The following is a 115,343-nucleotide window of genomic DNA, read 5'->3' on the forward strand; positions in this document are numbered from 1 at the left end:
TCACCTTCTCTTGGCGGGGATCACGTACGGGCGCCCTCGCCGGTCCCGCCGTCCGCCGCCGCGCCGGCCGACTGCTGCCGCGGGATGTCGGTGCGACCGGGGCTCTCGCCGCCGGTCGCACCGGACACCTCCGCGGCCGCTCCGTCCTCGGCCGTCGCCTCCGTCGTCCCGGCTCCGGCCCGCTCGGCTTCCGCCCCGGCCGGCGCCTCCGAGGCCGCCTCGACGGCCCCCGCCCCGCTCTCCGGGACGGGGGCCGAGGGCTTCCGGCGAAACCAGCTGAAAACGCCCATGTCTACTCCAATAAACGTTACTCGTGGGGACGGGGTTCCGCCGCGTCGCAAGCGGCCGAACGGGCGGACTCGCGGGCCCGGAACCCCGCCAGGGCAACGACCCCCCACCCGGCCCGTCACGTAACCCGTTCGGGGAGCACTCCCGGTGTTTGCGAAACTGGTGCGGTGAGAAGCGCAGCTCCCGCACCGCGGGTCATCGCCGTCGTCGGCCCCACCGCGGCCGGTAAGTCCGATCTGGGCGTCCACCTCGCCCGGCAGTTCGGCGGCGAGGTCGTCAACGCCGACTCCATGCAGCTCTACCGCGGGATGGACATCGGCACCGCGAAGCTGACCCTCGAGGAGCGCGGCGGCGTCCCGCACCACCTCCTCGACATCTGGGACGTCACCGAGACCGCCAGCGTCGCCGAGTACCAGCGGCTCGCCCGCGCCGAGATCGACCGGCTGCTCGCCGAGGGCCGCACCCCCGTCCTGGTCGGCGGCTCGGGACTCTACGTGCGCGGGGCCGTCGACTCCCTCGAGTTCCCCGGCACCGACCCCGAGGTCCGGGCCCGCCTGGAGCAGGAGCTCACGCTGCGCGGCCCCGGCGCCCTGCACGCCCGCCTCGCCCAGTCCGACCCGGCGGCCGCCCGGGCCATCCTGCCCAGCAACGGCCGCCGGATCGTCCGCGCCCTGGAGGTCATCGAGATCACCGGGCGTCCCTTCACCGCCAACCTCCCCGGGCCCGACTCCGTCTACGACACCGTGCAGATCGGTGTCGACGTCGCCCGCCCCGAGCTCGACGAACGGATCGCCCGCCGCGTCGACGTCATGTGGGAGGCCGGACTCGTCGACGAGGTCCGGGCCCTGGAGGCCCGGGGACTGCGCGAGGGCGTCACCGCCTCCCGCGCGCTCGGCTACCAGCAGGTGCTCGCCGCCCTCTCGGGCGAGTGCACCGAGGACGAGGCCCGTGCCGAGACCGTCCGGGCCACCAAGCGATTCGCCCGCCGGCAGGACTCCTGGTTCCGCCGGGACCCCCGTGTCCACTGGCTCAGCGGGGCCTCGGCGGACCGTGCGGAACTCCCCGGACTCGCGCAGTCGTTGGTCGAACGAGCGATTACAGCCTGATCACGTGATGGCATCGGGACGCCCCGCGCGCGCATCGCGGGCTCCGGGCCGTGCCATCATCAAATTCCGCAGGTTGTGTAGACCGGCGGGTGACGTCAAGCGAGCGAAGTCCAGTGGGGAGGGCGCGTGGCGATGGAGGCCGGCCCTCGTGACACCGGGCGGGACGGTACCGGGACCGATCCGGAGGCGGCGGTGCTGCCCGACGGCCTGGGCCTGCCGGCGGACCCCGACCGGCTGAGCCCGGACGGCCCCGACCAGGACACCCCCGTGCCCGAGGTCGAGGTCGAGCTGCGCCCGCAGCGCAAGCTGCGCATCTGGCAGCTCGCGCCGATCGTGATGCTGGCCGCCGCCGGCTCCCTGATGTTCGCCTTCCCGCTCGCCTTCGAGTTCGGCGACGGCGGCGCGGTCGTCGCCATGCTCGGCCTGCTCATCAGCTGCTGCGCCGGCGGCTGGGGGATGATGGCCGCCCGCCGCGTGGGCTACACCTGGCCCGGGCTGCCCGCCCGCGGCTCCGGCGAGCGCCCGGACTGGCGGATCGTGGGCCTGTACGCCGTCGTGGTCGTCACCCTCGCCTTCCTCGCCGTCTGGCGCGTGGCCCGACTGCGCTAGCGCGTGACCGGCCCGGCCGGCACCGGCCCGGCCGGGTCGGCCCCCCGTCCCACTCCCTGAGCTGCCGGTACCCCCGTCACCGGTGCTTTGTACGATGGCCCGGTGACCATCGCGCAGCTCAGCTTCCTCAAGGGCCACGGGACCGAGAACGACTTCGTGATCATCCCGGACCCGGACAACGCCGTCGACCTGCCCCCGGCCGCCGTCGCCGCCCTGTGTGACCGCCGCGCCGGCATCGGCGCCGACGGAGTGCTGCACGTGGTCCGCTCGGCCGAGCACCCCGAGTCCCGCGCGATGGCCGACGTCGCCGAGTGGTTCATGGACTACCGCAACGCCGACGGCTCGATCGCCGAGATGTGCGGCAACGGCGTCCGGGTCTTCGCCCGCTACCTGCAGCACGCCGGCCTCGCCGGCGCCGGCGACCTGGCGGTCGCCACCCGGGGCGGCGTCAAGCGGGTCCGCCTCGCCGAGAACGGCGACGTCACCGTCTCCATGGGCCGTGCCGTGCTCCCCGAGGGGGAGGTCACCGTCTCCGTCGGCGACCGCAGCTGGCCCGCCCGCAACGTGAACATGGGCAACCCGCACGCCGTCGCCTTCGTCGACGACCTCGCCGACGCGGGGAACCTGTACGGCCCGCCGCCGTTCAGCCCCGCCGCCGCCTACCCGGACGGGGTCAACGTCGAGTTCGTCGTCGACCGCGGCCCCCGCCACGTGGCCATGCGCGTCCACGAGCGCGGCTCGGGCGAGACCCGCTCCTGCGGCACCGGCGCCTGCGCCGTGGCCGTCGCCACCGCCCGCCGCGACGGCGCCGACCCGGCCGTCACCGGCCAGGAGGCCACGTACACCGTCGACCTGCCGGGCGGCACGCTCGTCATCACCGAGCACCCCGACGGCCTCGTCGAGATGACCGGACCCGCCGTCATCGTCGCCGAAGGCGAGCTCGATCCGGCCTGGCTGAGCGAAACGGCTTTCGGGTAGGGCTTCCCTCGAATGGGTGATCCGTTTCACGCTGAGCGAGAGGCGGACTGCGCCACGTGGTGGGGTCGGTAGCATCAGACACCGGCCCTTCGGGCTCACACCATGCCCGCCCCGCCGGTCGATGCCGCCGGAGGTGCCCATGAGTGCAGAGGCCACGAACCCCGACGCCGGCGCGGAGTTCCGCTCCGGCGCAGCTCAAAGCCGCCGCCGCGGCCGCACCCGGCTCGATCTGCGCCGGCTCGGACGGGCCGCGCTGCTCGGCACCGCCCCCCGCGACCGGCTGCCCGACGCCATCGGCCACGTGGCGGAGGCGCACCGGGCCCACCACCCCGACGCCGATCTCGCCGTACTGCGGCGGGCGTACGTCCTTGCCGAATCGTCCCACCGCGGGCAGATGCGCAAGAGCGGCGAGCCGTACATCACCCATCCGCTCGCCGTCACGCTCATCCTCGCCGAACTCGGCGCCGAGACCACGACCCTGACGGCCTCACTGCTCCACGACACCGTCGAGGACACCGACGTGACGCTCGACCAGGTGCGCGAAGAGTTCGGCGACGAGGTCCGCTTCATCGTCGACGGCGTCACCAAACTCGAGAAGGTCGACTACGGCGCCGCCGCCGAGCCCGAGACCTTCCGCAAGATGCTCGTCGCCACCGGCAACGACGTCCGCGTGATGTCCATCAAGCTCGCCGACCGGCTGCACAACATGCGGACCCTCGGCGTGATGCGCCCCGAGAAGCAGGCCCGCATCGCCAAGGTCACCCGCGACGTACTGATCCCGCTCGCCGAACGGCTCGGCGTCCAGGCCATCAAGACCGAGCTGGAGGACCTCGTCTTCGCGATCCTCCACCCCGAGGAGTACGAGCGCACCCGCGCCCTCATCGCCGCCCACGCCGCCGAGCACGACCCGCTGCCCGGCATCGCCGAGGCCTTCCGCGCCGTCCTGCGCGAGGCCGGCATCCCCGCCGAAGTCCACATCAGACCCCGGCACTTCGTCTCCGTCCACCGCATCACCCTCAAACGCGGGGAGCTGCGCGGCTCCGACTTCGGCCGACTGCTCGTCCTGGTGGGCGAGGACGCCGACTGCTACGGCGTGCTGGGCGAACTGCACACCTGCTTCACGCCGGTGGTCTCGGAGTTCAAGGACTTCGTCGCCGCCCCCAAGTTCAACCTCTACCAGTCCCTGCACACGGCCGTCGCCACCCCCGACGGGCACGTCGCCGAAGTCCTCATCCGCACCCGCCAGATGCACAGCGTCGCCGAGGCCGGCGTCATCGCCCTCGGCAACCCCTACGCTCCCGCCGAGGCCGGCGAGGAGCGCACCGACCGCGTCGAGGAGCGCATCGACCCCACCCGGCCCGGCTGGCTCTCGCGGCTGCTGGACTGGCAGCAGGCCGCGCCCGACCCGGACACCTTCTGGAGCTCCCTGCGCGAGGAACTCGCCCAGGACCGCGAGATCACCGTCTTCACCGCCGACGGCGGCCGGCTCGGCCTGCCCGCCGGCGCCAGCTGCGTCGACGCCGCCTACGCCCTGCACGGCACGTCCGCCCACGGCTGCATCGGCGCCCGGGTCAACGGACGCCTCGCGGCGCTGGGGACGCGGCTCGTCGACGGCGACACCGTCCAGCCGCTGCTCGGCGGGGACAGCGCCGCCGAGCCCGCCGCGAACTGGCTGGAGCACGCCCGTACCCCGGCGGCCCGCATCGCCATCAGGGAGTGGCTGAACGCCCACCCCGACCACGCCCGGCAGCAGACCGTCGTCCCCCGCGCTCCGGGCCCCATGATCGGCGCCCGGGCCGACGGCGGGAACGCGGTGGCCGACCTCCCCGACGCCACCGTGCGGCTGGCCGGCTGCTGCACCCCCGTGCCGCCCGACACGGTCGCCGGGTTCGTCGTGCGCGGCGGGGCCGTGACCGTCCACCGGGTGCAGTGTCCGGCCGTGGACCGGATGCGGTCGCTGGGCCGCACCCCGGTCGCCGTGCACTGGCGGGCCACCGCCGACTGCCGCGTGACCCTGGTAGCCGAATCGTTCGGCCGCCCGCACCTGCTGGCCGATCTCACCGAGGCGATCTCCCGCGAGGGCGCCGACATCGTCTCCGCCACCGTCGAACCGCCCACCGAGCAGCGCGTCCGGCACACCTACACCGTCCAGCTGCCCGACGCCGCGGTGCTGCCCCGGCTCATGCGCGCGATGCGGGACGTCCCGGGCGTCTACGACGTCGGCCGCGTCTGAACCGCCGCCCGCGTCCGACTCGCCGGCCCACCGGGCGGGAAGCCCGCCGCACTCGACGCTCGCAGACGCGTCCGAGCACCGCCCCTTTCGAGTGGCGGGCGTCGCGCGCCGCCCCCGCGCGGGCGGCGGGCGCTGGTATTGCCGTGGTGCATGCAGCTCACCCCCCGCCCCACCGCCGACCGCGTCCTGCGCCGCCTGCGGGGCCCCGCCCTGGCGGCCGCCTCCCTCGGCCTCGTCGCCGCCGTCCTGCCGCCGCCGCCCGCCCTCGGCATCGGCGACCGGCTCTTCCCGGAGCTCGGCAACCCCGGCTACGACGTCCTCGCGTACGACCTGTCCTTCCGCTACACCAGCGCCACCCAGCCCCTCGACGCGACCACCGTGATCCAGGCCCGGGCGACCGAGGACCTGGAGCGGATCAACCTCGACTTCACCCGCGGCACCGTCGCCTCCGCCGAGGTCGACGGGCTGCCCGCCGCCTTCGAGAGCGCCGGCGAGGACCTCGTCCTCACGCCCGCCCGCCCCGTCCCCGCCCACGGCCTCGTCCGCATCACCGTCCACCACACCAGCGACCCCCGCGGCGCCAAGGACGGCGGCTGGGTGACCACCGAGGACGGGTTGGCCATGGCCAACCAGGCCGACGCCGCCCACCGGGTCTTCCCCTGCAACGACCACCCCTCCGACAAGGCGATGTTCACCTTCCGGATCACCGCCCCCGAGGGCCTGACGGCCGTCGCGAACGGCATCAGCGCCGGAACCGCCCGCCGGGCCGCCGCCGGCCGGACCACGTGGACGTACCGCAGCCTGCACCCCATGGCGACCGAACTGGCCCAGGTCTCCATCGGCCGCTCCGCGGTCCTCACCCGCGAGGGCCCGCACGGGCTGCCCGTCCGCGACGTGGTCCCCGAGGCCGACCGCGCCGCCCTGGAGCCCTGGCTGGCGAAGACCCCCGCCCAGCTGGAGTGGATGGAGGCGCGCGTCGGCCGGTACCCCTTCGAGAACTACGGCCTGCTGATCGCCCGCGCCAAGACCGGCTTCGAGCTGGAGACGCAGACCCTGTCCCTCTTCGAGCGCGGACTGTTCACCACCCCCGGCTACCCGTCCTGGTACGTCGAGTCCGTCATGGTCCACGAGCTCGCCCACCAGTGGTTCGGGAACACCGTCACCCCCCGCACCTGGTCCGACCTGTGGCTCAACGAGGGGCACGCCACCTGGTACGAGGCCCTGTACGCGGACGGCCTCGGCAAGTACGCCCTGGAGCGGCGCATGCGCGAGGCGTACGAACGCTCCGACCAGTGGCGGGCCGCCGGCGGCCCGCCGGCCCGGCCCAAGGAGTCCGCCCCCGGCCAGCCGCTGAGCCTGTTCCGGCCCGTGGTGTACGACGGCTCCGCGCTGGTCCTCTTCGCGCTGCGCGAGGAGATCGGCACGGCCGCCTTCGAGCGGGTCGAGCGGCGCTGGGTCGCCGAGCACCGGGACGCCACCGCGGGCACCGCCGACTTCGTCGCGCTCGCCTCGGACGAGGCCGGACGCGACCTCACCGGGTTCTTCCAGGACTGGCTGTACGGCGCAAAGACCCCCGCGATGCCCGGCCGGCCCGACTGGAAGGCCGCGAAAAGCGTGTGACGCCCCAGGACGGGCATGTCAATATCGACAGGTCGGCGCGGTTCCGGGAATCTTTCGCTCCGGTCACGCGTTGCAGCCGACGCACGATTTTCGAATCCGTATCGACGTAAGGATCCAATGACCTCCTCTTCGTACCCTTCCCAGGACGCGCGGGACGCGCGGAGCTTCAGCGAGAGCCTTCGGGCCGATGCCCTGATGGAAGAGGACGTCGCCTGGAGCCACGAGATCGACGGTGAGCGCGACGGCGAACAGTTCGACCGTTCCGAGCGCGCGGCCCTGCGCCGCGTCGTGGGCCTCTCCACCGAGCTCGAAGACGTCACCGAGGTCGAGTACCGGCAGCTGCGACTGGAACGGGTCGTGCTGGTCGGCGTCTGGACCACCGGGACCCTGCAGGACGCCGAGAACTCCCTCGCGGAGCTCGCCGCGCTGGCCGAGACGGCCGGCGCCCTCGTCCTCGACGGTGTCTTCCAGCGCCGCGACAAGCCCGACCCGGCCACCTTCATCGGTTCCGGCAAGGCCCTGGAGCTGCGCGACATCGTCCTGGAGACCGGCGCCGACACGGTCATCTGCGACGGTGAGCTCAGCCCCGGCCAGCTCATCGCCCTCGAGGACGTCGTCAAGGTCAAGGTGGTCGACCGGACCGCCCTGATCCTCGACATCTTCGCGCAGCACGCCAAGTCCCGAGAGGGCAAGGCACAGGTCGCGCTCGCGCAGATGCAGTACATGCTGCCGCGGCTGCGCGGCTGGGGTCAGTCGCTGTCCCGCCAGATGGGCGGCGGCAAGGGCGGCGGTCTCGCCACCCGAGGCCCCGGTGAGACCAAGATCGAGACGGACCGGCGACGGATCCGCGAGAAGATGGCGAAGATGCGCCGGGAGATCGCGGAGATGAAGACCGGCCGCGACATCAAACGGCAGGAGCGCCGGCGCAACAAGGTGCCCTCCGTCGCGATCGCCGGCTACACCAACGCGGGCAAGTCCTCCCTGCTGAACCGCCTCACCGGTGCCGGCGTGCTGGTGGAGAACGCACTGTTCGCCACCCTCGACCCGACCGTGCGCCGGGCCGAGACGCCCACCGGACGGGTGTACACGCTCGCCGACACCGTCGGCTTCGTGCGCCACCTGCCCCACCACCTCGTCGAGGCGTTCCGCTCCACGATGGAGGAGGTCGCCGACTCCGACCTCATCGTCCACGTGGTCGACGGCTCGCACCCGGCCCCGGAGGAGCAGCTGGCGGCGGTCCGCGAGGTCATGCGCGACGTCGGCGCGGTGAACGTGCCCGAGATCGTGGTGATCAACAAGGCGGACGCGGCCGACCCGCTGGTCCTGCAGCGCCTGCTGCGCATCGAGAAGCGCTCCATGGCGGTCTCGGCGCGCACCGGCGAGGGCATCGCGGAGCTGCTCGCGCTCATCGACGCCGAGCTGCCGCGCCCGGCGGTCGAGGTCGAGGTGCTCGTGCCGTACACCCGGGGCGCGCTGGTGGCCCGGGCACACGTCGAGGGCGAGGTGATCTCCGAGGAGCACACCCCGGAGGGCACCCTGCTCAAGGCGCGGGTGCACGAGGAGCTGGCCGCGGACCTGGCACCGTACGTACCGGCCCACGGCTGACCCGCCGCCCCCGCGCGGGGCACCGGACACGGCGAAGGCCCGCCCCCGTCAGGGGGCGGGCCTTCGCCGTGTCATGCCGGCCGCGGTGCGACCGTACGTCCCAGGGAGTGCCTCCCTAGCGGGCGAACTTGCCGCTCACCGCGTCGAAGACGCCCTTCGCCTCGCTGCCCAGCCGCGGACCGGCCAGCCAACCCGCCGTCACCGGGCCGATCGAGGTGTTGGACACCAGCGCCCGGTTGCCGTCGCGGTCGGTGGCCACCCAGCCGCCGCCGGAGGAGCCGCCCGTCATCGTGCAGCCGATCCGGTACATCACCGGGGCGCCCTCGCGCAGCGACAGCCGGCCGGGCCGGTCCGTGCACTGGAACGCCTTCTGGCCGTCGAACGGCGCCGCCGCCGGGTAGCCGGTGGCCGTCATCCGCGCGATCTTCGGCACGGCGGGGGCGTTGAACTCCACCGGCAGCGCCGAACCGACCGTCTCCTCCAGCGACTTGCCGGTCGCCTTCTCCGGCGTCACGTGGATCACCGCGAAGTCGTACGGCGCGCCGGCGCCGCCCGTCGGGCCGCCGCCCGCGATCCACTGGTCGGAGGTCTGCGCCCAGTCGCCCCACCACACGCCGTACGGGGCGACCTCGTCGCGGGTCGCGCCCTTGAGGCGGGCGGCGGACCGGCCGGCGTCGTTGTACGACGGCACGAACGCGATGTTGCGGTACCAGCCGCCGTCCTTGCCCGCGTGGACGCAGTGACCGGCCGTCCACACCAGGTTGGACTTGCCGGGGTGGGCCGGGTCCGTGACGACGGTGGCCGAGCAGACCATCGAGCCCTCGGGGCCGTCGAAGAAGACCTTGCCGGCCTCCGGGACGCTCTGGTGGTACGGCGCGTCGACCGCGCTCGCCGGCACGCGCGCCGGGGTCGGGTCCGTGACGCCCTGGTCCTTGCCGAGGTCGGGGTCGGCCACCGGCCGGTCGGGCTGCTTGGCCCGGCCCATCCGGTCCGGGTCCCACAGGTCCTCGATGATCGGGTTGACGAAGTCCTGGGCCTCCCGGAGCCACTTGTCGCGGTCCCAGTTCTTCCAGGCGCCGCCCCGCCACTTGTCGAGGTCGAGGCCGTGCTCCTTGAGCTTCTTCTTGATGTCGTCCGGGATCTTGATGCCTTCGGCACCACCGGCCGGAACGCTCGCGGCGGCCGTGGGCTGGCCGTCGGCCTCGTCGGACCCGGGGCCGCAGGCACCCGCGGTCAGCGCGAGGGTGGCGCACAGCCCGGTGGCCGCGAGGATCCGGGATCCGCGACGGGAGCTTCGCCCGTTCTGGGTGGCGGAGGCCGGTCGGATCGGTCGCATGTGTTCAGTCCCCCTGGTGCTTCGAGGCGTGGAGTGCAGCCCCCCACTATGCCGCTGCGTTCGGGGACGGCGTAGGCCGGGTCCGCGGTTCCCGCCGGCACCGACCGTGGGGAGCAAGGAAGTTCGCCGCGACCCGTGATCCCGGGCGGTCCGCGTCGTTGGTACGTACGGGGGAACGCACGCACGGACGACCGGCGCTGCCGGACCGTGTGCCCCCGCCGTGCCAACTGCCATCCAGGCGAGAGCCGTTCACCCGGGAGGACCGACAGCCGTGGCCGTGACCGAGCAGGCCCTCCCCGAACGGACAGCCGAGCCCACCGGCCCGGCCGGCCCCGAACCCGCCGCCGGTGCCGAAGCCCCGGGCCCTGCCGGTGCCGGTGCAGAGGTCCCGGGCCCCGCCGGTGCCGAAGTCCCCCGCCCCGAGGGCCCCGAGGGCGTCCTGCGCCGCCAGTCCCTGCGCGAGTCCGCCGCCCGCACGTACGCCCGCTCGCTGCCCATCGTGCCGGTACGCGCCCGGGGCGTGACCATCGAGGGCGCCGACGGCCGCCGCTACCTCGACTGCCTCTCCGGCGCCGGCACCCTCGCCCTCGGCCACAACCACCCCGTGGTCCTCGAAGCCGTCCGCAAGGTGCTCGACTCCGGCGCGCCCCTGCAGGTCCTGGACATGGCCACCCCGGTCAAGGACGCTTTCACCACCGAGCTGTTCGCCAACCTGCCCCGCGAACTGGCCGACGACGCCCGGGTGCAGTTCTGCGGACCGGCCGGCACCGACGCCGTCGAGGCCGCCCTCACCCTCGTGCGCACCGCCACCGGCAACAGCGGACTGCTCGCCTTCTCCGGCGCCTACCACGGCATGACCACCGGATCCCTCGACGCCTCCGGCGGCGCCCCCCGCGGCCGGGTCACCCGGCTGCCCTACCCGCAGGACTACCGCTGCCCCTTCGGCGAGGGCGGCGAGCGCGGGGCCGACCTGTGCGCCCGCTGGGCCGAGAGCCTCCTGGCCGACCCCAAGGGCGGGGTCCCCGCCCCCGCCGGCATGCTCGTCGAACCGGTCCAGGGGGAGGGCGGTGTCATCCCCGCCCCCGACGACTGGCTGCGCCGCATGCGCCGGCTGACCGCCGCGCACGGCATCCCGCTGATCGCCGACGAGGTGCAGACCGGTGTCGGCCGCACCGGCGCCTTCTGGGGCGTCGACCACTCCGGGGTCGTCCCGGACGTCATGGTCCTGTCCAAGGCCATCGGCGGCAGCCTGCCGCTGGCCGTCGTCGTCTACCGGTCCGCGCTCGACCAGTGGCGGCCGGGCGCGCACGCCGGCACCTTCCGCGGCAACCAGCTCGCGATGGCCGCCGGCACCGCCACCCTCGCGTACGTACGGGAGAACCGCCTCGCCGACCGCGCGGCCGCTCTCGGCGCGCGCATGCTGGCCGCCCTGCGCGACCTCGCCGGCCACCACCCCCGCATCGGCGACGTCCGGGGCCGCGGCCTCATGATCGGGATCGAGCTGGTCGACCCCGAGGCCGGGGCGGCCGCCGGCGGACCCCCGCCCGCCGACCCGGCCCTCGGCCTCGCGGTCCAGCGGGAATGCCTGAGCCGCGGCCTGATCGTCGAACTCGGCGGCCGCCACCGCAGCGTCGTGCGGCTCCTGCCCCCGCTCACCCTCACCGACGAGCAGGCCACGGCGGTCCTCGACCGGCTCGCCGACGCCGTCGCCGTCGCCTGCGCCGCCGCCGACGGCGCCCGCAACCGGTCCGGAAGCCATCCGGACCCCTCTGCCAAGGAACCCCAGTGAACTCCAGTCCCACACCCGAACCCCCCGAAGGACAGCCGTCCCAGCCGTCCCTCCCGCACCAGCAGCACGGCCAGGCCCACCCGTCCCTGGGTGGCCAGGCCCTCCCCACCGTCCAGGGCGGGCCGCCCCTCCCCGGGCAGCCCGCCCAGGCGGCCCCACCGGCCACCGTCCCCCGCCAGCTGGACGGGATCGCCCTGCACCGGGCCGCCGGCGCCCCGGCCGCCGCCCCGCCCGGACCGGCCCCCCGGGCCGGCACCCCCGGCGACCTGCCCGACCCGCTCGACCACAAGGACCCCGCCCTCGCCGCCGAGGCCGCCGCCGTCGAGAGCCTGCTGCGCTGCTGGGTCCGGGAGACCGGCCGCACCCGCCCCGACGCCGCCGTCCTGCGCATCCCGCTGCCCGCCTCCGGCACCGCGCTGCTGGTCCCCGTACGCCACTGGTCGGAGACCGGCTGGCACCGCTTCGCCCCCGCCCGGCTGGCCAGCGCGCCCGCCGACGCCCCCGCCCTCGACGCCGTCACCCTCGCCGGGCTGCTCGTCCGCGAGGGCGGCGGCCGGGGCGGGGCGGACCTCGTCGGCCGGGTCGCCGACTCGGTGCGCCGGACCGCCGAGTTCATCGCCGACCGGCGCGAGCACCCCACCCCGCCCGGCCGGTACGACCCCTTCCTCGCGGCGGAGCAGTCCCTGCTGCTCGGCCACCCCCTGCACCCCACCCCCAAGAGCCGGGAGGGACTCTCCGAGGCGGAGGTCCGCACCTACTCGCCCGAGCTCTACGGCGCCTTCCCCCTCCACTGGATGGCCGTCGACCGCGCGGCCCTGGCCACCGAGTCGGCCTGGACCGAACGCGGCCGCACCGTCTCCGCCGCCACCCTCCTCGGGCGCCTCGCCCCCGGCCTGTCCTGCCCGCCCGGCACCACCCCGCTGCCCCTGCACCCCTGGCAGGCCCGCGAGCTGCGGCACCGGCCCGCCGTCCGCGCGCTCCTGGACGCCGGACTGCTCCACGACCTCGGCCCGTACGGCGACCCCTGGCACCCCACCTCCTCCGTGCGCACGGTCCACCGGCCCGGCACCCCCGCCATGCTCAAGCTCTCCCTCGGCCTGCCCATCACCAACTCCCGCCGCGAGAACCTCCGCAAGGAACTGCACCGCGGCGTCGAGGTGCACCGCCTGCTGCGCTCCGGGCTGGCCCGCGAATGGACCGCCCGGCACCCCGGCTTCGACATCGTGCGCGACCCCGCCTGGGTGGCCGTCGACACCGCCGACGGGCAGCCCGTACCCGGCCTCGACGTCCTGCTGCGGCACAACCCCTTCGGGCCCGGCGACGACGCCGTCTGCGTCGCCTCCCTCACCGCCCCGCGGCCGTGGCCCGGGCGCGACACCATGACCTCCCGGCTCGCCGAGACCGTCTCCCGGCTCGCCGTCCGCACCGGGCGGTCGCTCTCGGCCGTGTCCGCCGAGTGGTTCCTGCGCTACCTCGACCACGTCGTCCGGCCCGTCCTCGCCTTCGACGCGCTGGCCGGCATCGCGCTGGAGTCCCACCAGCAGAACACCGTCGTCGTGCTGTCCCCGGAAGGCTGGCCCGCCGGCGGCCGCTACCGCGACAACCAGGGCTACTACTTCCGCGCGTCCCACCGCGAGGCGCTGGAGCGGCGGCTGCCCGGCATCGGCGCGCGCAGCGACACCTTCGTCTCCGACGAGGTCACCGACGAGCGGTTCGCCTACTACCTCGGCATCAACAACGTGCTCGGACTCATCGGGGCGTTCGGCTCCCAGCGGCTGGCCGACGAGCGCGTGCTGCTCGCCGCCTTCCGCCGCTTCCTCACCCACCACGCACACCTGGGGCCGCTGCCCGCCCTGCTGCTCGACGCGCCCACCCTGAGCTGCAAGGCCAACCTGCTCACCCGCCTCAAGGGCCTCGACGAACTGGTCGGCCCGGTCGACACCCAGTCCGTCTACGTGACCATCGCCAACCCCGTCCACGACCCCAGCTGAAGCGGAGGAGCCCAGCCCATGACGCCCACCGACGCCGGTGCTACGACCGTCTCCGCACCCACCGTCCGCAGCGGGGAGGACACCCTCGAACTGCGGGTCCCCACCGAACTGCTCGCCCTGCTCGCCGAGGCCGACCTGCTCGACTCCCCGGCCACCTGGGGGCCCGCCACCACGCCCGCCGGCCGCTTCGAACTGGCCCCCGTGCGCCTCGACCGCGACCTCGCCCTGCTCACCCGCTGGATGAACGACCCCGCCGTGGCCGCCTTCTGGCACCTGACCGGATCCCACCAGGTCACCGCCGCGCACGTGCGCGCCCAACTCGAAGGAGACGGCCGCAGCATCCCCTGCCTCGGCCTGCTCGACGGCACCCCCATGAGCTACTGGGAGGTCTACCGGGCCGACCTCGACCCGCTGGCCCGGCACTATCCCGCCCGCCCCCACGACACCGGCCTGCACCTGCTCATCGGCGAGGCCGCCGACCGCGGCCGGGGCCTGGGCGCCGTACTGCTGCGGGCCGCGGCCGACCTGGTGCTCGACAACCGGCCGCGCTGCACCCGCGTCGTCGCCGAGCCCGACGTGCGCAACACCGCCTCCGTGTCCGCCTTCCTCAGCTCGGGCTTCCGGCTCTCCGCCGAGCTCGACCTGCCCGACAAGCGCGCCGCCCTGATGGTGCGGGAGCGGGCGCTGCGCACCCTGCTCTGAGCGCTCTGCGTCCCCCGTCCCGCCCCCGACCGAGGAGCCCCGTGCCGACCTTCCCCACGTCCCACGAAGCGGACCGGCCCGCGACGCCCACGACCCCCCAGTGCCCGCCCGAGCTCAACAGCGCCACCTGGGAGGCCGCCGCCCGCCGGATGCTGGCCAAGATGCTCGGGGAGTTCGCGTACGAGGGCCTGCTCGACCCCGTACCGGCGCAGGGCCGGGACGCCTGGACCCTGCCGCTCGACGCGGGCTCCGGCACCCTCGGCTTCCGCGCGCGCCGGGGCGCGTACGACAGCTGGCGGGTCGACCCCCGCTCGCTGACCCACACCCCGGCGGGTGCGGGGGCGGCCCCGGTGGAGTTCGGCGACCCGCTGCGGTTCGTGGTGCTCGCCCGGGAGCTGATCGGCCTGGACGGCGCCACCCTCGGGCACCTGCTGCGCGAGCTCGGCACCACGCTGGCCGCCGACGCCCGGCTCGACCACACCGCCCTGACCGCCGACGTCCTCGCCGACCTCGACTACGCCGCCCTCGAAGGGCACCAGACCGGGCACCCCTGGCTCGTACCCAACAAGGGCCGGCTCGGGTTCTCCGCCGCCGACACCGCCGCCTGGGCCCCCGAGGCCCGGCAGCGTCGCCGGCTGCCCTGGCTCGCGGCGCACACCTCGATCGCCGCCTACCGGGGCACCGGCGGCCTCGCGGAGCCCGAGCGGCTCTACGCGCGCGAGCTCGACCCCGCCACCCGGGCCGGTTTCGACCGCGAGCTGCGGGCCCGGGGGCTGGACCCCGCCGGCTACCTCTACCTCCCCGTCCACCCCTGGCAGTGGGACGAGGTGGTGCTGCCGCTGTTCGCCCCCTGGCTCGCCTCCGGGCAGCTCGTACCGCTGCCGGCCGACCCCGACCTGCGGCTGCCCCAGCAGTCCGTCCGCACCTTCCTCAACGTCGCCCGACCCGAGCGCCACACCGTCAAGCTGCCGCTGTCGGTGCTCAACACCCTGGTCTGGCGCGGCCTGCCCACCGAGCGGACCCTCGCCGCGCCCGCGGTGACCGCCTGGGTGCACGGGCTGCGCGACGCCGACCCCTTCCTGCGCGACGACACCCGGGTCGTGCTGCTCGGCGAAGTGGCGTCGGTCACCGTCCGGCACCCCTTCTACGACGACCTGCCCGAGGTCCCGTACCAGTACCGGGAGCTCCTCGGCGCGATCTGGCGCGAGCCCCTGACCGGTCGGCTCGACCGGGGCGAGCGGGCCCGCACGCTGGCCTCCCTGCTGCACGTCGACCCGCGCGGGCGGGCCTTCACGGAGGAACTGGTCGCGCGCTCGGGGCTGCCGCCCGCCGTCTGGCTGCGCCGGCTGTTCGGCGCGCTGCTGCCGCCCCTGCTGCACTTCCTCTACAAGTACGGCACCGTCTTCTCACCCCACGGCGAGAACGCGATCGTGATCTTCGACGAGCACGACGTGCCGGTGCGGCTCGCGGTGAAGGACTTCGTCGACGACGTGAACGTCAGCGCCGAGCCGCTGCCGGAGCGGGCCGGGCTGCCGGCGCAGGTGGGCGGGGTACTGCTCACCGAGCCCGCGTCCTTCCTGCCGCAGTTCATCCACTCCGGACTGTTCGTCGGCGTCTTCCGCTACCTCTCGGCGCTGTGCGCGGAGCGCCTGGAGGTACCCGAGGACGCGTTCTGGTCGCTCGTACGGGCCGAGATCGTCCGCTACCAGGAGCGGTTCCCGGAGCTCAAGGAACGGTTCGCGCTGTTCGACCTGCTCGGGCCGCGGATCGACCGGCTGTGCCTGAACCGCAACCGGCTGCACGCCGACGGCTACCGCGACCGGCCCCGGCGGCCGCACGCGGTGGTCCACGGGACCGTGCCGAACCCGCTGCACCGGCCGTGACCCGGGCGTCCGCCCCGGCCGGCGGAGGGCCGGGGACCGCCGGTGGGGAGCCGGCCGGGCCCACGGACGTCACGGCCTGTCGGCGGCGCCGCGTAGGGTTGTCGGTGCTATGACGAAGCCCTCACTCCCCGACCTGCTGCACGCCGCCGTCACCGCCGTCGGCGGCACGGAGCGGCCCGGCCAGGTGGCCATGGCCGAAGCCGTCGGCGAAGCGATCGACGAGCAGTCGCACCGCCTCATCCAGGCGGGCACCGGCACCGGAAAGTCCCTCGGCTACCTCGTGCCGGCGCTCGCCCACGGGGAGCGCGTGGTGGTGGCGACCGCGACGCTGGCGCTCCAGCGGCAGCTGGTCGAGCGCGACCTGCCGCGCACGGTGGACGCGCTGCACCCGCTGCTGCGCCGGCGGCCGGAGTTCGCGATGCTCAAGGGCCGCTCCAACTACCTGTGCCTGCACCGGCTGCACGAGGGCGCCCCGCAGGACGAGGAGGAGGGCCTCTTCGACCAGTTCGAGGCGGCCGCCCCCACCAGCAAGCTCGGCAAGGACCTGCTGCGGCTGCGCGACTGGGCCGACGAGACCGAGACCGGCGACCGGGACGACATGACCCCGGGCGTCTCCGACAAGGCCTGGTCGCAGGTGTCGGTCTCCTCGCGGGAGTGCCTGGGCGCGAGCAAGTGCGCGTACGGCGCGGAGTGCTTCGCCGAGGCCGCCCGCGAGCGCGCCAAGCTGGCCGACGTGGTGGTCACCAACCACGCGCTGCTGGCCATCGACGCCATCGAGGGCGCGCCCATCCTGCCGCAGCACGAGGTGCTGATCGTCGACGAGGCGCACGAGCTGGTGGGCCGGGTCACCGGCGTCGCCACCGGCGAGCTCACCCCGGGCCAGGTCAACCGGGCGGTCAAGCGCGCGGCGAAGCTGGTCGACGAGAAGGTCGCCGACTCCCTGCAGACCGCCTCCGAGGGCTTCGAGAGGGTCATGGAGCTGGCCCTGCCGGGCCGCCTGGAGGAGATCCCCGAGGACCTCGGGTACGCGCTGGCCGCCCTGCGGGACGCGGCGCGCACGGTGGTCTCGGCGTTGGGCACCACCCGGGACAAGTCCGTCCAGGACGAGGACGCGGTGCGCAAGCAGGCCCTCGCGTCGGTGGAGAACGTGCACGACGTCGCCGAGCGGATCCTGGTCGGCTCCGAGTGGGACGTGGTCTGGTTCGAGCGGCACGACCGCTTCGGAGCGACCCTGCGGGTCGCCCCGATGTCCGTGTCGGGCCTGCTGCGCGAGAAGCTGTTCTCCGAGCGCTCGGTCGTCCTGACCTCGGCCACGCTCAAGCTGGGCGGCGACTTCAACGGCGTCGGCGCCTCGCTGGGCCTGGGCCCCGAGGGGATGGAGGGCGAGGACCTGCCCGAGTGGAAGGGACTCGACGTCGGTTCCCCGTTCGAGTACCGCAAGCAGGGCATCCTGTACGTCGCCAAGCACCTGGCCACGCCCGGCCGGGAGGGCACCCGCGGCGACATGATGGACGAGCTGGCCGAGCTGATCGGCGCGGCGGGCGGGCGCACGCTGGGGCTGTTCTCCTCGATGCGGGCCGCCCAGGCCGCGGCGGACGAGCTGCGCACGCGGCTGGACAACCCGATCCTGCTCCAGGGCGAGGAGACCCTCGGCGAGTTGATCAAGACCTTCGCCGGGGACCCGAGGACGTGCCTGTTCGGGACGCTGTCGCTGTGGCAGGGCGTGGACGTGCCGGGACCGAGCTGCCAGCTGGTGGTGATGGACCGCATCCCGTTCCCGCGGCCCGACGACCCTCTGATGAGCGCCCGGCAGAAGTCGGTGGAGGAGAACGGCGGCAACGGCTTCATGGCCGTGGCGGCCACGCACGCGGCGCTCCTGATGGCGCAGGGCGCGGGACGGCTCGTGCGGGCCTCCGGCGACCGGGGCGTGGTGGCGGTGCTGGACCCGCGGCTGGCGACGGCGCGGTACGGCGGCTTCCTGCGCTCCTCGCTGCCGGACTTCTGGTACACCACGGACCGCAACCAGGTGCGGAAGTCGCTGGCGGCGATCGACGCGGCGGCGCAGGCCGACGGGAAGTAGGCGCCGGCCGGCGGGGAGCAGCCGTCGGCGCGCGGGGAGCGACCCGGTGCGTCCGGGCATGACAGGACCCCGGGACCGGCGCAGTGGGTCCCGGGGTCCGGCTCAGGGAGAGCGGGTGGCGGACCCGCTCGTGAGCGGCGGGGTCAGACCCGCCGCAGGACGGCGACGACCTTGCCGAGGATGGTGGCCTCGTCGCCGGGGATGGGCTGGTAGGCCGCGTTGTGGGGGAGCAGCCACACGTGGCCATCCTCGCGCTTGAAGCGCTTCACGGTGGCCTCGCCGTCGAGCATGGCGGCGACGATGTCGCCGTTCTCCGCGACCGGCTGGCGGCGGACGGTGACCCAGTCGCCGTCGCAGATCGCGGCCTCGATCATCGAGTCGCCGACGACCTTGAGGACGAAGAGCTCGCCGTCGCCGACCAGCTGCCGCGGGAGCGGGAAGACGTCCTCGACGGACTCCTCGGCCAGGATCGGGCCACCGGCGGCGATCCGGCCGACCAGGGGCACGTACGACGCGGCGGGCTTGCCGGCGGTGTCGGTGGGCTGCGTGCTGGGCTGGTCCGAGCCGCGGACCTCGTACGCCCGCGGGCGGTGCGGGTCGCGGCGCAGGAAGCCCTTGCGCTCCAGCGCCATCAGCTGGTGGGCCACGGAGGACGTGCTGGACAGGCCGACGGCCTGGCCGATCTCGCGCATCGACGGTGGGTATCCGCGCCGCTGCACCGAGTCCCGGATGACCTCGATGACCCGCCGCTGCCGGTCCGTGAGCCCCGAGCTGTCCGCGCGGATGCCGGGAGGTCGGCCGGGCAGCGAGCGTGCGGGCCGCATCGTGTCCGGGTCCGGGGTCATGGCTGCGTCATTCATGGCGTGCACCGGCTCGAGTCGGCTCTGGGAGCGGTTCTGGGCAGTGATGGTGGCACTGTCTGCGGTGGTGGTCACGTCGGCCCCTCTCGAAATGCGCTTGCTCTCCCTGGCTGGACAACGGTAGTAGCTTTCGAAAGGTTGCGCCAAACACACGTTCGAGTGAAAATTCGCAGTTAACCGGACGTGATCACATGACGAGGTGTATGGGCGATCAACACACCGAACGCGGGTTCGGTGGTGAATCCGCTCATCACGGTACCCCTCCCGGTCGGATCGCGGCCGTCGGGGGCTGAGCCCAGTGTGGCACCGGCGCCCCCGGAATCCGTGGACCGGCCCGCCTCCTTGTAGGCTCGTGCGTCGCCTCCCACCCCTCCGCGGCACTGTCCGCAGCTGTCCGGATCCGTACGGTCGCGGGCGACACGCCGAAGCGGCGATTTTCGGCCGCAACCCAAGATCTAGTGGTTGGATTGGCCTGGCCACCCAGTGGTTGTGTTCGGCTGGGCCGACAGAGTCCTCCGGATCGCATATGCTGGTGGCTGCTTCGAGAGCCCCGGCAGGGATCTGCCCGGTGGTGCTCCGAGGTGATTCAGTCGTGCCATGAGGGAGGGATCGGAGCCGTGCACTGCCCCTTCTGCCGGCACCCCGACAGCCGCGTCGTCGACAGCCGCACCACCGACGACGGCACGTCGATCCGCAGACGCCGCCAGTGCCCGGACTGCTCCCGCCGCTTCACCACGGTGGAGACCGCGTCACTCATGGTGATCAAGCGATCGGGCGTGACCGAGCCCTTCTCGCGCACCAAGGTCATCTCCGGCGTGCGCAAGGCCTGTCAGGGGCGTCCGGTGACCGAGGACGCCCTCGCCCAGCTGGGCCAGCGGGTCGAGGAGGCGGTGCGGGCCACCGGAAGCGCCGAGCTGACCACGCACGACGTGGGTCTGGCCATACTCGGCCCGCTGCAGGAGCTCGACCTGGTCGCGTACCTGCGCTTCGCGTCGGTCTACCGCGCTTTCGACACCCTGGAAGACTTCGAGGCCGCCATCGCCGAACTGCGCGACCGGCGTCCTCCTCATGAAGAGGCCGCGGCCGCGGAGACCGTCCAGGTCCCCGAGCCCGCCTCCGCCGCCGACTGACCCGGCCGGCCGCAGAGCGGCCGGTTCGGTCGGGCGAAGAGAACACAGACCTGTCCGCGGGGCACCGTGCCGCGGGCGAACAGCTACAGCAGACACACACCGTGCCAACGGATTCGGAATTTCGCGGGCACTTTAGGGCGTTTTTGCCCGTATATGGGAGGCAGCGGCATGACAGAGACGGCGAGCGGTCCGGCACGTGGTTCCCGCGCCAAGGGAGCCAAGGCGACGAGCAAGGGCCTGCGTATCGAGCGCATCCACACCACCCCCGGCGTGCACCCGTACGACGAGGTGGTCTGGGAGCGTCGTGACGTCGTCATGACCAACTGGCGCGACGGCTCGGTGAACTTCGAGCAGCGCGGCGTCGAGTTCCCCGACTTCTGGTCGGTGAACGCGGTCAACATCGTCACCAGCAAGTACTTCCGCGGCGCGGTCGGCACCCCGCAGCGCGAGACCGGCCTGAAGCAGCTGATCGACCGGATCGTGAAGACGTACACGAAGGCCGGTGAGGACTACGGCTACTTCGCGACGCCCGCGGACACCGAGATCTTCGAGCACGAGCTGACCTACGCCCTCCTGCACCAGATCTTCAGCTTCAACTCGCCGGTGTGGTTCAACGTCGGCACGCCGCAGCCCCAGCAGGTCTCCGCCTGCTTCATCCTGTCCGTCGACGACTCCATGGAGTCGATCCTCGACTGGTACAAGGAAGAGGGCATGATCTTCAAGGGCGGCTCCGGCGCCGGCCTGAACCTCTCCCGCATCCGCTCCTCCAAGGAGCTCCTCTCCTCCGGCGGCAACGCCTCCGGCCCCGTCTCCTTCATGCGCGGCGCCGACGCGTCCGCAGGAACGATCAAGTCGGGCGGCGCCACCCGCCGCGCGGCCAAGATGGTCGTGCTCGACGTGGACCACCCGGACGTCGAGGACTTCATCGCCACCAAGGTGAAGGAGGAGGAGAAGATCCGCGCCCTGCGCGACGCGGGCTTCGACATGGACCTGGGCGGCGACGACATCACGTCCGTCCAGTACCAGAACGCCAACAACAGCGTCCGCGTGAACGACGAGTTCATGACGGCCGTCGAGAACGGCACCGACTTCGGCCTGCGCGCCCGCATGACCGGCGAGGTCATCGAGAAGGTCGACGCCAAGGCGCTCTTCCGCAAGCTGGCCGAGGCCGCCTGGGCCTGCGCCGACCCGGGCATCCAGTACGACGGTGTGATCAACAACTGGCACACCTGCCCGGAGTCCGGCCGCATCACCGCGTCCAACCCGTGCAGCGAGTACATGCACCTGGACAACACGTCCTGCAACCTCGCCTCGCTGAACCTGATGAAGTTCCTCAAGGACGACGGCAAGGGCAACCAGTCCTTCGAGGTCGAGCGCTTCGCCAAGGTCGTCGAGCTCGTCATCACCGCGATGGACATCTCCATCTGCTTCGCCGACTTCCCCACCCAGAAGATCGGCGAGAACACCCGCGCCTTCCGCCAGCTGGGCATCGGCTACGCCAACCTCGGCGCCCTGCTGATGGCCACCGGCCACGCGTACGACTCCGACGGCGGCCGCGCGCTCGCCGCGTCCATCACCTCCCTGATGACCGGCACCGCGTACAAGCGCTCCGCCGAGCTGGCCGGCGTCGTCGGCCCGTACGACGGCTACGCCCGCAACGCCGAGCCGCACCAGCGCGTCATGAAGCAGCACGCCGACGCCAACGCCGCCGCCCCGCGCCTGGACGACCTCGACACCCCCGTGTGGGCCGCGGCCACCGAGGCCTGGCAGGACGTCGTCCGCCTCGGCGAGAAGAACGGCTTCCGCAACTCCCAGGCCTCCGTCCTCGCCCCGACCGGCACCATCGGCCTGGCGATGTCCTGCGACACCACCGGTGTCGAGCCGGACCTGGCCCTGGTCAAGTTCAAGAAGCTCGTCGGCGGCGGCTCGATGCAGATCGTCAACGGCACCGTCCCGCAGGCCCTGCGCCGCCTGGGCTACCAGGAGGAGCAGATCGAGGCGGTCGTCGCCCACATCGCCGAGCACGGCAACGTGATCGACGCCCCCGGCCTGAAGACCGAGCACTACGAGGTCTTCGACTGCGCCATGGGCGAGCGCTCCATCTCCCCGATGGGCCACGTCCGCATGATGGCCGCGATCCAGCCGTGGATCTCCGGCGCCATCTCCAAGACGGTCAACATGCCGGAGACGGCGACCGTCGAGGAGGTCGAGGAGATCTACTTCGAGGCGTGGAAGCTCGGCGTCAAGGCGCTCGCGATCTACCGCGACAACTGCAAGGTCGGCCAGCCGCTCTCCGCCAAGAAGAAGGAGGACGAGAAGGCCGAGGTGACCGCCAAGACCGAGGAGACCATCCGCGCGGCGGTCGAGAAGGTCGTCGAGTACCGCCCCGTCCGCAAGCGCCTCCCGAAGGGCCGCCCGGGGATCACCACCTCCTTCACGGTCGGCGGTGCCGAGGGCTACATGACGGCCAACTCCTACCCGGACGACGGCCTGGGCGAGGTCTTCCTCAAGATGTCGAAGCAGGGCTCGACCCTCGCGGGCATGATGGACGCCTTCTCCATCGCCGTCTCCGTGGGCCTGCAGTACGGCGTGCCGCTGGAGACCTACGTCTCGAAGTTCACCAACATGCGCTTCGAGCCGGCCGGCATGACGGACGACCCGGACGTGCGGATGGCGCAGTCGATCGTCGACTACATCTTCCGCCGCCTGGCGCTGGACTTCCTGCCCTTCGAGACCCGCTCCGCCCTCGGCATCCACTCCGCCGAGGAGCGCCAGCGCCACCTGGAGACCGGCTCGTACGAGCCGGTCGAGGAGGACATCGACGTCGAGGGCCTGGCCCAGTCGGCGCCGCTGGCCGCCGTCCCGGCCGCCCCGCAGCCGGTCGCCGAGGTCCCGGTCCCGAAGCAGGCGCACACCAACGCCGAGCTCGTCGAGATGCAGCTCGGCGTGAGCGCCGACGCCCCGCTGTGCTTCTCCTGCGGTACGAAGATGCAGCGCGCCGGCTCCTGCTACATCTGCGAGGGCTGCGGCTCCACCAGCGGCTGCAGCTGACGCCGGACGTCTGACGCCGGTCGTCCGGCGCCGGACGCCTGACGCCGCGGGCGCCCGACCGGCGCCGGTGGCGGAGCAGTGCTCCCGAAGGGGACCGACCCGAACCCGTGGTCGGTCCCCTTCGGCGTGCCCGGAGCCCGGTAACCGGTACCGGCCGGTAACCGGCACGGGTTAGGCTCCCCCGCGCGCAGCGAGCGCGAACAGCAGGGGGGAAGCACGTGGCCGACAACCGGGCCGGTACGAAACGGACGAGACAGGGGCTGAACGCGGGGGTGCAGGCGGTCGCGGCCGTGGTGCTGGTCGGGGGGCTGGCTGGCGGGCTGTGGCAGGTGCAGGTGCACAAGCGCGAACGGGCGCAACCGGCCCCGCCCGCCGACTGCTCCCGCTCCCAGCGCGGCACCCTCCCCAAGGGGTACGTCACCGGGGCGCAGCTGTGCGAGGCGCTGAACCGCCCGGACCTGCCGGCACTGCTCGGTACGCCGGGCGAGCGGGCGGAGAGCGCGTACGGCAGCGAGGGCTGGGTGGAGATGGCGGGCGACCAGAAGCTCGCCGCCCCCGAGGCGACGGTGCAACTGGGCACGTACGCGCTCAAGATCACGGCCTCGTACGACGACCTGCCGGTCGCGGAGGCGGCGCAACTGCTCGGGAACGGCGCCCAGGTGCAGACCGTGCTGGGGCACCAGGCGGTCATCTCCACGGTCCAGGCCACCGCCGTCTCGTTCGACCTCGGCGACGGCAAGCCCGAGACCGGCCCCGGCGGCCCGGCCCGCAGCCTGCTGGTCGCCGGCAGCGCGAAGGACCGGGGCGACTCGTTCGAGCTCGTCGTCTGGCGCCGCGACGGCAGGTCCCCGGACGACCCCGCCCTGTTCCGCGTCGCCGAGAAGGTGCTGCCGACGGTCCCGGGCTGGACCGCGGGCTGAGACGCTCCCGCTCCGCCCCGCGCGCCGGGTGATGATGGGGCCACCGACGACCAACGGGGGGTTGACGATGTGGAGCAGTGACGAGCTGGACCTGGACGCGTACCTGGCGCGGATCGGGTACACCGGAGGGCTGGCGCCCACGGAGGAGACGCTGCGCGGAGTGCACCGGGCGCACGTGCTGGGCATCGCCTTCGAGAACCTCGACGTGGCGCTGGGCCGGACGCCCGCGCTCGACGTGAAGGGCCTGCAGGAGAAGCTGGTCCGGCGCCGCCGGGGCGGCTACTGCTACGAGCAGAACTCGCTCCTCGCCGCCGCGCTGGAGCGGCTCGGCTTCGACGTCGCCGCGCGCGGGGCCCGCAACCGCACCCGCGGCGACGTGTTGACGCCCGTGACCCACGCCGTCCTGGTCGTCACCGCCGGGGGCCGGTCCTGGCTGGCCGACGCCGGGTTCGGGCACCAGGGGCCGCTGGAGCCGGTGCCGCTGGACGCGACCGGCGAGGTGCGGCAGGGCCCGTGGACGTACGCCGTGGGCCGCGAGGACGGGGGACTGCACGTGCTGCGCGTCCTGCGCGGCGACGAGGGATGGCGGGACCTGTACGCCTTCGGGCCGCAGGCCACGTACCCGGTGGACTTCGTGCTCATGAACCACTACAGCGCCACCCACCCCCGCTCCCACTTCACCGGGCAGATCGTGGTCCAACGGGTCGCCGAGGACGAGCGGGTGGCGCTCGTCCGGGACGAACTGACCCGGGTGCGGCCGCCGTGGACCGCCGACCGGCACACCACCGCGCCCGGCGGGCTGATCGCTCTGCTCGGAAGCGAGTTCGGTATCGAGCTGTCCGAGACCGACGGGGCGGAACTCGTGCGGACCTACTGCGCGGGAGTCTGACCGGTGGCGTGCTGATCCCCGTACGATGGCGCGGTGCTGGTCAAGTGGATTCGCTGCACGGTGGTGGACCGCCGGGGGTTCGAGCGCGGGCAGCGGAAATGGGCGGGGCTGCCGGGGGAGCCGGGCTTCCGGGGACAGGGCGGCGGTTGGAGCCGCAGCCGCCCCGGGGTGGCGCACGTCTTCGCGTTCTGGGAGAGCCGGTCCTTCTACGACTCCTTCATGGCGCGCTCCCACGACCGGCTCGCCGCCGCGCAGAACGGCACGTACAAGGACGGTCGGGTCACGCTGTTCGACCACCGCTTCGACGTGAAGACCGGCTTCGAGCCGCGCTTCACGGACGCCGACGTGCTGCGGGTGGCCCACTGCAAGGTGCGCGAGGGGAGGCTCGACCACTTCGCGCTGATGCAGGAGAAGGTGTGGAACCCGGCCATGGCGGGCTCGCCCGGGATGCTGCGCGGGCTGTTCGGGGAGGCGCCGGGCCGGGAGTTCATGGTGCTGTCGATGTGGCGGTCGGCCGCCGAGCACGGCAAGTACCGCGAGGAGCGGGTGGAGCGGCTGTCGCTGCGGGCCCAGATCGAGGCCGACCTGGAGGGGATCACTGGGGACGTGGTCGACCTGGAGCCGGCCTGGACCGTCTGACGGCCGCCCTCGACCGGGCGGCGGCGGGCGGGGTGCGGGCGGGGTGCGGGCCCCGGAGAGCGTCGTTTCGACGGTGCCGCCCCGCGCCGCTTAGGGTCGTGGGATGCCACGACCGCGCAGAATCGTTCTGCTCCGGCACGGGGAGTCGGTGGGCAACATCGACGACACCGTGTACGAGCGCGAGCCCGACCACGCCCTGGCCCTGACCGCGCTCGGACGAGCGCAGGCCGTCGAGGCCGGCACGCGGCTGCGCGAGACCTTCGGCGACGAGGGCGTGAGCGCGTACGTGTCCCCGTACCGCCGCACGCTGGAGACGTTCCGGGCGCTGCGGCTGGAGCCCGGCCGGGTCCGGGTGCGCGAGGAGCCGCGGCTGCGCGAGCAGGACTGGGGGAACTGGCAGGAACGCGAGGACGTGCGGCTGCAGAAGGCCTACCGGGACACCTACGGGCACTTCTTCTACCGGTTCGCCCAGGGGGAGTCCGGCGCGGACGTGTACGACCGCGTCGGAGCCTTCCTGGAGAGCCTCTACCGCAGCTTCGAGGCCCCCGACCACCCGCCGAACGTGCTGCTGGTGACCCACGGGCTGACCATGCGGCTGTTCTGCATGCGCTGGTTCCACTGGTCCGTGGCCGAATTCGAGTGCTTGTCCAATCCCGACAACGGCTCGTTCCGGACCCTGGTCCTGGGTCCGGACGGGCGGTATCGGCTGGACCGGCCCTTCGAGCGGTGGACCACACCCCAGCCGTATGACCTGTGGGGCTAGAGTTACGCGGGATGACCCCTGACACCTCCCCCGACCGGCGCTACGCACGCGCCCTGGCCAGCCTCCGCGGGCTGGCGGTGGGTGACGCGCTGGGCTCCCAGTACTTCGTCCCCCAGAACTACCCGCTGCTCAAGCGGCACGAGCTGCCCGACGGCGACTGGCAGTGGACCGACGACACCGAGATGGCCTGCTCGGTGGTCGCCGTCCTGGCCGCGCACGGCCGCGTCGACCAGGACGCGCTCGCGGCCTCGTTCGCCGCGCACCACGACTTCGACCGGGGCTACGGCCCGGCCGTGAACCGCATGCTGCGCCAGATCCGGGAGGGCGCGGACTGGCGGGAGCTGTCCGCCGCGCTGTTCAACGGCCAGGGCTCGTGGGGCAACGGCGCCGCCATGCGGATCGCGCCGCTCGGCGCCTGGTACGCCGACGACCCCGAGCAGGCCACCCACCAGGCGGAGATCTCCGCGTACACCACCCACCAGCACCGCGAGGCCGTGGTGGGCGCCATGGCGGTGGCCGCGGCGGCCGCGCTGGCGGCCGCCCCGGCCGGGCCGCCGACGCCCCAGGACCTGCTCGACGGCGTGATCGCACTGGTGCCGCGCAGTGCGGTCGGCGCCGGCCTGCGGCGGGCCCGCGACATGCTGGACTACGGCGACGCGAGCACGGTCGCGGCGGTCCTGGGCTGCGGGCGGCGGACCAGCGCGCACGACACGGTGCCCTTCGCGCTGTGGTCGGCGGCCCGCTCGCTGGGCGACTTCGAGACGGCGTTCTGGACCACCGCGAACGTGGGCGGGGACGTTGACACGACCTGCGCCATCGTGGGCGGCGTACTCGCCGGCCGGGGCACGGACGTCCTGCCCGACGCCTGGCTGGCGCGCACCGAGGCCCTGCCGGACTGGCTGCCCGCGGCCCCGGCCTGAGGTCTGCCGGACCGGTTCCCCGCGGCCCGGCCCGAGGCCCGGGGAGCGCGGTCCGGCCGGGCCGTTCCGACCGTTCCGGCGCCGCCCGCACGGCCGGCGGCACCCCCGTGCGCGCAGGTCACGGGGGGTGGGGTGTCGCCGGCGGTATCGGGCGGCGTAACCTATCTGGCGCCATGCCGTACGAAGCACCCACCCACACCGTCGAGCGCTCCCTCCGCGCAACCACCGGAGCCAAGGTCATCGCCGGGGTCGACGAGGTCGGACGAGGGGCCTGGGCCGGTCCGGTGACCGTGTGCGCGGCGATCACGGGACTGCGCCGCCCGCCCGAAGGACTCACCGACTCCAAGCTCCTCACCCCCAGGCGACGCGACGAACTCGCGCTCGTGCTCGAGGGCTGGGTGACGGCGTACGCCCTCGGCGACGCCTCCCCCGAGGAGATCGACGCCCTGGGCATGACGGCGGCCCTCCGGCTGGCCGCCGTGCGCGCGCTCGACGCGCTGCCGGTGCGCCCGGACGCGGTGATCCTGGACGGCAAGCACGACTACCTCGGTGCGCCCTGGCAGGTCCGTACGGTCATCAAGGGCGACCGGTCGTGCGTCGCGGTGGCGGCCGCCTCGGTCATCGCCAAGGTCCGCAGGGACCGCATGATGGCCGAACTCGGTCCGGGCATAGAAGACTTCGCCTTCGCGGACAACGCCGGCTATCCCTCGCCGGTGCACCGTGCGGCTCTGGAGGTGCGGGGGCCGACCCCGTACCACCGGCTGTCGTGGTCGTACCTCGACGCGCTGCCGCAGTGGCGGCACCTCAAGAAGGTGCGCAAGTCCGACGAGGCGCTGGAACTGGAAAGCGGAGGCCAACTCGGCTTCGATTTCTGATCGCACGTACGTACCACCATCCGGTATGACTCGTACCGGCGTTTGATAGACATCCACTCATGCCTCCTGAGGAGCCTCAGATTCACGAGAGTGCCCAGGGTCCCGCGGCGAACCCGGCCCCGAGCCGTTCCGCGCAGACCCCTCGTCCCGTACCTGGTCCGCGTCCCGCCGCCGCTCGGCCCGGGCGCCCCGGTCCCTCCCCGGCGGCGGCGAGCCGTGCCGGCGGAGCCCCCCGGCCCGCCCCGCCGGCGCCGCGCGTGCCGCAGCAGGCGGCCAAGCCCGGGCCCCGCCCGTCGGGCCCCGTTCCGGCCGCTCCCGCCGCTCCCGCCGCGGTCGTCACCGAGCCGTCCGTCTCGACGGCCGTACCGCAGGTCCAGCTGATCCCCGCCCCGGCGCAGGGAGCCCTCGACGCCGCCGAGGAGACCGTGGACCTGCTGCTCGACAACGGTCGTGCGCCGGGCGACATCCTGGTGCTGACCACGGGTGAGGCGCACCCGTGGGCCGCGCACGAACTCTCCTTCGGCGAGGCCTCGTACTGGGCGCAGCACGACGCCGGGGACGACGTCTTCTACGCGGACGCGGCGCAGGCCGACCGGGCGGACGCCCGCCCGGTCGTGGTCTTCGCCGCCAACGGCGGGTCCGAGGACCTGGTCGCGCGGGCGCTGCCCGTGGCGCTGGGTCGGGCCGCGACGCTGCTGATCGTGTGCGGCGATCCGCAGCAGTTCGACTCCGTGCTGGGTGCGGGCGTCTGACGCCCTGTGGTCCCGCCGCATGCGTCGGCGGGACCGCCCGGTGGGGCGTGCCCTCGCGGGGCGCCTCACGGACGGTCGGCCCCTGGCGGGCGGCGCGTTCTCGGTGACGGGCGCTCAGCGTGCCGCGGTGCGGCGCAGGGGCTCGATCGCCCCGGGGCCCATGCGCGGGGTCAGCCGCCCCGCGTCGGGGACCGACTCGGCCAGTCGCAGCGGGCGGGAACCGGCGCTGGGCTGACGGCCGCCGCGGCCCTCACCGAGCACCTGCCAGCCGCCGCGGGTCAGCGTCACGTACGCGCCGCAGCGCAGGCCGTGCAGGGTGCAGGCGTCGCGCAGGCCCCACATCCAGGCGCCGTCCTCCTCGGTCCAACGCTCGTCGCCGTCGCGGCAGAAGAGCAGGACCGCCGTGCGCACCGGCGTTCTTCGGCGCAGGTCGTGCGGGATCACCCGGCGCAGCCGGGACAGCAGCGCGTTGCGGTAGTCCCAGCCGTCGGCGGACGCGACCGCCTGGGTGAACGAGGCGCTCGCCACGAGCCGGTCCTCCGGCCCGAGCACGGCCACCACGGCGGTGCGCGGCACGGGGCTGTGGCGGGCGTACAGACCGGCGACGACCTCGCGCGGGTTGCGCAGCAGGGGGATGCCGGCCTCGGCCCATTCGGAGGGTTCCAGCAGACGGCCGTGGCCGTGGCGGCTGGTGTTCCCCGTGGCGTCGGATATCTGCGCGGCTGCGGACGGAGCGAATCCGAAGGTCACGGTCCTCCCTTCGGCTGGCGCCCGCGGACGGGCACGGACGAGTGCTGGCACGCCGCGGCGCAGCCCAAAGAAGGGCCGACGAGCCGGTGCGGGGGCACCCCAATTCTGGCGTGGCCCGTCAGTGTGCGGCAACGAGCATTTGGCGTCACCGACCGGATTCGGTCGGTATGCCGTTCATATCCTTCCCCCGATACGCCCTGTACACGCCGCTGTTGACGCAACGCCTTACTGCTGAACCGCAAGGACCAGCGGAAACACCCCTTCTGCGCCTGCCTTCCTGAGCAGTCGGGCGGCTACGGCGAGTGTCCAACCGCTCTCCGCGCGGTCGTCCACGAGCAGGACCGGACCACCCGAACCGGCCACGGCGTCCGCCAGTTCCCGAGGGACCGTCAAGAGCTGGTGCAGGGCCCTGACCCGCTGGGCGCTGTTGGAGGACGGCAGACCGAACTCGGGGGTGTCGCCCGCGTACTCCACCGTGCCGAGCAGCGGCATCCGGCCGACCTCCGCGATGCGGGCGGCCAGCGAGCCGATCAGCTGCGGTCGGGTGCGGGAGGCCATCGCCACGACGCCCACCGGCCGGGGCGGTGCGTCCGGGGCGCCCGACGCCCAGCCGCCCGGGCCGCGCGCCCAGTCGGCCAGGACGCTCACCACCGCCTGCGCGACGTCGTCCGGAACTCGCTGGTCCGCTGCCTGCGGGGCGAACATCGGGCGCAGGCGGTTGCCCCAGCCGATGTCGGAGAGCCGGCCCAGGGCCCGCCCGGTGCCGGCCTGTTCGCCGGCCGGGATCCGCCCCTTGAGGTCCACGCCCACCGCCGGCAGGCCCGTCGGCCACATCCGGCGCGGTTCCAGCTCCACGCCGGGGCGGCTCAGCTCGCCGCGCGCGCTGTCCAGCGCCGCCTGCGAGACGTCCGCCGTGTACCGGGCGCCCGCGCAGTTGTCGCAGCGGCCGCACGGGGCGGCCTCCTCGTCGTCCAGCTGACGGCGCAGGAACTCCATGCGGCACCCGGTCGCGGCCGCGTAGTCCCGCATGGCCTGCTGCTCCGCGGCCCGCTGCCGGGCCACCCACGCGTACCGCTCCGCGTCGTATGCCCACGGCTGCCCGGTGGCGGTCCAGCCGCCCTTCACACGGTGCACCGCACCGTCCACGTCGAGGACCTTGAGCATGGTCTCCAGGCGGGTGCGGCGCAGGTCCACCAGCGGCTCCAGTGCGGGCAGCGACATCGGGCGGCCGGACCCCGCCAGGACGTCGAGGGTCCGGCGCACCTGCTCCTCGGGCGGGAAGGCCACCGAGGCGAAGTACTGCCAGATCGCCTCGTCGTCGCGGCCCGGCAGCAGCAGTACCTCCGCGTGCTCCACGCCGCGGCCGGCGCGACCCACCTGCTGGTAGTAGGCGATGGGGGAGGAGGGCGAGCCCAGGTGCACCACGAAGCCGAGGTCGGGCTTGTCGAAGCCCATGCCCAGGGCGGAGGTGGCCACCAGCGCCTTCACCCGGTTGGCCAGCAGGTCCTCCTCGGCCTGCATGCGGTCCGCGTTCTCCGTGCGGCCGGTGTACGAGGCCACGGCGTGCCCGCGCTGGCGGAGGTACGCCGTCACCTCCTCGGCCGCGGCCACGGTGAGGCTGTAGACGATGCCCGAACCGGGCAACTCGTCGAGGTGGTCGGCCAGCCAGGCCAGCCGGTGCGGGTTGTCGGGCAGCTGCAGGACCGCCAGGCTCAGGCTCTCGCGGTCCAGCGGGCCGCGCAGGACCAGCGCGTCGGTGCCCGCCCCGGTGCCCAGCTGCTCCGCCACGTCGGCCGTGACCCGGGCGTTGGCCGTCGCCGTCGTCGCGAGGACGGGGACGCCGGGCGGCAGGTCGGCGAGCATCGTGCGCAGCCGGCGGTAGTCGGGGCGGAAGTCGTGTCCCCAGTCGGAGATGCAGTGTGCCTCGTCGACCACCAGCAGGCCGGTGGCCGCGGCGAGCTTGGGCAGCACCTGGTCGCGGAACTCGGGGTTGTTCAGCCGTTCGGGGCTCACCAGCAGGACGTCGACCTCGCCCGCGGCGACCTCGGCCTGGATGGTCTCCCACTCCTCGGGGTTCGCCGAGTTGATCGTGCGCGCGTGGATGCCCGCGCGCGCGGCCGCGTCCACCTGGTTGCGCATCAGGGCCAGCAGCGGCGAGACGATGACCGTGGGACCACTGCCCTGGGCCCGGAGCAGGGACGTGGCGACGAAGTACACCGCCGACTTGCCCCAGCCCGTCCGCTGCACGACCAGCGCCCGGCGCCGGTCCGCGACCAGCGCCTCGATCGCGCGCCACTGGTCCTCGCGCAGCCGGGCGGTGCCCGACGGGTCACCGACGAGGCGGGCGAGTACGGAATCGGCCTGGGCCCTGAGCTCTGCGTTCATACCCCCATGCAACCCGATGCCGCTGACATCGCGCGAATGCCGCTCGGGCCTGTGGATAACGTTATCCACAGGCCTGGCGGGGCGGGGGCGGTCCGCGGGACCGTCGGGGCATGGCAAACCACTTCGACTCCACCGGTCCCGATTCCTTCGACCCGCGCCCCTTCGACCCGCGATCCCACGACTCCCACCCGCACGGCTCCCGGGCCCACGACTCCCGCCCGCACGATCCGCTCGCGGACGGGGCCGGTCCTCCCGGTTCCCGCGCGCGGGACGCCCTCGCCCGCGGCGCGCTCCCGGACGAGCAGCAGATCACCCTGCGCAGCCCGGCCGAACTGGCCGACGCCCTGCCGTACATGCTGGGCTACCACCCCGACGACTCGATCGTGATGGTCGCCGTGCACGGCAGCGGCGGACGCTTCGGAGGCCGGCTGCGGGTCGGCATTCCGCCCGCACCCGACGAGTGGGAGGACCTCGCCGCCCAGGCCGCCGAAACCCTGGTCGAGGGCAGCGAACGGCGCGGCGGCCGCCCCGACGGCATCGTCGTCTTCCTCTGCCAGGATCCGGGCCAGGGCGAGACCCCCGCCCAGGTCATGGCCCGGCTGCGGCCACTGGCCCAACGACTGCGGCTGGCGAGCGGGGCGCTCGACGTACCGGTGCTGGAGGCACTGTGCCTCTCCGGCGGCCGGTACTGGAGCTACTGCTGCCCCGACGCGCGCTGCTGCCCGGACGAGGGCAACCCGGTGGCCCTGCCGGGGACCTCGGTCATGGCCGCGGCGGCCACCTACGCCGGACTGCAGGTCCGGGGCTCCCTCAAGGAGTTGGAGGCGCGGCTCGCCCCGCTCACCGGGCCGACCGCCGACGAGCAGGTACGGGCGCTGGACCGGGCCGCCGCCGCGCTGGTCCCGAGGATCCTGGAAGGCGGCGCGCGGGACGAGGTGGCCGCCGAGACCCTCGGCCTCGCGCGCACGGTGATGCGCTGCCTGGCCCGGGCCACGCCGGAGGACGGCGGGCCCGGCTCGGACGCGTGGGACGACGCCCTGGTCACCGATGACGACGCGGCCCGGCTCATCCTCGGCCTCCAGGACCGCCGGACCCGCGACGTGGCCGCCGAGTGGATGGAGGGCGAGGAGGCCGGCCCCGCGCTGCGACTGTGGCGCGCCCTGGCCCGCCGCTGCACGGGGGAGTACGCGGAACACGCGGCGGCCCCGCTCACCCTCGCGGGCTGGGTCGCCTGGTCCCTGGGAGACGAGCCCAGCGCCCGCGTCGCCCTCTCCCGCGCGCTGGGCGCGGACCCCCGCTACCGCTTCGCGCTGCTGCTCCACCACGCGTGCAACGCCGCGCTGGACCCCGAGGCCCTGCGCCAGTGCCTGCGCGCGGAGCGCGGGCGGCGCGCCTCGGAACCGCCGGACTGGGCCCAGGAGCCGTTCGCCACGACGGCGGAGGGGACCGTGGCGCCCGTCCAGGACGGTCGGCGGGCGCCGGGGGAGTGGCCGGACCGGGACGCGCCGGCGGTGCCGACGACCCCGGCCCCCGCACCGCCGGCGCCTGCGCAGCCCGGTATCCGGGACGCAGGGGGCCCGGCCGACCCGCGCACCGGTCGCGCGGGCGCCCGTCCGGTCGGGCGGGGACCCGGGAGGGCCGGTGGGACGGGCCCGCGGCGCACCGTGCCGACCGGGCGGGAGACCAAGGGCGCGCGGCGCGGCCGCAAGGGCGTGGCGGGAGGCGCGCCGTGAGCGGGTACCGCGTGTGCCGACGGCCCGTGACCCGGCCGCCCGCTGCGGCGTTCAGCTCAGTGGTGGAGGAAGCCCTGCCGCACCGCCGCCCAGCGAAACCGTCCGGAGCGCAGACAAGGCGTCGCATGGCCCATCCCGTTCCCCCCGCCCGCAAGCCGCCGTCGTCGGTGCCGCCACCCGCCGTCCCGCCCGGCCGGGCCCCGCGCGCCCCGGCCCGCAGGCCTGCCGAACTCCCACCCGTGCACGCCGCGCTGATCTGCGTGGCCGCGCCCTGCCTCGCCATCTCGCCCGAGCACGGTCAGCTCACCGGCCGGGGCCTGGACGGCATCTACCGGGCCGGCCGCCGGCTCCTGTCGCGCTGCCTGTTGCGGATCGCCGGCCGCGACCCGGTCGCCGTCCAGGGCCGCAGCCTGGGCGCGGACCGGGCCGCGTTCACCGCCACCGTGCGCACCGGCGCCGACCCCGGACCGGACCCCGACATCAGCGTCGACCGGGTCCGGCACGCGGACGGCACCGAGCGCATCACCCTGCGCAGCTTCGCCGCCCGCCGGCTGCGGCTGCCCGTGGAGATCTCCCTCGGCACGGACCTGGCGGAGCTGGGGGCGGTCGCCGCCGGCCGGGCGGGGCCCGACGTGCCCGCCGGGGTCCACGCGGCGGGCCTGCGGTGGAGCACCCCCGAAGCGCAGGCCGTCACCACGGCCGAACCGCCGCCGGACGACGCCCTGGCGTCGATGGGGCTGCTGCGCTGGGAGCTCGACCTGGCCCCCGGCGAGGCCCGCACCATCGAACTGCGCACGAGTCAGGACCGCGTCCCCCGGCCCCCCGTGGCCCAGCTCGCCGGCCCCCTGGCCGAGGCCCGGGCGGAGGGTGACGACGACCCCCGGATCGAGCGGCTGTTCCGGAGCAGCGTGGACGATCTCCGGGCCCTCCTGCTGAGGGACCCCGCCGAGCCGGCCGATGCCTTTGCGGCGGCCGGGGTGCCGTGGCGGTGCGGGCTCGCACCGGCCGAGTCCCTCTGGGCGGCCCGGATGGCCCTGCCCCTGGGCCCGGGGCTCGCCGCCGGCACCCTGCGGGCCCTGGCCCGTACGCAGGTGGCCGGCCGGGGCCCGGACACCGGCTGGATCCCCGGACCGCTGCGCGCGGCCGGCCACCGGCTGCCTCCCGGGTGCACCGGAACCGAAGCCACCCTCGCCTTCCCGGCGGTCCTGGCCGAGGCCTCCCGGTGGGGACTTCCCGACAAGGAGGTCGAAGCCCTCCTGCCCGCCGCCGAGCGCTGCCTGGCCTGGCTGCGCGGTGCCGTCGGGGACGACGGCTTCGTCGCGGACCCGGCCGCCGGGCCGAGACGCTGCGAGACCCAGGCGCACGCCCACCGGGCCGCGCTCCTCGGCGCCGAGCTGCTGGAGGCCCACGGCCGGCCCGGGGCCGAGGAGTGGCGGGAGTGGGCCGGCGCCCTGCGCGAGCGGTTCCGGGAGGCCTTCTGGACCGAGACGCCCGCCGGTGGCGCACCGGCGGCCGCGCTCCGCCCCGACGGCAGACCCGTGGCGCACCTCGCCGGCGCCGCGGCCCACCTGCTCGACACCGGACTGCTCCGCGGCGGTCGCCTCGCCCCCGGGCTCCTCGACCCGGTGCGCACCGAGCAGCTCGCCCGCCTGCTCGGAGCCCCCGCCATGGACTCCGGGTGGGGGCTGCGCAGCCTCGGTGCCAAGGAGCCCGGCCACAACCCCTTCGGACACCGCTCCGGGGCGGTGCGGGCGCACGAGACCGCCGTGGCCGTCACCGGGCTGGCGGCGGCGGGGTTCGACAAGGAGGCCACCGGGCTGCTGCGGGGCCTGCTGGACGCTGCGGAGTCCTTCGGTTTCCGACTGCCCGAGATGTACGCGGCCCCGCAGCGCACCGCGGGCAGCGCCCCCCTTCCCCACCCGGCGGCCTGCCGCCCCGCGGCGGTCGCGGCCGCCGCGGGGATCCACGTCCTGACCGCCCTCGCCGGTGTCCGCCCCGACGCACCGGCGGGCGCGGTGGCGCTGGACCCCGTCAGCAGCGCCCCGCTCGGGGCGCTGCGGCTGTCCGGGCTGCGCGTGGCGGGGGAGCCCTTCGCGGTCCGGGTCAGCCGCCTCGGGCTGGGCATGGTGGAGGAGGCCGCCGATGCGCTGCAACTGGGTGTCTGAAGCGGCTGGAGTCCTGGTGCGGATGGTGAAGGAGATCGGGAAAGGACTGTTTATCGTCAGGCAGACGACTATGATCGCGGCATGTCGCCCTACGACCCGTCGGCCTTCCCGCCCTTCGCAGTCACCGTCGACCTGGTCGTGCTCACCGTACGGCGCCACGCGCTCTGCGCGTTGGTCGTCCGCAGGGGTGAGCAGCCGTTCCAGGGGCGCTGGGCGCTGCCCGGCGGCTTCGTCCGGGGAGACGAGGACCTGTCGGCCGCCGCGGCCCGTGAGCTCTCCGAGGAGACGGGTCTGTGCGTCCACGACCCGGCCGAGCCCGGGGCGGGCGACGGGGCGCACGCGCACCTGGAGCAGCTCGCCACGTACGGGGACCCCAAGCGGGACCCCCGGATGCGGGTCGTCAGCGTCGCGCACCTCGTACTCGCCCCCGACCTGCCCGCCCCCCGGGCCGGCGGCGACGCCAACAGCGCCCGCTGGGCGCCGGTCGACGAACTCCTGGACGTCGAGGGCGGCCTCGTACGGGAGGGTGAGGGCGGGCAGCTCGCGTTCGACCACGCGAGGATCCTCGCCGACGGCGTGGAGCGCGCCCGATCCAAGATCGAGTACTCCTCGCTCGCCACCGCCTTCTGCCCGCCGGAGTTCACCGTCGGCGAGCTCCGCCGGGTGTACGAGGCGGTGTGGGGCGTCGCGCTCGACCCGCGCAACTTCCACCGCAAGGTCACCGGCACGCCGGGCTTCCTGGTGCCGGCCGGGGGGACCACGACCCGCCAGGGCGGCCGGCCGGCCCAGCTGTTCCGCGCCGGCGGCGCCACCCTCCTGAACCCGCCGATGCTCCGGCCGGAGGTCTGACCCGGCGTTCGTCCGCACGTCCGGATCGGCCGGGTCGGCGGGATCGGCAGGCTCCGCCGGCTCGTCCGCGCGTACGGTCGGCCGTGAGCACCGCCGAGAGGGTCGCGTGCCGGTTCCGGGCGGCGTGCGGGTCCTGCGTCACCACGCTCCACGCTCCTGCGCGCCGGCCGGGCGTGCGCGCCGCCGTCCGTGGGTGAGGGGTGGAGTGCGGGCTCGTCGGGGCCGGGGTGGTGGTCCCGTCGTGCGTGGTCGGGCGGCGTGCGAGGGGTGGGGCCGGAGGCCTGACGGGGCGGGGTGACGCGGGCCAAGTTACAGCAAAAATCGGACATATCGCGTTATCTTCCCGTGGTACCCCCCACCGTGCCGCAGAGCGGTCTCACCTCCCGCGAGAGAAGCGCGATGCTCCAGGCCATCGGAATCACCAGTGCCCCCCGCAAGAACCTCCCGCCCGCCGTGGACGACCTCACGTTCGAAGCCCATCCCGGCCGGGTGACCGCCCTGCTCGGCGAGCCGGGCGCGGGCAAGACCACGGCGCTCCGGCTGATGCTCCAGCTCGAACCGGGCCGTGGCGTCACGTACTTCCGCGGGCGCCCGCTGCACCGGATCCCGCATCCGTCCCGCGAGGTCGGCGTACTGCTCGGCGACGTACCCGGCCACCCGGCCCGCACGGTGCGCAGCCAGCTGCGCATGCTCTGCGCCGCCGTGGGGGTGCCGGCCGACCGCGCCGACACCCTCCTCGACGTGGTCGGCATCGCCGGGCTGCGCGACGAACGCCTCGGTTCGCTGTCCCTCGGCATGGACCGCCGGGTCGGAATCGCGGCCGCGCTGCTCGCCGATCCGTGCACGCTGCTGCTCGACGATCCCTCGGACGGGCTCTCGCCGCGCGACCGGACCTGGCTGCACGGCCTGCTGCGCGGGCACGCCACCCTCGGTGGCGCCGTCCTGTTCACCACCTCCGACCCCAAGGAGGCCGCGCGCAGCGCCGACCGGGTCGTGTGCATCGAGGGCGGCCGGCTGGTCGCCGACCAGGAGGCGACCGAGTTCGCGCGCACCCGGCTGCGGCCCCGGGTCGCCGTGCGCACGCCGTACGCCGCCCGGCTCGCCACGCTGCTCGGCCGCGAGGCCCGGGCCGCGCGGCGCTCCGTCGAGGTGGTCGAGGAGAGCGGCAGCCGGCTGTCGGTCTACGGCAGCAGCTGCGCCGAGATCGGTGAGGCCGCCTACCGCCACGGCGTGCTGCTCCACCAACTCGCGGACGAGACCGTGGACTCCGGCCCGCACGCCGCCGTTCCCCACCCCGCCCCCGGCGCGTCGGAACCCCCCGCCCCCGGACCTTCCCCGTCTCCCTCCCCGGTCGCCCCCGCGGCCTCGCACCACCCCGCCGCCCCGACGGCCCGGGACACCACCTCGTCCGCCCCGCCTCCTGCGGGCGCGCCCTCCCCGGCCCTGGCGCCGCCGGACCCGCCCTCCGAGACCTGGACGGCCCCGTGCCCGACGGCTCCGGGCCCGACAGCCCCGGCGCCCTCGGCTCCGGCTTCCGCGACCTGGACGTCCTCGGGCCCGGCGGCCGCGGCGCTGTCGGACCCGGCTTCCGCGACCTGGGCGGCCTCGGGCCCGGCAGCCCGGGTGCCCTCGGACCCGGCTTCCCGGACCGCTGTGGCCGCAGGGCGGGCCAACGCTGCCTCGGCACCGCCCGGGACGGCGTCCCCGGCCCCGCCGGCCACCGGTCCGGTCTCCGCTGCGCCCCCGGTTGGGAGCCGGGCTTCCTCGGCCCCGACGGCGTCGGCTCCGGGGGCCGCGGGCCGCCCCGTTTCCGCGGCTGCGGCGGACGGGGATGCGGCTGCTCGTGCGTCGATCGACTGGGGTCGAACCTCCCCGGCTCCGACCGACCCGTCGCCGGGCACCCCCTCCCCCTACGGCTCGGCCGACGCGGTGTCGGGGGGCGCAGGCCGGGCGGTTCTGGAGTCGGTGGCGGACGGCGCGGAGGGCTCCCGCGGCACGGCCGGGGAAGCCACCGCGTCGCGCGCCCCGATCGGCACCAAGGGGACCGGGCCCGGGCCGCTCGTGCCGGGACCCGCCTCCGGCGGTGCGCCCGCGGCCTACGGCCCCGGCCCGTCCGGACGCAGGCCGGGCACCTCCGGAACCGGCGTGGCGGCCGGGGTGGTCGGCTTCGATGCGACGCCCGCCGACCGTGCGGGCGCGGCCGACCACGACCGGTCGAGGAACCGGAGCGTACTGGGTGCGGCCCGGACGGGCAGTGAGCCCGGCGAGTGGGGAACGGTTGGCCACGGTGGCCCGAGCGGCCTGCTGCCTGCCGACGGTCCGGCGGACTCCGGACCCTACGACGGCCGGGGGCCCGATCCCTCGGCGGACGCCGGAACGTCCGGCACGGCCGACGGACCGGCCCGCCCGGCGGCGCAGGGCGCGGGCTGGACGCCCGGTACCGCCGCGCCCCGGCCCTTCTCGCCGTCCGACGACCGCGCGCCGGTGTGGCCGGGCCCGAGGTACGGCGCGCCGCGGCCCGCCACGCCGTCCGCCGACCACGAGGTCGTGCAGCCGGTGGCCGGGGAGGGCGGCGACGCCGTTCCCGCTCCTGCTGAACCGTGGGGCGATGGCGCGTCGGTGTGGCCGGCGACCGGGTACCCCGCCGCGCCGCGACCTGCCGCGCCGTCGGGCGGGGGCCACGGTGGAGCGGCGTCGGGTGGCGGCGCGGCGGGGTGGGCGACGGCCGGGGACGGCGACCGGGCCGAGGCCTGGCGGGCTGCCGAGGTGTCGGACGGTCCCCGCGGGACGGCCGGAGGGCTGCTCCCCGACACCGTCGGGACGCGAACGCCCGAGCACGACGACCCGGCCGGGGCGTGGCCCCGTGGCGCCGGCGAGGAAGCGGCTGGTGGAGCGTCGGACGCGCCGGGGCCGGTGCGGGACGGCGAGGGGCGGCGGGGGCGGCACGCGCGGGCGTTGCCGCCGATCGCGCCGCCCCTGACCGTGCGGCGCGTCGGCGGGCCGCTGCGGCCGCTGCGCTACGAGCTGCGGCGCGCCTTCGGGACGCGTACCGCGACCGTCGTCGTCCTGGCCGCGACCGTCCTGTCGACGCTCTTCGCGGTGCTGCTCGCCCGCGGCGGCCAGGTCCCGCAGCCGCGGCTGCTCGCGGCCTGGCCCGGGTACCTTCCGCTGCCCCCCGCCGCGCTGGGCGCGGGCCTGCTCGGCGCGCTCTCCTTCGGCGAGGAGTACCGGTACCCGGCCCTGGCCGCGGACCGCGGCACCGTGCCGCGCCGCCTCGGGCTGCTGCTCGCGAAACTCGGCGTCTCCGCCACCCTCGCCCTCCTGATCGGCGCCCTCGCCGTGGCCGCCGACGCCGGTGCCCTGCGCCTGGTCTACGACGCCGACCTGATCGACGCCCCGGCGAACTGGATCGCCCCGGGAGCCAGTTGGGCGGGGCTGCTGGTCGGCTGCGCCTGGGCCGGCGTACTCGCCTCCGGCGTCTTCCGCGCCACCACCGCAGGAGTGGCCGCGGTCCTCGCCGTTCCCGTGGCCGTGGTGCCCCTCGTGCGCAAGGTGCTCGACGGGCCCGCCGCCCACACCACCGCAGGGATCGCGGCCCGGCTGCGGCACCTGGCGTGGGCCCAGGTCCCGCCGGAGGCCGACCGGGTCGTCATGGGGGCCTTGCGGGTGATGGCCCAACCCGTCGGCACCGCACTCGTGTTGTCCCTGATGGTCCTCATGTGTGCGTACGGGTTCACAGGGCTGCGAAGCCGGGTGCACTGGTGATCGTTTGAGACCGTGAAGAGCCGGATTCGGTTCGTGGGGACCGCAACTCCCCCGAAAAGGCCCGGTTCTTTACGATAAGGCGTCAATTGCGCAGGTGGCGCCGATCACCCTTTCGTGTGCTTTTCACCAAAGACCTCAAGGGCCGTGGAACCGGAGCCGACAAAGGAGTCGTGAGTACCCTTGCGCATTCCATGATGTCCGCCGCCCGCCATGCCGACTCCGGCCTCGCCGGCCCGGGCGAACTCGACCGCTACCCCTACGCGGACGCCCCCGGCGCCGACCGCGTCGGAGTGCCCCACTGGGACGGCCCCGACGTCGAGTTGGGCCGGGTCGGCCGGCGGGCGGCGGGCAGCCGCGGCCGCGGGCTCCACGGCCAACTCGTCCAGCAGCTCGGGCAGATGATCGTCTCCGGCGACCTGGGCGCGGACCGCCCGCTGGTCCCGGAGGAGATCGGGCAGCGCTTCGAGGTCTCCCGCACCGTCGTCCGCGAGTCCCTGCGCGTCCTGGAGGCCAAGGGCCTCGTCAGCGCCCGCCCCAACGTCGGCACCCGGGTCCGCCCCGTCAGCGACTGGAACCTGCTCGACCCCGACATCATCGAGTGGCGGGCCTTCGGCCCCCAGCGCGAGGACCAGCGCCGCGAGCTCAACGAGCTCCGCTGGACCATCGAACCGCTGGCCGCCCGCCTCGCCGCCGGGCACGGCCGCCAGGACGTCCAGCAGCGCCTCTCCGACATGGTCGAGATCATGGGCCACGCGCTCGGCCAGGGCGACGCGATCACCTTCGCGCGCGCCGACAACGAGTTCCACGCCCTGCTCATCCAGGTCGCCGGCAACCGCATGCTGGAGCACCTCTCCGGCATCGTGGCCGCCGCCCTCCAGGTCTCCGGCAGCCCCGCCACCGCCTGTGACCGCCCCAGCGAGACCTCGGTCGCGCACCACGCCCGGATGGTCGAGGCCCTCGCGGCCGGCGACTCCCAGGCCGCCGAGTCCGCCATGCGCCAGCTGCTGACGGTGCACCCGGAGGTGGAGCGCGTCGTCCCCGCCCCGCGCGAGCACTGAGCCGCCCCCGTCGCCGGACCTCGACGGGTCCGGCGACACGGCTGTGAGCGGGGCCGGCGATCCGCTCGTACGACGCCCCGGACCTGCTCCTACGGGGTCCGGGCGGGCTGGTCGTACGACCGTATGAACTGGTTTCGCCCAGTAGGGGTGTGACTCGGGCCACGAAGATTGGGCGTAACGCTCCGCGAGGTTGCGCGATGACCTAAGAGGTGATGGCCGACGGAGGGAAACAGCTGCCTCTCAGGGCGCTGTGCAGCTCCCCGGTCCCAGCCCGCGCCGCCGGCCCATTCCCCGCCGGTGGTCGTCGGCTCCGGTCCAGCACCAGGACGGGGGCCGGATGCCGTTCCCATCGTTCCGAGAGGTTGTTCGTGTCGGCCAGCACATCCCGTACGCTCCCCCCGGAGATCTCCGAGTCCGAGTCTGTCATGGCGCTCATCGAGCGGGGAAAGGCTGAGGGTCAGATCGCCGGCGATGACGTGCGTCGGGCCTTCGAGGCTGACCAGATTCCGCCAACCCAGTGGAAGAATGTTCTGCGCAGCCTCAATCAGATCCTCGAGGAAGAGGGTGTGACGCTGATGGTCAGTGCCGCGGAGTCGCCCAAGCGCACCCCCCGCAAGAGCGTCGCAGCGAAAGCCCCCGTCAAGCGCACGGCCACGAAGACGGTGGCGGCCAAGCAGACCGCCGCCAAGGCCACGGCCCCCGCCGAGCCGGCGGCCGGAACGGTGGACCCGGACGCCCCTGCCGACGACGCCGAGGCCGAGACCGCGCCCGCGAAGAAGGCCGCCCCGGCCAAGAAGGCCGCGGCGAAGAAGGCCGCCCCGGCCAAGAAGGCGGCGGCCAAGAAGACCGCCGCGAAGAAGACCGCCGGGAAGAAGGACTCCGACGAGGGCTCCGAGGAAGAGCCGCTCGAGGAGGGTCCCGGCAAGGGCGGACCGGAGGAAGAGGAAGAGACCGGCGGCGAGGCCAAGGGCTTCGTCCTGTCCGACGACGACGAGGACGACGCGCCCGCCCAGCAGGTCGCCGTGGCCGGCGCCACCGCCGACCCCGTCAAGGACTACCTCAAGCAGATCGGCAAGGTCCCCCTGCTCAACGCGGAGCAGGAGGTCGAGCTCGCCAAGCGCATCGAGGCCGGCCTGTTCGCGGAGGACAAGCTGGCCAACTCCGACAAGCTCGCCCCCAAGCTCAAGCGCGAGCTGGAGATCATCGCCGAGGACGGCCGCCGCGCGAAGAACCACCTGCTGGAGGCCAACCTCCGCCTCGTGGTCTCGCTCGCCAAGCGCTACACCGGCCGCGGCATGCTCTTCCTGGACCTGATCCAGGAGGGCAACCTGGGTCTGATCCGCGCGGTCGAGAAGTTCGACTACACCAAGGGCTACAAGTTCTCCACGTACGCGACCTGGTGGATCCGGCAGGCGATCACCCGCGCCATGGCCGACCAGGCCCGCACCATCCGCATCCCCGTGCACATGGTCGAGGTCATCAACAAGCTCGCCCGCGTGCAGCGCCAGATGCTCCAGGACCTGGGCCGCGAGCCCACCCCGGAGGAGCTGGCCAAGGAGCTCGACATGACCCCCGAGAAGGTCATCGAGGTCCAGAAGTACGGCCGCGAGCCGATCTCCCTGCACACCCCGCTCGGCGAGGACGGCGACAGCGAGTTCGGTGACCTCATCGAGGACTCCGAGGCCGTCGTGCCGGCCGACGCGGTCTCCTTCACGCTGCTGCAGGAGCAGCTCCACTCGGTGCTCGACACCCTCAGCGAGCGCGAGGCCGGCGTGGTCTCGATGCGGTTCGGCCTCACCGACGGCCAGCCCAAGACCCTCGACGAGATCGGCAAGGTCTACGGCGTCACGCGCGAGCGGATCCGGCAGATCGAGTCCAAGACCATGTCGAAGCTGCGCCACCCGTCCCGCTCCCAGGTGCTGCGCGACTACCTCGACTAGTCCGCCCGGCGGTACGTCGGCAGGCCCGGACCCCTCGTGGGGCCGGGCCTTCGCCGTGCGCGCCCCGACCGGCCGTCCCACTCTGGGTGGAGTCACGTACACCGAGCGTCAGGAGGCCCCATGCGTCGTCCCACTGCCCGCGCCCTGGCCGGAGCACTGACCCTGCTGGCGGGGGCCGCCGCGGGACCGCTGGCCGGGGCCCCGCCCGTCGCGGCCGACAGCGGGGTGATCGGCGGACGGCAGGTGCGTGCGTCGGAGAACCCCTGGGTGGTGGCGCTGGCCAGCCGTGACCGGTTCGGGCGTACGCGCGCGGGCCAGTTCTGCGGGGGAGTGGTGATCGCGCCGCGGGCCGTGCTCACCGCGGCGCACTGCCTGGCCCGCCAGGTGCTCGGCGGGTCCGTTGCGGCGACCCGGGACCTGCGGGTGATCGCGGGGCGCAGCGACCTGCTCGGGGTCGGCGGCCGGGAGATCGCGGTGGGCGAGGCCTGGACGAACCCGGAGTACGACGCCTACACGAACGCCGGGGACTTCGCGGTGCTGACCCTGGCCGAGGAGGTGCCGGCCCGGTACGTCCTGCCGCTGGCCGGTCCGGGCGACTCGCGGTACGAGGCGGGGTCCGGGGCGACGGTGTACGGGTGGGGGGACACGACGGGCCTCGGTGACTACGCGTACGCGCTACGGGCCGCACCGGTGACGGTGCTGGCGGACGAGGAGTGCGAGGAGGCCTACCCCGGGGACGTCACGGGGCGGTTCCTGCGGACGTCCATGCTGTGCGCGGGCCACCGGCAGGGGGGCCGGGACGCCTGCCAGGGCGACAGCGGAGGGCCCCTGGTGGCCCAGGGCAGGCTCATCGGGCTGGTGTCCTGGGGGCGCGGCTGCGGCCGCGCGGACAGCCCCGGGGTGTACACGAGGATCGCGCCGGTGGCCGAGGTGATCGCGCACCGGGCCGGGGCGGACGCGACCCCGGGCCGTGGGGAGGCCGCGGCGGGGTCGGCGGGTCGGAAGGCCGGCGCCTCCCGGGCGCCCGCGCAGGGGCACCGGGGGTGAGTGGCGGGCCCGGACATGAGGACGGGCGGCTCCCCTGGGTCGCAGGGGAGCCGCCCGGCGGCCGGTCCTGGACCGGCACTGGCTCGTCGGGATGCGAGGTCAGCGTTCCTCGGTGTCGGCCGTGGCCGGAGCGGCGGTCAGCCGCTCGGTCTCATCCTGTATTTCCGCGGCGATCTTCTTGAGTTCCGGCTCGAACTTGCGACCGTGGTGGGCGCAGAAGAGCAGTTCTCCGCCGCTCATCAGGACGACGCGCAGATATGCCTGGGCGCCGCAACGGTCGCATCGGTCGGCGGCCGTCAGCGGGGTCGCGGGGGTCAGAACAGTAGTCACGTCGCCTCTTCTCTAGCTCGACGAGCTGTCGTACCAGGGTCAACATCCAACCAGGCCGTAAACGTTCCCGCTCGCGGCTCTTCCTCGAAACATTCCTTCCCGAAGCTGGTCGGCTGCTGCCGGTTGGCGGCGAATGAGCCGTATTGCGTGGCTTGCGTTGCTTTACGGTTTCGCGTTGTCGGTAGGTGCTTGTCGCGGTTGTCGTCCTCCCCGGCGTGTGTGCCGGTTGTTCATGAGGACGTGCCCGAACCCTAAATGGTTCATGCCTGGAAGGGAACGTGATGTTTGCTTCACTCCATCGAGCGATCGAACATCCATGCGACTCTGCACTAGGCTGAAGAAGCGCGAGGGTGGCGTTGCATCGGCTCTACCAGGCCTCGGTACCCTCAGACCGGCTAACGAGCCAGCCCTGCGCACGATCGGGCAAGACCAGAAATTCAGCGAGGAGCGAACTGCGTGACCGCCGACACGTCCGTGCCTTCCAGCGCGCTGCTGACCGGAGCAGACCGGGACGGCTCCAACTACACCGCGCGGCACCTGCTCGTCCTTGAGGGGCTCGAGGCCGTCCGCAAGCGTCCCGGCATGTACATCGGGTCCACCGACAGCCGCGGCCTGATGCACTGCCTCTGGGAGATCATCGACAACTCCGTCGACGAGGCCCTGGGCGGCTACTGCGACCACATCGAGGTCGTCCTGCACGAGGACGGCTCCGTCGAGGTCAAGGACAACGGCCGCGGCATCCCCGTCGACGTCGAGCCGAAGACCGGCCTGTCCGGCGTCGAGGTCGTCATGACCAAGCTGCACGCGGGCGGCAAGTTCGGCGGCGGGTCGTACGCGGCCTCCGGCGGCCTGCACGGCGTGGGTGCCTCCGTGGTGAACGCGCTCTCCGCCCGCCTCGACGTCGAGGTGGACCGGAACGGGTCCACCCACGCCATCAGCTTCCGCCGCGGCGTGCCGGGCCTCTTCACCGAGCAGGGCCCCGACGCCCCCTTCGACCCGGCCAACGGCCTGGTCAAGGGCAAGCGCGTGCCCAAGACCCGCACCGGCACCCGCATCCGCTACTGGGCCGACCGCCAGATCTTCCTCAAGGACGCCCGGCTCGCGCTGGAGAACCTCTACCAGCGCGCCCGCCAGACCGCCTTCCTCGTGCCGGGCCTGACCATCGTGGTCCGCGACGAGCGGGCCATCGACGGCGCCGGCAAGACCGAGGAGGTCTTCCGGTTCGACGGCGGCATCAGCGAGTTCTGCGAGTTCCTCACCCAGGACAAGCCCGTCTCCGACGTGCTGCGACTGACCGGCCAGGGCACCTTCAAGGAGACCGTCCCGGTCCTCGACGAGCGCGGCCACATGACCCCCACGGAGGTCACCCGCGAGCTCGGCGTGGACATCGCCCTGCGCTGGGGCACCGGGTACGACAGCACGGTCCGGTCCTTCGTCAACATCATCGCCACGCCCAAGGGCGGCACCCACGTCTCCGGCTTCGAGCGTGCCATCGCCAAGACGGTCAACGAGGTCCTGCGCGCCACCAAGCTGCTGCGCGTCGCCGAGGACGACGTCGTCAAGGACGACGCCATGGAGGGCCTGACCGCGGTCGTGACCGTCCGACTGGCCGAGCCGCAGTTCGAGGGCCAGACCAAGGAGGTGCTCGGCACCTCCGCCGCCGCCCGGATCGTGGCCGCCGTGGTCGCCAAGGAGCTCAAGGCCTTCCTGACCTCCACCAAGCGCGACGACAAGCAGCAGGCCCGCGCGGTGCTGGAGAAGGTCGTCGCGGCCGCCCGCACCCGCATCGCCGCCCGCCAGCACAAGGAGGCCCAGCGCCGCAAGACGGCCCTGGAGTCCTCCTCGCTGCCCGCCAAGCTGGCCGACTGCCGCAGCGACGACGTCGACCGCAGCGAGCTGTTCATCGTCGAGGGAGACTCCGCGCTCGGCACCGCGAAGCTGGCCCGCAACTCCGAGTTCCAGGCGCTCCTGCCCATCCGCGGCAAGATCCTCAACGTCCAGAAGTCGTCCGTCTCGGACATGCTGAAGAACGCCGAGTGCGGCGCGATCATCCAGGTCATAGGGGCCGGCTCGGGCCGCACCTTCGACATCGACGCGGCCCGCTACGGCAAGGTCATCATGATGACCGACGCCGACGTCGACGGCTCCCACATCCGCACCCTGCTGCTGACCCTCTTCCAGCGCTACATGCGCCCGATGGTCGAGGCGGGCCGCGTCTTCGCCGCCGTACCGCCGCTGCACCGGATCGAGCTGGTCCAGCCCAAGAGGGGCCAGGACAAGTACGTGTACACGTACTCGGACAACGAGCTGCGCCAGACGCTGCTCGAGTACCAGCGCAAGGGCATCCGCTACAAGGACTCGATCCAGCGGTACAAGGGCCTCGGCGAGATGGACGCCGACCAGCTCGCGGAGACCACCATGGACCCGCGGCACCGCACGCTGCGCCGGATCAACATCGGCGACCTGGACGCCGCCGAGCAGGTCTTCGACCTGCTGATGGGCAACGAGGTGGCCCCGCGCAAGGAGTTCATCACCAGCTCCGCGGCCACGCTGGACCGCTCGCGCATCGACGCCTGACCCCGACCGGCCGGTGTCCCGGCTCTGCTCACCCGTCACCTGATGGGGTGAACAGAACCGGGACATCAGTCCGGAAAGCACCCCCTCCGCACATCCTTGTGGGCACGCGGCCAAGGCCGCCGCGGACAAGGAGAGTTCGGTGGACAAGCACGACCGCCGCGATGCCGGAACGATCCGGCTCGACGACCCCTGGTACGACGCGCTGGCCGCCGGCTGGGGGGAGGGCGAGGACCCGGGCGCGGCCGTCGACCCCGGACCCGGCGCCGCCGAGCCCGCCGGGACCCCGGCCCGGCCCGCCTCGGCGGCCGAGATCTACCGCGAGGTCCAGGCCAGCGCGGCCTTCCAGGAGGTGCGCGGACGCTACCGCCGCTTCGTCGTCCCCGGCGCCGCCGGGTTCCTCACCTGGTACGTGGCCTACGTCGTGGCCGCGACCGCGGCACCGGACCTGATGGCCCGACCGGTGGTCGGGGCGGTGAACGTGGCACTGCTGGCCGGCCTCGGCCAGTTCCTCTCCACCTTCGTGCTGACCTGGGCGTACGCCCGGCACGCCCGGCTCCGCCGGGACAGTGCGGCGCTCGACCTGCGGTGGACGGTGTTCGAGCAGGCGCGCAGCGGCGAGCGCGCGGCCCGTGCCGGCGGCCCGTCGGTGCGCACCGCGGAGCAGGGAGGGCAGGGCGGGCGCGGCGCGCGCGGCGCGCGCGGCAGGCACGGCGGGCACGGCAGGCTGGGCGGGCCCGGCGCGCACCGCGGCGGAGCCGAGGGGGCCGGCCGGTGAGCGACCAGACCCTCGCCCTCGTCCTGTTCAGCCTCTTCGTCGCGGCCACCCTCGCGATCACCACCTGGGTCAGCCGCAACCGACACGGCTCCGCCGAGGAGTTCTACGCCGGCGGCCGGCTCTTCTCGCCGCTGGAGAACGGTTTCGCCATCGCCGGCGACTACATGTCCGCCGCCTCCTTCCTCGGCATCTCCGGCCTGATCGCCCTCTACGGCTACGACGGCCTGCTCTACTCGGTCGGCTTCCTCGTGGCCTGGCTCGTCGTGCTGTTCCTCGTCGCCGAACTGGTCCGCAACTGCGGCCGGTTCACCCTCGCCGACGTGGTCGCCGCCCGGATGCGCGAGCGCCCCGTCCGCATCGCCGCCGGCACCTCGTCCGTCGCCGTCTCCGTGCTCTACCTGGTGGCCCAGATGGTCGGCGCGGGCAGCCTCGTCGCCCTGCTCCTCGGCGGCACCAGCGGCGCCGCCCGCGCCTGGACCGTGATCGGCGTCGGGGCGCTGATGGTGGTCTACGTGTCCTTCGGCGGCATGCGCGCCACCACGTGGATCCAGATCGTCAAGGCCGTCCTCCTGATGGGCGGGGCGATCGTCCTCACCGTGCTCGTCCTCGTCCGCTTCCACGGCGACGTCAACGCGCTCCTGCTCACCGCGGCCGACCGCAGTGGCCACGGCCGCGCCTTCCTCGGCCCCGGCCTGAAGTACGGCAGCGGCTGGACCGCCCGCCTCGACTTCATCAGCCTCGGCCTCGCGCTCGTCCTCGGCACCGGCGGCCTGCCGCACATCCTGTGCCGCTTCTTCACCGTGCCCACCGCCCGGGCCGCCCGCCGCTCCGTCGTCTGGGCCATCGCCCTGATCGGCGGCTTCTACCTGATGACCATCGTGCTGGGCTTCGGCGCGGCCGCGCTCGTCGGACCCGAGAGCGTCAAGGCCTCCAACGCCTCCGGCAACACGGCCGTACCGCTGCTCGCCAAGTTCCTCGGGGGCGAGGGCATGGGCGGGACGCTGTTGTTCTCCTTCGTCGCCGCGGTCGCCTTTGCCACCATCCTCGCCGTGGTCGCCGGCATCACCCTGGCCTCCTCGGCGTCCGTGGCCCACGACCTGTACGCCTCGCTCAGGCGGCGCCGGGCCAAGCAGCGCAGCGAGGTGACGGTGGCCCGGACCGCGGCCGTCGGCATCGGCGTGGTCGCCATCGGCCTTGGGCTGATCGCCCAGGACCTCAACGTGGCGTTCCTGGTCGGCCTCGCCTTCGCCGTCGCCGCTTCCGCCAACCTGCCGGTGCTGCTGTACTCGCTGTTCTGGCGGGGGTTCACCACGCGGGGCGCGGTCTGGTCGGTGTACGGCGGACTGGTCCCGGCCGTCGTCCTGGTGGTCCTCTCGCCGGTGGTGTCGGGCAGCCCCGACTCGCTCTTCCCCTGGCTGGACCTGCAGTACTTCCCGCTCCAGAACCCCGGCATCGTCTCGATCCCGCTCGGCTTCCTGGCCGGCTGGCTGGGCACGGTCACCTCGCCGGACAGCGCGGACGACGACGCGTACGCCGAGACCGAGGTCCGCTCGCTGACGGGGGCGGGGGCCGTGTGAGGTCGTGGTGCGGCGTGGCGGGAGTCGGGGCCGGGTGACCTTGCGCCGGGGCCGGGGCCGGGTGGGCCCGTGCCGTGGCGGTGCGGCTCAGCCGCCCCCGGTCGCGGCGGGCACCCACGCGTAGCGGTGCTCCGGCCGGCCCGTCTCGCCGTACCGCAGGCTCAGCCGGACCCGCCCGCCGCGCTCCAGGAGCTTCAGGTAGCGCTGGGCGGTCTGGCGGCTCAGGCCGGCGCGCTCGGCGACCTCCTGCGCAGACAGGGCCCCGCCGTCCGCCATCAGGACCCGGCGGACCAGTTCGGCGGTCGTGGGGGAGTGTCCCTTGGGCAGGTCGACCGGGGCGGCCGCGGCGGCCAGTGCGCCGAAGATCCGGTCCACCTCGGCCTGTTCGGCCTCGCCGCCCGCCGCGAGCGTACGGCGCAGTCCCGCGTACGCCTCCAGCTTCGAGCGCAGCCCGGCGAAGGTGAACGGCTTCACCAGGTACTGCAGGGCGCCCAGCCGCATCGCCGACTGCACCGTGGCCAGGTCCCGGGCCGCCGTGACCATGATCACGTCGGCGTGGTGGCCCCGCTCGCGCAGCCGCCGCACCAGGTCGAGGCCGTTCTCGTCGGGCAGGTAGTGGTCGAGCAGGACCAGGTCCACGGGGTGCGCCCCGACGAACGCCAGCGCGGCCGCCGCCGTGGGGGCCTGCCCGACGACCCGGAAGCCGGGGACCTTGGCCACGTAGGCGGCGTTGACGCGGGCCACCCGCGGGTCGTCGTCGACGACCAGAACGTCCACCGGGGCGGGGGCAGGGGCGGGTACGGGTACGGGGCCGGTCATCGCAGGGCCTCCGGGAGCAGGACCGAGAACTCCGCGCCGCCGTCCGGGGCCCCGGCCACCCGGGCCGTGCCGCCCTGCCGCTGCGCGAGCCGCCGTACGAGCGCCAGCCCGAGGCCGCGCGGAGCGCCGTGCGGCGGGGCCTCCTTGGTCGACCAGCCCTCCGTGAAGACCTCCTCGCGCCGGTCGGCGGGAACGCCGGGTCCGGTGTCGCGGACGGCCACCTCCACCGCGCGGTCCCGGGCCCGCAGGTCCACCTCGACCCGGGCCGCGGGCCGGCCGGCGACCGCGTCGAGGGCGTTGTCCACCAGGTTCCCCACGATGGTGACGAGTCCGCCCGGGTCCACCAGGCGGTCCGGGAGGGACGTGGCGGGGGACAGCGTCAGGGCCGCGCCGCGCTCGGCCGCGACCGTCGCCTTGCCCACCAGCAGGGCGGCGAGGAGCGGGTCGTGGACCTTCTCGGTGATCTGCTCGGCGGTGGCCCGGTGCACACCGACGGCTTCGGTGACGAACGCCGACGCCTCGTCGTGCAGGCCGAGCTCCAGCAGGCCGAGGAGCGTGTGCAGGTGGTTGGCGTGCTCGTGGTCCTGGGCGCGCAGGGCGTCGATCAGACCGCGGGTGGAGTCGAGTTCGCGCCCCAGCCGGTCCAGCTCCGTGCGGTCCCGCAGGGTGGCGACGGCCCCGCCGTCCTCCGTGGGCATGCGGTTGGCGACCAGCACCCGTGTCCCCTGGACGGTGAGCAGGTCGGTGCCGGTGACGCGGCCGGCCAGTACGTCGGTGGTGCGGCCAGCGCCCAGCACTTCGTCCAGCGGGCGCTCGGTGTCCGCGTCGGTGAGGCCGAGCAGGCGCTGCGCCTCGTCGTTGACCAGCCGGATCCGGCCCTCCGCGTCCAGCGCCACCACGCCCTCGCGGATGGAGTGCAGCATCGCCTCGCGCTCGGCCAGCAGCGCGGTGATGTCGGAGAAGGCCAGGTCCCGGGTGCGGCGCTGGATCCGACGGGAGATCAGGTACGCGGCGAGCGCGCCGGCCGCCAGCGCCCCGCCGGCGTACGCGAGCAGGCCCGGGATCGCGCCGAGCAGCCGGTCGCGGACGCTGTCGTACGCGATGCCGACGGAGACCGCACCGACGATGGCGCCGCGCGCGTCGCGCAGCGGGACCTTGCCCCGGGCGGAGCGGCCGAGGGTGCCGTCGTCGATCTCCATCACCTCGTGGCCGGCGAGGGCCTCGGTGGGGTCGGTGGAGACGTGCCCGCCGATGCGGGAACGGCTGGGGTGCGAGCGGCGGATGCCGTTGCGGTCGAGGACGACGACGTACTCGGCGCCGGTGGCCCGGCGGATCCGCTCGGCGGCCTCCTGGACGGGGCCGTTGGGGGTGGCGGGGGTGGTCAGCAGGTCGGCGGCCAGGCGGGGGTCGGCGGCTGCGCCCTGGGCGATCGCCAGGGCGCGGCGCATGGCCTGGTCGTCGAGCTGGTGGCCGAGCGGGGCGAGGAAGAGACCGGTGGCGAGGACGGTGACCCCGGTGGCGACGGCCAGCTGGATCAGGAGCACCTGGGAGAAGACGCGGCGCGGCAGCCGGGGGCGGGGCCTCCGGCGGCGGGGGGCGGGGCGGCCCGCCGGGCCGGTGCGCTGTGCGGTGCTCATGACGTGCCACGGTAGGTCGGCTTCGGGGGATCCGGTACGCCTGGTCGGTCACGGTTCGGGGTGGGGGTGGCTGGGGTGGGGGTGGCTCGGGTGGGGGCGGATGACGTCAGGGCAGCGGCTGGGGTGGGCGGGGGCCCACGTACTGGCCGCTGGGGCGCATGCGGAGCGGGCGTTCGCCGTACTCCTCCAGGACGTGGGCGATCCAGCCGGCGGTGCGGGCCACCGCGAAGACGGTCTCGCCGGCCTCCACCGGCATGCCGTAGGACACCGTCAGCACCGACAGCGCCAGGTCCACGTTGGCGTGCAGCCCCCGTCCCTGCCGGGCGGTCACCGCCACCACGTCGCGGGCCGCGGCCAGCGCCGGCCCCGCCTGCGGCAGGTCCGCCAGGCGCGCGAAGAGGGCCGTCGCGCGCGGGTCCTCGCCCGCGTAGAGCCGGTGCCCCAGTCCCGGCACGCGGCGCCCCGAGCGCAGGTGGTCGGCCACCACGGGGGCGGCTCCGCCGCGTTCCATGACCTCCAGCAGCATGCGGTGGGCCAACGGGCCGGCCGCGCCGTGCAGGGGCCCGTCGAGGGCGCCGAGGCCCGCGGACACGCAGGCGTACGGGTGGGCGTGGGCCGAGGCGGCGACCCGTACGGCCAGCGTCGAGGCGGCCAGGTCGTGGTCGGTCAGCAGGGCGAGCGCCAGGTCGAGGGCGCCGACCGGGTCGGTGTCCGGCGGTAGCGCGGTCAGCCGGGTCCACAGGCGCCGGGCCAGCCGGCCCTCGCCCCGGTGCTCCTGCCCTGCCGCGGGCAGGGCCTCGACCAGCGTCGGGATGAGCGAGCGGGCCGTGCCCAGCACCGCCTCCGGCGACAGGTCGAAGCGCAGCGGGTCGGCCGCCGCGGCGGCGGCCGTGGCCACCCGCAGCCGGTCCACGGGCCCGCTGTGCTCGGGGAGCGCGGCCACCGCCCGGCGGGCGGCCGCCAGCAGTTCCGGCGGGGCGGTGAACCGCGCCCCGCGCGGGAGCCGGCCGGTCCACAGCCACTCGGCGACCTCCTCGTACCGGTGGCGCGAGGCCAGGGCGACCGCGTCCACGCCGCGGAACCAGTACCGGTCCGCCTCGATGAGCGTCAGGCCCGTCCGTACGGTCAGCTCGCCGGGCGGGGTCGCGGCCTCGCGCCGGGTGCGCCGGGCCAGCGCGGACACCTCGGCGGCGTCGAACGTGCTGCCCCGGCCGGTGGGTTCGCGGCGGGAGGCCAGCAGACCGCGGCTGACGTACGCGTACACGGTCGCGGGCTTCACGCCGAGCAGTTCGGCGGCCTGGCGGGTGGTGAGCCGGCCCTCCGGGGCCGCCGCGGGATCGGTCATGCAGCCACCCTACAGACCTCTGCATATGTTGATTGAATCAATATTGACATGGATGGAGTCAAGCATGGATGGTCGAGTCATGGACAACACCGCAACCGCCACGAGCGTCGAGGTGCCCCGCGGACTCGCCGGCGTCGTCGTGACCGACACCGCCCTGGGTGACGTCCGGGGCCGCGAGGGCTTCTACCACTACCGCCAGTACTCCGCCGTCGAGCTCGCCGAACGGCGCTCGTTCGAGGACGTCTGGTACCTGATGTTCCGCGGCGCCCTCCCGGACCGGGACCGCAGCGCCGCGTTCGCCGCCGAGATCGCCCCGCTGCGGCACCTGCCCGCCGAGGTCCGCGACGCCCTGCCCGCCCTGGCCCGGGCCACCGCGCTCTCCGGCCCGCTCGCCGGGCTGCGCACCGCCCTGTCCCTGCTGGGCGCGGCGGCCGGCTTCCGGCCCGTGTACGACCTCGAGCCCGAGCGCCGGGCGGCCGACGCGCTGGCCGCGTGTGCCGCCGTACCCACGCTGCTCACGGCGCTGCACCGGCTCGGGCAGGGCCTGGAACCGGTCGAGCCGCGCGACGACCTGCCGTACGCGGCCAACTACCTGTACATGTTGACCGGGCGGGAGGCCGGGCCGGCCGAGGTGCGCGCGGTCGAGCGGTACCTGATCTCGACCATCGACCACGGCTTCAACGCCTCCACCTTCACCGGCCGGGTCATCGCCTCCACCGGCGCGGACGTCGTCGCCTGCCTGACCGGTGCGATCGGCGCGCTCTCCGGGCCGCTGCACGGCGGTGCGCCCAGTCGCGCGCTGGACACGCTCGACGCCATCGGGAGCACCGACCGCATCGACGGCTGGATCCGGGAGCGGGTGCTCGCCGGCGACCGGATCATGGGCTTCGGCCACCCCGTCTACCGCACGGAGGACCCGCGCTCGCGGATGCTGCGGGAGATCGCCCGCGAGTTCGGGGGGCCGCTCGTCGACTTCGCGGTGGAGGTGGAGGCCCGGGTCGAGGCGATCCTGGCGGAGCTCAAGCCGGGGCGGGAGCTGCACACGAACGTGGAGTTCTACGCGGGGGTGGTCATGGAGCTGTGCGGACTGCCGCGGGAGATGTTCACGCCGACGTTCTGCGTGGCGCGGGTGGTCGGGTGGAGCGCCAACGTGTTGGAGCAGGCCGTGGACTCGAAGATCATCCGGCCGGCGGCGCGGTACTCGGGGCCGACTCCGCCGCAGGTGGTGCCGGTGGTGGGGTGAGGTAGCGCGTGAGGGTGTGGGTGCCTTCGCCACGGGGCGGGTTCTGTCGTGGGCCGGTGTCGGGGCTTGCTCTCGCTTCGTAGGGCCGCCCCGTGGTGTGTGGGTCCCCTCGCCGCTTGACTTCCCGTGGCCTGCGGGCCCTGCGGCAGGCCCACCCCTGGGGCTTCGGGGGCTCCGCCCCTGGCCTTCGGCCACCCCAGGCCCGGGCCCGCCTCCGGACCAGCCTGCCACGGGAAGTCAAGCGGCTGCCCCACACACCACGGGGCGGCCCGCCGTGGCTCTGACTGACTACCATCGGTCGGCGTGAGCAGCAGCCAGCCCATCCCCGTCGTCCTCCTCACCGGCTTCCTCGGTTCCGGTAAGACCACCCTCCTCAACCACCTGCTCCGGAGCAGCCGCGGCACCCGGATCGGGGTCGTGGTCAACGACTTCGGCTCGATCGAGATCGACAGCATGTCGGTGGCCGGGCAGGTGGGCGACTCGATGGTCTCCCTCGGCGGGGGCTGCCTGTGCTGTGCGGTGGACGGCAGCGAGCTCGACGCGTACCTGGAGAAGCTGTCCCGGCCCGAGCACGGCATCGACGTCATCGTGATCGAGGCGAGCGGGCTGGCGGAGCCGCAGGAGCTGGTCCGCATGCTGCTGGCCAGCGAGAACCCGGCCGTCCGGTACGGCGGCACGGTCGAGGTGGTCGACGCGGCCGAGTTCGACGCCACCCGGGCCCGGCACCCGGAGACCGACCGGCACCTGGCCGTGGCCGACCTCGTCGTGCTCAACAAGGCCGACCGGGTCGGGGAAGCCGAACTGGCGCGCGTCGAGGGCGTGCTGGCCGGGCTGTGCCCGGGGGTGCCGGTGGTGGCGGCCGACCACGGGCGGATCGAGCCGGAGCTGCTCTTCGACCGCGTGGAGTGGAGCGAGACGCGCGGCCAGCTCTCGTTCGAGGACCTGCTCGCCGAGGCGGCCGGGCACCATGACGCGTGCGGCGGGACGCACGGGGCGCACCTGCACGCCGCCTACGACAGCGTCGGGTTCGTCTCGGAGCAGGCCCTCAGCCCGCGCCGTTTCATGGACTTCCTCGACGGCAGGCCGGCGGGGCTGTACCGCATCAAGGGGTTCGTCTACTTCGGCGTACCCGGGCACCAGGAGAAGTACGAGATCCACGCCGTGGGGCGCTACCTGCGGTTCGCCCGGCACCCCTGGGGCCGCGACGAGCCCCGGGTCACCCGGCTCGTCCTGATCGGGTCGGGCACGGACGGCGAGGCCCTCGCGCGGGCTCTGGAGGGCTGCCGCGAGCCCGCCCCGCACCGGGCGGGTCCGGAGACCATGTGGGGGGTCCTGCGGTACGTGCCCGAGCTCGCCGCGGCCGCAGCGGCCGGCGCCGGCCGGGACGACTCCGACGAGCTGGAGTAGCGCCTGCGGCCGGCCGGTGCCCAGGCCCTAGGCGACGTCGATGCCGAAGTCGGCCAGCAGTTCCGCCAGGCCGCCGCGGTAGCCCTTGCCGCCGATGACGAAGTCCCAGTCGTCGTTGCCGCGGTGCCGGAAGGAGCCGAGCACCAGCGCGGTCTCGCCCGGGCGGCCGTCGGAGACGTCCAGCCGACCCTGTTCCGCGCCCGCGGCGTCCAGCAGCCTGATGTGCGCGTCCGTGAACCCGGCGAGGTCGGTGGAGCGGGGGTCGTCGGGATCCACCGCGGCGACGAGCACGACCCGGTCGGCGCGGCTCGGCAGTGCCTCGAACGCCACCTCCAGGGCCGCCTTGTCCGGCGCCGGGACGGTCCGCGTGCGCACGGAGCCGTCCGGGGTCCGGTCGTTGTTGAAGAAGACGAACCAGTCGTCCCCGAGGGCCCGGTTCCCGGTGCAGACGAGCGCGCAGACGTCGAGCTGGACCGCTCCGGACCAGTTCATGCCCAGGACGTTGTGGGTGGGCGGGCCCCCGGCGGCCGTCGGCGGGGCAGCCGGAGGGCCGGATGCCGCCGGGTCGCCCAGCCGGCCGCGCAGGCCGTGGCGGTGCAGGAGGTCGACGAGATCCGGGCCGGACACCAGCTCCAGGGGCTTGCCCTCGGCGAACGCGTGCGAGCTCGGCCCGAACCGGGACGTGGTCACCAGGACGCCCTTGTTCGCCCCGCAGCTCTGCACCGTGCCGTAGAGGTCGCGCACCGCGGACGGGTTCACGGTGTTGCGGTAGCGCTTGACCTGCACGACGATCCGGCCGCCGCGGATGGGGGTCGGGTCGACGGCCTCGACGTCGACCCCGCCGTCGTTCGACCGCTGGGTGGTCACCGCCTCCATCCCCATCGCCCGGAAGAGGGCGGCCACCAGGTGCTCGAACTCGATCGGATCCATCGCGTACAGGTCGGGTTCCGGTCCGCCGCTGTCCGGTCCGTGGGCGACCACCGCGGCGCCGACCGCTTCCGGCGTCCGGCCCGGGCGTACGGCGACCAGCTGGTCGGGCTTGGTCGACAGCTGCCCGCGCAGGCCCTCCACCAGGCAGTCCACCGGGCTGACCTGGGCCAGGTGGAGGCCCGCGAAGGTGGAGCGGGTGGTCGTGACCGTGGCCACCACCACCTCCGACCGCCGTCCCGTCACCGGGTCGTGGTCGTCCACGAAACCGTTGACGACCACGGAGTCCAGGACGCCGTACTCGTCCGCCGCGAAGAGCGTGTGCGGCACCAGCAGCACGCACTGCGCCAGCGTGCCGCGGTACAGGGCCCGGCGCTGGGTGACCGGCCGGGCGGTCTCCCTCTCCTGGTCCACCGACGGGAGGTACTTGACCAGCTTGGCTTCGGGCACCACGTCGTAGCGCGGCAGCTCCCAGGAGACGACGAGCTGGCGGGCGGCGGCGTCGTAGGCCGCCGTGAGGCGCCGGGGCAGCTCGGCGGGCCAGGCCGTGGCGGCGTACAGGGCCGCGGAGAAGTACTCCACCACCGCGTCGGGGTCGCCGGTACGCAGGGCCGCCACCGTCCCGGCGAGGCCGTCGTTGTGCCGCCTGATCTCGGCCAGCTGGGCCGCCGCCCACCGGTCGTACTGCGCGCGGTAGTCCGCCAGCCGGCGCTGCCGGTCGGCCTCGGCGGCCTGCGCGGCGTGCCAGGCCTGCGTGTAGCGGGCGTGCGCCTCCTCCTGGGCCCGGCGCCCGCTGCCCAGCGACCACCCGCCGGACGGGGCCTGGAAGGCCTGCGGGTCGGGCATCGGTATCGGTCGGGCCAGCGCGCCGGGCGCGAAGGGCTCCACCTGCTCCGCCCGCCGCATGGCCGACATCCGGAACGCCGGCGCGCGGCAGCCGGCGGCCAGCAGGCCCTCCAGCGCGGCGACCTCGGCATCGAGCTCCTCCGTGCGGCGCCGCGCCTCGGCCTCGCGGTACTGCCGGTGTGCCGCCTGTTGCTCCCGGCGGCTGCGGGCCAGGTCCCGCTCGTGGGCCCGTTGGCGCCGCTCCGCCTCGCGCTGCTGCACCAACTGGGCCTGATGGAGTTGGTGCTGTGCCTCGGCCCAGGTTGCGAAGACCCCGTTGCCCCGACGGCTCATGCGCTGCGCCTTTCCCCCCGCATTCAGTTCTTCGCCGACTTTAGTTGAGGCTCGGACGGGGTTGGCCCGATTCGGGGCATCCCTTCCGGGTGCCCGACCGGGGCGTCCGCCGGGTGCGCCGACGCCCCCGGCCGTGGTGGCCGGGGGCGTCGGGACGGGCGCGCGGCGGGGGTTACAGCGGGGCGCCCGCGATCGCCGCGACCGGGCTGTCGAGGGGCGTGCCCGAGCCGTCGCGGCGCGGGTCCGGGTCCGGCAGGGCGACCGGGCCGCCGTTGGCCGAGGCGGCGCGGAGCGGGGCCGCACCGGCCCAGGCGAAGACCAGCTTGTCCTCGCCCTTGAGGAAGCGCTGGCAGCGCACGCCGCCGGTGGCCCGGCCCTTGCGCGGGTACTGGTCGAACGGCGTCAGCTTGGCCGTCGAACCCGAGTCGTCGAGCGTGTCCTGCGAGCCGGCCACCGAGAAGACGTACGCCTCCGCCGCCGGGTCCACCGCCGAGAAGTGGATGACCCGGGCGCCCTCGGCCAGCTTGATGCCGGCCATGCCGCCCGCCGGGCGGCCCTGCGGGCGGACCTGGCCCGCCGGGTAGCGCAGCAGCTGTGCGTCGTCCGTGAGGAAGACCAGGTCCTCCTCGCCGGTGCGCAGCTCCACCGCGCCCACGATCCGGTCGCCCTCCTTGAGGGTGATGACCTCCAGCTCCTCCTTGTTCGCCGGGTAGTCCGGCACGACGCGCTTGACCACGCCCTGCTCGGTGCCCAGCGCCAGTCCGGCCGAGGCCTCGTCCAGCGTCGTCAGGCACACCACCTGCTCGTCCGTCTCGAGGGAGAGGAACTCCGACAGCGGTGCGCCGCCGGCCAGGGTCGGCGCCGCGTGCGTGTCCGGCAGCTGCGGCAGGTCGATCACCGCCACCCGCAGCAGGCGGCCCGCCGAGGTGACGGCGCCGACCTCGGCGCGGGCCGTGGCCAGCACCGACGAGACGACCGCGTCGTGCTTGGCGCGCTTGCCGTCGCCCTCCGGCAGCGGGTCCCCGGTGACCGTACGGGCCAGCAGGCCGGTCGAGGACAGCAGCACCCGGCACGGGTCGTCCGCGACCTCGAGCGGGACCGCCGACACGGGGGCGCCCGCCGACTCCAGCAGGACCGTGCGCCGGTCCGTGCCGAACTTCTTGGCCACCGCGGCCAGTTCGGTGGAGACCAGCTTGCGCAGCTCCGTGTCCGACTCGAGGATCTTCGTCAGCTCCTCGATCTCGGCCTTCAGCCGGTCGCGCTCCGACTCCAGCTCCAGGCGGTCGAACTTGGTGAGCCGGCGCAGCGGGGTGTCGAGGATGTACTGCGTCTGCACCTCGCTCAGCGAGAAGCGCTCCATCAGGCGCTCCTTCGCCTGCGCGGAGTTCTCGCTGGAGCGGATCAGCCGGATGACCTCGTCGATGTCGATCAGGGCCACCAGCAGGCCCTCGACCAGGTGCAGCCGGTCGCGGCGCTTGCCGCGGCGGAACTCGCTGCGCCGGCGGACCACGTCGAAGCGGTGGTCGAGGTAGACCTCCAGCAGCTCCTTGAGGCCCAGCGTGAGCGGCTGGCCGTCGACCAGCGCCACGTTGTTGATGCCGAAGGACTCCTCCATCGGCGTGAGCTTGTACAGCTGCTCCAGGACGGCCTCGGGGTGGAAGCCGTTCTTGATCTCGATGACCAGGCGCAGGCCGTGCGCGCGGTCGGTGAGGTCCTTGACGTCCGCGATGCCCTGCAGCTTCTTCGAGCCGACCAGGTCCTTGATCTTCGCGATGACCTTCTCGGGGCCGACCGTGAACGGCAGCTCCGTGACGACCAGGCCCTTGCGGCGGGCCGTGACGTCCTCGACCGCCACCGTGGCGCGGATCTTGAAGGTGCCGCGGCCGGACTCGTACGCGTCCTTGATGCCCTGCAGGCCCACGATGCGGCCGCCGGTCGGCAGGTCGGGACCCGGGACGAAGCGCATCAGCGCCTCCAGGTCCGCGTTCGGGTACCGGATCAGGTGGCGGGCGGCCGCGACGACCTCGCCCAGGTTGTGCGGCGGCATGTTGGTCGCCATGCCGACCGCGATTCCCTGGGCGCCGTTGACCAGCAGGTTCGGGTACGCCGCCGGCAGCGCGACGGGCTCGCGCTCCTGGCCGTCGTAGTTCGGCGTGAAGTCGACCGTGTCCTCGTCGATCGACTCGGTCATCAGGCTCGTGGCGTCGGCCATGCGGCACTCGGTGTAGCGCATGGCGGCCGGCGGGTCGTCGTTGCCGAGCGAGCCGAAGTTGCCGTGGCCGTCGACCAGCGGCACGCGCATCGAGAAGGGCTGGGCCATGCGCACCAGCGCGTCGTAGATGGACGCGTCTCCGTGCGGGTGGAGCTTGCCCATGACCTCGCCGACGACGCGGGCGCACTTGACGTACCCGCGGTCGGGGCGCAGGCCCATCTCGTTCATCTGGTAGACGATCCGGCGGTGCACCGGCTTCAGGCCGTCGCGCGCGTCCGGCAGGGCCCGCGAGTAGATCACCGAGTAGGCGTACTCAAGGAAGGAGCCCTGCATTTCGTCGACGACGTCGATGTCGAGGATCCTCTCCTCGAAATCCTCCGGCGGCGGGGTCTTCGTGCTGCGGCGGGCCATCGCGCTGCGGCTCCTCGTGATCCGGGATGGGGGTCTGACGGCGTCCATTGTGGACCGATGCACTGACAACCCTGACGCCGACCCGGGTCAGGCGGGAACTTCTCCGCCCGGTCCCGCGCTTGCATACAGTGGCAGGACTCTCTCTCTTGCGATCGAAGGGATCACATGCCCATGGGTCACACGGCCACCGCGCAGGCCGCTTCCGGCGGCCTGACAGCGACCGAGCACCGGCTGGCCAACGGCCTCCGCGTGGTGCTGTCCGAGGACCACCTGACCCCGGTCGCCGCGGTCTGCCTGTGGTACGACGTCGGTTCGCGCCACGAGGTCAAGGGGCGCACCGGCCTGGCTCACCTCTTCGAGCACCTGATGTTCCAGGGCTCGGCGAACGTCCCGGGCAACGGCCACTTCGAACTGGTGCAGGGGGCCGGCGGCTCGCTCAACGGCACCACCAGCTTCGAGCGCACCAACTACTTCGAGACCATGCCGACCCACCAGCTGGAGCTCGCCCTCTGGCTGGAGGCGGACCGGATGGGCTCCCTGCTGCAGGCCCTGGACGACGAGTCCATGGAGAACCAGCGGGACGTCGTGAAGAACGAGCGCCGCCAGCGCTACGACAACGTCCCGTACGGAACGGCCTTCGAGCGCCTCGTGGCCCTGGCCTACCCCGAGGGCCACCCGTACCACCACACCCCGATCGGCTCGATGGCCGACCTGGACGCCGCCTCCCTCGAGGACGCCCGGACGTTCTTCCGCACGTACTACGCGCCGAACAACGCCGTCCTGTCGGTCGTCGGCGACATCGACCCCGAGCAGACCCTCGCGTGGATCGAGAAGTACTTCGGGACCATCCCCGCGCACGACGGCAAGCAGCCGCCGCGCGACGGCACGCTGCCGGACGTCATGGGCGGCCAGCAGCGCGTGGAGATCACCGAGGAGGTGCCGGCCCGTGCCCTGATGGCGGCCTACCGCCTCCCGCACGACGGTGGTCGCGAGTGCGACGCGGCCGACCTGGCCCTGACCATCCTCGGCGGCGGCGAGTCCTCCCGCCTGCACAACCGTCTGGTCCGCCGCGACCAGACCGCGGTCGCCGCCGGCTTCGGCCTGCTGCGGCTGGCCGGCGCGCCGTCCCTCGGCTGGCTGGACGTGAAGACCTCCGGCGGCGTCGAGGTGCCGGCCATCGAGGCCGCCGTCGACGAGGAGCTCGCCCGCTTCGCCGCCGAGGGCCCGACCTCGGAGGAGATGGAGCGCGCCCAGGCCCAGCTGGAGCGCGAGTGGCTGGACCGGCTGGGCACGGTGGCCGGCCGCGCCGACGAACTGTGCCGGTACGCCGTCCTGTTCGGCGACCCGCAGCTCGCCCTGACCGCCGTCGGCCGCGTCCTGGACGTCACGCCGGAGGAGGTGCAGGCCGTGGCCGCCGCCCGGCTGCGCCCGGACAACCGCGCGGTCCTCGTGTACGAGCCGCTGACCGCCGCGGCCGCCGATGAAGACGGTGCCGTCGCCGCGGACGGTGCCGAGAACGATGCCGAAGGGGCAGACCAGTGAGCGCCGACGTCGCCTCCGCGATGACCTTCCACCCGCAGCCCCGGCCGGGCGAGGCCCGACCGTGGGCGTTCCCCGCCCCCGAGCGCGGCACCCTGGACAACGGGCTGACCGTGCTGCGCTGCCACCGCCCCGGCCAGCAGGTGGTGGCCGTCGAGATCATCCTCGACGCCCCGCTGGAGGCCGAGCCCGCGGGCCTGGACGGCGTGGCCACGATCATGGCCCGGGCGCTGTCGGAGGGCACCGACAAGCACTCCGCGGAGGAGTTCGCCGCCGAGCTGGAGCGCTGCGGCGCCACCCTGGACGCGCACGCCGACCACCCTGCCGTCCGCGTGTCGCTGGAGGTGCCGGTCTCCCGCCTGGCGAAGGCCCTCGGCCTGCTGGCCGAGGCCCTGCGCGCCCCCGCCTTCGCCGACAGCGAGGTGGACCGCCTGGTGCGCAACCGGCTCGACGAGATCCCGCACGAGCAGGCCAACCCGCAGCGCCGGGCCGCCAAGGAGCTCTCCAAGCAGCTCTTCCCGGCCGACCTGCGCGCCTCCCGCCCGCGCCAGGGCACCGAGGAGACCGTGGCCCGGATCGACTCCGCGGCCGTACGCGCCTTCTACGAGGCCCACGTACGCCCCGCCACGGCCACCGCGGTCGTGGTGGGCGACCTGGCCGGCACCGACCTCGACGAGGTCCTGGCCGACACCCTGGGCGGCTGGACCGGCAGTGCGGCCGTGGTGCACCCGGTCACCCCGATCACCGCGGACGACACCGGGCGGGTCGTCATCGTCGATCGTCCCGGTGCCGTGCAGACGCAGCTGCTGATCGGCCGGATCGGCCCCGACCGGCACGACCGCGTCTGGCCCGCCCAGGTGCTCGGCACGTACTGCCTCGGCGGCACCCTGACCTCCCGGCTGGACCGCGTCCTGCGCGAGGAGAAGGGCTACACGTACGGCGTGCGCTCCTTCGGCCAGGTGCTGCGCTCGACGGCCGCCGGCACCGGCGCCGCGATGCTCGCCATCAGCGGCTCGGTCGACACCCCGAACACCGGGCCGGCGCTGGACGACCTCTGGAAGGTCCTGCGCACGCTGGCGGAGGGCGGTCTGACCGACGCCGAGCGCGACGTGGCCGTGCAGAACCTGGTGGGCGTGGCCCCGTTGAAGTTCGAGACCGCGGCGGCCGTGGCCGGCACCCTGGCCGACCAGGTCGAGCAGGAGCTTCCGGACGACTTCCAGGCGCAGTTGTACGCCCGGCTCGCCGAAACCGGCACCGTGGAGGCCACGTCGGCCGTCGTGAGCGCCTTCCCGGTGGACCGCCTGGTGACGGTGCTCGTGGGCGACGCGTCCCAGATCGCGGAGCCGGTGCGGGCGTTGGGCATCGGCGAGGTGACGGTGGTCACCAACTGACGCTCCGACACGGGAGAGTTGGAAGCCCCGTGTCGCAGGGCCCTGGCGGTTCGTCCGCCAGGGCCCTTCTTGTCGCCTCTTGTCCGTTTCTGATGGGGTGATGGCCGTAATGCCCAGTGGCGTAGGCCACAAAAGGCCGTGACCATTTGGTGATTGTCCGAAGATCCGCCTAGCGTCGGTCCCGCTGTCCGTCAGCGCAAGCGCCGCAAACCGCGGCACCGGACAGCGATCGCCGAGTCCCCGTCAGGCGCGAGCCTGGGGAGCCGGGGACCCACACGTCCCCTGGGGTGAATCGGACCGCCTCGCCAGAGGTGGCCCGTAGGAGACCTTCCTGCTCCGAACCCGTCAGCTAACCCGGTAGGCGAGAGGGAAGGAAAGGAACAGCCTCTTCATGGCGTTCGGCAGTCGTGGCACCGGCAAGCACCGCGGTCCCAGCCGCATGACCCGCAAGAGCGCGAACGTGGCCGGCATAGCCGCCCTCGCGACCACCGGTGTCGTCGGTTCGCTGGCCGGTCCGGCCTTCGCGGCCACGGACACCCACTCGCAGGGCCCCGAGGACACCGGCCTGAACGCCGTGGTCGTCGCCGACGAGGTCTCCGGCCAGATCGAGGCCCAGGCCGAGGCCCAGCAGGCCGCCGCCGAGATCGCCGCCGCCAAGGCCAAGGCCGAGGCCGACGCGCAGGCCCGTGCCGCCGAGGCCAAGGCGAAGGCCGAGGCCCGTGCCAAGGCCGAGCGCGAGGCCAAGGAGCGCGCCGAGCGCGAGGCCGAGCGCAAGCGCCTGAACACGTACGTCGCCCCCGTCTCGCAGTCGTACGTCAGTACCCAGTACATGTCCGGTGGTGGCATGTGGTCCTCCGGCCACCACACCGGCATCGACTTCCACGCCGCCTCCGGCACCTCGGTGCACGCGGTGGGCGTCGGCGTCGTCGTCGAGGCCGGCTGGGGCGGCGCGTACGGCAACAACATCGTCATCAAGATGCACGACGGCACGTACACCCAGTACGGCCACCTCTCCTCGATCCAGGTCCACGTCGGCCAGACGGTCGTCCCCGGCCAGCAGATCGGCCTCTCCGGCTCCACCGGCAACTCCAGCGGCCCGCACCTGCACTTCGAGGCCCGGACGTCGCCGGAGTACGGCTCGGACATCGACCCGGTCGCGTACCTGCGCTCGCACGGCGTCGGCCTCTGAGGCTCCGCCCCCCGAACACTTCCGAAGGCCCCGGCTCCTCGAGCCGGGGCCTTCGTGCGTCAGGGTCCCGGGCACCCTGTCCAGGGCTGCTCGATGGCCCGCCCCCACCCGGTCCGCCCCGTGGTGTGTGGGGGAGGTGCTTGAGCCGGTGTGGCAGGCGGGCCCGGGCCTGGGGTGGCCGAAGGCCAGGGGCGGAGCCCCCGAAGCCCCAGGGGTGGGCCTGCCGCAGGGCCTGCAGGCCACACCGGCTCAAGCAGCGAGGGGACCCACACGCCACGGGGCGCCCCCGCGAAGCCACGCCGCTGCCGCTGCCGCAGCCTTGGCCCCCGTCGCCGGACCCGCGCAAAAACGTTCCCCGATTTCCCGGCTCCGCTCCGGAATTCCGGTGTTCTGCAATAGAGTCGCAGGACACCTTTCCATGTCATGCGCCCCTGATCACGAATCGGGAAGATGAAAGCGGAGGTCCGGTCATGCGCATTCCCGCGCACGCGGTGTGCACCGCAATCCGCGACGACATCGTCAGCGGTGTCTTCGAGCGCGGCGGCAGACTCACCGAGGACCTCCTCGCCCGCCGCTACGGCGTCTCCCGCGTCCCCGTCCGGGAGGCGCTGCGCACCCTGGAGTCCGAGGGCTTCGTGGTCACCCGGCGGCACGCCGGTGCGTGCGTGGCCGAGCCCACCGACCAGGAGGCCGCCGACGTGCTGGAGATGCGCGCCCTGCTGGAGCCGCTGGGTGCCGCCCGGGCGGCCCAGCGCCGCACCGACGCGCACCTGAAGGTCCTGCGCGGCCTGGTCCGGCTCGGCCAGGAACGGGCCCGCCGCGGCGAGGGCGAGGACCTGCGGTCCCTGGGCGCCTGGTTCCACGAGACGCTGGCCCAGGCCTCCGGCAGCGCCGCGCTGGTCGCCCAGTTGACCCAGCTGCGGCACAAGATCGCGTGGATGTACGACGTGGCGGCCCCGGTTCGCCCCGCGGAGTCGTGGGCCGAGCACGGCGCCCTCGTGGACGCGGTGGCGCGCGGGGACGCCGAGCGGGCGCGGACCCTGAGCGCCGCGCACATGGTGCGGGCCGCCGCCGCGCACCGGCTGCGGCGGCCGGTGGGCGCGGATCGTGTGAGGGGTTCGCAACCTGCCGTAAACACCGCGAGCGGCCGCATTTAACGGGCGCCGTATACAAAGGACGGATATCGGTCCGCACATTTCGGCGCGGATATCCGTACGCGTGCCGTTTGCGGAATTCGGTGCGCGGGTGAGGTCCGGGCATCCGAATCGGGATCCGATCCGGACCTCTGCCGGGATTTCCGTGACCGGATATCCCGGTGGCGTCGTGCGGAGAATGCGGGCGCGCGAACCGACGGCCGCCGCGCCCTCTGCCCCGTGAGCGGCAGCCGGGGTGGATGCCCCCGGAGGCCGCCCTCTCCGGAACGACGAAAGCCGCGACCCCCCTCGTGGGGAGTCGCGGCTCGGGCCCGTCCGGCTGCGGGTGCCGCCTGCTCGGCCGGACGGTCGCGCGTGGTCGCCGACGGCCGTCAGACGGTCTCGGGGAGCTCCTCCAGACCCTCCGCGACCAGCTTCGCCAGGCGGTCCAGGGCGACGTCCGCGCCCTCGGCGTCGGAGGCGAGGACGATCTCCTCGCCGCCCCGCGCACCCAGGCCCAGCACGGCGAGCATGGAGCCGGCGTTGACGGGCGTGCCGTCGACCTTGGCGATGGTCACCGGGATGCCGGAGGCGGTGGTCGCCCGGACGAAGATCGAGGCGGGACGAGCGTGCAGGCCCTCGGCCCAACCGACGTTGACGCGGCGCTCTGCCATGGTGATGCCCTTCAGGTTCTGCGGGTTGTCTAGACCAGTCTCTCACGACCGTCGGAGTTCTCCGACCGACCTTCGGCCCCGAACCGTCCGCCGTTCGACCCATCCAAGCTTGCCCCGGTACATACCGGTTTGCTTCATGCGCCGCGCGGGGGGCGAGTCGTACGCCCGCCCCCACTACGCTGGGCCCATGCAGACGTCGTCGGATGCCTCCTACCCGGCCCACTGGGAAGCGGACGTGGTGCTGCGCGACGGCGGCACCGCCCGGATCCGGCCCATCACCACGGAGGACGCCGGCCGCCTGGTCAGCTTCTACGAGCAGGTCTCCGACGAGTCGAAGTACTACCGCTTCTTCGCCCCCTACCCCCGGCTCTCGGACCGCGACGTCCACCGCTTCACGCACCACGACTACGTGGACCGCGTGGGCCTCGCCGCCACCGTCGGCGACGACTTCATCGGCACCGTCCGCTTCGACCGCACCGGCCCCGACGGCCGCCCCGCCTCGGCCCCCGCCGACGAGGCCGAGGTCGCCTTCCTCGTCCAGGACGCCCACCAGGGCCGGGGCGTGGCCTCCACGCTCCTCGAGCACATCGGCGCGGTCGCGCGCGAGCGCGGGATCCGGCGCTTCCGGGCCGAGGTGCTGCCCGCCAACAGCAAAATGATCAAGGTGTTCACGGACGCCGGCTACCAGCAGAAGCGCAGCTTCGAGGACGGCGCCGTGCACCTCACCCTCGACCTCGAACCCACCGCGCAGACCCTGGCCGTCCAGCGCGCCCGTGAGCAGCGTGCCGAGGCCCGCTCGGTGCAGCGCCTGCTCGCCCCCCGCTCGGTCGCCGTCATCGGCGTCAGCCGCCGCCCGGGCGGGGTCGGCCGGACCGCCCTGCGCAACCTGCGCGACTCGGGCTTCACCGGCGCCCTGTACGCCGTCAACGCCGCGCTGGACGCGGGCGCCCCGGGCGCCGAGCTGGAGGGCGTACCCGCGTACCGCTCGCTGGCCGAGATCGCCGGGGCCACCGGGGCCGCGCACACCGCCGAGCACGGCGGCCCGGTGGACCTCGCCGTGGTGGCCGTACCGGCCGAGCGGGTCCCCGAGGTGGTCGCGGACTGCGGCGAGCACGGCGTCCAGGGCCTGGTCGTGCTGTCGGCCGGCTACGCGGAGAGCGGCCCCCAGGGGCTGGAGCGCCAGCGCGAGCTGGTCCGGCAGGTGCGCTCGTACGGGATGCGGCTGGTCGGGCCGAACGCCTTCGGCGTCATCAACACCGCCCCCGGCACCCACCTCAACGCCTCGCTGGCCCCCGACTCCCCGGAACCCGGCCGGATCGGGCTGTTCGCGCAGTCCGGCGCCATCGGCATCGCCCTGCTGGCGGGACTGGTGCGGCGCGGCGCCGGGGTGTCCTCGTTCATCTCCGCGGGCAACCGAGCGGACCTGTCCGGCAACGACATCCTGCAGTACTGGTACGAGGACCCGGCCACGGACGTGGCCCTGCTCTACCTCGAAACCCTGGGCAACCCGCGGAAGTTCACGCGGCTGGCCCGGCGGACGGCGGCCGTCAAACCCGTCGTCGTCGCCCGGGGCGGCCGGCACAGCGGCGTGACCCCCGCCGGGCACGCCGTGCCCGGCACCCGGCTGCCCGACGCCACCGTCGCGGACCTGCTGCGGCAGGCCGGGGTGATCCGCGTCGGCACCGTCACCGAACTCGTCGACGTGGGCCTGCTACTCGCCGGACAGCCGCTGCCCGCCGGGCCCCGGGTGGCGATCCTCGGCAACTCCGAGTCCCTCGGCCTGCTCACGTACGACGCCTGCCTGGCCGAGGGGCTGCGCCCGTACCCGGCGGTCGACCTCACCACCGCCGCGACCCCCCGCGACTTCGAGGACGCGCTCGGGCGGGCGCTGCGCGACCACGACACCGACGCCGTGGTCGTGACGGCGATCCCGGCCGTGGGGGAGCCCACCCTCGCCGAGGAACTCGCCCTGGCGCTGCGCACCGCTGCCGCGGCGTCCCCGGGCAAGCCGGTGGCCGTGGTGCACGTGGAGCTCGGCGACCTCGCCGAAGCCCTGCCGCCGAAAGCCGCCGGCACGGCAGCGGGCACGTCCCCGGCCGGTACGGCGGACGGCGCCCCGGGCGGACCCGCGGCGGGCGCACCGGCCGGCCCCGGCGACCGCGCCCCGCACGACGTCCCGGCCGGCGGCCCCGTGCCGGGCGCCCCGGCGGCGTCCCCCGAGGACCCCGCGGCGGGCGACGGCCCCTCCGCCGCGCCGCGCGCCATCCCCGCCTACCCCGCCGCCGAGCGGGCCGTACGGGCGCTCGCCGAGGCCTGGCGGTACGCCCGGTGGCGCCGGGCCGCCGCCGACGCCGGCCAGGTGCCCGAGTACGACGACATCGACACCGCCGGAGCCGCCGCGCAGCTGGAGGCCCTCCTCGCCGACACGGCCGGCACCGGCCCCGCCGGCACCACCCTCGCGGACGACGACGCGCGCGCCCTGCTGGCCCGCTACGGCATCGAGGTCGTGCCCACCCTGCCCGCCCCCACCGCCGACGCCGCAGCGCGGGCCGCGGCCCGGCTCGGCTACCCGGTCGCCCTCAAGACCACCGCCCGCCACCTGCGCCACCGCGCCGACCTGGGCGGTGTACGCCTCGAGCTCATGACCGAGGAGGAACTGCGCCGGGCGTACGGCGAACTGACCGACCTGCTCGGCAAGCCCGCCGAGCTGCTCCCGGTCGTCCAGGCGATGGTCCCGCGCGGGGTCGACACCGTCGTCCGGTCCGTCATCGACCCGGCCGCCGGCGCCGTGCTCTCCTTCGGGCTGGCCGGAGTGGCCTCCGAGCTGCTGGGCGACACCGCCCACCGGCTGGTCCCCGCGACCGACCGCGACGCCGCGGCCCTGATCCGCTCGATCAGGACCGCCCCGCTGCTGTTCGGCTGGCGCGGCAGCGCCCCGGTGGACACCCCCGCGCTGGAGGAGCTGCTGCTGCGGCTGTCCCGGCTGGTCGACGAGCACCCCGAAGTGGTGGGCGTCTCACTGGAGCCGGTGGTGGTGGCCACCGAGGGGCTCTCCGTGCTCAGTGCCCAGGTCCGCATCGCCCGTCCGCCCGCCCGCACCGACCTCGGCCCGCGCACCCTGCCCAGCTACTGAGCGCGCACCCTGCCCGGCCACCGGGGGCGGGGCGCCGCACGACCTGCGGGCGGACCGCGTACGGCGCGGCGGGAGCGCCCCGTACGGGCCTTAGGATGGACCCCATGGCGAAAAGCGGTACGACGACCCAGGGGCTGCGCGCGGCGATCGAGCGCAGCGGCTACTACCCGGCCCTCGTGGCCGAGGCCGTGGAGGCCGCGGTGGGCGGCGAGCCGATCTCGTCGTACCTGGTCCACCAGGAGACCACCTTCGACTCCAACGAGGTGCGCCGCCACGTCACCGTGCTGGTCCTGACCGGCAACCGCTTCATCGTCAGCCACACCGACGAGCAGGCCGCCGACTCCGGCTCCCCGTCCCCGTACGCGACCACCTCGACCGAGTCGGTCAAGATCAGCGCGATCTCGTCCGTGGTCGTCAGCCGCGTGGTGGCCAACCCCGAGTCGTACACCCCGGGCACCCTGCCCCGCGAGGTCGTCCTGACCATCGGCTGGGGCGCGGTCTCCCGCATCGACCTGGAGCCGGCCGCCTGCGGCGACCCGAACTGCGACTCCGACCACGGTTACACCGGCAACTCCACCGCCGACGACCTGAGCCTGCGCGTCAGCGAGGCGGGCGACGGCCCCGAGGCCGTGCGCCAGACCCTCGACTTCGCCCAGGCCCTGTCCGAGGCCATCGCCGCCCACGCGGCCGGCGCCCGCTGATGGTCCACTCCGCCTGGCAGGAGCCCGAACCGGTCCTCCTCGACCTCGCCGGCGCCCCCGTGCCGCAGTACGGCTCCGGCTCCCTGGCCGACCTGCTGCCGACGCTGGCGGCCGGCCTCGGCGTACCCGGCATGAGCGCCACCATCGGTGAGCTGGTCCCGGCCGACCGGGTCTGCGTCTTCCTGATAGACGGACTCGGCTGGGAGCAGATCAAGGCCCACCCGGACGAGGCCCCCTACCTGACCTCCCTGCTCGGCAGCTCGCGCGGCGGCACCGGCCGCCCGCTGACCGCCGGCTTCCCCGCCACCACCGCGACCTCGCTGGCCTCGGTGGGCACCGGCCTGCCGCCGGCCCGGCACGGTCTGCCCGGCTACGCCGCGCGCAACCCGGAGACCGGCGACCTGATGAACCAGCTGCGCTGGCGCCCCTGGACGCCGCCGCACGTCTGGCAGCCGTACCCGACGGTCTTCCAGCTCGCGCACGAGGCCGGGGTGGCCACCGCGCAGGTCTCCTCCCCGGACTTCGCACAGACCCCGCTCACCAAGATCGCGCTGAGCGGCGGCACGTTCCACGGCCGGATGACCGGCGAGGAGCGGATGGACCTCGCGGCGCAGCTGCTCGGTTCCGCCGACCGCTCCCTCGTGTACACGTACTACAGCGAGCTCGACGGCGCCGGCCACCGGCAGGGCGTCGCCTCGGACGCGTGGCGCGGCCAGCTCATGTACGTCGACCGGCTGGTGCAGCGGCTCGCGGAGCAACTGCCGCCGCGCTCGGCGCTGTACGTCACGGCGGACCACGGCATGGTGGACGTCCCGTTCGACGAGGAGTCGCGCTACGACTTCGACGAGGACTGGGAGCTGAGCGCCGGGGTCGCCCTGCTGGGCGGCGAGGGCCGGGCCCGGCACGTGTACGCCGTACCGGGCGCCGAGGCCGACGTGCTGACGGTGTGGCGCGAGGTGCTGGGCGACCGCTTCTGGGTGGCGGGCCGCGCGGAGGCGCTGGACCTGGGCTGGTTCGGACGGCCGGGGGAGTGCGACGAGCGGGTGCTCGGACGGATCGGCGACGTGATCGCCGCGGCCCGCGACGACGTCGCGATCATCGCCTCCCGCACCGAGGTCAACGAGTCGGCCCTGACCGGCATGCACGGCTCCATGACCCCCGCCGAGCAGCTCGTCCCGCTGCTCGAAGTCCGCTCCTGACCCCCGCACCCCCGCGCCCACCCCGCACCCCGACCTGAGAGGTCCGTCCTTCCCCATGTCCGAACTGGTCTTTTTCTCCGGAACCATGGACTGCGGGAAGAGCACTCTGGCGCTACAAATTACGCACAACCGCTCCGCGCGGGGCCTGGTGGGCGTGATCTTCACCCGCCAGGACCGGGCCGGCGAGGGCAAGCTGTCCTCCCGCCTGGGCCTGGTGACGGACGCGGTCGAGGTCGTCGACGCGATGGACCTGTACGCCTACCTGGTGGGGGAGCTGTCGTCCGGGGGCAAGGCGGACTACGTCATCGTCGACGAGGCGCAGTTCCTGGACCCCGAGCAGATCGACCAGCTGGCCCGGATCGTCGACGACCTGGACATGGACGTCTTCGCCTTCGGCATCACCACGGACTTCCGCACGAAGCTCTTCCCGGGCTCGCAGCGCCTGATCGAGCTGGCCGACCGCATCGAGCAGCTCCAGGTCGAGGCCCTGTGCTGGTGCGGCGCCCGCGCCACGCACAACGCCCGTACGGTGGGTGGGGTGATGGTGGTCGAGGGCGAGCAGGTCGTGGTCGGCGACGTGAACCAGGCCGCCGCCGAGGTGGGCTACGAGGTCCTGTGCCGCCGCCACCACCGCCGCCACATGACCAGCGCCGCCGCCCACGCGGCCGCCCTCTCCCCGGACGTCCTCCCCGTCACCCGGGTCTGAGGATCCGGGCGGCCCGGCGCGCGGTGCGCAGGGCCGCCGCCGCCGCCGGCCCGGCCGGCAGGATCGGCGCCGGCGGGGACCGGCGCGGATCAGTGGCGATCGGTGCGGATCAGACCGACCAGCGCTCGCTCATCGTGGCGATCTCGCCCTTGGCGTCGAGGGTGATCTCGTAGACGTTGCCGTAGCAGGAGAAGGGCTGCTTCACGACGTTGTAGTCCTCGCGCAGGCAGCCGTCGATGTGCTTCGACAGCTCGTCCCGGCCCACCTTCTTGTGCTGGCCCGGGCCCAGGGCCAGTTCGCCCTTGACGTCGGCGGGGAGCACGTACCCCTTGGGCTGACCCTCGCCGTGGTAGATGTAGTCGTTCGGCGTGCACTTCGGCTTGGCCTCGAAGGCCTCGATCTGGCTCGCGTCGCGGTGCAGGCCGACCTCGATCATCTTGACGCCCGGCGGGAGCGTCGGCGGCTTGCCGCAGTCGTTCTCGCCCCCGTCCGTCCCGCCCCCGTCCGTCGGCTTCGCCGACGGGTCGGCGGGTGCGCCGGTGTCGGCCGGTGCCGTGGCGTCCGCGGTCGGCGCGCCGTCCGCGCCTTCGTCCGCCACCGGACCGCAGGCGCTGAGGGCGCCGCTGAGCGCCGCGATGAGCGCGATGGCGCCCATGACGTTACGAGTGGAGTGCATGTGGAATTTCCCCCGTGCGTGGATTGTCGTGATCATGATTGATCGACGACGGTTCTACACCAGCAGGGGGAGAGAGATCCAATCGAGCCAACTCGCAGGTGGCGGTGGGTCCGTCGGGCGCTCGCGACCAGGTCTCACCACGTGGGCGGGGAGGCCGGTGGACCACGCCACCCGGCATCATGGCGACCGTCCGGACCGCGCCCGCGACCGACCCGAAAGGTGACAGGGATGAAGATCGCAGTGGACGACCTCTCCGGCCCGGAGATCGCCGCCTTCCTCGACGCACACGTCCGGCAGATGCGGGAGATCACGCCGCTGGAGAGCAAGCACGCCCTCGACCTCGACGGGCTGCGCCGGCCCGAGGTCACCTTCTGGTCGGCCACCGACGAGGGCCGGCTGGTGGGCTGCGGCGCGATCAAGCGGCTCGACGGCGGCCACGCCGAGCTCAAGTCCATGCGCACCGATCCGGCGCTCACGCGCCGCGGCATCGCGTCCGGGCTGCTCGGCCACATCATCTCCGAGGCCCGCGCACTGGGGCTGACCCGGCTCAGCCTGGAGACCGGCGCCGCCGACTTCTTCGCGCCCGCGCGGGCGCTCTACGAGAAGTTCGGGTTCGAGTACTGCGCACCGTTCGCGGACTACGCGGAAGACCCCAGCAGCGCGTTCATGACGCGCCTGCTCTGACCGGGATCCCGGGGAGTGCACGACGTCGGCGATCCCGCCGCGGTACCGGCGGACGGGCGCGTACGTACCGGGGCCTACGGGTCCGAGCGGATGACCGTGAAGATCGCCCCCTCCGGGTCGGCCAGGGTGGCGAGCCGGCCGCCCGCGCCCTCGTGGGCGGAACGCACCACGTGGCCGCCCAACTCGGCCGCGCACGCGGCCGCCTCGTCCGGATCCTCGACCTCGAAGTACGTCATCCAGTGCGCGCCCCGGTCGTGCGGCAGCGCGCCCCCGACCCCGTGCAGCCCGCACACCGGCTCCCCGGCGGCGTACAGGGTGAGGTAGTCGAAGTCCGCCGAGACCACGGCCTGCGCCGCGTGCCCGAAGACGACCTGGTAGAACTTCGAGACCGTCGAGGTCTCCCGGGTGATCAGCTCGTTCCACACCGGTGTGCCGGGGACCCCGGTCAGCCGGGTGCCGATGTGCGCGGCCGCCTGCCAGATCCCGAACACCGCGCCCAGGGGGTCCGAGCAGATCGCCACCCGGCCCGCGTCGTCCGCGTCCAGCGGCCCCACCGCCACCGTGCCGCCGCAGCTGCGGATCAGCTCCGCGGTGCCGTCCGCGTCGTCGGTGGCGAGGTACGTCGTCCAGGCCGTGGGCAGGTGGCGGTCGGGCGGGAGCTGCCCGATGCCGGCCACCTCCCGGCCGTCGAGGCGCGCCCGCACGTACGGGCCGAGGTGTCCCGGGCCGGGCACGTACTCCCAGCCGAAGAGCCCGCCGTAGAACTGCTTGGTGGCGGCGAGACCGTGCACCATCAGGCTGACCCAGCACGGGGTGCCGGGCGTGCGTCGCGTGGCCTGCTCCGTCATGGACCGATGGTGGCACCGGAAGGCCCCGGGCGCGCCCCGGCCGCGCCGCCTTTCCCACCCCGGGGGGAGGGTTGGCCGGATCGGTGCGCCACCGCCGGGACGGAGGTTGACGACCCGGCCACGCCGGGGGCGTGAGGTGGAGGAGGATGGCCCCCATGAACCCGATCGTTTCCGTATCCGAGCTCACCGCCGAGCTGGCCGGCCCGCGACCGCCGGTCCTCCTGGACGTCCGCTGGCAGCTGGGCGGCCCCGACCAGCGGCCGGAGTACGAGGCCGGGCACCTGCCCGGTGCCGTGTACGTCGACCTGGACCGCGAACTGGCAGGCCCGCCCGGCGCCGGCGGACGCCACCCGCTGCCCGAGCCGGAGGCCTTCGGCGCCGTGCTGCGCCGGGCCGGGGTGGGCACCGAAACGCCGGTGGTCGCCTACGACGGGGGCCTGGGCTGGGCCGCCGCACGGCTCTGGTGGCTGTTGCGCTGGACGGGTCACGAGGACGTCCGCGTCCTGGACGGCGGGCTGCCCGCGTGGCTCGCGGCGGGCGGGCGCGTCACGGCGGACGTGCCGTCCCCCGAGGAGGGTGATTTCAAGCCAAACCCGGGCGCCATGGGGCTGCTGGACGCCGACGGGGCGGCCGCACTGGCCCGGGCCGGGGTCCTGCTCGACGCGCGCGCGGGGGAGCGGTACCGGGGCGAGGTCGAGCCGATCGACCCGGTCGGCGGGCACGTCCCGGGCGCGCTGTCCGCCCCGACCACGGAGAACGTCGCGGCGGACGGGACCTTCCGTCCCGCGGCGGAACTGGCCGAGCGGTTCCGCGCCCTCGGCGCGGACGGGTCGGCGCCGGTGGGCGTGTACTGCGGTTCCGGTGTCTCCGGCGCCCACGAGGTGCTGGCCCTCGCGGTGGCCGGCGTCCCGGCCGCGCTGTACGCCGGCTCGTGGTCGGAGTGGTCCAACGACCCGACCCGTCCGGTCGCCACCGGCCCCGAGGCGGGATAGCGGCCGGGCCCGGCACGCGGCCCGGCCCGGCACCGGGCACGACGACGGAGGCCGGCGGTTCGGACACGGTCCGGCCCGCCGGCCTCCCCGGCGCGGGTCCGGGGGCGAACCCCCGGACCCGTTACTCCTTGCTCTTGCGGCGCGTACCGAAGACGATCTCGTCCCAGCTCGGCACCGCGGCCCGGCGGCCCGGGCGGACGCCGTCCGCCTCCGCCTGACGGTCCGTCGTGCCCGTGAGCCGCTCGCGGTGACCCGCGACGGTGCGCGGCATCAGGACGTCCGCGTACGCGGCGCCCGCACCGGCCGAGGCCGCCGGCGCGGCGGTCTCCTCGGCCTCCTCCGCCTCGGTCTCCGCGGCGGCCGCCGGGGTGCGCTCGGGCACCACGAGGTCGCCCCGGAAGCTCGGCACCGCCTCCAGCAGGCTGGTCAGCGAGTCCCGCTCCTCCTCCGGCTCGGGCGCCGGCGCCACGGCCGGCATCTGCCGGTCCAGGGCGCGGTCCAGCGGCCGGTCCCGGGGGAGCCGGGCGATCCGCGGCACGAACGGGAAGCTCGGCTCCGGCGCCGGCAGGTCGTCCGCCTCGCCGATCAGCGAGCGGGCCTCGTCGTCGACGGCCTGGACGAGCCGCCGCGGCGGGTCGTACGTCCAGCTCGCCGAGTGCGGCTCGCCCGCCACCCGGTAGACCAGCAGGACCTCCCAGGTGCCGTCGTCGCGGCGCCACGAGTCCCACTGCACGGAGTCCTTCTCCACCCCGCGCAGCAGCAGCCGCTCCTGGACGGACTCGCCCAGCTGCGGACCGGTGCTCTCGCCGGGCCGGCGTACGGGCGTCTTGCGCGCGCGTTCCGCCATGAAGGCGCGCTCCGCGAGTACCGGTCCCTCGAAGCGGCGCACCCGGTCGACGGGGATGCCGGCGAGCTGTGCGACCTCCTCGGCGGAGGCACCGGCACGTATCCGCGCCTGGATGTCGCGGGGGCGGAGGTGGCTCTCCACCTCGATCTCGATCTGACCGAGCCGGGCCCGGTCGTTGCGTACGGCCGCGCGCAGCCGCTCGTCGATCGGAAGGGTGAACTCCGTGCCGTCCGCAGCCTTGAGCACCAGTCGTGTGCCGTCATTCGAGACGGCCACGACACGCAGTTCGGGCATGGGGACCTCCCGGGTGGTGCCTGCCGACGTCACGTGCGTCGCTGCTTCCGCTAGTCGAGTGTGGCCTGCCCGGGTGCAGCCTGCCACAACCTTGCCGAGTTAAACCGGCGTGTCGGGCATGCGCCCTTGATCGCCGTTATGGCACGGTTACCTGTTCGCCACTCATAGTGACGGGTTGGTCACTCTGTGCAGCAGGATCCGTGCGATGCCGCGGCGTCGCCGGTTTCGAGCGCCGCTTCCTTCGAGTAACCGGCCCCCTCTCCCGGGTCCGGTCATCCGAAAGGAAGCACGGCCCCAGGGCTCGCCACAGTACTCCATTCGGGCCACCCCGGTGGACCGCCGCGCCGCCGAACTTGTCCCGGGGGCGGGGAGTTGGGGTGAGGGATTCCTTACTCCCGCCTGACCTCCGGTCGTTTTGAGGTGTCTTGCTTCACACCGTCCGCCAAAGTGGAACTATCCGTTTCGCCCATATGTCAGTAACTGCTGTAAGTGCGGTGGCGCGTGACAAGAGGTGATACGGCAGAGGCTGGGGGCGGGTCGGACGACAGGCTCGGAAGACGGGACGGACGCGCGGGCGGAACCCGCCGCGGACGCGGCGGGCCGGCAGGGCCGTTCGGGGGACGGGCGCAGGCGCCCGGACCCGAGCGTCACCCGAGTGGCGGGCAGTTCCCTCGCCACCGTCGCGGCGGCCCGCCCCGCCTCGGAGAAGTCAGTCCCCCAGAACCCGACGCAGGTAGTCGTTCGCGAACAGCCGGTCGGGATCCAGCCGGTCCCGCAGCGCGGTGAACTCGCCGAAGCGCGGGTAGACCCCGGAGAAGTACGCGGCGTCGCGGGTGTGCACCTTGCCCCAGTGCGGCCGGCCCCCGTGCGCCGTGAAGATCTGCTCGGCGGCCGTGAAGTAGGCCTGGTACGGCGTCCCCTTGTACATGTGCACCGCGATGTACGCCGAGTCCCGCCCGGAGGCGGTGGACAGCGCGATGTCGTCGGCCGGGGCGGTGCGCACCTCCACGGGGAAGCTCACGCGCAGGTCCGAGCGGTCCACCATCGCCTTCAGCTCCCGCAGCGCGTCGACCACGGCCGCGCGCGGGAGGGCGTACTCCATCTCCACGAAGCGGACCCGGCGCGGGCTGGTGAAGACCTTGTACGGGATGTCCGTGTACGTACGTGCCGACAGCGCGCGGCTGGCGACCCGGGCGATCCCCGGGATGGTCGCCGGGAAGGCGCGGCCGACCGAACAGGCAGCCTGGAAGACGCCGTTGGAGAGGAGCTCGTCCTCTATCCAGCCGCTGACCGCGCCGTTGGGGGCGGCGGGTCCCGCGCTGCGGTTGTTGCGCTTGGTGTTGCAGTTGCCGGTGTGCGGGAACCAGTAGAACTCGAAGTGCTCGTTCTCCGCCCAGTGCTGCTCGAACTCCGCCGTCACCCGGTCGAAGGGCATGGGCTCCTCGCGTGCGGTCAGCAGGAAGACCGGCTCGACCGCCAACGTGAGGGAGGTGACGATCCCGAGCGCGCCGAGGCCGATCCGGGCGGCCGCGAAGACGTCCGGGTTCTCCTTCTCGGAGCAGCTCAGCAGCGTGCCGTCGGCCAGCACCAGCTCCATGCCGCGGATCTGCGCGGCGATCGAGCCCGACTCGCGGCCGGTGCCGTGGGTGCCGGTGCTGGTGGCGCCCGAGACGGTCTGCTCCATGATGTCGCCCATGTTCGTGAGCGACAGGCCCTCGCGGGCGAGTGCGGCGTTGAGGTCCTTGAGGGCGGTGCCGGCCCAGACCGTGACGGTGCCGGCCTCGCGGTCGATCTCGCGGATGCCGGACAGGGCCTGCGGCCGTACCAGGACGCCGTCGGTGGCGGCGGCGGAGGTGAACGAGTGGCCGGTGCCGACCGCCTTGACCTTCAGGCCGTCGGCGGCGGCCCGGCGCACCGCCTCCTGGAGCTCCGCGACCGAGCGCGGGGCCTCGACCCGGACGGGCCGGGCCGTGACGTTCCCGGCCCAGTTACGCCACGGGCTGGGAGCCGTGCCGCCGGTCGTCGTCTGCTGCGTGCTGCTGCTGTGCATGCGCGTCGGGTCCCTCCCCTAGCGCCGGCCTGGTCAGCCGGCGGTACCCCGCGAACGCGACCGCGGCCGCGGCGGCTCCCGCCGAGATCGACACCACGTACCCGCTCCGCGCCCCGGCCGCGTCGATGACCCAGCCGGCCACGGAGGACCCCAGCGCGACGCCCACGGCAAGCCCGGTTCCCGTCCAGGTCATGCCTTCGGTGAGCCTTGCGGGTGGTACGTGCTTCTCGATCAGGGCCATCGTGGTGACCATCGTGGGAGCGATGGCGAGGCCCGCGACGAACAGCGCCACGGCCAGAAACGGAAGGTTCCCGGCCAGTAGCAGGGGGATCATACTCACGGCCATCGCACAGATGCCCAGTACCCAGCGGGGTTCCGTCCGGCCCTTGAGGTGCAGCAGCCCGAAGAGCAGTCCGGCGATACAGGACCCCAGCGCCCAAATCGCCAGCACGATGCTGGCGGCGGCCTTCTTGCCCTGCTCCTCCGCGAACGCGACGGTCACGACGTCGACCGAGCCGAAGATCGCACCGGTGGCGGTGAAGGTGCCCACCAGGACCTGCAGGCCGCGCGAGCGCAGCACGGTGCGCCGGTCGGCGCCCGCCTCGCGCGGGTGCGGGGTCGGCTCCGTGGACCGCTGGGCGGTCAGCCAGAAGACGCCGACGAGCAGCGAGGCGACCGCGATCACCGGACCCGCCTCGGGAAACCACACGGTGGACAGGCCGATCGACGCGATCGGCCCGACGATGAAGCAGATCTCGTCCATCACGGACTCGAAGGAGTACGCGGTGTGCAGCTCCCGCGGGCTGTCCCGGTAGAGCGCGCTCCAGCGGGACCGGACCATCGCGCCGACGCTGGGCACGCCGCCGGCGCCGGTGGAGAAGACGAACAGCAGCCAGTCCGGGGCGCCCTGGTGCGCCGAGACCAGCAGGCCGGTGACGGCGGTGGTCGTGACCAGGGTGGCGGGACGCAGCACCCGCCGCTGGCCGTACTGGTCGACCAGGCGGGACACCTGGGGGCCGAGGACGGCGGCGGAGAGCGCGAGGGTCGCCGTGAGCGCGCCGGCCAGTCCGTAGCGGCCGGTGAGCTGCGAGATCATCGTGACGATGCCGATGCCCAGCATGGAGAGCGGCAGGCGGCCGAAGAACCCCGACACCGTGAAGGCCAGGGTGCCGGGAGCGGCGAATATCGCGCGGTAGGGACTGGCCAAGGGGGGCCCTCCGTAAGGGACGTAGGCGGCGGATACAGGTTACGGGCGGTAGGTCCTGCCCGCAGGGGGTTATCCGCAGTACGGACTTAGGTAAACCTAACCTACGAGTGGTGGCGGTCCATCACCCGAGACCCGCGCGGCCGCGGTTACCCGCCGTCCGGCCCGGGTGGCAGGATTCGGGACATGCCAGACCAGCTCGCTCAGCCCGAAACCGGAGCCGCGGCCCGCCCCGACGCCGGCCCCTACGACGCCCTCCTGCTGCTGTCCTTCGGCGGCCCCGAGGGCCCCGACGACGTGGTCCCCTTCCTGGAGAACGTCACCCGCGGCCGGGGCATCCCGCGCGAGCGCCTCAAAGAGGTCGGGCAGCACTACTTCGGCTTCGGCGGCGTCAGCCCCATCAACGAGCAGAACCGGCAGCTCCTCGACGCCCTGCGCAAGGACTTCGCCGAGCACGGCCTGGACCTGCCGGTCTTCTGGGGCAACCGCAACTGGGCGCCCTACCTGACGGACACCCTGCGCGAGATGGCGGTGGCCGGCCACCGCCGCATCGCCGTGCTCGCGACCAGCGCGTACGCCTCGTACTCGGGCTGCCGCCAGTACCGCGAGAACCTGGCCGACGCCCTGGCCACCCTCGTCGAGGAGGGGCTGGAGCCGCCCCGGGTGGACAAGCTGCGGCACTACTTCAACCACCCCGGCTTCGTCGACCCGATGACCGACGGGGTGGTCGCCGCCCTGGAGTCGCTGCCCGCGGACGTCCGCGGGAACGCCCACCTGGCCTTCACCACGCACTCGATCCCGACCGCCGCGGCCGACGCCTCCGGGCCGGTCGAGGACCACACCCGCGGCGGCGCGGGCGGCGCGTACGTCAAGCAGCACCTGGACGTCGCGGAGTTGATCGCCGACGAGGTCGCCGTACGCACCGGCGCGCGGCACCCGTGGCAGCTGGTCTACCAGTCGCGCAGCGGCGCCCCGCACGTCCCGTGGCTGGAACCGGACGTCTGCGACCACCTGGAGGCCCTGCACGGGGCCGGCGCCCCGGCCGTGGTGATGGTCCCCATCGGCTTCGTCTCCGACCACATGGAGGTCATGTACGACCTTGACACCGAGGCCACGGCCAAGGCGGCCGAGCTGGGCCTGCCGGCCGCCCGCTCGGCCACCGTCGGGGCCGACCCGCGCTTCGCCGCAGCGGTGCGCGAGCTGGTGCTGGAGCGGGCCGCGGTCGAGCGCGGCGAGCCCGTGGAGCGGTGCTGGGTGGGCATGCTGGGGGCGAGCCACGACCTGTGCGCGGTGGGCTGCTGTCCGGCGCGCGCCCCGCGGCCCGCGGCGGCGGGCGCGGACAGCCCGTTCGCCTGATTCCGCACCCCCAGCCCTGCCCCCCACGCGAACCGTCGGCCCCCCGTCCGGGGCCGCCCCGCCGAGACCGCCCGCGCGCCCGAGGAGTGCCGTGACCGACCCGCTGAAGACCGAACTGCTCGGGTTCGCCCTGGAGGCCGCCAAGCGGGCCGGGGAGCTGCTGCGCGACGGGCGGCCCGCCGACCTCGGGGTGGCCGCCGTCAAGTCCAGTCCGATCGACGTGGTGACCGAGATGGACATCGCCGCCGAGAAGCTGATCACCGACTACCTGGCCGCCCACCGGCCCGACGACGGCTTCCTGGGCGAGGAGGGCGCCAGCAGCGAGGGCACCAGCGGGGTGCGGTGGGTGGTGGACCCGCTGGACGGGACCGTGAACTACCTCTACGGCCTGCCGTCCTGGGCCGTCTCGATCGCCGCCGAGTACCACGGCGAGACGGTGGTCGGGGTGGTCGCGGCGCCGATGCGCGGAGAGACGTACCACGCGGTGCTGGGCGGCGGGGCCTGGCTGGCCGGCGGCGGGCCGCTGCGCTGCCGGGAGCCGGCGCCGCTGGAGCAGGCACTGGTCGCCACCGGCTTCAACTACGTGCAGACCGTGCGCGCGCACCAGGCCGAGGTCGCCGGGCGGCTGATCCCCCTCGTGCGGGACGTCCGGCGGAGCGGGTCGGCGGCGATCGACCTGTGCGACGTGGCGGCCGGGCGGCTGGACGGCTACTACGAGCGGGGGCTGAACCCCTGGGACCTCGCCGCCGGCGACCTCGTCGCGCGCGAGGCCGGTGCGCTCACCGGCGGGCGGCCCGGCACGCCGCCGTCCGGCGAGCTGGCGGTCGCCGCCACGCCCGCCGTCTTCGAGCCGCTCCAGCGCTTCCTGGACGAGGCCGGCGCCTGGCACGACTGACCCTTCTCCCGGCCCCGCGGGGCCGGGAGACCCGGGGCTCGATGGACCGGGGCTCCTCAGGGGACCCCACGGAGCCCGGCAGGACCGGGAAGGGCCCCGGTGCCTGGGCGGCACCGGGGCCCTTCACACGTGCGGTCACGCCGTCCTGGACGGCGCTCGTCGCGCCTAGGCGGCGCTGACCTCCACTCCGTGCTCGGCGGCGAGGCGATGCAGATCGTCCAGCTCTGCCTGCTCGACTTCGACGAGGAACTCGTCGCCCGTCTCGCGCGCCCGCGTGAGGCCGAACTCCGTGGTCTTGATGCGCTGCAGAAGACCTGCGGTGAATGCGTCCATGGTGCGCCCCCTCTTCGTGGGTCGGGGTCGGTTGGCACGGGGGTGCCGGGGGTGGGTGCCGCCGACCACCCGGACACGCGGGTCTCCGCGGTCGAGGGTGATCGAGGGTGTGACACCCTCCTCCCCGTCACCCGTAACCCAGAAACCTCGCGAGGCCGGTGAATCCCCGGCTCCGTGGCCCCCCGGCCCCCGCGATTGGCGTCTTACAGCCGGTTTACCGGGGAAAAGTGCAGGATGGACGGGCACACACCCCTGCCCGTACGGGCCCATGAGGAAGGAAATCGACGTGCGCGTACTCGTCGTCGAGGACGAGCAGCTGCTCGCCGATGCGGTGGCCACCGGACTGCGCCGGGAGGCCATGGCCGTCGACGTCGTGTACGACGGCGCGGCCGCACTGGAGCGCGTCGGCGTCAACGACTACGACGTGGTCGTGCTCGACCGGGACCTCCCCCTCGTGCACGGTGACGACGTCTGCCGCAAGATCGTGGAGCTCGGCATGCCCACGCGCGTCCTGATGCTGACCGCCTCCGGCGACGTCAGCGACCGCGTGGAGGGCCTGGAGCTCGGGGCGGACGACTACCTGCCCAAGCCCTTCGCCTTCGCCGAGCTCACCGCCCGCGTGCGGGCGCTGGGCCGGCGTACGACCGTGGCCCTGCCGCCCGTACTGGAGCGCGCCGGGATCAAGCTCGACCCCAACCGCCGCGAGGTGTTCCGCGACGGCCGCGAGGTGCAGCTGGCCCCCAAGGAGTTCGCGGTGCTGGAGGTCCTCATGCGTAGCGAGGGCACGGTCGTGTCGGCCGAGCAGCTGCTGGAGAAGGCCTGGGACGAGAACACGGACCCCTTCACCAACGTGGTCCGCGTCACCGTCATGACCCTGCGCCGCAAACTCGGCGAGCCGCCGGTCATCGTGACCGTGCCGGGCTCCGGCTACCGGATCTGACCCCGGTGGCCCAGACCCCGCCGCCCCCTGCGGCACCTCCGAAACCCACGTGGGACCCCGGCCAGCCCGAGGGTCCCTTCCCTTGGCTGCGGCCGACGATCCGGATACGGCTGACCCTGCTGTACGGCGGGATGTTCCTGATCGCCGGCATCCTGCTGCTGTCGATCATCTACCTGCTCGCGGCCCAGGCCGTGCACGGGGGCAGCTTCCCGCTGTTCAAGATCGTGGGGGGTCAGAAGATCGAGGTCACCAGCGCGACCTGCCCCGGAGTGGGCGGCGACCAGACCATCGACCAGTTCAACCAGGCCATCTCGGCCTGCATGGACCAGCAGAAGAAGCGGGTCCTGGACGACCTGCTGAGCCGCTCCCTGATGGCCCTGCTGGGCCTGAGCATCATCGCCTTCGCCTTCGGCTACGCCATGGCCGGACGGGTGCTCTCGCCGCTCGGCAAGATCACCCGGACCGCCCGGCGGGTGGTCGGCTCCGACCTGAGCCGGCGCATCGAGCTGGACGGCCCGGACGACGAGCTCAAGGAGCTCGCCGACACCTTCGACGAGATGCTCGACCGGCTGGAGCGGGCCTTCACGGCGCAGCAGCGGTTCGTCGGCAACGCCTCGCACGAGCTGCGCACGCCGCTGGCCATCAACCGGACGCTGCTCGAGGTCCACCTGTCGGACCCGGGTGCCCCGGTGGAGCTCCAGCAGCTGGGCAGGACGCTGCTGGCCACCAACGAGCGCAGCGAGCAGCTCGTGGAGGGCCTGCTGCTGCTCGCCCGCAGCGAGAACCAGATCGTCGAGCGCAAGCCCGTGGACCTGGCGGAGGTGGCCTCCCGGGCCATCGACCAGGCGCGCTCCGAGGCCGACGTCAAGGGCGTGGAGATCCGCGGCGAACGCGCCCTGGCGGTCGTCCAGGGCAACGGCGTCCTGCTGGAGCGGATCGCCCTGAACCTGGTCCAGAACGCCGTCCGGTACAACGTTCCGGAGGGCGGCTGGGTCGAGGTGACCACCGAGGCGCAGCACGGCCAGGCGGTGCTCGTGGTGTCGAACACGGGTCCCGTGGTTCCCGCGTACGAGATCGACAACCTCTTCGAACCCTTCCGGCGACTGCGCACCGAGCGTACGGGCAGCGACAAGGGCGTCGGCCTCGGGCTGTCCATCGCGCGCTCGGTGGCGCGGGCGCACGGTGGCCGGATCCATGCGGAGCCTCGGGAGGGCGGTGGCCTGGTGATGCGTGTCACGCTCCCCATCTGAGGGAGGGGTCGGTGTTCGCCGTGGGCGAAATCGGTGGGTCCGACCCGTGGCCGATTTATGTGTGATCGATCACATTGTGCCGTGCCGGGTCCTGTACGTTCAGTGACCCTCAGGGGGTCGGAAAGCCCGGGAAAGTCCGGGTTTCCGACCCCCCGAATGGCGGGAAATACACGGGGTGGCACCGATGCGGGGCGACCCCGGGACCGTGTACGGTCCGGCTCGACATCCAGGCCCGTCGCCTCTTCAGGGGCGCGGCTGGGTGTCGATTGAGTAACAGACCTTGATGTGAGGCAAAATCTCCGCCTCAGGTCGGGCACAAGTCCGGCCTCTCGCGCGTTACGTGCGCTGAGACACCGCAACCACCCAGAGGGGGAGAGCGAATATGGCAACGGACTACGACACCCCACGCAAGACCGACGACGACGTCGACAACGACAGCATCGAAGAGCTGAAGGCTCGGCGCAGCGACAAGTCCAGCTCGGCCATCGAGATGGACGACTTCGATGCCGCCGAGGGCATGGAGCTCCCGGGCGCGGACCTTTCCAACGAGGAGCTGGCAGTCCGCGTGCTGCCCAAGCAGGCGGACGAGTTCACCTGCATGAGCTGCTTCCTGGTCCACCACCGCAGCCAGCTGGCGCGCGAGAAGAACGGCCAGCCGATCTGCCGCGACTGCGACTGACCTCGCCGTGGCAGGCTCGACGCCGTCGCGGAAGCGCTTCCGCTTCCGCGGGCAGCAGGGTCCGGCGGAGGCGTACGAGGCAGACCCGGGTCCGGAGACGGATCCCCAGTCTTCCGTCGTGCCCTCCGCATCGCTCCCGGCCGGCGGTACGGCCGACGCGGAGCCCCGGCCCGCGACCGGGGCCCGTCGCCTGCGCGCGTCCGTCAAGGCCGCGACGTCCGCGGGCACGGCGAAGTCGGCCGGCTCGCTGACGTACGTCCGCAAAGGGGTCCGCAAGGGCGGAGCAGCGGCTCGCGCCGCCCTGGACTACCTCGCGGACCGCATCATCGAGATCGCCCCGCGCGTGCCCGTGCGCGACCTCGCGACGCTGCGCGCGCAGTATCCCGGGCTCGGCCCGGACCAGCTGGCCGACAAGCTGATCGCCGGTGCCGTGAACGCCACCTCCACGGTGGGTGCCGGGATCGGGGCGGCGGCCGCGCTGCCCACCCCGCCCGCCATGCCGTTCGAGCTCGCGGCCGAGATCACCGGGGTGGCCGCGATCGAGCTCAAGCTGGTCGCCGAACTGCACGAGGTCTACGGGCTGCGCCCGCCGGGCAACCTCGGGGCCCGCAGCATGTTCTACGTCGCGTCGTGGTCCGAGGAGCGCGGCATCGACGTCACCAAGCCGATCACGGTGAACGCCGCGCTGGGCGGACAGCTCAAGCGCGAGCTGCGCCAGCAGATCACGAAGCGGCTGGTGCGGAACCTTCCGAACCTGCTGCCCTTCATGGTCGGTGCGGCGGTCGGCGCCGTGATGAACCGGCGCGACACCAGGAAGCTCGCGGAGAAGGTGCGCGGAGATCTGCGGCGCCGTGCGGTGCCGTGGGAGGCCCTGACCCGGTTGCCGCCGCTCGACCGGCCCGCGGACGAGCTGCCGTGGGGGCACAACCCGCATGCGCTGGGGCCCGGCTCCGAGGGCTGACCACCCTCTTCCGGGACGCCGCCACCGGACCCCGCGCCGCGAACGCCCGCGGGGCCGGATCCGACCCTTGGGACCGTGACGACGCGGCAGCGCCGCCCCGGTGGTTGCCTCAGGCGCCTGCGCCGGCCGCCTTCAGGGCTGCTGCCAGGGCATGCGGTTCGCGCGTGGAGACGTAGACGTACGGGGTCGGGTCGGCCGGGTCGGTGACCTCGACGCGGAGCGCCGTGGGGACGTAGCCGCGCAGCAGCATGAAGGCGCGCGGGTCGGCCTTGTACGTGCGCCAGGCGCGGGCCTCCTCAGCGTCCAGCACCTCCGGATCGCCCAGCGCCGTCACCGGGATGCGGGCCTCGCCGGCCGCCAGGGCACCGCCCACCACGCGTACGCGCGCGGACCCGTACGAGCTCACCAGCGCCCCCGCCAGGGCCGTGCCGCCCACCAGGCCGCCCAGCAGCGCCGCCGTGCCCAGCGGGAGCAGCATCAGGGCGCATGCGAGGCCGACCATGACGGCGATCACCCACCAGGAACGGGGGGCCGTCAGGCGTTCGTCGTGCGAGGAGGCGGAGAGCTGCATGGTTCCTAGCTTGGCACGGGGCGACCGGCGGGTAGCCGCGCGGGTAAGGTCTGCGCCTGTGAGTGGACGAAACACAGCCCTGACGCCCCCGGCCGACGCCGTCGCGCCGGTGCGGCACCCTGACGCGCCCGCCCCCGGCGAGCTCCTCGGTGCCCACTACGACCACTGTTTCGGCTGTGGCGGGGGCCAGCCCCACGGGCTGCACCTGCAGGCCCGGGCCGGGCAGGGCGTACGGGTCACCGCCGAGTTCACCGTCAGGCCCGCCCACCAGGGCGCCCCCGGCCTCGCGCACGGCGGCGTGCTGGCCACGGCCCTCGACGACACGCTGGGCTCCCTGAACTGGCTGCTGCGCGTCATCGCCGTGACCGGGCGACTGGAGACCGACTTCGTCCGGCCGGTGCCGGTGGACACCGTCCTCCACCTCGAGGCAGAGGTCACGGCGGTCGCGGGGCGGAAGATCTACTCCACGGCGGTCGGCCGGATAGGCGGCCCGGAGGGCCCGGTGGCCGTCCGCGCCGACGCGCTCTTCATCGAGGTCAAGGTCGACCACTTCATCGAGAACGGTCGGCCCGAGGAGATCCGGGCGGCCATGTCCGACCCGGACCAGGTCAGGCGCGCCCGCGCCTTCGAGGTGAACCCCTGATGTCCCAGAACCACGCCCCGGTCGACGTCCTGATCAGGCGCGTCGACCCCGAGGTGCCCCTCCCCGCGTACGGTCACCCCGGCGACGCCGGCTGCGACCTCGTCACCACCGAGGCCGCCGAGCTGGCCCCCGGCGAGCGCGCCGTGCTGCCCACCGGCGTCGCGATCGCCCTGCCGGACGGGTACGCCGCGTTCGTGCACCCCCGCTCGGGCCTGGCGGCCCGCTGCGGGCTCGCCCTCGTGAATGCCCCGGGGACGGTGGATGCCGGGTACCGTGGGGAGATCAAGGTGATTGTGGTGAACCTCGACCCGCGTGAACCCGTGCGGTTCGAGCGTTTCGACCGCATTGCCCAACTGGTCGTCCAGCGGGTCGAGAAGGTGCGCTTCCACGAGGTGGCGGAACTTCCCGGCTCGGCACGTGCCGAGGGGGGATTCGGGTCGACCGGCGGTCATGCCGCCGTGGCCGGATCCGGCGCTGGGCAGCAGGGTGGGAATGGCTACGCTTCGGTCGTATCCGACCGGGAAGGACAGTGACGTGTTCGGACGTCGCAAGAAGAGCAGCGCCGCCGAGAGTGTGGCGGGCGAGGCCGAGCAGGTCGTCGACGGCGTCGACCAGGACGCCGATGAGCTCGGCGGGCTCGCCACGGGCGAGCAGCGCCGGGTGAACCTGCCGCCGGCCCCGCGGCCGGACGGCCCCTGGGACATCAGTGAGGTCGGCTCGCCCGCCGAGGGCCGGGTCGACCTGGGCGGCATCTTCGTGCCCGGTGTCGAGGGCATGGAGCTCCGCGTGGAGGTCGCCGGCGACGCGATCGTCGCCGCGACGGTCGTGCTGCGGGACAGCGCGATCCAGCTGCAGGGCTTCGCCGCCCCCAAGAAGGAGGGCATCTGGGGCGAGGTCCGCGAGGAGATCGCCACCGGCATCACGCAGCAGGGCGGCATCGTCGACGAGGTCGAGGGCCCGCTGGGCTGGGAGCTGCGCGCGCAGGTCCCCGTACAGCTGCCCAACGGCGCCAGCGGCGCCCAGCTCGTGCGCTTCGTTGGTGTCGACGGGCCGCGCTGGTTCCTGCGCGGTGTGATCTCCGGGCAGGGCGCGGTGCAGCCCGAGGCCGCCGGCCTGCTGGAGCAGATCTTCCGTGACACGGTCGTCGTGCGCGGCGAGGGTCCGATGGCCCCCCGCGACCCGATCGTCCTGAAGCTGCCGAACGACGCGCAGATGGTGCCGGACGGCGTGCAGACCGAGGACCAGGAGAACTCCCGGTTCTCGGGCGGCATGGGGCAGCTGGAGCGGGGGCCGGAGGTCACCGAGATCCGCTGACCGCGATTGGTTTCCCTGGTGGGCCGTACTCCTTCGTTCGGAGTACGGCCCATCGGGTTTCGTGCGGTCGGGTTCGGTGCGGAGTTCGGTGCGGAGTTGGGCGCGGACTTCGGTGCGGGCCGCCGGTGGGTTGCGGTGGGTGCTCGTGGGGCCGTCCCGTGGTGTGTGGGTCCCCTCGGCGCTTGACTTGGCATGGCCTGCAGGCCCTGCGGCAGGCCCACCTCGGAGGCTTCGGGGCTTCGCCCTGGCCTTCGGCCACCTCCGACCCGGGCCTGCCTCCGGACCAGCCTGCCATGCCAAGTCAAGCGCCTCCCCCACACACCACGGGACGGCACTCCCTGTGTTCGGCATGCCGGATCTCCTGGGCCCCGTCCGCGTCAAGGAAGTGTCAAGGCGCAGGTCCCGGGCGTATGGGAGGCGTCAAGAGTGGCGGGCGGGTGTGCGCATCCGGGGTTTGCTCGGAGGGGTCGGAATGCGGCCGACGCCGACCCGGTGAGCGGTGGCCCGGTCACGGTGCGCACACGGACGTGGAAGACAATGGGGACATGGCACGCGGCAAGCTACGGATCTACCTCGGCGCGGCCCCCGGCGTGGGCAAGACCTTCGCGATGCTGTCCGAGGGCCACCGGCGCCAGGAGCGGGGTACCGACGTCGTCGTCGGGTACGTCGAGCACCACGGCCGGCAGCGCACCGAAGTCCTCCTGCACGGCCTGGAGCAGCTCCGGCGCCATGAGCTGGAGTACCGCGGCGCGGCGTTCGCCGAGATGGACGTGGACGCCGTACTGGCCCGGCGGCCGGCGGTCGCGCTGGTGGACGAGCTCGCGCACACCAACGTGCCCGGCTCGCGCAACACCAAGCGCTGGCAGGACGTCGAGGAGCTCCTGCGGGCCGGCATCGACGTCGTCACCACGGTCAACATCCAGCACCTGGAGTCGCTCGGCGACGTCGTCGAGTCCATCACGGGGGTGCGGCAGCGCGAGACCGTGCCGGACGAGGTGGTGCGGCGGGCGGACCAGATCGAACTGGTCGACATGTCGCCGCAGGCGCTGCGCCGCCGCATGGCCCACGGCAACGTCTACCGGTCCGACAAGGTCGACGCGGCGCTGTCCAACTACTTCCGCCCCGGGAACTTGACCGCGCTGCGCGAGCTCGCTCTGCTGTGGGTGGCCGACCGGGTCGACGAGTACCTCCAGCAGTACCGGGGCGAGCACGACATCCGCTCCACCTGGCAGGCCCGCGAGCGGATCGTCGTGGGGCTGACCGGCGGGCCGGAGGGCCGCACGCTCATCCGGCGCGCCGCCCGGCTGGCCGAGAAGGGGGCCGGCGGGGAGGTGCTCGCCGTGTACGTGGCCCGCGGCGACGGGCTCACCGCCGCCTCGCCCAAGGAGCTGGCCGTCCAGCGCACCCTGGTCGAGGACCTCGGAGGAACGTTTCACCATGTCGTGGGCGACGACGTCCCCGACGCGCTGCTGGAGTTCGCCCGCGGTGTCAACGCCACGCAGATAGTCCTCGGCGTCAGCCGCAGGAAGCCCTGGCAGTACGTCTTCGGCCCCGGCGTGAGCGCCACCGTGGCCCGCGAGTCGGGGCCGGACCTCGACGTGCACCTCGTCACCCACGACGCCATGGCCAAGGGCCGCGGCCTGCCGGCCGCCCGCACCGCCCGGCTGGGGCGCGCCCGGATCGTCGCCGGCTGGTGCGTGGGCGTGGCCCTGCCCGTGTTGCTCGCGCTGCTGCTCACCCGGATCGAGACCGAGCTCGGCCTCGCCAACGACATGCTGCTCTTCCTGGCCCTGACCGTGGCCGCGGCCCTGCTCGGCGGGCTGGCACCGGCGCTGGCCTCGGCGGCCGTCTGCTCGCTGCTGCTCAACTGGTTCTTCACCCCGCCGGTGCACCGGCTGACCGTCGCCGACCCGAAGAACATCGTCGCCATCGCGGTCTTCTTCGCGGTGGCCGTCTCGGTGGCCTCCGTGGTCGACCTGGCCGCCCGGCGCACCCACCAGGCGGCCCGGCTGCGCGCCGAGTCCGAGATCCTCTCGTTCCTCGCCGGCAGCGTGCTGCGCGGCGAGACCACCCTGGACGCCCTGCTGGAGCGGGTCCGGGAGACCTTCGGCATGGAGTCCGTCGCCCTGCTGGAGCGGGCCGACGAGACGGACCCCTGGACCCGGGCCAGCAGCGTCGGGCCCGCCCCCGCGACCCGGCCCGAGGACGCCGACGCCGACATGCCCGTCGGCGACCACCTGGCCCTCGCCCTGACCGGCCGCGTGCTGCCCGCCGAGGACCGGCGCGTGCTCGGCGCCTTCGCCGCCCAGGCCGCGGTCGTCCTGGACCGCAGCAGGCTGCTGGACGAGGCCGCGAAGGCCCGTGAGCTGGAGGAGGTGGGCCGGATCCGCACCGCGCTGCTCGCGGCCGTCAGCCACGACCTGCGCACCCCGCTCGCCGGCATCAAGGCGTCGGTGTCCTCGCTGCGCTCCGACGACGTCGAGTGGTCCGAGGAGGACCGGGCCGAGCTCCTCGAGGGCATCGAGGACGGTGCGGACCGCCTCGGGCACCTGATCGGCAACCTCCTGGACATGTCCCGCCTCAACACCGGCACGGTCACCCCGCTGATCCGCGAGACCGACCTCGACGAGGTGGTCCCGATGGCCCTGGGCGGCGTACCCGAGGGCAGCATCGAGCTGGACGTCCCCGAGACCCTGCCCATGGTGGCGGTGGACCCGGGGCTGCTGGAGCGGGCGGTGGCCAACGTCGTCGAGAACGCCGTCAAGTACAGCCCCGCAGGGCAGCCCGTGCACGTCGCGGCCAGCGTGCTCGGCGACCGGGTGGAGGTGCGCGTGGCCGATCGCGGGCCCGGCGTCCCCGAGGAGGCGCGCGAGCGGATCTTCGAGCCCTTCCAGCGGTACGGGGACGCCCCGCGCGGGGCCGGGGTCGGCCTCGGGCTGGCCGTCGCCCGCGGGTTCACCGAGGCCGTCGGCGGCACGCTCACGGCCGAGGACACCCCGGGCGGCGGGCTGACCATGGTGCTGTCGCTGCCCGCCGCCGGCGGCACGCGGGCGCCCGCGCCGTACGTGACGTCCGAGGCCGCCACGACGGCCGTGCCCGGTTCCGGGCCGGCCGTCGCCGCCCGCAACGCCGCCGGAGCCGCGACCGCGGCCCGGTCCGCCGAGATCCGACAGGAAGCAGGTCCCCGATGACGCGGGTGCTCGTGGTGGACGACGAGCCGCAGATCGTCCGCGCGCTCGTGATCAACCTCAAGGCGCGCAAGTACGAGGTCGACGCGGCCGCCGACGGGGCCGGCGCCCTGGAGCTGGCCGCCGCGCGCCACCCCGACGTGGTCGTCCTCGACCTCGGCCTGCCGGACATGGACGGGGTCGAGGTGATCAAGGGCCTGCGGGGCTGGACCCGGGTGCCGATCCTGGTCCTGTCCGCCCGGCACAGCTCCGACGAGAAGGTCGAGGCGCTCGACGCGGGGGCCGACGACTACGTCACCAAGCCCTTCGGCATGGACGAGCTGCTGGCCCGGCTGCGGGCCGCCGTGCGCCGCGCCGAGCCGGTGGCCGGGTCGGGGGAGGACGAGGTGCTCGTGGAGACCGCGGGCTTCACGGTCGACCTGGCCGCCAAGAAGGCCGTCCGGGACGGCCGGGACGTACGGCTGACCCCCACCGAGTGGCACCTGCTGGAGGTGCTGGTCCGCAACAGCGGCCGGCTGGTCAGCCAGAAACAGCTCCTCCAGGAGGTCTGGGGGCCCTCCTACGGCACGGAGACGAACTACCTGAGGGTCTACATGGCCCAGCTCCGCCGGAAGCTGGAGACGGACCCCTCGCACCCGCGGCACTTCATCACCGAGCCGGGCATGGGGTACCGCTTCGAGCGGTGAGCCGTCCCCGGCCTCTCCGGCCTCCCCGCCGAACGGGTGACGGGATAGCGCTTCGGGTGCCGGCCACCGCGCCGGTAGTCTTCCTATATGAGTGCTGTACCTCGTTCCGAGAAGCCCGCCAAACCCGCGGGGCGGTTCCGCCGGATGATCGAGCGGCTGTCCACCTCGCAGGAGGAGCTGCACTCCGCGGAGCTCCAGGAGGACGCGGAGGCCGCGGGGTGCACCCGAATCGGTGACTGCCACGACCGCCAGATCGTCAAGGTGACTGGTACCTTGCGCACGGTCACCCTGCGACCGCGGGCCGGTGTCCCGGCCCTGGAGGCGGAGCTGTTCGACGGCTCGGCCGCGCTGGACGTGGTCTGGTTGGGCCGGCGCTCCATCGTGGGCATCGAGCCGGGCCGCAAGCTGATCGCCTCCGGGCGGATCGCCATGAGCCACGGCCGCCGGGTGCTGTTCAACCCGAAGTACGAACTCCGACCGCTCGGACAGGAGCACTAGCCGGTGACGTCACTCGACAAGAAGGGCCCCGAGGCGGGCCTCCAGGGGCCCGCGGCGGGCCAGGCGGCCGGGGAGGAACACGACTCCCGGGCCGTGACCCAGGCCGCGCTCTTCGACGCCTTCGGCGGCGTCCGCGGCACGCTGGAGACCATGCTCCCCGGCCTGCTCTTCGTCGGGATCTTCACGTTCACCAAGGACCTGAAGATGTCCGCGATCGCGGCCTCGGCGGTGGCGGTCCTGCTGGTCGTCGTGCGGCTGGCCCGCAAGGACACCGTCAAGCACGCGTTCAGCGGCGTCTTCGGCGTCGGCGTCGGCGTGGCCTTCGCGATGTTCACGGGCAACGCCAAGGACTTCTACCTGCCGGGCATGATCTACGGCGCCGGCCTGGGCGTCGCCTTCACGCTCTCCGCCCTGGTGGGCTTCCCGCTGCTCGGCGTCGTGCTCGGGCCGATCTTCCGCGAGAACCTCTCCTGGCGGACCCGGAACCCCGGGCGCAAGGCCGCGTACACCAAGGCCAGCCTGGCCTGGGGCCTGATCTTCCTCGCCAAGTACGCGATCATCTTCCCGCTGTACTGGTGGGGGGACACCGCGCAGCTGGGATGGGTGCTGATCGCCCTGAAGCTCCCGCCGATGGTGCTGGCGGTCTACTTCACGTGGGTGTTCCTGGCCAAGGCGCCGCCGCCGATCGACGTCTTCGCCGAGATGGAGGCGGAGGAGCGGGCCGAGGAGGAGCGCAAGGCCGCCGGGCAGGCGGCCGCGCGGCACCGCAGGGTCTGAACCCGGCGGCGCGGGGCGCGGTCCCGGTGGCCCGGTGACCGTGCCGCTGCCGGCCCCGGACGTCCGTCCGTACGTACGCCGAGGCCCCCGGAACCGACTCGGTTCCGGGGGCCTCGGCGTACGTTCCGGGGGCCGTGGGCCCGGCTCAGCCCTGGGCGCCCGCGGGGCGCTCCGCGTTCAGCAGCTCCTCGAGCTGGGTCTCGCGGGCCTGGGCGGCCACGAACAGCAGCTCGTCGCCCGCCTCCAGGGTCTCCTCCGGGTGCGGGGTGAGCACCCGGTTGCCGCGGATGATCGTCACCAGGGACGTGTCCTGCGGCCAGTTGATCTCGCTGATGCGGGTGCCGGCCATCGGGGACTCCGGCGGCAGGGTCAGCTCGACCAGGTTGGCGTCGCCGTGGCTGAAGCGCAGCAGGCGGACCAGGTCGCCGACGCTCACGGCCTCCTCGACGAGGGCCGACATCAGGCGCGGGGTGGAGACGGCGACGTCGACGCCCCAGGACTCGTTGAAGAGCCACTCGTTCTTGGGGTTGTTCACGCGGGCCACCACGCGGGGCACCCCGTACTCGGTCTTGGCCAGCAGCGAGACGACCAGGTTGACCTTGTCGTCACCGGTGGCCGCGATGACCACGTTGCAGCGCTGCAGCGCGGCCTCGTCCAGCGACGTGATCTCGCAGGCGTCGGCCAGCAGCCACTCGGCCTGCGGCACCCGCTCCACCGAGATGGCGGTGGGCGCCTTGTCGACGAGCAGCACCTCGTGCCCGTTCTCCAGCAGCTCGCCCGCGATGGAGCGGCCGACAGCGCCGGCCCCGGCGATCGCGACCCTCATGCGTGTGCCTCCTCGGGACCCTGCGCGAACGCGGCTTCGACCTTCTCGATCTCGTCCGTGCGCATCATCACGTGGACGAGGTCACCCTCCTGCAGCACCGTCTGCGAGGTCGGCAGCATCGCCTCGCCCAGACGGGTGAGGAAGGCGACCCGGACGCCCGTCTCCTCCTGCAGCGTGCTGATCTTGTGGCCGATCCAGGCCGCGGAGGTGTGCACCTCGGCGAGCTGGACGCCGCCGCTCGGGTCGCGCCACAGCGGCTCGGCGCCCGAGGGCAGCAGGCGGCGCAGCATCTGGTCGGCGGTCCAGCGGACGGTGGCCACGGTCGGGATGCCCAGCCGCTGGTAGACCTCGGCGCGCCGGGGGTCGTAGATGCGGGCCGCGACGTTCTCGACGCCGAACATCTCGCGGGCCACGCGGGCCGCGATGATGTTGGAATTGTCACCACTGCTGACCGCCGCGAAGGCGCCCGCTTCCTCGATGCCGGCCTCGCGCAGGGTGTCCTGGTCGAAGCCCACGCCGGTCACGCGACGGCCGCCGAAGCCCGATCCCAGCCGGCGGAACGCGGTGGGGTCCTGGTCGATGACCGCGACCGTGTGCCCCTGCTGTTCCAGGGTCTGCGCGAGGGCGGAGCCCACTCTGCCGCAGCCCATAATGACGATGTGCACGGCCGTCCTTCCGGCTGTCTGTAGGTTTCGGACCGGTGCGGGACCGGTGCCGGACCCGGGTGGTCCGTCGGTCCCTCGGTGATCCTCTGGCTTCACAGGGTCTCAGACCGTGGCCCAAGCTACACACGCGCGGTCACCAGTGTGACTCTTTGTGCCGCTCCGATGGGTATTTGGGGCGGGGTTTGGGGTGGCGTTCGCACACTGGTTGGCCAGGGCTCTTTTCGAACCCTTAACATCCTCTGTCGTGTCCAAACTGACCGACGTGCCCAAACGGATCCTGATCGGCCGGGCGCTGCGCAGCGACCGCCTCGGCGAAACGCTCCTGCCGAAGCGCATCGCGCTGCCCGTCTTCGCGTCCGACCCCCTCTCGTCCGTGGCATATGCCCCTGGCGAAGTACTTCTCGTACTTTCGATCGCGGGTGTGTCGGCGTACAACTACAGCCCCTGGATCGCCCTCGCGGTCGTCGTGCTGATGTTCACCGTCGTGGCCTCGTACCGACAGAACGTCCACGCGTACCCCAGCGGCGGCGGCGACTACGAGGTCGCCAACACCAACCTGGGGCCCAAGGCCGGACTGACGGTCGCCAGCGCCCTGCTCGTCGACTACGTGCTCACCGTCGCCGTCTCGATCTCCTCCGGAGTCGAGAACCTCGGCTCGGCGGTGGATTTCGTGATCGAGCACAAGGTGCTCAGCGCCATGATCATGATTTTGCTGCTGACGCTGATGAACCTGCGCGGCGTGAAGGAGTCCGGAAACCTCTTCGCGATTCCGACGTACGTGTTCGTCGCCGGCGTCTTCATCATGATCGCCTGGGGCGCGTGGCGCGGCCTCGTCCTCGGCGACACGATGAAGGCCCCGACGGCCGACTTCACGATCAAGGCCGAACACGAGGGCCTCGCCGGATTCGCGCTCGTCTTCCTGCTGCTGCGCGCCTTCTCCTCCGGCTGTGCCGCCCTGACCGGTGTCGAGGCCATCAGCAACGGCGTCCCCGCCTTCCGCAAGCCCAAGTCGAAGAACGCCGCCACGACGCTCGCCCTCATGGGCGGCCTGGCCGTGACCATGTTCTGCGGCATCATCGCCCTCGCCATGGCCACCGACGTGCGCATGGCCGAGAAGCCCGCCGAGGACCTGCTCCACAACGGCGTCCCGGTCGGCCCCGCCTACGTGCAGAACCCGGTCATCTCGCAGGTCGCCGAGGCCGTCTTCGGCAACGGCAGCTTCTTCTTCATCCTGCTCGCCGCCGCCACCGCCCTCGTGCTGTTCCTCGCGGCGAACACGGCGTACAACGGCTTCCCGCTGCTCGGCTCGATCCTCGCCCAGGACCGCTACCTGCCGCGCCAGCTGCACACCCGCGGCGACCGGCTCGCCTTCTCGAACGGCATCGTGCTGCTGGCCGGCGCCGCCGCCCTGCTGGTGTGGATCTACGACGCCGACTCGACGCGGCTGATCCAGCTCTACATCGTCGGCGTCTTCGTGTCCTTCACGCTCAGCCAGATCGGCATGGTCCGGCACTGGAACCGGCACCTGCGCAGCGAGCGCGACACCGCCAAGCGCCGCCACATGATCCGCTCCCGCGCGATCAACACCTTCGGCGCCTTCTTCACCGGCCTCGTGCTGGTGGTCGTCCTGGCCACCAAGTTCACGCACGGCGCCTGGGTGGCCCTGCTCGGCATGCTGATCTTCTACGTGACGATGAGCGCCATCCGGCGCCACTACGACAACGTCGCCGAGGAGATCGCCGCCGCGGAGGAGCGCCCCGACGAGTACGTGCGCCCCTCGCGCGTGCGCTCCGTCGTCCTGGTCTCCAAGCTGCACAAGCCCACCCTGCGGGCCCTGGCGTACGCCAAGCTGCTGCACGCCAACCAGCTCGAGGCGCTCAGCGTCAGCGTCGACCCGGCCGAGACCAAGGCCCTCAAGGCCGAGTGGGAGCGGCGCGGCATCGACGTACCGCTGAAGATCCTCGACTCGCCGTACCGCGAGGTGACCCGACCGGTCATCGAGTACATCAAGGGACTGCGGTCGGAGAACCCGCGCGACGCGGTCAGCGTGTACATCCCGGAGTACGTCGTCGGGCACTGGTACGAGCACCTGCTGCACAACCAGAGCGCGCTGCGGCTCAAGGGCCGGCTCCTCTTCACGCCCGGCGTGATGGTCACGTCCGTGCCGTACCAGCTGGCCTCCTCCGAGGCGGCCCGCAAGCGGGCACGCAAGCGCGCGGAGTGGAACGCGCCGGGCGCCGTGCGGCGCGGACCGGTGGACACGCGCAAGAAGGAGTCCGCGGGGAAGCAGTAGCGCCACCGCACTCGGTTCCTACCAGGGACGCGACCCGACGTACACTGACGGGTCGCGTCCCGCGCGTTCGAAGCCACCCAGCACTTGGAGCCGTCCCCACCATGCAGAACCAGAACCAGCCGCAGGCCGGGGACGAGAAGAGCGCCTCCCTGATCGGGACGCAGTACGAGGTCGAGGTCGGGCCGGTCGCCCACGGCGGCCACTGCATCGCCCGCACCGCCGACGGCCGGGTCCTGTTCGTCCGCCACGCCCTGCCGGGCGAGCGCGTGGTCGCCACCGTGACCGAGGGCGAGGAGGACTCCCGCTTCCTGCGCGCGGACGCCACCGAGGTCCTCACCGCCTCCAAGGACCGGGTCGAGGCCCCCTGTCCGTTCGCCGGCCCCGGCAAGTGCGGCGGCTGCGACTGGCAGCACGCCAAGCCGGGCGCCCAGCGCCGGCTCAAGGGCGAGGTGCTCACCGAGCAGCTCCAGCGGCTGGCCGGGCTCACCCCCGAGGAGGCCGGCTGGGACGGCACCGTGATGCCGGCCGAGGGCGACAAGCTCCCGGCGGGCGAGGTCCCCCAGTGGCGCACCCGCGTCCAGTACGCGGTGGACGCCGACGGCCACGCGGGCCTGCGCAAGCACCGCTCGCACGAGGTCGAGGTGATCGACCGCTGCCTGATCGCGGCTCCCGGCGTCACCGAGCTCGGCATCGAGAAGCGCACCTGGCCGGACATGGCCACGGTCGAGGCCATCGCCGCCAGCGGCTCGCAGGACCGCCAGGTCGTCCTGACCCCCCGCCCCGGCGGCCGCCTCCCCCTCGTCGAGCTCGACAAGCCCGTCTCCGTCCTCCGCGTCGAGGAGAAGGACGGCGGCGTCCACCGCGTCCACGGCCGCCCCTTCGTGCGCGAGCGCTCCGACGGCCGCACCTACCGCGTCGGCATGGGCGGCTTCTGGCAGGTCCACCCGCAGGCCGCCGACACCCTCGTGCGCGCCGTCATGCAGGGCCTGATGCCCCGCAAGGGCGAGATGGCCCTCGACCTGTACTGCGGCGTGGGCATCTTCGCGGGCGCCCTCGCCGAGCGCCTCGGCGAGACCGGCGCGGTCCTCGGCATCGAGTCCGGCAAGCGCGCCGTCGAGGACGCCCGCCACAACCTCGCCGACTTCCCGCGGGTCCGCATCGAGCAGGGCAAGGTCGAGCAGGTCCTGCCCCGCACCCGGATCACCGAGTGCGACCTGATCGTCCTCGACCCGCCGCGCGCCGGCGCCGGCAAGGCCACCGTCCGCCACCTCGCCTCCCTCGGCGCCCGCCGCATCGCCTACGTGGCCTGCGACCCGGCCGCCCTGGCCCGCGACCTCGCCTACTTCCGCGACGCCGGCTACAAGCCGCGCACGCTGCGCGCCTTCGACCTCTTCCCGATGACGCACCACGTGGAGTGCGTGGCGATCCTGGAGCCCGTCCGCGAGGAGGACTGACCTGCGGGCCCGTCGGGGGCCTGTCGCTCGCTCGACGTGTTTCCCCCTGCAGAACGCCCGCGAGCGACACCCTCCGGGACTTCGGGGCCCGGACTGCTCAAGTCGGAACTGTCGGCTCGGCTCGGACCGTTCTCGCTTCGGAAGCCCCGGGGTGGCGCGGCCGCGGACCTCGCCGGGCCGGCCCGCCTTGCGGAGACGTGCGATGAGAATCGGCCAGCTGCAGTCGTCCCTGCCCGCCGGTCGGGCAGGTGGGCGAGAATGGCCCGCGATGACCCACAGCACCACCGGACCGGAAGCCGTGCCAGGCGCGTACGGTCCCTTCGCCCACCTCAACGCGCCGAATGCCGTGCTCTACCGGCACGTGATGCGGGCCTTCGTCACCGCCAAGGAGCGGTTCGCCGTCCACCTGCGGCCCGAGGACGTGTACGCCGCGCTGCCCACTGAGGTGAGGCCTGCCGAGGTGGAGGCCGCCGCGAGCGCGCTGGACGCCCTCGTGAAGTGGGGGAACCTGCGGGCGGACCCGGACACCGCCCGGGTCACCGCCGTCGAGGACTTCTACCGGAAGCGGTACATCTACCAGCTCACGCAGGCGGGGGAGGCGGCCGAGGAAGCGCTCGGCGTGTACGACGAGGTGCTCGGGCGGCGCGGTGCGCTCCAGGCCGTGGCCCTGCACGACATCGTCACGCAGTTGCGGGCGCTGTTGGTGCTCGCCGCTGAGGACGAGCCCGATCCGGCCAAGGCGCATCTGGCGCTGGACGCGTTGGCGAGCCGGTTCGGCGCGCTGGCCGACAACGCGCGCGCCTTCATGGGGTCCCTGCAGCGCACCATCGATCTGCACGAGGTGGAGGAGGAGGTCTTCCTCGCCTACAAGGACCGGCTGATCCAGTATCTGGAGCGGTTCATCCAGGACCTGATCACGCTGGGCGGGCGGATCGCCCGACTGATCCTGGAGCTGGAGGAGGGCGGCCTGATCGAAGGGCTGTTGCGGGCCGCCGCCGCGCGGGAGGCCGCCGACGCCGCCCCGGAGGAGTCGGCGCAGGCCCAGCGGGACGCCCTGGAGCGGTGGGCGGCGCGGTGGGCCGGGCTGGCTGCCTGGTTCATCAGCCGGGACGGCCGTGAATCGCAGGCCCGGCTGCTGCGCGGGCGGGCGCTCGGGGCGATCCCGCAGCTGCTGGCCGTCGTACGGTCGCTGAGCGAACGCCGCGCCGGGCGCTCCGACCGGTCCGCGGACTTCCGTACGCTGGCCCGCTGGTTCGCCGAGGCGCCCGACGACGATGCCCGGCACCGGTTGTGGCGGACGGCGTTCGGCCTGTATCCCGCACGTCACCTCACCGTCGACGCGGACACCCTTGCCGCGCGGGCCGCGCGGCCGGTTCCTGCCGGCACGCCGTGGTCCGAGGCCGAGCCGCTCCGGATCAGTCCCCAGCTGCGGCGCACCGGCAGCTACGAGCGGCGCGGCAAGCCGCGCAAGGTCGAGGACCGGGCGGACCGGCGACGGCAGCTCGCCGAGGTGGCCGCCAAGCAGCGGGCCGAGATCGCGGCCGCGCGCGCCCGGCTCGTCACCGACGGGATCACCCGCCTCTCCGGGCTCGGCGAACTCGATCCGGTCGCGTTCGGCCTGTTCCTTCACCTGCTCGGCGACGCGCTGGCCACCTGGCGGCCGGGCATGCGCCATACCGTGGCCACGAGCAATGACGGCTCCATGGAGATCCGGCTCAGCGCCCTGGCCGACCGGACCACAGCCGAGGTCCGCACACCCGGTGGGGCGTTCCGCGGACCCGACCATCTCATCGAGATCATCGACCTGACGGGCGGGGAGGGGGAGCCATGAGCAACCAGCTCGCCGAGGTGCTCGACGGGCAGCACGCCGCCGAGCTGCGCAAGGCGGCGCGCGCCCTGCTGAAACAGCCGCTCCTGCTGGCACGCGGCCGTGACGCGGACGATTTCCGTCTCGTCCGCCGGCACGCCTCCGAACTACGTGAATGGTTCGACCGGAACACCGGGTGGGCGCTGCAGACGGATGCGGACTCCGCCCGGCTGCGCAAGATCCCCGGTGTCCTCACCGACCCCACGCACCCCGCGCGCGAGGCGAGCCGGGCGGCGGCCCCCTTCACCCGGCGCCGGTACGTGCTGTTCTGCCTCGCCCTCGCCGCCCTCGAACGCGGCGAGGCCCAGATCGCGCTCGGCCGCCTCGCCGACCAGGTCGTCCTCGACGCCGCCGACCCCCACCTGATCGCCGCGGGCATCGAGTTCACCCTCGACCGGCGCGACGAGCGCCTCGACCTGGCCGCCGTCGTACGGCTCCTGCTCGGCCTCGGCGTGCTGCGGCGGGTCGCCGGTGACGAGGAGGCGTACGTGAGCGGGGCGGGCGATGTCCTGTACGACGTGGAGCGGCGGGTGCTGGCCGGGTTGCTCGCCGCCCGCCGAGGCCCCTCCACGGTCACCGCGGAATCCCTGGAGGACCGGCTCGCCGAACTCGTCGCGGAGACCGCGCTGGACAGCGACGAACTGCGGTTCCGGGCGCTGCGGCGCATGCTGACCCGACGGCTGCTCGACGACCCGGTGCTCTACTACACCGAACTCGACGACGCCGAACTCGCCTACCTCACCCGGCAGCGCGGCTTCCTCACCGCCCGCATCACCGAACTGACCGGACTCGTACCCGAGGTGCGGGCCGAGGGCATCGCGATGGTCGATCCGGACGACGACCTGACCGACCTGCGGATGCCCGAGCAGGGCACGTACGGTCATGTGACGCTGCTGCTCGCCGAGTACCTGGCCGCCGAGGACGGCCCGCTCGGCCTGGACGAGTTGGCCGGCCGGGTCCGGAAACTGGCCGACGAGCACGGCGCGTTCTGGGCCAAGTCAGCCCGGGAGCCGGGCATGGAGGCAGAGCTCGTCGAGCAGGCCGTCGCCCGGCTCACCGCGCTGGGGCTCGCCTCGCGGACGGACTGCGGAGTGGCGCCGCTCCCCGCCCTCGCCCGGTACGCGGTCGGCCCGGCCGTCGTCATGGAACCCACGACCGCGCGGATGCCCGCGCAGCGAAAGGCCGGCAAGCCGTGACCCGCCTCCCCGCCCCCGAGCGATCCCGCTGGCAGCCCCTGCGCATCGGCCTCGTCGACCTGTTCCACTACGACGTGGAGGAGTTCCACTTCCGCGACGGCAGGCTGCTGCTGCGCGGCAACAACGGCACCGGCAAGTCCAAGGTGCTGGCCCTGACCCTGCCGTTCCTGCTCGACGGAGACCTCACCTCCCGCCGGGTGGAACCCGACGGCGACCCCGGCAAACGGATGGAGTGGAACCTCCTTCTCGGCGGCGAGCACCCGCACTCCGAGCGGCTCGGCTACACCTGGATCGAGTTCGGCAGGCGCGACGAGACCAGCGGGGTACCGTCCTTCCGCACTCTGCTCTGCGGTCTGAAGGCCGTGAGCGGGCGGGGCATCGCCCGCCACTGGTACGCGCTCACCGACCAGCGCATCGACCACGGCCGGGACATCCCGGCCGAAGGCGCGCTCAGCCTGCTCGACGCCACCGGCACCGCGCTGTCCAGGGACCGGCTCGCCGAGGCCGTCGCCGGCCACGGCATGGTGTACGACCAGGCCAAGACCTACCGCAGGGCGGTGGACGAGGCGCTGTTCGGGCTGGGGGAGCAGCGCTACGCTGCCCTGGTCGACCTGCTGATCCAGCTGCGCCAGCCGCAGCTGTCCAAGCGCCCCAACGAGGCGGCCCTCTCCCGGGCGCTGACCGAGGCCCTGCCGCCCGTGGACCAGGCCGTCATCGCCGATGTGGCCGAGGCCTTCCGCTCCCTGGACGAGGAGAAGGAGGAGCTGGCGGCCGCCTCCGCCGCCGAGCGGGCGGCCTCAGGTTTCCTGGACCACTACCGCCGGTACGCGCGCATCGCCACACGGCGCCGTGCCCGTCTCCCGCGCGCCGAGCACTCCCGCTACGAGCACCTCCAGCGGGACCTTGCCGACGCCCAGGCCCAGCGGGTCCGGGCCGAGGACGAACGCGCGGCCGCTGAAGAACACCTCGGCGCGCTGGAGGAGGCCCAGGCCCGGCTGCGGGCCCAGGACGAGGCCCTGCGCGAGGGCCCGGAGATGCGCAGCGCGCGGGAGCTTGAGCAGGCGGCGCACGCGGCGGAACGGACCGCCGAAGCCCGGGACCGGGCCCGGGACGACCAGGAGCAGGCCGAAAGCCACCGCGCCCGGGCGACGGGCCGCCTCGGTGCCGCGCAGAACCGGCTGCGTGCCGCCGGGTTGCTCGCCGAGGACACCCTCCGCGCGGTGCGCGAGGCGGCGGACACGGCCCGGATCGACCTCCCCGGCGACGGGCCGCTCCCTGAGACGGACCTCCGGCGGACAGCCGAGGAAGCCATGGAGCGGGGCCGTCGTGCCCTCACCCACACGGAGGACCTCGCCGCGAGCTCCGAGCGCGCGGCCGAGCAACGGCGCCAGGTGGCCGTCCGCCTGGACGAGGCGGACACCGACCTCGACCGGGCCACCGAGGGGCACGGCCGCGCTGAAGGAGCCGCCGCCGCAGCCGGGCAGGCCCTGCTGGACGACGTACGGGAGCAGGCCCGCGCCTGGACCGAGCTGCCCTGCCCCGACCTCGCGGGCCTGCTCGACGAACTCCAGGAGTGGACCCGGCACGGCCACGGGCCCTACCCGGCCCGCGGCCATGCCACCCGGGCACACGGCGAGGCCTCCGCGCGGCTGGCCGGACTCGCGGCCGAAGCGGCTCGCCGGCTGGCCGACCTGATGGCCCGTACGGGTGAGATCGGTGGGGAGCTCAGCACGCTGGAGGCGGGTGGCCGCCGTGCGCCACGGCCTCCGCACACGCGGGCACCGGGCCATCGGGAGCACCTTACCGGCGCGCCGCTGTGGCGGCTGGTGGACTTCCGCGACGAGCTGCCGGAGGTGGACCGTGCCGGGCTGGAGGCCGCTCTGGAGGCCTCGGGGCTTCTGGACGCCTGGGTGCTACCCGACGGCACCGCGCTCGCTGCGGACGGACACGACGTACTCCTGTTGCCCGAGACCGGTCCGGCGCCCGATTCCGGGCTCGGAGCGTCGCTGCGCCCGGCCGTGGACGCAGGCGACGCCCAGGCCGCCGCGGTGGGCGAGGACACCGTGGCCCGGCTGCTCGCCGCCGTCGGGCTGGGGGAGCGGAGCGGATCCGGCACCTGGGTGGCGGCCGACGGACGGTTCCGCGTGGGCGTGCTGACGGGACGCTGGACCAAGCCGGCTGCCGAGTACGTCGGCGAAGGCGCGCGGGAAGCCGCTCGGCGAGCCCGGGTGACCGCCTTGCGGGCCGAACTCGGAGTGCTCCAGCAGGAATCGGAGGAGGCCGGGAAGCAGGCCGAGGCCGTGGCCGCGCGCCGACTGACCCTTGACGCGGAACTTGCCTGCCTGCCCGATGAAGGCCCGCTCGTGCGCGCCCACGCCCGGATCACGGCTGCGGCCGAGGCGGTACGCGCGACGCGGCTCCGGCGCGAGGAGAGGGCCGCGGAACTCGCCGGGGCTGCGGAGCGGGCCGAGCTGGCCGCCGCGGAACTCACCGCCGCCGCTGCCGATCTGGGCTTGCCCGCCGACCGGGCCGGCTTGTCCGCGGTACGCGCCGCACACGGTGCCCTCGCCGTGGCCCTGGCCGCGCTGTGGCCCGCACTGCGGGAACGGGCCGAGGCCGCCCGCCAGGTGGCGGACGAACAGTCCGAGGCGTCACGGGCCGGGGAGCGCGCCACCGAACTCGCTCGCCGCGCCGACGGCGCCTGGCGGGAGGCGGCCGCCGCGGACGAGCGGCACCGGACGCTCCGCGCGACCGTCGGCGCGGCCGTGGCCGAACTCCAGCGCCGGCTCACCGAGACCGCCGAAGCCGTGCGGCGCTGTCTGATGGACCAGAAGGCCACCCGACAGCGGCATGCGGCGGCCGACCGGGAGGCCGGCAAGGCCGAGGGCCGCATCGAGCAGCTGGAGAAGGGGCTGACCGACGCCGCAGCGACCCGGGCGGAGGCCGTCGCCGGACTCCAGCGGTTCACTGCCACCGGCCTCATCACGGTCGCCCTGCCCGATCTGCCGGTTCCGGCCGCGGAGGACGGGCCTTGGGCCGCGACCCCCGCCGTCGCCCTCGCCCGGGCCATCGAGTCGGGCCTGACGGCCACCGACGACTCCGACGGCGCCTGGGAACGGGTACAGCGCCGGCTGGGCGAGGAGCTCAAGATCCTCCAGGACGCCCTCTCCCGGCACGGCCACACCGCTTCCGCCCGCATGGTGGAGGACGGCATGGTCGTCGACATCGTGTACCAAGGGCGGGAGAGGGCCGTACCCGAACTCGCGGTGGCGCTCGCAGCCGAGGTCGGTGAGCTCATCCGCATCCTGTCCGCCCACGAACGCGAGATCTTGGAGACCCATCTGGTCACCGAGGTGGCGGGCACCCTCCAGGAACTCATCGGTGCGGCCGAACGGCAGGTCCGGGACATGAACGCCGAGCTGGAGGACCGGCCCACCTCCACCGGCATGAAACTCCGGCTGGTCTGGCGGGCCTCCCGCAAGGCCCCCGCCGGACTGGCCCAGGCCCGTGATCGGTTGCGCCAGTCGGCCGACGCCTGGACCGTGGAGGACCGTTCGGCAGTGGGCGAGTTCCTCCAGGCACAGATCGCCCGCCAGCAGGTCGACGACACCTCGGGCAGCTGGACGGAACACCTCACGGCGGCACTCGACTACCGCACCTGGCACGAGTTCGGCGTCGAACGGCACCAGCAGGGCCGCTGGGTCCCTGCTACCGGCCCCGCCTCCGGTGGTGAACGCGTCCTCGCGGTGTCCGTACCGCTGTTCGCCGCCGCCTCCTCGCACTACGCGAGCGCGAGCAGCCCGCACGCTCCGCGCCTGGTCACCCTGGACGAGGCCTTCGCCGGCGTGGACGACGACTCGCGGGCCAAGTGCCTCGGCCTGCTGCATGCCTTCGACCTGGACGTGGTGATGACCAGCGAACGGGAGTGGGCCTGCTACCCGCAGGTGCCCGGCATCGCCATCGCCCAGCTGTCCCGGATCGACGACGTGGCGGCCGTACTGGTCACGCGATGGGAGTGGGACGGCATGCGGCGGATACGCGGCGAGGACCCGGACCGGGACGCCGCAGCAGCAGAGGAGACCGTGCCAGGCAGCCCGGAGCCCTTGTGGAGCTGACGGCCGGCACCGGACCGGGGCCGGTCGACGCGGAACGACTGGGCCGGCTGCTCGGGGTCCCCGAGCTCGCCTGGCTCGTGGAGCGGACGCGCCGGCGTCTGGCGGCCGAACAGCCTCTCATCGGCGCTGTCACCCTGAGCCGGCCCACCCCGGACCAGCGGCGCGCGGCCGAACGGCTGCTCGGCCGTTGCCCCGGAGAGGGCCGCTCCCTGACGTTGCGGCTGGAAGCCGTGGACGCGGTGCTGCGCCGGTCGGGCATCAGCCCGGACGGGCTCGCCGCGGCGGTCACCGCGCTCACCGGGCCGGTCACCCTGCTCGGACCCGCCCGCAGGGCCGAAAGGGACGCCTGGCAGGAGGCGTTCGCCCCGATCGAGGAGCTGGCTGAGGAACGCCCGGCCCTGGCGGCATGGGCCGTCCGCCTCCGGGGGGACGGCCTGGTGCGGCGCCTGGCGGGGACCCCGGCAGACGCCGGGACTCTGCTCCTCCGAGCGGCGACCGTCCTGCGGGCCCTGCCCGCCGACCCGCCGGTCTCCCTGCCTGCCTTCGCGGCCCGCTTGCTGGACAGCTCCCATGCACTGGACGACGGCACACCTCTGGCCACCGTCACCCTGTCCGGCATTCGCGCCCTGACAGGCTTCCCCGACGGCAGCGGGGCCCCATGGCGACGCGACGCCTGGGCGTCGGCCGGGCTGTTGCGCGACGAGCTGTCCTCGACCGTCCTCGCGCTGAACGTGCGCGGCACCCCTGCTCTGGACTGGATGGCCGAGGCGGGCGAACCCGCCGTCCTGACCCTGAGACAGCTCATCCGCCGCCCTCCTGACGCCGCCGCCGAGGTCGTTCATGTGTGCGAGAATCCGGCGGTACTCGCCGCGGCGGCCGACGCCCTCGGACAGGACTGTTCGCCGCTCGTCTGCCTTCAGGGCCAACCGTCCGCCGCCGCTCTCGCCCTTCTGCACCATCTTCACGAGGGCGGCGCAACCGTCCGTTACCACGGCGACTTCGACTGGGGCGGGCTGCGCATCGCCTCCGCTCTGCTGCGCCGCGTCTCCTGGCAGCCGTGGCGGTTCACGGCTGCCGAGTACCGGGATGCAGTGGTCAACGCTCCGGCAGGCCCGCCGCTCAGCGGCCACCCGGCCGAAGCCCCCTGGGATCCGGAGTTGTCCGACGCTCTCGCAGAACTCGGTGTCCGGGTGGAGGAGGAGACGGTCCTCGACCAGCTGTTGCCCGACCTGGCGCGATGACAGTCGGCCCCGGTTGGTCAGGTGAGCCCGGCCCGTGGGACGCCCCCACGGGCCAGGCCGGGCCGGCCGTCAGGTGTAGGGGACGGTCAGGGTGGAGCCCGTGCCTACCTGGAGGGTGGACGGGCCGTTGCCCAGGGCGCTCCAGACCTCGACGCGGATGGTGCCGTCGGTGAGGTTGCCCGGGGTGCCTGACGTGGAGTGGGTGCCCTGGCGGGTGGAGGAGTAGTCCTCCCAGCCGGGGAGGGGGTCGGTGGCGAAGTAGCGGAACGTTTCGACGCGGTCGAAGGTGCCGTCGCCGGTCAGGTCGTAGGAGACCCTGGCCTGCTGGGCGTAGCCGACGTTCGTGCCGGCGTCGACCTTGAAGGTGAAGGCGGTGCCGGAGCCGGGCTTGAGGGTGCCGTTGACGTGCTTCGCCTCGTACACGAGCGGGTGGTACGGGGTTCCGTCGTGGTTGGTGCCGCTCGCGGACGGGATGGTGTTCGGGGTGGCCACCGCGGCCGCCGTGGTGGTCAGTTGGCCGCCGGTGCGCAGGTAGAAGGTGTCGCCCGTGACCGGCGGGGGGCCGGACGTGGTGACGGTGGCGGTGCCGCTGGCCGGGCCGACGTGGTCGGTCGTGTCGCGGGCCCGGACGCTGTAGGTGTAGCGGGTGCCGGGGGTCAGGGCGGTGTCGGTGTGCGTGGTGCCGGTGACCGTGGCGATCCTGGTGGTGCCGCGGTAGACGTCGTAGTTCTTGATGCCCTTGTCGTCGGTCGCGGGCGTCCAGGTCAGGGTGACGGAGGTGTCCGTGACGTGGGTGGCGACGGGGGTGCCGGGTGCGCCGGGGCCGTCGTCGGCGGGGGTGCCGCAGGGGGTGCTGACGGTGTCGCCGCCCGTGCCGGACGCGGTGGACCGGGCCGGTACGTTCAGTACGGCGCCGTCCGAGAAGAGCACCGAGCACGTGGTGGCCGTGTAGTTGTGTGCGGCGTAGGTCCTGGTGCCGTTCCTGGCGAAGGCGACGGCGGTGGGGGAGTCGGCCGTGACGGTCATGTCCGGTGACCCGATGGCGTTCAGCGTGGCGATCCAGTGGTAGGTGTGGGCCTTGGTCTCGCCGGCCTCGGGGACGTAGGCGCCGTTCCACTGGTTCCAGTAGGCCATGGCCCCGGGCGGGTCGTAGAGGGCCTGGACCTGCCAGAAGACGTCCTTCCACTCGACGGCCGGTCCGCCGTTCTCCCGCTCCATCTCGGCCACGCTGCGGCTCAGCATGGCCTTCTCGCGGGCCAGGTGGAGGGAGCCGCCGGTCACCGGGAGGAAGTTGATGCCGTGGATCTCCTCGGGGTTGGCGGTCCACCAGGTCGCGTACGCGCCGCCGCTGCTCCAGACCATGCCGACGACGTCGTGGGTGAAGTCCTGCGGATAGACCTGCTGGTCGGCGTCGAACCAGTACTGCGCGATCGACTCCGACTCGGTCGTCATCATGTAGACGCCCTGGTCGCGCAGCGCCGTGTCACCCGTGGCCGCGCCCCACATGACCAGGCCGGCGCTGAGGTTGATCGACTCCGAGGACGACTCCTGGTTGTTGCCGGCCGCGAACGCCGCGTGGCCCGCGGCCCAGCTGTGGCCGGCGTAGACGTCGAAACCGCGTAGGAAGGGGTACTTGCCGTCGTTCCGCGCCGGGTTGGCGGCGTCCTTGACGAGCTCCTTGACCATGCCGCCCCACTCGGAGTCGGCTGCCCACCGGGGGTCGTACTGTGCCACGACGGCCGCGGCCATCACGTAGTACGAGTAGTGGAAGTGGTGGTCGTTGAGTTCCTGGTCGCTCCCGTACGAGGCCGGGTACCCGATGAGGGTGCGCCAGTCCTTGTCGTAGGAGAACTCGGAGGCGCCGCCGACCGTGAACCACTCCTCCAACCGGCCCTTGAGCAGGCTCAGCAGCCTGTCGCGGTCGGCGGTGTCCCCGATCTGGTCGGCGAGGGGGACGAGCTGGGCGAGCCTGCCCAGGGCCTTGCCGGTCCAGTAGGTGTCGGTCGCACCGTTGAAGGGGTCGCCCTGGGTCAGCACCTCGTCGATGTAGGCCTTCACCTTGGTCTTGTCGACGCCCGCGGCGCTCGGCAGGCCGGGCAGCACGCCGTTCACCTTCTGGGTGGTCGAGAAGGACGTGCCCTCGCGGACCTTCATCTCGCCGCGCGGGGAGACGTAGCGGTAGGCGGTCAGCGGGTCACCGGTGTGCAGCCACTGGTGGCGGTAGAGCGCCTGGAAGGTGCCGGTCTCGGTGCCTTCCTTCGCCTCGGTGGTCAGCGAGTAGGTCGCCGTGACCTCGCCGTCCTGCTGCCGGTACTTCCAGTCCACCTTCGATCCGGTCACGAAGCTGAAGGCGTACTTCTTGAAGGCGGCCAGCGCCTCCCTGCTCGGGAGGACCGCCAGGGAGAAGTAGTGCCGGGCGCCCAGGTCCGCGCGGATCTCGTTGCCGGACACGGTCCAGTCGCTGCTGCTCGGGGCGAACAGCGCGTAGTCGTGCCCCGAGACGGTGACACCGAGGACGTTGCCCTGGTCGGCGAAGACGGTCGGCGGAGCCGCGGTGGTGATCTGCGCCGCGCCTCCGGAGGCCTCCGCGTACACGTACGGCAGGCCGTGGCCGATGGTCGTCCGGAGACTGCGCGCACCGTCGTTCCAGTACGGGCTGACGGTCCAGTCGCCCCAGCCGTCCGCCTTCGCGTCGGGGGAGGCGAGGCCGGCGAGCCCCAGGGTCAGGTCGGCCTTGTGGGGGAACTCGTACTGCCGGCCGTCGCCCACGATCTGGTGGGTGGTCGGGTAGCCGACCTCGAGGCCGCCGGAGACGGCCTTGTAGGTGAGGGGGTGGCCGTACATGTTCTCCGACCACGGGTTGGCGGAGAAGCGCTGGAAGGCCAGCGACGACCACCAGTCGTTCGTCGGGACGGGGGTGTCCGCCATGGCGGGGGTGACCTTGGGCCTGACCGCCTGGCCGCCGTTGTTCGACGGTCCCTGACGGCCGGCGGGACGCACGTCGCTGTAGCTGCCCTTGCCCACCACGACGGTGGCGGCCGAGGCGACACCGCCGCCGACGGTGCCCAGCGCGGTGGCGGCAAGAGCCGCTGCCGTCAGCAACGACAGGTTTCTGCGGGATCTCATCACAGCCCTTCTGAGAGCGCTCTCACGTCGCCGCACAACGTAGGGCGGCGCCCTGGGTCGGTCAATGCTTTGAGCCAGGAACGCCGATTCCTGCTGGCTTGCTTCCAGAGGGTGAAGGGTGGGTGGCGTCGGACGCAGCGTGTCCCGGACGCGGCTGGGAGCGCTCTCATCTTGCCGGGATGCGGGACTATGCTTTTCCACGGCGGCCTGCCGGATGTCCGCGCGTAGACAGGAGAGCCCGTTGCCCGAGCGCACGACGACGCCCCGCCCCACCCTCGAGGAGGTGGCGGCACGTGCGGGTGTCTCACGGGCGACGGTGTCCCGTGTGGTCAACGGAGGCTCCGGAGTGCGCCAGCCGCTGATCGACAAGGTGCGCCAGGCGGTCGACGAACTCGGTTACGTCCCCAACCAGGTGGCGCGTTCCCTGGTGACCCAACGGACCGGCGCCGTGGCCGTGATCATCGCGGAGCCGGAGTTCCGCGTGTTCTCCGACCCGTTCTTCGAGCGGCAGGTGAGGGGGATCAGCAGGGAGCTGTCGGCGCACGATCTGCAACTCGTGCTGCTCTGGGTGGAGGGCGAGTCCGACCACGAGCGGATCGCCCGGTACCTGTCGGGCGGTCACGTGGACGGGGCCCTCGCCTTCTCCCTGCACGGCGACGACCAGCTGGCCCACCTGATTGCCCGCAGCAGGGTGCCCTACGTGCTCGGCGGCCGCCCGCCGGCGACCGCCCCGCCGGGCGCCCCCTACGTGGACTGCGACAACAGAGGTGGGGCGCGAGCGGCCGTTTCGCACCTCGTTTCCGCAGGTCGCAGCAGAATCGCCCATATCGCGGGCCCTCCTGACCAGACCTCCGCGGCCGACCGCGCCGCCGGCTACCACGACGTCCTCGTCGACGCCGACCCGGACCTCGTGCACCTGGGCGATTTCACCGAGGGGAGCGGCGCTCGGGCCATGGCGGCACTGCTCGACCGGTGCCCCGGACTCGATGCGGTCTTCGCCGCGAACGACCTGATGGCGCGGGGTGCGCTGAGTGCCCTCCGGGACCGCGGCCTGCGCGTCCCCGAGGACGTCGCCGTCGTCGGGTTCGACGACATGGGGGACGTCGCCAGGGGTGCGGTGCCGGCCCTCACCACCGTACGGCAGGACATCGAAGGCATGGGGCGCCTCATGGTCAGGCTCCTGGTGCGCCGCATCGACCACCCCGAGCAGGCGGGGGCCGATTCCGTGATCACGCCGACCGTCCTGGTGGAGCGCCGGTCCTCCTGAGGGCCGAAGGGGCGGCCGTTCGCCGGCGTGCCCTTCCCCGCCCCCTGCGCGTGCGCTGACGCGGGGGCGGGTGGCCCGTGTGCCGTCGTGAGCCCTTCGTCCGGTCGGGGCGCGGTGGCGAACGCCCCGACGCGCCTTGCGCGTTGGGCGGGCCGAGCCGTTATCGCTTCAGGTCTTGACGACGCGCGATGCGTCCGGGCAGTCTCCCCCTGCACGTCTGAGAGCGCTCTCAAGCGCCTCGTGCTCAACCGAAGCCCAGGAGGCCCCCATGCCCACTGCCAGAGCCGCCATGAGAACGATCTTCCGTCTCGGCGGCGTAGTGCTGGCCGGTTCCCTGCTCGCCGCTTGCGGATCCGGCTCCGACGGCTCCTCGACCGGGAAGGCGGGCGGGAAGGTCACGATCACCGTCGACCTCTTCGGCTCCTTCGGCTACAAGGAGGCCGGGCTCTACGCCGAGTACGAGACGCTCCACCCGAACGTCACGATCAAGCAGACCGACACCGAGGACGAGGCCGACTACTGGAAGTCGCTCCAGACCCGGCTCGCCGGCGGCGGCGGCCTCGCCGACGTCCAGGGCATCGAGGCCGGTCGGATCGCGTCCGTCGCCCAGCAGCAGACCGACAGGTTCGAGGACCTGAAGAAGTACGGGGCGCAGTCGCTCGAGGCCGGCTTCGCCCCGGCCAAGTGGGCCGCCGCCACCGGCAGGGGCGGCGAGGTCGTCGGCCTCGGCACCGACGTCGGTCCGGAGGCCATGTGCTACCGCACCGACCTGTTCAAGCAGGCCGGACTGCCCACCGACCGCACGGAACTGGCCAAGCGCTGGTCCACCTGGGACGGCTACCTGGAGCTGGGCAGGCAGTACAAGGCGAAGGCCGGCACGAAGAGCGCCTGGCTGGACAGCGTCGGCAGCCTCTACTCGGTCATGATCGGGCAGGAGAAGGAGCGTTACTACAACGCCCAGGGCGAGCTGATCTGGGAGACCAACCCGGCGCTGAAGACCGCCTGGGACACCTCCGTCAAGGCGACCGACGCCGGGCTGAGCGCCAAGCTCGACCAGTGGTCGCCGCAGTGGAACCAGGCCTTCGCGGCGGGTTCGTTCGCCACCCTGCCGTGCCCCGCATGGATGCTCGGCTACATCAAGGGCCAGGCGGGCGAGGCCGGCAAGGGCAAGTGGGACGTGGCCGCGCTGCCCGGCGGCGCCGGCAACTGGGGCGGCTCCTACCTCGCCGTGCCCAAGGCGGCCGAGCACAAGAAGGAGGCCTACGAGCTGATCAAGTGGCTCACCGCGCCCGAGCAGCAGGCCAAGGTCTTCACCAAGCAGGGCAACTTCCCGTCGTCCACCGGTGCCATCACGAAGATCGCCGACGCCACGGACCCCTACTTCTCCGGCGCTCCGATCGGCAAGATCTTCGGAGCGGCCGCGCAGGCCGCCCCGGTGCAGGTCCTGGGCATCCACGACCAGAACGTCGCCCAGCAGATCACGAACGCGCTGAGCGAGATCGAGCGCAAGGGCACGGCCCCCGGCAAGGCGTGGGACAACGCCAAGAAGGGCGTCGCCAACACCATGGGCTGACCCCGGCCGCCTCCGGGCCGGTCCGTGCCACACCCGCCCCGCCCCGGACCCCCCCGGACCCCCCCGGACCCCCCCGGACCCCCCCGGACCGCCCCGGACCCCCCGGACCGGCCCGGACCGGCCCGGGGGTCCCTTCCCCGCCCGGCACCGCCCCCTCCCGAAGGGCCGCACCGTGACCCTCGCCGCATCCGCGCGACCGACACCGGGGAGCCGGAGCTCCCACGTCCGGCGCGCGTGGGCCCAGCTCTCCCCGTACGCCTACATCGCCCCGTTCTTCACCCTCTTCGCCGCCTTCGGGCTCTTCCCCCTGATCTACACGGCCTTCGTGTCGCTGTACCGGGTCGAACTCCAGACGCCCGGCGACCTCGAGTGGCGCGGCCTCGGCAACTACACCGCGCTGCTGAGCGACGAGTTCTTCTGGACCTCGCTGCGCAACACCTTCACCATCGGAGTGCTCTCCACCGTGCCCCAGCTGGTGCTGGCGCTCGGCCTTGCGCACCTGCTCAACCACAAGCTGCGCGGACGGACGTTCTTCCGCACCGCGATGCTGCTTCCGTACGCGACCTCCGTCGCCGCGGCCACGCTCGTCTTCGCCCAGCTCTTCGGCCACGACTTCGGGCTGATCAACTACGTGCTCGGGCTCGTCGGCATCGGTCCCGTCGACTGGCAGACCGGCACCCTCGCCTCCCAGGTCGCGGTCTCCAGCATCGTCGTCTGGCGCTGGACCGGGTACAACGCGCTGATCTACCTGGCGGGCATGCAGTCCATCCCGCACGAGCTGTACGAGGCCGCGGAGATGGACGGGGCGTCGCGGTGGCGCCAGTTCTTCCACGTCACCCTGCCGGGACTGCGGCCCACGATCGTCTTCACGGCCGTCGTCTCCACGATCGGCGCGACCCAGCTGTTCGGCGAGCCGCTCCTCTTCGAAGGCTCCGCCTCCGGCGGCATCTCGCACCAGTACCAGACCCTCGGCCTCTACATGTACGAGCAGGGCTGGGGCTTCTTCCACCTGGGCCGGGCCGCCGCCATCGCCTGGGTGATGTTCCTGCTGATCCTGGTGGTGGTCGGGGCCAACGCCCTGATCGTGCGCCGCCGTTCCCGCAAGGAGGCCGGCCGATGACCGCGCTCGCCACTCCACCGGCCACGTCCCCGGCCCCCGAACGGCCGGCCGCGCGGGAGCGGCGCCGGTCCGGCGCGGGACGCACGATGCGGGGCGGGA

General features: G+C 73.6%; 87 protein-coding genes and 1 riboswitch (1 of these 88 only partly in view). Of the genes, 65 read left to right on the forward strand and 22 right to left on the reverse strand.

Annotation, left to right across the window (positions count from 1 at the left end):
* Nucleotides 1–20: 20 nt before the first annotated feature.
* Nucleotides 21–290 carry a hypothetical protein gene (locus ACIQCH_RS06020; RefSeq protein WP_402578394.1) on the reverse strand — a complete coding sequence of 90 codons (270 nt, stop codon included), beginning with the start codon at nucleotides 288–290 and terminating at the stop codon, nucleotides 21–23.
* A gap of 165 nt (nucleotides 291–455) precedes the next feature.
* Here ACIQCH_RS06020 and miaA point away from each other — a divergent pair, with 165 nt between their 5' ends.
* The 6 genes from miaA to hflX all read left to right on the forward strand — a co-directional run bounded on the left by miaA (nucleotide 456) and on the right by hflX (nucleotide 8,439).
* Nucleotides 456–1,394: a tRNA (adenosine(37)-N6)-dimethylallyltransferase MiaA gene (gene miaA / locus ACIQCH_RS06025; protein ID WP_402578396.1), complete on the forward strand. Its 939-nt coding sequence runs from the start codon at nucleotides 456–458 to the stop codon at nucleotides 1,392–1,394.
* A gap of 132 nt (nucleotides 1,395–1,526) precedes the next feature.
* On the forward strand, nucleotides 1,527–2,003 hold the full coding sequence (locus tag ACIQCH_RS06030) for a hypothetical protein (RefSeq protein ID WP_402578682.1): 477 nt from the start codon (nucleotides 1,527–1,529) through the stop codon (nucleotides 2,001–2,003).
* Between the two features lie 102 nt (nucleotides 2,004–2,105).
* Nucleotides 2,106–2,981, forward strand: coding sequence for a diaminopimelate epimerase (gene dapF, locus ACIQCH_RS06035; protein WP_402578398.1), 876 nt, complete (start codon nucleotides 2,106–2,108; stop codon nucleotides 2,979–2,981).
* Between the two features lie 139 nt (nucleotides 2,982–3,120).
* Entirely contained in the window at nucleotides 3,121–5,214 is a 2,094-nt protein-coding gene (locus ACIQCH_RS06040) for a RelA/SpoT family protein (protein ID WP_402578400.1), read from the forward strand.
* A 150-nt stretch (nucleotides 5,215–5,364) separates the two neighbouring features.
* Nucleotides 5,365–6,834: a M1 family metallopeptidase gene (locus ACIQCH_RS06045; RefSeq protein ID WP_402578402.1), complete on the forward strand. Its 1,470-nt coding sequence runs from the start codon at nucleotides 5,365–5,367 to the stop codon at nucleotides 6,832–6,834.
* Between the two features lie 117 nt (nucleotides 6,835–6,951).
* The gene (gene hflX, locus ACIQCH_RS06050; protein ID WP_402578404.1) at nucleotides 6,952–8,439 is read left to right on the forward strand and encodes a GTPase HflX; all 1,488 of its coding nucleotides are present in this window, start codon (nucleotides 6,952–6,954) and stop codon (nucleotides 8,437–8,439) included.
* A gap of 115 nt (nucleotides 8,440–8,554) precedes the next feature.
* Here hflX and ACIQCH_RS06055 read toward each other — a convergent pair whose 3' ends face one another.
* Nucleotides 8,555–9,775, reverse strand: a complete 1,221-nt coding sequence (locus ACIQCH_RS06055; protein ID WP_402578406.1) for a trypsin-like serine peptidase — start codon at nucleotides 9,773–9,775, stop codon at nucleotides 8,555–8,557.
* Nucleotides 9,776–10,214: 439 nt separating this feature from the next.
* Here ACIQCH_RS06055 and ACIQCH_RS06060 point away from each other — a divergent pair, with 439 nt between their 5' ends.
* The 5 genes from ACIQCH_RS06060 (at nucleotide 10,215) to ACIQCH_RS06080 (ending at nucleotide 18,220) form a co-directional block, all read left to right on the forward strand.
* A complete protein-coding gene (locus ACIQCH_RS06060; RefSeq protein WP_402578684.1) occupies nucleotides 10,215–11,564 on the forward strand; it encodes a diaminobutyrate--2-oxoglutarate transaminase family protein in 1,350 nt (449 codons plus the stop codon).
* Entirely contained in the window at nucleotides 11,561–13,555 is a 1,995-nt protein-coding gene (locus tag ACIQCH_RS06065; RefSeq protein ID WP_402578408.1) for an IucA/IucC family protein, read from the forward strand. The genes ACIQCH_RS06060 and ACIQCH_RS06065 overlap by 4 nt, the downstream gene beginning before the upstream one ends.
* Before the next feature lie 18 nt (nucleotides 13,556–13,573).
* On the forward strand, nucleotides 13,574–14,257 hold the full coding sequence (locus ACIQCH_RS06070) for a GNAT family N-acetyltransferase (RefSeq protein ID WP_402578409.1): 684 nt from the start codon (nucleotides 13,574–13,576) through the stop codon (nucleotides 14,255–14,257).
* 41 nt (nucleotides 14,258–14,298) lie between these two features.
* Nucleotides 14,299–16,140 (forward strand): IucA/IucC family protein, encoded by a 1,842-nt coding sequence (locus ACIQCH_RS06075; protein WP_402578411.1) that lies wholly within the window; start codon nucleotides 14,299–14,301, stop codon nucleotides 16,138–16,140.
* Between the two features lie 109 nt (nucleotides 16,141–16,249).
* Complete coding sequence (locus ACIQCH_RS06080; protein WP_402578412.1) at nucleotides 16,250–18,220, forward strand: ATP-dependent DNA helicase; 1,971 nt, start codon at nucleotides 16,250–16,252, stop codon at nucleotides 18,218–18,220.
* A 143-nt stretch (nucleotides 18,221–18,363) separates the two neighbouring features.
* On the opposite strand, the gene lexA is transcribed toward ACIQCH_RS06080, so the two are convergent.
* Entirely contained in the window at nucleotides 18,364–19,155 is a 792-nt protein-coding gene (gene lexA, locus ACIQCH_RS06085; RefSeq protein ID WP_030204489.1) for a transcriptional repressor LexA, read from the reverse strand.
* A gap of 542 nt (nucleotides 19,156–19,697) precedes the next feature.
* Between lexA and nrdR the strand changes: the two genes are divergently transcribed.
* The 9 genes from nrdR to ACIQCH_RS06130 all read left to right on the forward strand — a co-directional run bounded on the left by nrdR (nucleotide 19,698) and on the right by ACIQCH_RS06130 (nucleotide 29,019).
* Complete coding sequence (nrdR, locus tag ACIQCH_RS06090; protein ID WP_030204484.1) at nucleotides 19,698–20,210, forward strand: transcriptional regulator NrdR; 513 nt, start codon at nucleotides 19,698–19,700, stop codon at nucleotides 20,208–20,210.
* 168 nt (nucleotides 20,211–20,378) lie between these two features.
* Nucleotides 20,379–23,261, forward strand: coding sequence for a vitamin B12-dependent ribonucleotide reductase (locus tag ACIQCH_RS06095; RefSeq protein WP_402578414.1), 2,883 nt, complete (start codon nucleotides 20,379–20,381; stop codon nucleotides 23,259–23,261).
* A 218-nt stretch (nucleotides 23,262–23,479) separates the two neighbouring features.
* Nucleotides 23,480–24,181, forward strand: a complete 702-nt coding sequence (locus ACIQCH_RS06100; RefSeq protein WP_402578416.1) for a DUF6215 domain-containing protein — start codon at nucleotides 23,480–23,482, stop codon at nucleotides 24,179–24,181.
* Between the two features lie 67 nt (nucleotides 24,182–24,248).
* Nucleotides 24,249–25,070 carry an arylamine N-acetyltransferase gene (locus ACIQCH_RS06105; protein WP_402578418.1) on the forward strand — a complete coding sequence of 274 codons (822 nt, stop codon included), beginning with the start codon at nucleotides 24,249–24,251 and terminating at the stop codon, nucleotides 25,068–25,070.
* Between the two features lie 33 nt (nucleotides 25,071–25,103).
* Complete coding sequence (locus ACIQCH_RS06110) at nucleotides 25,104–25,709, forward strand: YdbC family protein (RefSeq protein WP_030204474.1); 606 nt, start codon at nucleotides 25,104–25,106, stop codon at nucleotides 25,707–25,709.
* 103 nt (nucleotides 25,710–25,812) lie between these two features.
* Nucleotides 25,813–26,472, forward strand: a complete 660-nt coding sequence (locus ACIQCH_RS06115; protein ID WP_402578420.1) for a histidine phosphatase family protein — start codon at nucleotides 25,813–25,815, stop codon at nucleotides 26,470–26,472.
* Between the two features lie 11 nt (nucleotides 26,473–26,483).
* Entirely contained in the window at nucleotides 26,484–27,392 is a 909-nt protein-coding gene (locus ACIQCH_RS06120; protein WP_402578422.1) for an ADP-ribosylglycohydrolase family protein, read from the forward strand.
* 173 nt (nucleotides 27,393–27,565) lie between these two features.
* Nucleotides 27,566–28,267, forward strand: coding sequence for a ribonuclease HII (locus ACIQCH_RS06125; protein WP_402578424.1), 702 nt, complete (start codon nucleotides 27,566–27,568; stop codon nucleotides 28,265–28,267).
* Between the two features lie 59 nt (nucleotides 28,268–28,326).
* Entirely contained in the window at nucleotides 28,327–29,019 is a 693-nt protein-coding gene (locus tag ACIQCH_RS06130) for a hypothetical protein (RefSeq protein WP_402578426.1), read from the forward strand.
* A 114-nt stretch (nucleotides 29,020–29,133) separates the two neighbouring features.
* On the opposite strand, the gene ACIQCH_RS06135 is transcribed toward ACIQCH_RS06130, so the two are convergent.
* On the reverse strand, nucleotides 29,134–29,769 hold the full coding sequence (locus ACIQCH_RS06135; protein WP_402578428.1) for a hypothetical protein: 636 nt from the start codon (nucleotides 29,767–29,769) through the stop codon (nucleotides 29,134–29,136).
* A 225-nt stretch (nucleotides 29,770–29,994) separates the two neighbouring features.
* The gene (locus ACIQCH_RS06140; RefSeq protein ID WP_402578430.1) at nucleotides 29,995–32,154 is read right to left on the reverse strand and encodes a RecQ family ATP-dependent DNA helicase; all 2,160 of its coding nucleotides are present in this window, start codon (nucleotides 32,152–32,154) and stop codon (nucleotides 29,995–29,997) included.
* Between the two features lie 110 nt (nucleotides 32,155–32,264).
* Here ACIQCH_RS06140 and ACIQCH_RS06145 point away from each other — a divergent pair, with 110 nt between their 5' ends.
* The 7 genes from ACIQCH_RS06145 (at nucleotide 32,265) to ACIQCH_RS06175 (ending at nucleotide 44,711) form a co-directional block, all read left to right on the forward strand.
* Nucleotides 32,265–33,887: a DUF4192 domain-containing protein gene (locus tag ACIQCH_RS06145; protein WP_402578432.1), complete on the forward strand. Its 1,623-nt coding sequence runs from the start codon at nucleotides 32,265–32,267 to the stop codon at nucleotides 33,885–33,887.
* A 125-nt stretch (nucleotides 33,888–34,012) separates the two neighbouring features.
* Entirely contained in the window at nucleotides 34,013–36,052 is a 2,040-nt protein-coding gene (locus ACIQCH_RS06150; protein WP_402578434.1) for a glycogen debranching N-terminal domain-containing protein, read from the forward strand.
* A gap of 81 nt (nucleotides 36,053–36,133) precedes the next feature.
* Nucleotides 36,134–36,901, forward strand: a complete 768-nt coding sequence (locus ACIQCH_RS06155; RefSeq protein ID WP_402578436.1) for an NUDIX domain-containing protein — start codon at nucleotides 36,134–36,136, stop codon at nucleotides 36,899–36,901.
* 399 nt (nucleotides 36,902–37,300) lie between these two features.
* Complete coding sequence (locus tag ACIQCH_RS06160; protein ID WP_402578438.1) at nucleotides 37,301–40,666, forward strand: ATP-binding cassette domain-containing protein; 3,366 nt, start codon at nucleotides 37,301–37,303, stop codon at nucleotides 40,664–40,666.
* 116 nt (nucleotides 40,667–40,782) lie between these two features.
* Entirely contained in the window at nucleotides 40,783–41,724 is a 942-nt protein-coding gene (locus ACIQCH_RS06165) for a FadR/GntR family transcriptional regulator (RefSeq protein WP_402578440.1), read from the forward strand.
* Nucleotides 41,725–42,086: 362 nt separating this feature from the next.
* Entirely contained in the window at nucleotides 42,087–43,664 is a 1,578-nt protein-coding gene (locus tag ACIQCH_RS06170) for an RNA polymerase sigma factor (RefSeq protein ID WP_402578442.1), read from the forward strand.
* Between the two features lie 120 nt (nucleotides 43,665–43,784).
* Nucleotides 43,785–44,711, forward strand: a complete 927-nt coding sequence (locus tag ACIQCH_RS06175) for a S1 family serine peptidase (RefSeq protein WP_402578444.1) — start codon at nucleotides 43,785–43,787, stop codon at nucleotides 44,709–44,711.
* Nucleotides 44,712–44,810: 99 nt separating this feature from the next.
* Here ACIQCH_RS06175 and ACIQCH_RS06180 read toward each other — a convergent pair whose 3' ends face one another.
* The gene (locus ACIQCH_RS06180; protein ID WP_030204450.1) at nucleotides 44,811–45,041 is read right to left on the reverse strand and encodes a hypothetical protein; all 231 of its coding nucleotides are present in this window, start codon (nucleotides 45,039–45,041) and stop codon (nucleotides 44,811–44,813) included.
* Between the two features lie 456 nt (nucleotides 45,042–45,497).
* Between ACIQCH_RS06180 and ACIQCH_RS06185 the strand changes: the two genes are divergently transcribed.
* The 3 genes from ACIQCH_RS06185 (at nucleotide 45,498) to ACIQCH_RS06195 (ending at nucleotide 49,970) form a co-directional block, all read left to right on the forward strand.
* A complete protein-coding gene (locus ACIQCH_RS06185) occupies nucleotides 45,498–47,618 on the forward strand; it encodes a type IIA DNA topoisomerase subunit B (protein WP_402578447.1) in 2,121 nt (706 codons plus the stop codon).
* A 139-nt stretch (nucleotides 47,619–47,757) separates the two neighbouring features.
* Nucleotides 47,758–48,393, forward strand: a complete 636-nt coding sequence (locus ACIQCH_RS06190; protein ID WP_402578449.1) for a DUF485 domain-containing protein — start codon at nucleotides 47,758–47,760, stop codon at nucleotides 48,391–48,393.
* On the forward strand, nucleotides 48,390–49,970 hold the full coding sequence (locus ACIQCH_RS06195) for a cation acetate symporter (RefSeq protein WP_402578451.1): 1,581 nt from the start codon (nucleotides 48,390–48,392) through the stop codon (nucleotides 49,968–49,970). The genes ACIQCH_RS06190 and ACIQCH_RS06195 overlap by 4 nt, the downstream gene beginning before the upstream one ends.
* Before the next feature lie 87 nt (nucleotides 49,971–50,057).
* Here ACIQCH_RS06195 and ACIQCH_RS06200 read toward each other — a convergent pair whose 3' ends face one another.
* From ACIQCH_RS06200 to ACIQCH_RS06210, 3 genes are all read right to left on the reverse strand, one after another.
* Nucleotides 50,058–50,789: a response regulator gene (locus ACIQCH_RS06200; RefSeq protein ID WP_402578453.1), complete on the reverse strand. Its 732-nt coding sequence runs from the start codon at nucleotides 50,787–50,789 to the stop codon at nucleotides 50,058–50,060.
* Nucleotides 50,786–52,426, reverse strand: coding sequence for an ATP-binding protein (locus tag ACIQCH_RS06205; RefSeq protein ID WP_402578455.1), 1,641 nt, complete (start codon nucleotides 52,424–52,426; stop codon nucleotides 50,786–50,788). Before ACIQCH_RS06205 ends, ACIQCH_RS06200 begins: the two co-directional genes overlap by 4 nt.
* A gap of 106 nt (nucleotides 52,427–52,532) precedes the next feature.
* A complete protein-coding gene (locus ACIQCH_RS06210; protein ID WP_402578457.1) occupies nucleotides 52,533–53,771 on the reverse strand; it encodes a citrate synthase in 1,239 nt (412 codons plus the stop codon).
* 79 nt (nucleotides 53,772–53,850) lie between these two features.
* On the opposite strand from ACIQCH_RS06210, the gene ACIQCH_RS06215 reads away from it, so the two are divergent.
* A complete protein-coding gene (locus ACIQCH_RS06215) occupies nucleotides 53,851–55,014 on the forward strand; it encodes a citrate synthase (protein WP_402578459.1) in 1,164 nt (387 codons plus the stop codon).
* Nucleotides 55,015–55,317: 303 nt separating this feature from the next.
* Nucleotides 55,318–56,421 carry a CobW family GTP-binding protein gene (locus ACIQCH_RS06220; protein ID WP_402578461.1) on the forward strand — a complete coding sequence of 368 codons (1,104 nt, stop codon included), beginning with the start codon at nucleotides 55,318–55,320 and terminating at the stop codon, nucleotides 56,419–56,421.
* Nucleotides 56,422–56,448: 27 nt separating this feature from the next.
* Here ACIQCH_RS06220 and ACIQCH_RS06225 read toward each other — a convergent pair whose 3' ends face one another.
* Together ACIQCH_RS06225 and ACIQCH_RS06230 are read right to left on the reverse strand one after the other, a co-directional pair.
* Nucleotides 56,449–58,527, reverse strand: coding sequence for a restriction endonuclease (locus ACIQCH_RS06225; RefSeq protein ID WP_402578463.1), 2,079 nt, complete (start codon nucleotides 58,525–58,527; stop codon nucleotides 56,449–56,451).
* A 172-nt stretch (nucleotides 58,528–58,699) separates the two neighbouring features.
* Complete coding sequence (locus ACIQCH_RS06230) at nucleotides 58,700–61,150, reverse strand: DNA topoisomerase (ATP-hydrolyzing) subunit A (RefSeq protein WP_402578465.1); 2,451 nt, start codon at nucleotides 61,148–61,150, stop codon at nucleotides 58,700–58,702.
* A 171-nt stretch (nucleotides 61,151–61,321) separates the two neighbouring features.
* Between ACIQCH_RS06230 and ACIQCH_RS06235 the strand changes: the two genes are divergently transcribed.
* From ACIQCH_RS06235 to ACIQCH_RS06250, 4 genes are all read left to right on the forward strand, one after another.
* Nucleotides 61,322–62,692, forward strand: a complete 1,371-nt coding sequence (locus ACIQCH_RS06235) for a M16 family metallopeptidase (protein ID WP_402578467.1) — start codon at nucleotides 61,322–61,324, stop codon at nucleotides 62,690–62,692.
* 20 nt (nucleotides 62,693–62,712) lie between these two features.
* Entirely contained in the window at nucleotides 62,713–64,080 is a 1,368-nt protein-coding gene (locus ACIQCH_RS06240) for a M16 family metallopeptidase (RefSeq protein WP_402578686.1), read from the forward strand.
* Between the two features lie 220 nt (nucleotides 64,081–64,300).
* Nucleotides 64,301–64,459, forward strand: a riboswitch (cyclic di-AMP (ydaO/yuaA leader).
* 12 nt (nucleotides 64,460–64,471) lie between these two features.
* Nucleotides 64,472–65,269 (forward strand): M23 family metallopeptidase, encoded by a 798-nt coding sequence (locus ACIQCH_RS06245; RefSeq protein ID WP_402578469.1) that lies wholly within the window; start codon nucleotides 64,472–64,474, stop codon nucleotides 65,267–65,269.
* Nucleotides 65,270–65,739: 470 nt separating this feature from the next.
* Entirely contained in the window at nucleotides 65,740–66,426 is a 687-nt protein-coding gene (locus ACIQCH_RS06250; protein ID WP_402578471.1) for a GntR family transcriptional regulator, read from the forward strand.
* A gap of 368 nt (nucleotides 66,427–66,794) precedes the next feature.
* Here ACIQCH_RS06250 and ACIQCH_RS06255 read toward each other — a convergent pair whose 3' ends face one another.
* Nucleotides 66,795–67,076, reverse strand: coding sequence for an HPr family phosphocarrier protein (locus tag ACIQCH_RS06255; protein ID WP_402578473.1), 282 nt, complete (start codon nucleotides 67,074–67,076; stop codon nucleotides 66,795–66,797).
* A gap of 187 nt (nucleotides 67,077–67,263) precedes the next feature.
* Between ACIQCH_RS06255 and ACIQCH_RS06260 the strand changes: the two genes are divergently transcribed.
* The 4 genes from ACIQCH_RS06260 to ACIQCH_RS06275 all read left to right on the forward strand — a co-directional run bounded on the left by ACIQCH_RS06260 (nucleotide 67,264) and on the right by ACIQCH_RS06275 (nucleotide 72,815).
* Nucleotides 67,264–70,209 carry a GNAT family N-acetyltransferase gene (locus ACIQCH_RS06260; protein WP_402578475.1) on the forward strand — a complete coding sequence of 982 codons (2,946 nt, stop codon included), beginning with the start codon at nucleotides 67,264–67,266 and terminating at the stop codon, nucleotides 70,207–70,209.
* 95 nt (nucleotides 70,210–70,304) lie between these two features.
* On the forward strand, nucleotides 70,305–70,910 hold the full coding sequence (locus ACIQCH_RS06265; protein WP_078910490.1) for a DUF5998 family protein: 606 nt from the start codon (nucleotides 70,305–70,307) through the stop codon (nucleotides 70,908–70,910).
* A complete protein-coding gene (locus ACIQCH_RS06270) occupies nucleotides 70,910–72,109 on the forward strand; it encodes an alkaline phosphatase family protein (RefSeq protein ID WP_402578478.1) in 1,200 nt (399 codons plus the stop codon). Before ACIQCH_RS06265 ends, ACIQCH_RS06270 begins: the two co-directional genes overlap by 1 nt.
* 55 nt (nucleotides 72,110–72,164) lie before the next feature.
* A complete protein-coding gene (locus ACIQCH_RS06275) occupies nucleotides 72,165–72,815 on the forward strand; it encodes a thymidine kinase (RefSeq protein ID WP_402578480.1) in 651 nt (216 codons plus the stop codon).
* Nucleotides 72,816–72,924: 109 nt separating this feature from the next.
* Here the strand turns inward: ACIQCH_RS06275 and ACIQCH_RS06280 are convergent, their stop codons facing one another.
* Nucleotides 72,925–73,491, reverse strand: a complete 567-nt coding sequence (locus ACIQCH_RS06280; RefSeq protein WP_402578482.1) for a hypothetical protein — start codon at nucleotides 73,489–73,491, stop codon at nucleotides 72,925–72,927.
* A 228-nt stretch (nucleotides 73,492–73,719) separates the two neighbouring features.
* On the opposite strand from ACIQCH_RS06280, the gene ACIQCH_RS06285 reads away from it, so the two are divergent.
* Entirely contained in the window at nucleotides 73,720–74,175 is a 456-nt protein-coding gene (locus ACIQCH_RS06285) for a GNAT family N-acetyltransferase (protein ID WP_402578484.1), read from the forward strand.
* 74 nt (nucleotides 74,176–74,249) lie between these two features.
* On the opposite strand, the gene ACIQCH_RS06290 is transcribed toward ACIQCH_RS06285, so the two are convergent.
* A complete protein-coding gene (locus tag ACIQCH_RS06290; RefSeq protein WP_402578486.1) occupies nucleotides 74,250–75,023 on the reverse strand; it encodes a VOC family protein in 774 nt (257 codons plus the stop codon).
* A 155-nt stretch (nucleotides 75,024–75,178) separates the two neighbouring features.
* Here ACIQCH_RS06290 and ACIQCH_RS06295 point away from each other — a divergent pair, with 155 nt between their 5' ends.
* Nucleotides 75,179–76,015, forward strand: coding sequence for a sulfurtransferase (locus tag ACIQCH_RS06295; RefSeq protein ID WP_402578488.1), 837 nt, complete (start codon nucleotides 75,179–75,181; stop codon nucleotides 76,013–76,015).
* 121 nt (nucleotides 76,016–76,136) lie between these two features.
* Here the strand turns inward: ACIQCH_RS06295 and sepH are convergent, their stop codons facing one another.
* From sepH to ACIQCH_RS06310, 3 genes are all read right to left on the reverse strand, one after another.
* The gene (gene sepH / locus ACIQCH_RS06300) at nucleotides 76,137–77,189 is read right to left on the reverse strand and encodes a septation protein SepH (RefSeq protein WP_402578490.1); all 1,053 of its coding nucleotides are present in this window, start codon (nucleotides 77,187–77,189) and stop codon (nucleotides 76,137–76,139) included.
* 676 nt (nucleotides 77,190–77,865) lie between these two features.
* The gene (locus ACIQCH_RS06305) at nucleotides 77,866–79,206 is read right to left on the reverse strand and encodes a D-arabinono-1,4-lactone oxidase (protein ID WP_402578492.1); all 1,341 of its coding nucleotides are present in this window, start codon (nucleotides 79,204–79,206) and stop codon (nucleotides 77,866–77,868) included.
* Entirely contained in the window at nucleotides 79,145–80,413 is a 1,269-nt protein-coding gene (locus ACIQCH_RS06310; RefSeq protein WP_402578494.1) for an MFS transporter, read from the reverse strand. Before ACIQCH_RS06310 ends, ACIQCH_RS06305 begins: the two co-directional genes overlap by 62 nt.
* 183 nt (nucleotides 80,414–80,596) lie before the next feature.
* Here ACIQCH_RS06310 and ACIQCH_RS06315 point away from each other — a divergent pair, with 183 nt between their 5' ends.
* Together ACIQCH_RS06315 and ACIQCH_RS06320 are read left to right on the forward strand one after the other, a co-directional pair.
* Nucleotides 80,597–81,766 carry a ferrochelatase gene (locus ACIQCH_RS06315; RefSeq protein ID WP_402578496.1) on the forward strand — a complete coding sequence of 390 codons (1,170 nt, stop codon included), beginning with the start codon at nucleotides 80,597–80,599 and terminating at the stop codon, nucleotides 81,764–81,766.
* A gap of 91 nt (nucleotides 81,767–81,857) precedes the next feature.
* Nucleotides 81,858–82,661 (forward strand): inositol monophosphatase family protein, encoded by an 804-nt coding sequence (locus ACIQCH_RS06320; RefSeq protein ID WP_402578498.1) that lies wholly within the window; start codon nucleotides 81,858–81,860, stop codon nucleotides 82,659–82,661.
* Nucleotides 82,662–82,826: 165 nt separating this feature from the next.
* Here ACIQCH_RS06320 and ACIQCH_RS06325 read toward each other — a convergent pair whose 3' ends face one another.
* Nucleotides 82,827–82,994: a hypothetical protein gene (locus tag ACIQCH_RS06325; protein ID WP_402578500.1), complete on the reverse strand. Its 168-nt coding sequence runs from the start codon at nucleotides 82,992–82,994 to the stop codon at nucleotides 82,827–82,829.
* Nucleotides 82,995–83,280: 286 nt separating this feature from the next.
* On the opposite strand from ACIQCH_RS06325, the gene ACIQCH_RS06330 reads away from it, so the two are divergent.
* The 4 genes from ACIQCH_RS06330 (at nucleotide 83,281) to ACIQCH_RS06345 (ending at nucleotide 86,824) form a co-directional block, all read left to right on the forward strand.
* Nucleotides 83,281–83,934, forward strand: coding sequence for a response regulator transcription factor (locus ACIQCH_RS06330; RefSeq protein ID WP_402578502.1), 654 nt, complete (start codon nucleotides 83,281–83,283; stop codon nucleotides 83,932–83,934).
* A gap of 5 nt (nucleotides 83,935–83,939) precedes the next feature.
* Nucleotides 83,940–85,184 carry a sensor histidine kinase gene (locus ACIQCH_RS06335; protein ID WP_402578504.1) on the forward strand — a complete coding sequence of 415 codons (1,245 nt, stop codon included), beginning with the start codon at nucleotides 83,940–83,942 and terminating at the stop codon, nucleotides 85,182–85,184.
* 382 nt (nucleotides 85,185–85,566) lie between these two features.
* The gene (locus tag ACIQCH_RS06340) at nucleotides 85,567–85,863 is read left to right on the forward strand and encodes a DUF4193 domain-containing protein (RefSeq protein ID WP_030206121.1); all 297 of its coding nucleotides are present in this window, start codon (nucleotides 85,567–85,569) and stop codon (nucleotides 85,861–85,863) included.
* Nucleotides 85,864–85,870: 7 nt separating this feature from the next.
* Nucleotides 85,871–86,824 (forward strand): hypothetical protein, encoded by a 954-nt coding sequence (locus tag ACIQCH_RS06345; protein WP_402578507.1) that lies wholly within the window; start codon nucleotides 85,871–85,873, stop codon nucleotides 86,822–86,824.
* Nucleotides 86,825–86,933: 109 nt separating this feature from the next.
* On the opposite strand, the gene ACIQCH_RS06350 is transcribed toward ACIQCH_RS06345, so the two are convergent.
* Entirely contained in the window at nucleotides 86,934–87,395 is a 462-nt protein-coding gene (locus ACIQCH_RS06350) for a DUF3093 domain-containing protein (RefSeq protein ID WP_402578509.1), read from the reverse strand.
* Between the two features lie 58 nt (nucleotides 87,396–87,453).
* Between ACIQCH_RS06350 and ACIQCH_RS06355 the strand changes: the two genes are divergently transcribed.
* The 7 genes from ACIQCH_RS06355 to ACIQCH_RS06385 all read left to right on the forward strand — a co-directional run bounded on the left by ACIQCH_RS06355 (nucleotide 87,454) and on the right by ACIQCH_RS06385 (nucleotide 94,501).
* Nucleotides 87,454–88,038: a PaaI family thioesterase gene (locus ACIQCH_RS06355; protein ID WP_402578511.1), complete on the forward strand. Its 585-nt coding sequence runs from the start codon at nucleotides 87,454–87,456 to the stop codon at nucleotides 88,036–88,038.
* Nucleotides 88,038–88,571 (forward strand): dUTP diphosphatase, encoded by a 534-nt coding sequence (dut, locus tag ACIQCH_RS06360; protein ID WP_030206143.1) that lies wholly within the window; start codon nucleotides 88,038–88,040, stop codon nucleotides 88,569–88,571. The genes ACIQCH_RS06355 and dut overlap by 1 nt, the downstream gene beginning before the upstream one ends.
* Nucleotide 88,572: 1 nt before the next feature.
* Nucleotides 88,573–89,352 carry a DUF3710 domain-containing protein gene (locus tag ACIQCH_RS06365; RefSeq protein ID WP_402578513.1) on the forward strand — a complete coding sequence of 260 codons (780 nt, stop codon included), beginning with the start codon at nucleotides 88,573–88,575 and terminating at the stop codon, nucleotides 89,350–89,352.
* 545 nt (nucleotides 89,353–89,897) lie between these two features.
* Nucleotides 89,898–92,543 carry an ATP-binding protein gene (locus ACIQCH_RS06370; RefSeq protein WP_402578515.1) on the forward strand — a complete coding sequence of 882 codons (2,646 nt, stop codon included), beginning with the start codon at nucleotides 89,898–89,900 and terminating at the stop codon, nucleotides 92,541–92,543.
* Complete coding sequence (locus ACIQCH_RS06375) at nucleotides 92,540–93,226, forward strand: response regulator (protein WP_402578517.1); 687 nt, start codon at nucleotides 92,540–92,542, stop codon at nucleotides 93,224–93,226. Before ACIQCH_RS06370 ends, ACIQCH_RS06375 begins: the two co-directional genes overlap by 4 nt.
* A gap of 87 nt (nucleotides 93,227–93,313) precedes the next feature.
* Nucleotides 93,314–93,724, forward strand: a complete 411-nt coding sequence (locus ACIQCH_RS06380; protein ID WP_078910493.1) for an OB-fold nucleic acid binding domain-containing protein — start codon at nucleotides 93,314–93,316, stop codon at nucleotides 93,722–93,724.
* Between the two features lie 3 nt (nucleotides 93,725–93,727).
* Nucleotides 93,728–94,501, forward strand: coding sequence for a DUF3159 domain-containing protein (locus tag ACIQCH_RS06385; protein ID WP_402578520.1), 774 nt, complete (start codon nucleotides 93,728–93,730; stop codon nucleotides 94,499–94,501).
* Nucleotides 94,502–94,646: 145 nt separating this feature from the next.
* On the opposite strand, the gene ACIQCH_RS06390 is transcribed toward ACIQCH_RS06385, so the two are convergent.
* Both ACIQCH_RS06390 and ACIQCH_RS06395 read right to left on the reverse strand, forming a co-directional pair.
* The gene (locus ACIQCH_RS06390) at nucleotides 94,647–95,327 is read right to left on the reverse strand and encodes a potassium channel family protein (RefSeq protein ID WP_402578522.1); all 681 of its coding nucleotides are present in this window, start codon (nucleotides 95,325–95,327) and stop codon (nucleotides 94,647–94,649) included.
* A complete protein-coding gene (locus ACIQCH_RS06395; RefSeq protein ID WP_402578524.1) occupies nucleotides 95,324–95,992 on the reverse strand; it encodes a potassium channel family protein in 669 nt (222 codons plus the stop codon). The genes ACIQCH_RS06390 and ACIQCH_RS06395 overlap by 4 nt, the downstream gene beginning before the upstream one ends.
* A 244-nt stretch (nucleotides 95,993–96,236) precedes the next feature.
* Between ACIQCH_RS06395 and ACIQCH_RS06400 the strand changes: the two genes are divergently transcribed.
* From ACIQCH_RS06400 to ACIQCH_RS06425, 6 genes are all read left to right on the forward strand, one after another.
* The gene (locus ACIQCH_RS06400; protein WP_402578526.1) at nucleotides 96,237–98,285 is read left to right on the forward strand and encodes an APC family permease; all 2,049 of its coding nucleotides are present in this window, start codon (nucleotides 96,237–96,239) and stop codon (nucleotides 98,283–98,285) included.
* Between the two features lie 101 nt (nucleotides 98,286–98,386).
* Nucleotides 98,387–99,739, forward strand: a complete 1,353-nt coding sequence (locus ACIQCH_RS06405) for a class I SAM-dependent RNA methyltransferase (protein ID WP_402578528.1) — start codon at nucleotides 98,387–98,389, stop codon at nucleotides 99,737–99,739.
* 268 nt (nucleotides 99,740–100,007) lie between these two features.
* Nucleotides 100,008–101,570 carry a TIGR02677 family protein gene (locus ACIQCH_RS06410; RefSeq protein WP_402578530.1) on the forward strand — a complete coding sequence of 521 codons (1,563 nt, stop codon included), beginning with the start codon at nucleotides 100,008–100,010 and terminating at the stop codon, nucleotides 101,568–101,570.
* A complete protein-coding gene (locus tag ACIQCH_RS06415) occupies nucleotides 101,567–102,802 on the forward strand; it encodes a TIGR02678 family protein (RefSeq protein ID WP_402578532.1) in 1,236 nt (411 codons plus the stop codon). Before ACIQCH_RS06410 ends, ACIQCH_RS06415 begins: the two co-directional genes overlap by 4 nt.
* Complete coding sequence (locus tag ACIQCH_RS06420) at nucleotides 102,799–106,917, forward strand: TIGR02680 family protein (RefSeq protein WP_402578534.1); 4,119 nt, start codon at nucleotides 102,799–102,801, stop codon at nucleotides 106,915–106,917. The genes ACIQCH_RS06415 and ACIQCH_RS06420 overlap by 4 nt, the downstream gene beginning before the upstream one ends.
* A complete protein-coding gene (locus tag ACIQCH_RS06425) occupies nucleotides 106,908–108,158 on the forward strand; it encodes a TIGR02679 family protein (protein WP_402578536.1) in 1,251 nt (416 codons plus the stop codon). Before ACIQCH_RS06420 ends, ACIQCH_RS06425 begins: the two co-directional genes overlap by 10 nt.
* A 69-nt stretch (nucleotides 108,159–108,227) precedes the next feature.
* Here the strand turns inward: ACIQCH_RS06425 and ACIQCH_RS06430 are convergent, their stop codons facing one another.
* Nucleotides 108,228–111,284 carry a glycosyl hydrolase gene (locus tag ACIQCH_RS06430; protein ID WP_402578537.1) on the reverse strand — a complete coding sequence of 1,019 codons (3,057 nt, stop codon included), beginning with the start codon at nucleotides 111,282–111,284 and terminating at the stop codon, nucleotides 108,228–108,230.
* 214 nt (nucleotides 111,285–111,498) lie between these two features.
* Between ACIQCH_RS06430 and ACIQCH_RS06435 the strand changes: the two genes are divergently transcribed.
* The 4 genes from ACIQCH_RS06435 to ACIQCH_RS06450 all read left to right on the forward strand — a co-directional run.
* Nucleotides 111,499–112,551: a LacI family DNA-binding transcriptional regulator gene (locus tag ACIQCH_RS06435; RefSeq protein ID WP_402578539.1), complete on the forward strand. Its 1,053-nt coding sequence runs from the start codon at nucleotides 111,499–111,501 to the stop codon at nucleotides 112,549–112,551.
* A gap of 268 nt (nucleotides 112,552–112,819) precedes the next feature.
* On the forward strand, nucleotides 112,820–114,124 hold the full coding sequence (locus ACIQCH_RS06440) for an ABC transporter substrate-binding protein (protein ID WP_402578541.1): 1,305 nt from the start codon (nucleotides 112,820–112,822) through the stop codon (nucleotides 114,122–114,124).
* 172 nt (nucleotides 114,125–114,296) lie between these two features.
* Nucleotides 114,297–115,244 (forward strand): carbohydrate ABC transporter permease, encoded by a 948-nt coding sequence (locus tag ACIQCH_RS06445; protein WP_402578543.1) that lies wholly within the window; start codon nucleotides 114,297–114,299, stop codon nucleotides 115,242–115,244.
* A protein-coding gene (locus ACIQCH_RS06450; protein WP_402578545.1) for a carbohydrate ABC transporter permease crosses the window boundary here: on the forward strand, nucleotides 115,241–115,343 show its beginning. Its footprint extends 800 nt past the window's final position; 103 of the gene's 903 nt are visible here — the first part of the coding sequence; it begins with the start codon at nucleotides 115,241–115,243; its stop codon lies off the right edge, out of view. Before ACIQCH_RS06445 ends, ACIQCH_RS06450 begins: the two co-directional genes overlap by 4 nt.

This window comes from Streptomyces sp. NPDC093225 (assembly GCF_044753805.1).
Lineage (GTDB): Bacteria > Actinomycetota > Actinomycetes > Streptomycetales > Streptomycetaceae > Streptomyces.

What these genes read in the sequence shown, in the direction of transcription:
- ACIQCH_RS06020 (WP_402578394.1), bottom strand. Translation starts at nt 290, where the DNA reads ATGGGCGTTTTCAGCTGGTTTCGCCGGAAGCCCTCGGCCCCCGTCCCG.
- ACIQCH_RS06030 (WP_402578682.1), top strand. Translation starts at nt 1,527, where the DNA reads ATGGAGGCCGGCCCTCGTGACACCGGGCGGGACGGTACCGGGACCGAT.
- ACIQCH_RS06040 (WP_402578400.1), top strand. Translation starts at nt 3,121, where the DNA reads ATGAGTGCAGAGGCCACGAACCCCGACGCCGGCGCGGAGTTCCGCTCC.
- ACIQCH_RS06045 (WP_402578402.1), top strand. Translation starts at nt 5,365, where the DNA reads ATGCAGCTCACCCCCCGCCCCACCGCCGACCGCGTCCTGCGCCGCCTG.
- hflX (WP_402578404.1), top strand. Translation starts at nt 6,952, where the DNA reads ATGACCTCCTCTTCGTACCCTTCCCAGGACGCGCGGGACGCGCGGAGC.
- ACIQCH_RS06055 (WP_402578406.1), bottom strand. Translation starts at nt 9,775, where the DNA reads ATGCGACCGATCCGACCGGCCTCCGCCACCCAGAACGGGCGAAGCTCC.
- ACIQCH_RS06070 (WP_402578409.1), top strand. Translation starts at nt 13,574, where the DNA reads ATGACGCCCACCGACGCCGGTGCTACGACCGTCTCCGCACCCACCGTC.
- ACIQCH_RS06080 (WP_402578412.1), top strand. Translation starts at nt 16,250, where the DNA reads ATGACGAAGCCCTCACTCCCCGACCTGCTGCACGCCGCCGTCACCGCC.
- ACIQCH_RS06095 (WP_402578414.1), top strand. Translation starts at nt 20,379, where the DNA reads ATGACAGAGACGGCGAGCGGTCCGGCACGTGGTTCCCGCGCCAAGGGA.
- ACIQCH_RS06105 (WP_402578418.1), top strand. Translation starts at nt 24,249, where the DNA reads ATGTGGAGCAGTGACGAGCTGGACCTGGACGCGTACCTGGCGCGGATC.
- ACIQCH_RS06115 (WP_402578420.1), top strand. Translation starts at nt 25,813, where the DNA reads ATGCCACGACCGCGCAGAATCGTTCTGCTCCGGCACGGGGAGTCGGTG.
- ACIQCH_RS06120 (WP_402578422.1), top strand. Translation starts at nt 26,484, where the DNA reads ATGACCCCTGACACCTCCCCCGACCGGCGCTACGCACGCGCCCTGGCC.
- ACIQCH_RS06125 (WP_402578424.1), top strand. Translation starts at nt 27,566, where the DNA reads ATGCCGTACGAAGCACCCACCCACACCGTCGAGCGCTCCCTCCGCGCA.
- ACIQCH_RS06130 (WP_402578426.1), top strand. Translation starts at nt 28,327, where the DNA reads ATGCCTCCTGAGGAGCCTCAGATTCACGAGAGTGCCCAGGGTCCCGCG.
- ACIQCH_RS06140 (WP_402578430.1), bottom strand. Translation starts at nt 32,154, where the DNA reads ATGAACGCAGAGCTCAGGGCCCAGGCCGATTCCGTACTCGCCCGCCTC.
- ACIQCH_RS06145 (WP_402578432.1), top strand. Translation starts at nt 32,265, where the DNA reads ATGGCAAACCACTTCGACTCCACCGGTCCCGATTCCTTCGACCCGCGC.
- ACIQCH_RS06150 (WP_402578434.1), top strand. Translation starts at nt 34,013, where the DNA reads ATGGCCCATCCCGTTCCCCCCGCCCGCAAGCCGCCGTCGTCGGTGCCG.
- ACIQCH_RS06155 (WP_402578436.1), top strand. Translation starts at nt 36,134, where the DNA reads ATGTCGCCCTACGACCCGTCGGCCTTCCCGCCCTTCGCAGTCACCGTC.
- ACIQCH_RS06160 (WP_402578438.1), top strand. Translation starts at nt 37,301, where the DNA reads ATGCTCCAGGCCATCGGAATCACCAGTGCCCCCCGCAAGAACCTCCCG.
- ACIQCH_RS06175 (WP_402578444.1), top strand. Translation starts at nt 43,785, where the DNA reads ATGCGTCGTCCCACTGCCCGCGCCCTGGCCGGAGCACTGACCCTGCTG.
- ACIQCH_RS06200 (WP_402578453.1), bottom strand. Translation starts at nt 50,789, where the DNA reads ATGACCGGCCCCGTACCCGTACCCGCCCCTGCCCCCGCCCCGGTGGAC.
- ACIQCH_RS06205 (WP_402578455.1), bottom strand. Translation starts at nt 52,426, where the DNA reads ATGAGCACCGCACAGCGCACCGGCCCGGCGGGCCGCCCCGCCCCCCGC.
- ACIQCH_RS06210 (WP_402578457.1), bottom strand. Translation starts at nt 53,771, where the DNA reads ATGACCGATCCCGCGGCGGCCCCGGAGGGCCGGCTCACCACCCGCCAG.
- ACIQCH_RS06215 (WP_402578459.1), top strand. Translation starts at nt 53,851, where the DNA reads ATGGACAACACCGCAACCGCCACGAGCGTCGAGGTGCCCCGCGGACTC.
- ACIQCH_RS06225 (WP_402578463.1), bottom strand. Translation starts at nt 58,527, where the DNA reads ATGAGCCGTCGGGGCAACGGGGTCTTCGCAACCTGGGCCGAGGCACAG.
- ACIQCH_RS06230 (WP_402578465.1), bottom strand. Translation starts at nt 61,150, where the DNA reads ATGGCCCGCCGCAGCACGAAGACCCCGCCGCCGGAGGATTTCGAGGAG.
- ACIQCH_RS06235 (WP_402578467.1), top strand. Translation starts at nt 61,322, where the DNA reads ATGGGTCACACGGCCACCGCGCAGGCCGCTTCCGGCGGCCTGACAGCG.
- ACIQCH_RS06240 (WP_402578686.1), top strand. Translation starts at nt 62,713, where the DNA reads ATGACCTTCCACCCGCAGCCCCGGCCGGGCGAGGCCCGACCGTGGGCG.
- ACIQCH_RS06245 (WP_402578469.1), top strand. Translation starts at nt 64,472, where the DNA reads ATGGCGTTCGGCAGTCGTGGCACCGGCAAGCACCGCGGTCCCAGCCGC.
- ACIQCH_RS06250 (WP_402578471.1), top strand. Translation starts at nt 65,740, where the DNA reads ATGCGCATTCCCGCGCACGCGGTGTGCACCGCAATCCGCGACGACATC.
- ACIQCH_RS06255 (WP_402578473.1), bottom strand. Translation starts at nt 67,076, where the DNA reads ATGGCAGAGCGCCGCGTCAACGTCGGTTGGGCCGAGGGCCTGCACGCT.
- ACIQCH_RS06260 (WP_402578475.1), top strand. Translation starts at nt 67,264, where the DNA reads ATGCAGACGTCGTCGGATGCCTCCTACCCGGCCCACTGGGAAGCGGAC.
- ACIQCH_RS06265 (WP_078910490.1), top strand. Translation starts at nt 70,305, where the DNA reads ATGGACCCCATGGCGAAAAGCGGTACGACGACCCAGGGGCTGCGCGCG.
- ACIQCH_RS06270 (WP_402578478.1), top strand. Translation starts at nt 70,910, where the DNA reads ATGGTCCACTCCGCCTGGCAGGAGCCCGAACCGGTCCTCCTCGACCTC.
- ACIQCH_RS06275 (WP_402578480.1), top strand. Translation starts at nt 72,165, where the DNA reads ATGTCCGAACTGGTCTTTTTCTCCGGAACCATGGACTGCGGGAAGAGC.
- ACIQCH_RS06280 (WP_402578482.1), bottom strand. Translation starts at nt 73,491, where the DNA reads ATGCACTCCACTCGTAACGTCATGGGCGCCATCGCGCTCATCGCGGCG.
- ACIQCH_RS06285 (WP_402578484.1), top strand. Translation starts at nt 73,720, where the DNA reads ATGAAGATCGCAGTGGACGACCTCTCCGGCCCGGAGATCGCCGCCTTC.
- ACIQCH_RS06290 (WP_402578486.1), bottom strand. Translation starts at nt 75,023, where the DNA reads ATGACGGAGCAGGCCACGCGACGCACGCCCGGCACCCCGTGCTGGGTC.
- ACIQCH_RS06295 (WP_402578488.1), top strand. Translation starts at nt 75,179, where the DNA reads ATGAACCCGATCGTTTCCGTATCCGAGCTCACCGCCGAGCTGGCCGGC.
- ACIQCH_RS06305 (WP_402578492.1), bottom strand. Translation starts at nt 79,206, where the DNA reads ATGCACAGCAGCAGCACGCAGCAGACGACGACCGGCGGCACGGCTCCC.
- ACIQCH_RS06315 (WP_402578496.1), top strand. Translation starts at nt 80,597, where the DNA reads ATGCCAGACCAGCTCGCTCAGCCCGAAACCGGAGCCGCGGCCCGCCCC.
- ACIQCH_RS06325 (WP_402578500.1), bottom strand. Translation starts at nt 82,994, where the DNA reads ATGGACGCATTCACCGCAGGTCTTCTGCAGCGCATCAAGACCACGGAG.
- ACIQCH_RS06340 (WP_030206121.1), top strand. Translation starts at nt 85,567, where the DNA reads ATGGCAACGGACTACGACACCCCACGCAAGACCGACGACGACGTCGAC.
- ACIQCH_RS06350 (WP_402578509.1), bottom strand. Translation starts at nt 87,395, where the DNA reads ATGCAGCTCTCCGCCTCCTCGCACGACGAACGCCTGACGGCCCCCCGT.
- dut (WP_030206143.1), top strand. Translation starts at nt 88,038, where the DNA reads ATGTCCCAGAACCACGCCCCGGTCGACGTCCTGATCAGGCGCGTCGAC.
- ACIQCH_RS06370 (WP_402578515.1), top strand. Translation starts at nt 89,898, where the DNA reads ATGGCACGCGGCAAGCTACGGATCTACCTCGGCGCGGCCCCCGGCGTG.
- ACIQCH_RS06375 (WP_402578517.1), top strand. Translation starts at nt 92,540, where the DNA reads ATGACGCGGGTGCTCGTGGTGGACGACGAGCCGCAGATCGTCCGCGCG.
- ACIQCH_RS06380 (WP_078910493.1), top strand. Translation starts at nt 93,314, where the DNA reads ATGAGTGCTGTACCTCGTTCCGAGAAGCCCGCCAAACCCGCGGGGCGG.
- ACIQCH_RS06390 (WP_402578522.1), bottom strand. Translation starts at nt 95,327, where the DNA reads ATGAGGGTCGCGATCGCCGGGGCCGGCGCTGTCGGCCGCTCCATCGCG.
- ACIQCH_RS06405 (WP_402578528.1), top strand. Translation starts at nt 98,387, where the DNA reads ATGCAGAACCAGAACCAGCCGCAGGCCGGGGACGAGAAGAGCGCCTCC.
- ACIQCH_RS06410 (WP_402578530.1), top strand. Translation starts at nt 100,008, where the DNA reads ATGACCCACAGCACCACCGGACCGGAAGCCGTGCCAGGCGCGTACGGT.
- ACIQCH_RS06415 (WP_402578532.1), top strand. Translation starts at nt 101,567, where the DNA reads ATGAGCAACCAGCTCGCCGAGGTGCTCGACGGGCAGCACGCCGCCGAG.
- ACIQCH_RS06430 (WP_402578537.1), bottom strand. Translation starts at nt 111,284, where the DNA reads ATGAGATCCCGCAGAAACCTGTCGTTGCTGACGGCAGCGGCTCTTGCC.
- ACIQCH_RS06435 (WP_402578539.1), top strand. Translation starts at nt 111,499, where the DNA reads ATGTCCGCGCGTAGACAGGAGAGCCCGTTGCCCGAGCGCACGACGACG.
- ACIQCH_RS06440 (WP_402578541.1), top strand. Translation starts at nt 112,820, where the DNA reads ATGCCCACTGCCAGAGCCGCCATGAGAACGATCTTCCGTCTCGGCGGC.